The organism is Raoultibacter phocaeensis, assembly GCF_901411515.1.
Taxonomy (GTDB): domain Bacteria; phylum Actinomycetota; class Coriobacteriia; order Coriobacteriales; family Eggerthellaceae; genus Raoultibacter; species Raoultibacter phocaeensis.
The window spans coordinates 1,614,802-1,730,144 of sequence record NZ_CABDUX010000001.1 but is presented as its reverse complement, the minus strand read 5'-3'; the positions used below and the strand labels follow the sequence as shown (position 1 = coordinate 1,730,144).

The window sequence follows — 115,343 nt, the reverse complement described above, 5'->3', positions numbered from 1 at the left end:
CGCTGCTCGTCTCGCATCCCGCGACCGTCCTCGCTGGCGCACTCGCAGCACCCGTCTACCTTGCGGGTTCGGTGCTCACCGGCATCGGCTCCGCCATCGTCGTCGTGCTGTGGGGCGAGCTGTTCGCTTCGCTCGGCTCGCAGCGGACCGTCAACTACAGCGTCATCGCGTTCATGATCGCCGCCGTTGCCACGCTCGTGCTCACTGCCATCCCACCCGACGAGAGCCAGATACTCGTTGCAGCGTTGCCCGTGGTGAGCATGGTGTACCTCGTGCGCTTCAGACGAAGCATCCCGCACCTTTCCGCCAGCAAGCGCAACGTGCACATCGAGAAGAAGCCACCGTACAAACTTATCGCCATCTCGTTGTTCTTCGGCGCTTCGTTCGGCATCATGAAGGGGCTCTTCGCCCCCATCGGCGAGGAGCTTACCGGCGTGCGCGACTTGCTCAACATCGCAGCCATCGTCGGCGGCTCGATCGCCGTCTTCGTCACCACGAGCATCTACAAGATGGACTTCGACCATATGACATACCAGGTGGCGTTGCCGCTCATGGCAGCAGGGTTTCTGTTCCTGCCGCTACACGAGCCCTGGAACGTCATCGGCACGGGCGTGCACCAGTTCGGCTACCAGTACTTCTACATTGTACTGTGGGCGATCTGGCCTGTGCTCGCTTCGCGCTCGAAACTGCCGGCGGGGTGGATCGTCGCATGGGGCCTGTTCTCCATCCAACTCGGACAGCTCGTCGGCTCGATCGCGAGCGGCGGCATGCTCGGCTTGCTCCGCACCGATCTCGACATGGCGATGCTCTCTGCGGTAATCATCTTCCTGCTTCTGCTGTTTGCCTTGTTTGCGCTTGGCAACGGCTCGGCCAACACCGGCTGGGGATTCGTCAGGCCCATCGAAGAAGCCGACTCGTCATCCGATTTCGAGAAGACCTGCACGCGCATCGCCCGTCAGTACCGCCTCTCGCCGCGCGAGATCGAGGTGTTCTTCCTCCTTTCGAGGGGGCGCAACCGAGCGCATATCAAAGAGGAATTGGTGATTTCGGACGAAACGGTGAAAAGCCACGTCAAGAACATCTACCGCAAAACCGACGTACACTCCCAGCAGGAGCTCATCGATATGATCGAGAAAGAAAGCCGCGAAAATCCCTCGTAAATCAACCGTGCATGCGTGCGCATGAGCGGCTCCGGGTGAGATGCGCCAAGCCTCACGGTTGCCTTTTCGAGCCGCTCATCCGGGCGCCGTCCGACGGCCACGTTCGTGCGCGCCGTCCGGTGTCCACGTTCGTGCGCGCCGTCCGGCGCCCGGAGCCTCCCGCCTCGTCCGCCGTGCCTTCAGGAAAACTTAAGGCATCTTAAGGAATTCGTTGCCGATCGTTTCGAGACCCTTAACCACACTGCGCGCTAGCCTTATACGCGGGGCAAGCAAGCGGCGCACATCGAGGAACCGCCCGTTTTCGTATCAAGGCGAAACAGCAGCCCTCGATGCGGCGGCTGAAGCGCCGCGCCCAATTCGAACGACCGCGAAGAGAATCAGGTGTGCGATATGAAACCCACAGTCGGCGTGCTGTTCGGCGGATGCTCTCACGAATATCCCGTCTCCCTCCATTCCGCTTCGGCGGTCCTGCGATCCATCGATGCAGCGCGCTTCGACGTCCTCGCGATCGGCATCGACCGCGAAGGCTGCTGGCATCGCTTCGACGGAGCGGTCGATGCCATCGAAGCCGATACGTGGCTCGAATCGGGCCGATGCTCCCCGCTCGCGCTGCCGTTCGGCATGCAGGCGCATGGACTTCTCGACCTCAAGCGCAACGCCGTCGTGCGCCTCGATGCGGCGCTTCCCATCCTCCATGGAAGAAACGGCGAAGACGGAAGCGTGCAGGGCGCTTTGCAGTTAGCGGGCATTCCCGTTGTCGGCTGCTCGGTAACGGGGTCCGCTGTCTGCATGGATAAGGCGGTTTCACACAGGATTGCGCTCGCGGAGGGCGTCAGTGTAGCCGAAAGCGCCCTTGTCGACACGTCGACCGACCCAGGAACCGCGCTACGCATCGCCGAACGCGTCGGCTACCCCCTCTTCGTCAAGCCGCTGCGCGAAGGCTCGTCGATGGGACTTAGCCGGGTGCGGCTTTCCCGCGAGCTTGCCCCGGCCATCGACCGCGCGCTTTCCTACGACGATTGTGCGATGATCGAACGGGAAATCGACGGAAGCGAGATTGGCTGCGCGATTCTCGAAACCGAGCACGGCCTCATCGCAGGCGTACCCGACGAAATAGAGCTCAACGGAGCCGTGTTCGATTACACGGAGAAGTACTCGTGCGAAACGGCGAGCATCATCGTACCCGCCCGCATATCCGAACGTGATGCGAGACGGGTGAAAGATGCGGCCAAGCGGCTGTTCACTGCATTTGGCTGCAAAGGGTTCGCCCGCATCGACTTCTTCCTCGCATCCGACGGTCGCCTGTATTTCAACGAAGCGAACACGATACCCGGATTTACCGAGCACAGCCGCTTCCCCTCGATGCTCGAAGCGGCGGGAATCCCGCTTGCCGACGTGCTCACAACCGCAATAGCCAAAGCGCTCGCCGCATCGGGCGCGAATTCTCAGACGGCCTTTCTCGCCTATGCCTGAAAACCGTGCGTATCCGGCAATCGATCTGTTCAGGATGGTTGCGGCGCTTTTCGTCGTAGCCATCCATACCGCGCCGTTCGCATCGATAAGCCCCGAACTCGACGATGCGATAACGTACACACTCGAGCGCATTGCCGTGCCGTTCTTTCTTGCGACCACGGGATTCTTCGTGCTTTCCCGCCACCGGAGCGGATCGATCCTCGCAAGCAGGTCGTTTCGCGTGCAGCTGGGAAAGCTCTGCGCGCTGTATGCGGTGGCAACCGTTTTGTACCTGCCCGTTTCGATCTATGCGGGCACCCTTCCCGCTTCGCTTCCCGAGGCGCTGCAGGCTATCGTGTTCGAGGGAACGTTTTATCACCTGTGGTACTTTCCCGCAGCGATACTCGGAAGCGTCGTCACCGCGTTTTTGCTCGATCGGTTCGGGCTGAAGGCGACGGCGGGCATCGCGCTCGCGCTTTTCGCGATCGGCCTTTTCGGAGACAGCTATTGGGGCCTCGCAAGCCGAAGCGACGCGCTGCGGGGTTTCTACGACGTCGTGTTTTCCGTAGCGCCCCACACGAGAAACGGCCTGTTCTACGCTCCAGCGTTCCTCGCGATCGGCGTGCTTGCCGCCAGACGGACCCCACGGATCCGATGCGAAGCAGCGAAGCAGGAGCTACGGGAGCCTGCGGACTATCGGCGGCGGGCGCTGCAGGAGCCCGAAGGCGATCGGCATGGAAGGTGGCTGCAGGAACCCGAGCAAACAACGCATGCGAGAAATCGCCGCGATCAGATCGGTTCTCTGCGATCAAGCGCACTTGGTCTCGTCGTTTCTCTTGCCGTATTGATTGCGGAAGGTGCCGCAATCCACGGGTTCGGCCTCGATCGCCACGACAGCATGTACGTGTTGCTGCTTCCGACAACGTACTTCCTCATGAACGTTCTCGCGGCATCGAAGATCGACGTGAACGCCTCCTGGGCGCGCGACCTCTCGCTGTGGATATACATCCTGCACCCGCTCTGCATCGTGCTCGTGCGTGGAATTGCGAAAGCATTCGAGATGACGGAGCTTGTCGTAGGAGACTCGCTTTTGTTCTTTGCAGCGGTATGCCTGGCTTCAGTGTTGCTATCGCTTGCGGTTATGGGGGCGAAGTCCGCGTGGAAACAACGGCGCACGCCGAGAAGCGCGTAGCTTCCTGAAGAGATATGCCGACGGACGAAGCAGCCTCGCTATCTGTCCGGCATCTGCAACGGCTTGCCGCTTTCAAACCAAGATCGACGCAGCACCCTTTCAGGGCGCGGGAAGCGGGGGGCGCCCTACGGCGCGGCCGCCGGAATGGCGTCGGGAAACGGCCCACCGCGGGAACCGCGGGCCGGACGGGGAGCGCCTCGCCGGGAGGCGCGGCCCCGCCTGCGGGATCGGGTGCCGCATTGACGGGCGGGCGACGCGGCCGGGGGGCGTACGCCGATGGTGATTTGGCGGCGGAAGGCCGCCCGAAGCCCAAAAACCGCCGTCGTGAAGCGTTCTGCGGGCCTTAAGGCTCCGACGGGACGCGCAGGCGAAGGACTGCCGCATGCACCGAGGAACCGACAGGCCGTTGAACAGGGGTTATCGTTGTCGAGGAATCTGCCTGCATCGGTAATGCATTACGAAGCCCTTCACGACGGCGGTTTTTGGGCTTTTGGGGGCTCCGCCGCCATGGGGCCCACCTCTGTGAGGGGATCCGCCGCTTTTAAGCCAGAGCTGGCATACACCCGTTCGAGCGCTGATACCACTGATCGCAATCGAGCGCCATGCGGGGCCGCTTCGGTATCGGCTTGACAACGACGTATTTTGCCGCCGCTAAACCAAGTGCTCGGCGAAGCGTGCGCACTCCAAGTCTTCCGCGACGCATGTGATACAATCAGAAACGGGAGGCCGGTTTTCGGCCTCCCGCCGAGACGAGAACGCTTACGGGAATCGTAAAAGCGCTTACTCGTCTTCTTTGATCTCGTAGTCGAACTTGGTTTTGCACCACGGGCACTTCGTAGTGAAGCTGCCGAATTCGCGGCTCGTAACGATTTTGCGCAGCGGCTTGCCGCAGTTCGGGCACACCTTCGGCGCTTTGTCGGGAATCTCTTCGATGCCCTCAACGTCTTTCTGGTTCGGACTGTATGCCATGTCGGGCCTCTCTTTCGGTCGTCTTGTCCTATATCGCAGGCGGGTTCTTCCCGCCCTTTATCCGCCTACGGCACGAAGCAGGTGACCCCGTCTCCGAGCTCGGCCATGCGGGCGGGCACGTCCTCGAGGGGCACGGCCTCCATGCACTTGGCGAGGCAGTGGTGGGCGCAGGCGGGCTTCAGGCCCCCTTCGAGCCTCGAGGCGCACAGGTCGCAGAGCGCCGAGGGCACCGGCACGTAGTCCCAGTACCACTCGCCGGCCAGGCGCTCGGGGCCGAACTCGGCGAGCCTGATGCCCCACTCGTCCTGGGACCCGATGCCCTTCTCCTGGCGGCAGGCCACCTCGCAGCTGTGGCAGCCGGTGCAGTACTTGTAGTCTATGAGCAGCGCGTGCTTCTTCACGATCGTCTCACCCCGCTTTCTATTCGCCGTCGTGCTTTGCTTCGTAGCTCAAAGGAGCGTGTTGATCGGTCATGCTCTCGGGTCCGCGGCTCGCAGGTGCCACGTACGCCGCCGGATTCGAATCGCCCGCTTCGTAGCCGTCGACCTTGTAGATCTTGGCGAGCACGTTCTTGTAGGGAGCGCCATAGCCGAGCTTGCCGACCTTGTACATCGGAATGAGCTTGTTGACGTTCGATTTCCAGGTGCCGAACAGGTTCGGGAACTCGCCGTCCTCCTCGGGATACCACCAGCCGTGCGTGGCGTGGATGACCCGCTCGGGCACCTCGTTGGAAATGCGGGCACGCTCGACGCACTTGCCCAGGGAGTTCTCGATGCACACGAAGTCGCCCGCCTTGATGCCGTATTCCTCGGCCGTCTTCGGGTTGATGGTGACGAGCGGATCGGGCGTGATGTTTCGCAGCGTGGGAAGCTGGCGATGCTCCGAATGGAACGAAACGAAATCACGGCCGCCGGTGGTGAGCACGAGCGGGTACTCCTCGTACAAATCGGGCGTGCTGTAGGGGCTCATCGCCGGCTCCATGAAGTAGGGAAGCTCGTCTTCGCCGAAGTCGTCGTAGATCGAAGAACATACCTCGATCATGCCCGTCGGCGTGTTGAAACCAGGTTCGCCGTCGGGGCGCAACAGCCCTTTCTCGTACTTGCGGTACTCGAAGTTCTGCTGGTATACGCCCATGTCACGCAGGTCGTTGAAGTCCCAATCGTACTGCGTGCGGATCTGCGCGTTGAAGAACTCCTCGGCAGTCTCCCACGGCCATGCTTCGGGGTTGAGGCGCTTGCCCACGAGCATGTCGATCTCGAGGTCCGATCGGGCCTCGCCGGGATCGAGCGCGGCGTTCATCGCGCCGAGGAAGTGAGTGTTGCGCCCGAAGTGCGGGAGCACCACGCCGTCGTGCTCGGCGAATCCGCTGACCGGAAGCACGAGGTCGCACAGGCCCATGATGGTGGGCGTCATGAAGCAGTCCTGCGCGGCGTTGAAGTCCATCTTCATAAGCGCGTTGTACCAGCGCTCGGGCTCCGCATACACCGTCGGCGAAATCGGGTTGGTCGCGTAGAAGTAGGCCATATGGAACGCATAGGGCTCTTCGGTTTCCATGACGGTGAGGACCTCGTCGGGATGGGCGAACGGCCCGCATGCGTACGCCGGGTGGTCTTCCTTCGCGTCGATGCGCTTCGCCATGGTCTCGGGCTCGACAAACTGCGCGGTCTCGAAACGCCAGCGCCCCATGAAGCTCGAGGGCAAAGACAGCGTGATGCCGCCGGGCACGTCCATGTAGCCGCAGATGGCAGCGAGCGCGAGCAGCGATTGGCCCGCCTGCGCGCCGTTTTGCTGCGTGTCGATGGCGAGGCCCCACATGATCGAGGACGGGGCGTTGGTGGCGAAGGCGCGCGCCGCGCCGCGGATGACGTCGGCGGGAACCCACGTGATGTCTTCGGCCCACTCGGGCGTCGTGTCCTTCACGCGCTCGGCAAGATCCTCCACTCCGAACACCCAGTTCTCGCAGAACTCGTGGTCATAGAGATCCTCGCCCAAAACGACATTGAGCATGGCAAGGCCTATGGCCGCATCGGTGCCCGGGCGCAGCTGCAGGTGGTACTCTGCTCGGGCGCCGAGCCAGGTCAGACGCGGGTCGATCACGATGAGCTTGCTCCCCCGCTTCATGAGGTCCACGATGGCGTGGCCGTAGAAGCCGTCGGGGTTGGACTGCAACGGGCTCTTGCCCCACAGGATGATGTACTTGGGCACTTCATAGCGCGGGTCGTCGTAGCGATCCGGGAAATAGGCGGCGTAGTCGAGCTCGGGATAGCCCGCGCCCAAAAGGAAGTCGGCAACGACCGTACGCGGTCCGTAGCACGACCCACCGCTCATCGAAAACGAGCAGTTCGGCGTCTTGAAGCAGGCTTGGGCCATCGGAGGCGCATACAGCGTCGCCTCGCGTCCGGTTCCCTGAAACAGGTAGATGGTCTCGGGACCGTAGTCTTCCCAAATCTTCTTAACCTCGGCCTCCAGGATGTCGAGCGCTTCGTCCCAGGTGATGCGCTCCCACGTATCCTTCCCGCGGTCTTCCTTCGCGCGCTTCATGGGGTATTTGATGCGGTCGGGGCTTTCGAGGAAGTCCTTCATCGCAAGGCACCGCGGGCACAAACGCCCCTGGCTGATCGGATGGTCGGGATCGCCCTCGACCTTGACGAACTTGCCGTCCTTGTCGGTGTAGATGAACATGCCGCACCCCACCGGATGATCGCCCGGAGGGGACCAGCCGCAGGTACGAACTCTGATCAGCTCCCCCTCGTCGCTTTTCCACGTCTGAGCCATTGTCATAACCCTTCTCCTTCCTTAGATGTATTCCCTCCGTTAAACGTCCCGCTCGGCAGCGTTCCGAGGTCCTCCATGGCGACACCTTTCGTTTCCGTCTTGATGAGCACCTTCGTAAAGAGGGCGGCCAGGCAAAGCGGGACGAGGAACACGACGAGAACTGTCGAGAACGTCGATCCCGATGCGAGGGCGCCGCCGATCACCATCGGAGTTATGAAGCCGCCGATTCGCGCAACCGTGGTCACGCAGGCCTGCCCCGTCGCCCTGATCTCGGTGGGGTACGCCTCGATGGTGATGGGTGCCGGAGACATGTAGGCGTAGTTGATGGCGAACCCCATGAACGTGCACGCCACGATCATCAAGCCGCCGAACCCGAACACCGCCGTGAACACGACCGACAACCCGGCGAGGGCAAACGCAACGTAGGCGCTTCTGATCCTGCCGAGGCGATCGGCTGCAACTCCTGCTACGATGGCACCGGCGCATCCGAGCAGATTCATAAGCGTGGTGTACCCGTAGCTCGCGCTGACCGAATACCCGCTTTGCAGCAAGATCGTGGGCATCCAGTTCGTGAGCCCGTACGAAAGAGCGCACGTGGTGAACGCAACCAGCCAAATGCCCACTGTAACCTTCAAATACTTCTTTGATACGATCTGACGGAGCTGACCTCTTGCCTCAGCCTCGGGTATCCGTATCTCATCGGCCGTGTAGCCGCCTTCTTTCGGCGAATCAAGCGTCTCGTTGATCCTGTTCACGATCTTGAGCGCTTCCCCCGTCCTGCCCTTGCTCAACAGCCACTGAACCGACTCGGGCATGATGAAGTGCATGAGTATCCCGTACAAGAAGGGAAATCCCCCGATGAGATAGCACATACGCCAACCGAAGTTCGGAACCACGTACATGGCCGTTAATCCCGCGAGCACCCACCCGAGCATCATGAACGTCTTCGTGATGGTCACGAACGCGCCGCGATGCTTGGTTGGCGCGTACTCCGAAACGATGGTGACGCTCAAGGGGATGACCGCGCCGACCCCGATGCCCGACAGTATCCGGCATACGGCGAACGCGTCGTAGGTATGGACAAAGAAGATCGGCACCGTAAGCAGCGAGTAGATCAAAATGCTCACGTTCATCACGTGCTTTCGACCGAACCTGTCGGCGAGGTACCCCGACAGAAAGCCGCCGATGAGCATGCCCAGGAGACTGAACGAGGCCAAGCTTCCGGTGGCGATGAAACCCAACTGCATTTCCTCGGTGATCTGAGGCATCGTAAACGAAACGATCATGTAGTCGAATCCGTCGAACACCATCGCCAGCCCGACGAAGAGCAGGATCCGAATGGAAAACTTCATGCCTCCCGGTTTTTCGATGATGTCTGAAACGTAGACTTTATCCACAGCAGAATCCCCCTTATTCCCAGCAACAAAGCGATCGACCCGAGGCTTCGCCCTGTTCGGACGGCGGCCCGCAGCCCAACCTTCAGCGGCCGAGCTGCGGTCTTTCCGCACCGCCCACGAGCAGCTGCCCAACCGCCTACGGCACGAAGCAGGTGACCCCGTCTCCGAGCTCGGCCATGCGGGCGGGCACGTCCTCGAGGGGCACGGCCTCCATGCACTTGGCGAGGCAGTGGTGGGCGCAGGCGGGCTTCAGGCCCCCTTCGAGCCTCGAGGCGCACAGGTCGCAGAGCGCCGAGGGCACCGGCACGTAGTCCCAGTACCACTCGCCGGCCAGGCGCTCGGGGCCGAACTCGGCGAGCCTGATGCCCCACTCGTCCTGGGACCCGATGCCCTTCTCCTGGCGGCAGGCCACCTCGCAGCTGTGGCAGCCGGTGCAGTACTTGTAGTCTATGAGCAGCGCGTGCTTCTTCATTAACATCACCTCTCTAATCCCGATGGATGGCTTCGTAGCTCATGGGCTGCGGAGCGCCGGCAGTCATGCTTTCAGGTCCGCGGCTCTCGCGCGGCACGTACGACTCGGGAAGCCCCTTGGCGGCGTCGAGGTCGTCAACCTTGTAAATCTTGGCGAGCACGTTCTTATACGGCGCGCCGTACCCTGTTTTGCCGACCTTGTACATGGGGATGAGCCGGTTGATGTTCGACTTCCACACCCCGTACAGATCGGGATACTCGGGATCGTCTTCCGGATACCACCAGCCGTGCTCTGCATGGATGACCCGCTCGGGTACTTCGTTGGACACGCGAGCGCGCTCGACGCACTTGCCCAGCATGTTCTCGATGCACACGAAGTCGCCGTCCTTGATGCCGTATTCCTCGGCCGTCTTCGGGTTGATGGTGACGAGCGGATCGGGATGCAGCGAGCGCAGCGAGGGGATCTGACGGTGCTCGGAGTGGAACGACACGAAGCTGCGGCCGCCGGTGGTGAGCACGAGCGGGTACTCCTCGTACAAATCGGGCGTGCTGTAGGGGCTCATCGCCGGCTCCATGAAGTAGGGAAGCTCGTCCTCGCCGAAGTCGTCGTAGATCGAAGAGCTCACTTCGATCAGTCCCGTCGGCGTGTTGAAGCCGGGCTCGCCGTCGGGGCGCAGCATGCCCTTCTCGTACTTGCGGTACTCGAACGGCTGCTGGAACGCGCCGAACTCGCGCAGCTCGTTGAAGCCCCAATCGTACTGCGTGTGTATCTGCGCGTCGAAGAATTCTTCGACCGAATCCCACGGCCATGCTTCGGGATTGAGGCGCTTGCCCACGAGCATGTCGATCTCAAGGTCGGACTTCGCCTCGCCGGGATCGACTGCGGCGTTCATCGCACCGAGGAAATGGGTGTTGCGCCCGAAGTGCGGGAGCACGAACCCGTCATGCTCCGGGAAGAAGCTGACCGGAAGCACGAGGTCGCACAGGCCCATGATGGTGGGCGTCATGAAGCAGTCCTGCGCGGCGTTGAAGTCCATCTTCATGATGCCGTTGTACCAGCGCTCGGGCTCGGCGTAGCAGGTGGGCGATATGGGGTTCGACGCATAGAAGTAGAACATATGGAACGCGTAGGGCTCCTCGGTCTCCAGCGTGGTCAACACCGAGTCGGGATGGGCGTAGGGGCCCGTTGCGTACGCAGGATGGTCGTCCTTCGCATCGATGCGCTTCTTCTCCGTCTCCTTGCCGACGAACTGCATGGTCTCGTAGGTCCAGCGCCCCAAGAAGCTCGAGGGCAGCGCCAGCGTGATGCCGCCGGGCACGTCCATGTAGCCGCAGATGGCGCCGATGGACAAGAGAACCTGTCCGGCCTGTGCGCCGTTTTGCTGGGTGTCGATGGCAAGGCCCCACATGATCGAGGACGGGGCGTTGGTGGCGAAGGCGCGCGCCGCGCCGCGGATGACGTCGGCAGGAACCCACGTGATGCTCTCGGCCCATTCGGGCGTCGTGTCCTTCACACGCTCGGCCAGCTCGTCGAGGCCGAAGACCCATGTCTCGCAGAACGCATGATCGTAGAGATCTTCGCCGATGATCACGTTGAGCATGGCAAGGCCGATAGCCGCATCGGTGCCCGGACGCAGCTGCAAATGGTACTCGGCGCGCGAAGCGAGCCAGGTCAGGCGCGGATCGATCACAATGAGCTTGCTGCCCAGCTTCATAAGGTCGATGATGGCGTGGCCGTAGAAGCCGTCGGGGTTTGACTGCAGCGGGCTCTTGCCCCAGAGTATGATGTACTTCGGCACCTCGTAGCGCGGGTCTTCGTAGCGCTCGGGGAAGAACGCGGCGTAGTCGAGCTCGGGATAGCCTGCGCCCAAAAGGAAGTCGCCGATGACGGTACGCGGCCCGTAGCATGAGGCACCCGACATCATGAACGCGTTGTTGGGCGTCTTGAACACGGCCTGCGCCATGGGAGGCGCGTATTCGGTGGCCTCGCGTCCGGTTCCCTTCGAAAGGAAGATCGCCTCGGGCCCGTACGTATCCCAGATCTTCCTCACTTCGGTCTCGAGGATGTCGAGCGCCTCGTCCCAGGAGATGCGCTCCCACGTATCCTTGCCGCGGTCTTCCTTGGCGCGTTTCATGGGGTACTTGATGCGGTCGGGATGCTGCAAAAACTCGCCCATCGCAAGGCACCGCGGGCACAAACGGCCCTGGCTGATCGGATGGTCGGGATCGCCCTCGACCTTGACGAACTTGCCGTCCTTGTCGGTGTAGATGAACATGCCGCACCCCACCGGATGGCACCCCGGAGGCGACCAGCCGCAGGTGCGCGTGCGGATAAGATCGTCCTCCTCGACCTTCCATTCCTTATCCATTGTCATAGACGCTCCTTCCTTTCGGCGCGCGCTCGGGCTTGTTCTTCCCACTGCGCGACCGCGTTGTCTTTCGTCTCCTCGGATAGCGTTTCCCCGCATTTCTTACATGCCTTGAAAACAAGCATGTTCTTATGTCCGCATGCGGGGCACTGCACGAACTTTGGCTTGCAGGTATCGCACGTGACACGGCAGCCGCCGAAGCACATGGCAGACCTCCGTTCTCTCGGCGCTGAGCCTCATCCGACCTTTCGGACGCAAGCCGCTACGGCTGGACCGGCGGCTTGGGCGCACCGGGAGCCTGGGGAGCGCCGGGAGCCTTGGGGGATCCGGGGGCGGCTGTCGGAGCTCCGGGTGCGGGAGCCGCGCCGCCGGCAGGGGCTGCCAGCGATGCCGGGTCTATACCCTCGAGGCTCGTTTTGCAAAACGGGCATTTCTTCGGAAGCAAGCCTTGCGTGACGTTGATTTTCTTACCGCAATTCGGACACGCTGCACCGGCGTTTGCTTCTGCTGGTCTGAAGCACATAGCACATTCCTTTCACTCGTAGTTGCGCGCTCGCGAAACCCGCTTGATCGCTTCGGGCTACTGCTCTTCGACGGCCTTCTTCTTAGCACCAAGCTTCTTGCCCTGATCGGGAATCAGGAACATCAGGATGCCTCCGACGACGAGATACACCGCCGCGATGGTGAAGAGCATCTCGAAGTTCGATCCGCCGCCAGCCAGAGGAATGGTTATGTTCGTCAGGGCAAGCGAAGCGCCTGCTAAAACGAACGTCTGAACCAAACCGCCTGCCGTTGCCGCCTTCTCGCGTCCGTAGATCATGACGGGCCACGTGAAGATCATCGCGAGCAGCGCGCCGAGGCACCAACCGGTAATGAAGTAGACGACGTACATAACGACTCCGACCGGCATCTGCCAACCGAAGTAGATGCCGAGAGCGGTAACGATGGCGTAGATGACGATGACCGGGCGGTAGGCTTTGATGGCTTTGACGATGAGCGGAGTCACAACCGAGCCGATGCCCATGCCGATGGTGATGGCCGTCGCAAAACCGCCTGCAGCAACCGGGTCGAGTCCGCGGGCGTTCACCAGCGACGCGTTCGTAAACGCCATCAGCGGCACCTGAGCGGCCATGAGGAAGAACGCGCCTCCGCACAGCACCCAGATCCACGGGGTCTTGATGATCTCGACGAGGCTTTTGAGCACCTTTCCGCTGTCTTTGCCTTTTTCCTTGTCTTCAGCTGCCGCGATCTCATCGGAGCGTTCTTTACCGAACAAGAACCAGCCGATGAAGAACACCGCGGATACCACAGCCGTGACGATGAACGCGAACTCGATTGAGGGCATGAGCGACGTGAGACCGACGCCGAGCGTGTTCGCAACCGGCGTGGTCGTGGTGGCTATGCCGACCGCCAAGGCGATCGTCGCAGGCGGGAACCAGCCGCCGAGAATCTTGGCGCGGTTGACAGCCATGAACATGCCCGTGAAGCCGCAGAACATATTGGAGATGTACTGCGCCTCGAACGAGAAAGCGAAAATGCGCGCAACCGTCGCAACGAGCACCATACCCGCAGCGATGAGCACGATGTTTCGGGTTCCGATCTTGTCGGAAAGGATGCCCGACACGAACGCGAAGAAAATGCCGATGAACTGAGAAGCGGAATAGATCGATGCATACTGTTCGGGCGTGAAGCCGTAGTGCTCCATGAACTGCACAGACATGCCTGCCAACTGGTTCTGCGCATAGGACGCGATAAACACGCCGAGCCAGACCAATGCCAGTACGATGGCAGCCTGGACGTTCTTGTTCTTCAGTGTGAACATACACAACCCCCTTTGTTGTGGGATGCATGCAGCCAGAGCGCCCCTGCGCTTTACCTGCATACGTATTCCTTATTCCAGAAGATCCCCTGAATTAGCTGTGTGTAGTACGAATCGCCGGCCAGCTCGGGATGCGCATCCCATCGTCCTAACTGCCTCGTTTGGGGATGCGCGCCCGCTTCCTACACTGCTTGCATTGTATGAAACGGAGCACGGGCCGCGCATTGGCGAAGATTACAAATTAGGGGTCATTATTTGGAATAGGAGCTAGGATCGCAGGTCGGGCTATAGGTGGTCTTCGAGCATCAGCCTGTGGTAATCGAGCATCATACGGCTTCTGAGCACAGGCGAATCAAACGAGATGTCGAAGCGCTTCTCCAGCCTCGACACATGGTACAAAACGGTGTTGCGATGAACATGGACGAGCTTCGCCGTATCCGTCGCGTTGCGGCCGTTGTTCAAATACACCCAGATCATTCTCACTATTTCTGTACCCGACGCCCTGTCTTCCTCGGCGAGCCTTTTTAAGATGCTGTGATCGAAGGAAAACTCCACGAGATCGGGATCGCAGCCCTCGGTCAGAATGTAGTATTTCAGAACATGCTCGAACGCGTAGCACGGGATATCGGAGCTTCCGTACAGCGCATCGTACTCGTTTCGCAAAGGGGCTCGCATGGCGTACGCGATCAGCGCCTGCCGGTAGGCGCATTCGATATCCTTTATCCCGAAAAACACCTGGGATGCCCCGGCGGCTATACCGAACGGATTGTACACGTGCTCGTCAACGTCTTCGTATGTTTTCCTGCCCGACAGCGCCGCTTCGTTGACCGAAGCGGAGTATAGCAGCACGAGCAGGTCGCCTTTATGCATGAACGGGTACACGAACCCGTTGTTCAGGTTTTTCGCAGCCTCGATCACCCGCGAGCGTTCTTGGAACGATTTGCGCGAGCTGAATTGGAACCGCAGAAGCCTGAACTGCTCAGACGCGGGAATTGCCGTTTTAGCCAACTGGGCATCGATGTAGTCCTCGGTCATCGGATCCCCGTCGATGAGTCCCGCAAGCACCCGGTGCCAGGGCGATTCGAGGTTAACGGTCGTTTTCCAGAAATCGTTGCATATTGAAACGACGCGCCTCATGAACTTGAGGAAAAGGTCCTGCAAGCATTCGAGCGAGCCCGATTCGCAGGCGAGAACGACATGGAAGAGGTACGCGTTGTCGATGAACACAGGGTAATGCAGCGCCGGATACCGATGCCGCTCGTTCGGCATGCACAGTGTGAGCTGGCTCTTTTCTTTGGCAACCGCAAGAACGTTCTCTTCGATTTCCCGCACCTCATGCTCGCTGTAGCAATTATTGTCCACGAGGTAGCGATACCCCTCCTCCGGGGGCTCGATGCTGCGCGAATACGCGATCAGGTTGTAGCCTGTATCGGTGATGCACACGAAATTTCCGAGCATTTCCTCGCTGAGCGATATCAGCCTATCAAGGCGGCCGCGGTTGTACACGACCCGATCCATCTCGTTTTCCCAGATGAGATCGTTGACAAAAAGAGATTGGAGCAGCGAGTCGTAAAAATAGAACCGCTTGGTTTGCCTCATAATTACCACGCGGTTGCGCCGGTTTTTGCGAGAAACCCATGCGGGAACGCAATCGTCATCGACGAGCACGACGCAGAAACTGCTCGGATTGTCGTCGAGGAGGCTTTCGGCGACCTCGTCATGGCACAAGAACAAAACCTCGTGACGGTGACTCCGATCGAAAAAACCCCGCTTGCTCGGAATCGGCGCGTACCACGTAAACCGTTTCGAGCAGCTTTCGGGAACGTGAAGCACCTCGAAATCCTTGATGACTTCGATAAGCATATTGTAGGTCACATCGCCCAATCGCAGCGCTGACCCAGCACCGAACCCAAACGAGGTGCCCTCTTCATCGTGAACAGAATAATCGTTGTGCATCGTCTACCCCCAGAGATGCCGATTCGCGATCGCATGGCCGAAATCCGCGTGATGAAACGTCGAATAGCATACCGCAAGAGTCGAGCGAACCGCAAGCGAGCACCAAAGGTTATATCTTACAAAAGACGAGGCTTACCCATACCCGCTCGCCCATCCCCGCAAACGTCGCTGAAACGCAAACGGACCCCGCAAGCATGCGCCTGCGGGGTCCGCCTTCTGTACGGAGGTGCGTCTCTTACTGGCCGGGTGCCTTCGGAGCGCTCGGAGCGCCGGGGGCGCCGGGAGCCTTCGGCACACCGGGAGCGCCAGGCGCTTTCGGGGCGCCGGGAGCACCGGGAACGCCGGGCATACCGGGGGCAGGCGTGGCTTTCGCACCGCAGCTCGGGCACTCGGTTGCGGTGGGGTCCACCTCAGCGCCGCACTTGGGGCACTTGACAGGACCGGCTTCAACGGTTGGTGGTCTGAAGCACATAGGAGTTCCTTTCTCTAACCTACAGGTTCATTATGCTCACAACGTCTGCGGTGCGGCTTCGGTAAAATCGATATCCGCACAAACCGTGCATAGCTGTTGCATATCCGTTGCACGACCGCGCGAAAATCCCTTCCCGCAACCGCGACAACGGAGACTATTCTTCCAGAGCAAGCATAGATGCGCATCCCACAAATTGCTTGATACGCACTACAAGCCCTCAGACTAGATGTCTGATTTACCCTCATACTGAGGTTTATCCGCGTATAAAGCCTACACGGCATGCTCAAGCGACAGCGTCGGCTCCTGCTCGGCCTCCCATGCTTCGAATATAACGCTTCCGCGGTAACGATACACGCCGTAAACGCCCGCGAAATCGTATCCTGCGCACGAAAAGCATCCGCCGATCGAGGTGACGAATTCCGCCGCCTCGACGTTGAAAGCACCCGAATCGAACACGTAGAAATTCGCGATGTTGTCGCGGCTGCCCGTGGGAGCGAGCATGATGCCCGTACCGAATTCGATGGGAAGCCCGTCGCTTTTGAGGCGAAGGCCCTGAAGCGCAATACGAGGCTCGAACCGCCCGATCCAGCTTTTCCGCTTAAGCTTCGCCCATTCGGCCCACACCGATGTGCGTTTCTGCGCGTCGTCGTCGTAGACGGCGTTGAAAAACCCTTTACGCACATCTGCGGCGTACGAGTCAATCTACTCGCGTCTGCGATGCATGGAAGATGGGAGGAGCGAAACGCTTCCATAGGTGGGCATCAGGAGTTTTGCGACTTCAATTTTTCGTTTACAACCCTATTTATGGTATACAAATGTAAGAAGAGTCACTATACTTAGTGCTAATTAGGCATACAGGGTATAGCAGGTAGCATAGATGCAGAAGCAAAGCGCCTCCGGCACCAAGCCGCATAAGCGAACCAGTGGGTCGTTTTCCAAACCCACCTCTGCCCCGCTCACCTCAAACCGCCCCTCAGCCCCGCACCGCTCCCCCGCCCCCAACCGACATTCCGAACCGAACCGCACCGCAGCATCGCACCGGACTTCATCCTCGGGCCGTTCGGCACAATCGAATCGCACTTCGGCTCCGATACGTTCGTCGCAACCGAAACGCGACAGCGTGCCGCTCGCAGAGAACCCCTACATGCGCTCGACGAGCTCGATCTACACAGGCGGCGAGCGGGCGATCTTCAGCAAGCACAGCGCCGCACGTCGCAATACCCTCGTCCTCGCCATCATGGGAGGCATCTGCATCATCATGATAGCCGTGCTCATCGGCTTCGCGCTGGGCAAAGACGTCGGTTTGGCCGAAGCCGATCCGTCGTATGCGCCGACCGCACAAACCGAACCTGCGCAGGTTCACGACGAAGGTGGATCGGACATTGCCTGATACTTCGACTACTTGACCTGCCTCTTTCTTATCTCACCTGTTTTCGGGTATCTTTACCCGAGCTCGAATTCGGCACCATAATACCCGCAATCGCGCGATGTTTTCCCACCGCGATCTTCCTAAAGTGAGACCTGTCCGTTTCGCCCGCATCCGCCAAAGCATTCGGCAAAGCGCGGGAGAACGAGAGCGTACTGTTCACTACTTTGGGAGGAATTTATGGGAGAGAAAACCATCAGCCGTCGCAGCTTCATCGCAGGCCTTACCGCAACGGGCGCGCTTGCGGCAACGAGCGCACTTGCGGGATGCGCGCCGAGCGCTACTGGCGAACCTGCTTCGGGAAATCAAGCACAAAGCACGCAGACCTCATGGCGCGACAAGCCAGAGCCGATCACCGATATCGCAGAAACGCTCGAAGCCGATCTCGTCGTAGTTGGCGCGGGCAACGGCGGTTTGGTTGCCGCCACCACCGCCGCACAAGAAGGCGCTAAGGTCATCGTGCTCGAAAAGGGCGGCAACATCGCTGCCGCACGCGAAGCCATCGGCGCCTTGAACTCGAACCTCGAGCCCGATCACTACGAAGACCCAGCCAAGCTCATGAACCACGCCAACATGACGCAGTCGGGCGATGCGAACATGCTCATGTACAAGACATGGGCCGAAAAATCGGGTGAGATGATCGAGTGGATGAAAGAGACGCTCGAGCCCAAGGGCATGCTCTTCCCCTTCGAATGGCATCGCCCCTCGGCCGATCTCGCCCCCGAGGCGTACTATCCCGCCATGTGCTACAACCCCTGCCTCGACGAGTACAACCCCGACGGCCCGAACTACGGCGCTTACATGCACCTCGAGATGATGCGCGAAGTGTTTTTGGAGCTCGGTGGCGAAATCCTGTTCACCACCCCGGCGCAGCAGCTCGTCCAAGACGATACGGGCAAAGTCACCGGCGTCATCGCCACCTCGAAAGATCGCGGCAACATCCAAGTGAACGCAAGCAAGGGCGTCATCATCTGCACGGGCGGCTACGGCGCAAACGAGGAGATGCTCCAAGATCTTTGCCCCGTCGTATCCGAATACTGCGTGCTCGGGGACAGCGTAACCGAAGAGGGCGACGGCATCCGGATGGCGCTCTGGGCGGGCGCATACCTCGAACAAGGCGGCTCGTGCATGATCTGGAACCGCGGCCTCATGAACGACGACACCGAGTTCGGCCGCCCGTGGCAGGGCCAGATATTCTTGCCGGGCAGCCAGCCGTTCTTGCACGTGAACGCAAACGGCGAGCGCTTCATGAACGAAGATCAGTGCTACCCGATGAGCTATTCGGGCGGCCTCAACCAGCCCGGACACTTCTCGTGGGAAGTATGGGATGAGAGCTACTGGGACGACATCGTGCAGTTCGACACCTGCGGTTGCTCGCGCTTGGCACCCGCCCCCTCGGGCACCGCGTTCAACGCCGACGTGTACGACTGCGAGGCGATGAGCAAAGAGCACCTCGACAACTTCTGGTTCGCCCCCAACCTCGAAAGCGGTGCCATCAAGAAGGCCGACACACTCGAAGAACTCGCTTCGGCAATGGGCTTCGATGCCGACAAAACCGCCGCGTTCGTCGCTTCGGTCGAGCGCTACAACGAGCTTGTAGCAAAGGGCGTCGACGAAGACTTCGGCAAGGAAGCGTTTCGCATGAGCGCCGTCGACGAGCCCCCTTACTATGCTGCCCGCATCTCGGGAGAGCTGCTCGTCACCACGCACGGCGTGGTAACCGACACCAACAGCCAGCCGTTGCGCGAAGACGGAACCGCCATCGACGGCCTGTACGTCTGCGGCAACGACCAGGGCGGCTTCTATCCGCACAACTACCCGAGCAACTTCACCGGCATCAACGCCGGCCGCGTGGCCACGTTCGCCCGCATCGCGGCAAAGCACGCACTCGGCGCCGAATAGGCGCTCCCTGAAAGTCCGTTTCCCTCCTCTGAAAGGCCTCCGCGTGGAGGCCTTTCGCTCGTTCCCGGCAACCGTGCGCACCCGCCTCACAACGGCACATGCCCGCCTCAGTGCACCAGATCGATGAGCTCTTGGCGCGAATGGACCCCGAGCTTCGCGTAGATGTGCTTGGCATGGGTCGCCGCCGTCTCCTTCGATATGACGAGCGCATCGCGCACATAGGGTATGGACCTACCCCGTGCGAGCAGTTCGAACACCTCGGTTTCGCGGGGCGTCAGCTCAAAGCGCACCGCAAGCTCGTAAATCCGGTCGGACAACTCAACGCCCGAACGCTCCCGACCGTCCACCCCCTCGGACTGCATCGGCGAGGCAATTTCAGAACCTTCAACCGCATCCCCTCGGTTGAACGCAAAGCTCTTCGTATCGTTCAGCACGAACATGGTAACCACCACGAGCACCGCAATCGACACCGCAGCCACCTGCACTACCGAAAGGCTGCCATCGCCGAGAGGTTCGGTCAAACCCGTATACAGCATGACGCCGAGAAAATCGCCGAGATGGACGAAGATCCAGCCGAGGCCGTACGATTGCACCGCCGTCGCCTTTCCCGCCACCGCATACCGCGCAAAGTACAGCTGGGTTATCACGCAGAAGGCGAAGCGGGCGGCGATGGACACCAGAAACGCCCAGTAGCCTCCCAAACCTGCGCCGAACAGGATCAACGCCACAAATCCCATCACGAGCGCAGGGCACATCCACCGATAGAGAAACGCAATCGAGATGCGCCGGGGACCAATCGTCGAAGCGAACGAGACCACGGCCATGAACGCGATGCTCGCGAGCAGCACCGCCTGGAACTCGGGGGCATGCGTATCGGGAGCCTGCCAAAACGTTCCGAGCAAGCACACGAACAAGCATGCCACCAGGATGCCGAGCCCTGCTCGACCCATCGAGGCGAGCACGCTCACGAGGCTTTGCTTGGCAAGGTTGCGCGCATCGTCGTACGCTTTCTGCTCCGACGCCCCCGAATGCTCCGCGGTGGCGGCACCGCTCACATCCTTCCAGGAAAGATAGAAGCACAGCCCCGATAAAAGCGGCAGTGATGTCACGAATGCAAGCGCGATCCAGCCGTCCATGGCCGATACGAGCAGCACGAGCAGAGCCGAGAAGATCGCCGACAAGGGAGCGAGAAACTCGCCGTCTTCCTGGGAAATGCGGGCATAGTATTCACCCCACATCACCCACATGAACCCGCTGCCGAACCCGGTGAGCACAGCGCCGAAGACGAACAGGGCAACCGTAAGCGCGACATCGCCCGTAAGGCTGAACAGAAGCGGCGTCGAGAGCGCCGTTGCAACGGGCGCGACCAAGAAAAGCGAGGGATGTTCAGTCGGCGAGCCGAACCGTTTTTCGCCGAGCACGATGGCAACAAGCATGACAACCGACATGAACACGGGAAACCCGGTGAAGAACAAAAGCTCGAGCGGACCGTACGCGCCGTACCACACGCCGAGCTTTCCCGTATACCCCTCCACCACTTCGGTGTAGAACACGCAGAACACCCATGCGAGCAAGAAAGACCATCCGAACCGACGAAGCGGCGTGAAGCGCGCTACCATGCGCGCAATGCCTTGCTCTTGTCGGTTACCGCTGCTCACTGAATCAATCGGCTTTCTCTGTTCGCCCGCTTCACCGGGCATGTGTTCGTTCGATCCATTATAGCCGCAATCGGATAACCTCATCCCGAAACCTATGGTGCTGTAAAGATTGCGAATACCGCTCGGCGCATTCTTTCTAATCAAACGCAATAACGTCCCATGATTCGACGGCGAGTCCCCGAACTCGTTCGAATTCCTTCACGTTGTCGGTAACGAGGGTTGCGAGGTGGGCTCGTGTTGTTGCGGCTATCATGAGGTCATTCGGCCCGATAACCCTGCCGTCTTTTTCCAACTCGGCTCTGATGATCCCGTATTCCTCGGCACACGGGGAATCGAACGGAATGCTTTTGAACGGCGCAAGGAACAACTCGACTTTCAGAAGGTTTTCCTGGGGCTTGGCGCTTTTGAGGGCCCCGCATCGAAGTTCGGCTTCGACCACCGCAGGTAGCGCAATTTCCTGGGGGTCGTGCGCCTTAAGGGCTTTGAAAACATTCGGCATGGTGCCTCGGAGAAATTCGATGCACACGCAGGTGTCGAGAAACAGCATCACCAAGCACCTCGCACGCCGTCGACCGAAAACGAAAGCTCTTCCGGCTCGCAGAATGTTTCATCTTCGATGGAACCGAACAGGTCCCAGTACCCCGTCGGCCATCCGCTTGCCACGTCGTTGCGAATGAGGTCGGCCACGTATTTCGAGAGCGACGCGTTGGCGAGCGTCGCCTTTTTCCGCAGGGCAGCCATGGTTTCATCTTCGAGGTAGAGCGAGATCTGAGCCATCGCAGCTCCTTTCAAGTATATTCACAAGTATACTTGAAAGAAGGAAGCCGAACAAGCGAGCGGACGAATGCCACGAACACGGTGCCAGCATCGCGATCGCCGCTTGCCCAGCAGGTTGAAACCGAGAAAGGGCGAGGCCGCATCGACCTCGCCCCTGCCCTGAAGCCTCCGCTGCGTCGGGTGCACGCACTCAGCGTTGCCCTTCGACCTCCTGACACGCTGCAAGCGTTTCGGCGTAATCGGCCCGATACGCTTCGAGTTCCCCCGCAAGCCTTGAAAGCTCATCGCTTGGAAGCACGGCGTCGTTCGCCTCGTCGATCGAGGCGAACCCGCCCGCCTTCAGTGCTTCCTCAACCGCAGCACGCTCGTTTTGAGAAGGTCCCACTTTGAAGCCGCGCATGGCGGCGAAGTACAGCCGATCACGTTCGTAGAGCTCGATGTCCTCTTTAGGCCTACCTGCATCGCGGGCTTGTTCGGCCAGCGCCAGAGCTTCGGCCGCATGCGCTTCGAACTCGTCAAGCTCTGTGCGCACGATGCGGTAGCGGCGATCGGCTTCAACGGCCTCGCGAGCGCACGTTGCTTTCGCTACCCGTGCGCCGAGCTCTTCCATGCGAGGCAGCGCGTCGCAGAGCGCCTCGAGGTGCTCGAACATCTCGTCGACCGAGCGCTCGCACGCACCAGGCGCATCGGAAGCGCAAACGTTTTCGATATTCACAGCACCCTCGCTTCCGCCAACTCGCCTTAGATTTCCTCGTATACGCCGGCCAGCTGCTCGCCGAGGCACTTGCCCTCGACCAGGCACCTGCCGTGGCTGTTGCCCTGCACGTTGATCGGGTAGTCGTAGGCGTAGATGTCGCCCGCGCAGTTGCCGATAGCGTAAAGTCCAGAAACGGGTTGGTTGTCGGCGGTGAGCACCTCGAAATTATCTGAGATGTGGATGCCGCCGCACACGCCGAGCAGGCCAGGACCCACTTTGCAGGCGTAGAAGGGGCCCTGCTTAATCGGGTACAGGTAGTGGGATTCCTTGTAGAAATCGGTATCCTCGCCCGCTTCGCACAACGCGTTGTAGCGCTCGATGGTCGCAAGGGCCACATCGGCGGGAACGTCGAGCTGCGCAACGAGTTCCTCGATGGTATCGGCTTTTTTGTAGTTGTCGGGATTGTCGGTCACGCCCTTCTCGACGCCCTCGGCATGCGATTTCGAAGCGTCTTCGTAGGTGGAGCCCACGGGACGGAAGCTATCCCAGAACATGCCGCCGCCGTACTGGAGGCTGTCGGTATTGTCGGCTTCGAAGTTGGCATCGAAGATCGACCATGCGTGATCGTAACCCCCATTGACCATAACGCCGACGCACTTGCCCTGCACCCAGGTTGCCTCGTTCATGAAGCGTTTGCCGTCGGGGTTTACGAACAGGAAGGGTCCGTGGTAGGTCGCCGCCGCCTGCGGATGCATCATTGTGGGCCACGGGCCGTCCTGGAAGGCACCGCCCGCCCAGGCTGCCATGTTGTGGCCATCGCCCACGTTGCCGCGATCGGAGCACAGGCGCGTCATGACTTTGAGGCCGATGGGCGCGAACGCCTCGAGGTACTCGTCGTTGTAGCTGATATCGCCCGTGGCAAGTACGACACCCTTAGAGGCATTGTACTGCACGTACTTACCCTCGGAGTTCTCGCAGATAGCTCCCGTGACCGCACCTGATTCGTCCTGCACGAGCTGTACTGCCGGCATCTCGAACACGAACTCGGCGTTGCCGGTCTCTTCGGCCTTCTTCATAAAGAGGTACTCGATGTAGTTCGCGATGTTGATGATGTCCGAGGTGGTCTCGCCACCGTAGATCATATGGTAGCAATCGATCTCGGGGTGGACGACGCTGCGCGAGCCCACGGTGACCATGCAGCTTGCGCCGTCGGATTCGGCCACGTCAAGCAGCCAGTTCATGCAGCGCTCCGACTCGCGGAACCACTTGGCCACGAGCGATTCGCGGCAGCGGTTGCCGCAGGTTGCCACCCAGCGCTCCATCTCGATCGGCTTGTCGACGGTGACGCCGAGCTTATCGAGCTCGCGCGACCCCACCGCACCCGTGCCGCCGACACCGTGTCCGTTGAGCACGGTATCCTTCTCGACAAGGACGACCTTGGTTCCGTTTTCCGCCGCATTGAGCGCGCAGCACGTGCCAGAATAGCCGCCGCCGATGATGAGCACTTCGGTGTCCACGGTTTCGGCGATGTCGGTGATAGGCTCGGGTTTGATCTCCCAGGTATGCTTCGCCTGCGAGGCATCCGACCCCGCATCGCCACTCGCACTCGAAGCCGTTCCCTCGCCCGATGCCGCCGGGCTGCAGCCCACCACGCCGAGCGCCGCAACGCCCGCAGCGGAAAGTGCCGCTCCCTTGAGCAGATCGCGCCGAGAGATACCTGATTTCGTTTCGCTCATAAGATTCCCTCCTAAAGAATCGGTCTCTTCGGTTCCGCATTCGCATACCGGAATCCTTTTCCAGTTTGGTACGAAACCGTGCACCGATAGTAGGAAACAACAGGGCGCCGCACACCCCATAAAACAGGTTGTTTTTACGTTTTGCCTGGTAAAGTAATGGGTATCACCCAAAGAAGCAGACGGGCGGGCGAGACAGACGAAGCGGGCGAGGCAGCTTACTTTCGAGCCATCAGATCGATCAGCTGCTGCTTCGAGTGGACGTCGAGTTTGCGGTAGATGCTCTTAGCGTGGCCCCGAACCGTGTTTTCCGATATAAACAGCTTCTTCGCGATTGCCGCAACGCTGTTGCCCCGCACGAAAAGCGCCGCCACCTCGCGCTCACGCTGGCTCAGGGGGTCGACGACGCCCAGCTCGTCGAGGCGCGAGCAGAACGAGGCGTTCCAAGCTTCCTCGAAATCGACCTCAGGCGAGGGCGCAGCCGGCTCACCGTCCCGCTTCGCGCCTCCCGAATCCGTTTCACCGTCTCGGTCTTCGTCGCGTCCGCGCTTGCGCTGCCTTGTCCACGAGACGAGAAACATCGTGATCGAGAGCACGTAGACGCACATGAACAGCACGCTCACCACAAACGAAAGGTCGTGCGCGAACGCAGAGCCCAGATGCGCCCCAATCGCATCGCCGCCCAACATGGCTGCGTATACCGGGCACAAACCGAGCGCGTATACGTAGATCGACGGCATAGCGCGCTCATTCGCATAGACGGCGCACGTGACGATAAGCAGGAGGTTGACGATTTCAAAGCCGAACATGAGCATGCCCGAAAGCATAGGCGCATACTCCATGCCAAACACGATGGGAAGCAAGAACGCTCCCGTTATCAGGGGAAACAAAACCTGGTACGAGCGGAGCACCTCGAAACCCTTTTCCGAGAACAATTCAATGAGCGCGATGACAAGCGCTGCTGCACCGAAGCCGCCGAGCACCACGATGAGCGTCGGGGAGCCTGGATCGGCGAGCAGATTCGATGCCAGCTTCCACACGAACCCGATCGAGCAGACGCAGAAGACTGGCTTCCAAAGGTCTTTCAGTGCAAGGACCATATCCATGCACGCACGATCGTCGGACGGAGCAGCCTCTATTTCGGCAAGCGCCCTGTACAGCGAGACGGCGGCAAGAAGCGGAAAGGCTATCACCGCACACGCAACCGTACCGGGAAGGGAAAGCGGCTGCATGGCAAAGCACAGAATCGCCGACGCTACGGCCGAAAGCGGTATGTAAAGCGCCGTGCGCGTAGCGCCCTCCGAGGTGAAGAACAACTGCCACAGCCCGTAAAACGTACCGCTTGCAAAACCGACAAGCGCTCCCGAAGCAAGCACGAAAGGAACCCTCGGCCCTTCGCCGTAGAACCCCGCGTAAAACAAGGCAGCACCACAGGCAAGCAAAAGCCCCGCGACAAAGGCTACCCGCGAATCGGGCTGCTCCTTGCCTTTCGCCCGCACGATGAGGACCATGATCAATACCGCGGCGATCGTGCAGGAGAGGTTGACCGTCTTGAACGTGAGCATCTCGCCCGGCGTAGCCGAATCGGGGTACAACAGAGCCGAAAACGTCGTCGCCCACAAAAACGCAAAGCCGATATGATGCCAGCGCAACGTTTTGGCTATCGCTTTCGCTTTCGTGAATGACAACAGAATCCCTCGGATCGCTTTACGGCAATGCATTTCGCCGCGGATTTCCCGAGCGCGCCCTTCCGCGCTCCATGGCAATTGCATGCATTCTACCACCGATTGGCACGGCAGAAGCGAGCAGACTGAAAGCATCGCGCGGCAAAGCGAAAAGGATCGATTAGCACAATAGGCCGTTTGCGCTGGTAAGCGCATCCCCCGCGGCGGGTGAACAGGGATTTGCACAAGTCACTCCCGTTCGGGGGATACCGCCGCCAGAGGCAGCGCCGTATCGTTCGCAGCAGCGCATAAGCGCAATTCCGATACGAAGGAGGGAACCATGAGTATCACGACAGAGCATTCCGAAAAGCCGGGATTTACCAGGCGAACGTTTCTTGCTGGGGCGGGAGTCGGCGCGCTTGGCATCGCTGCAGCGGGCATGTTCGGTTGCGCCCCCGCAAGCGAGGAAAAGCCGAAAGCGGCGGCTGAAGAGGATTCGGCCAATACGACCTCGGCCGCAGCACCAGCCGAAATGACCGAAACCGTCGATACCGATGTCGTCGTCATCGGCACGGGGGTTTCAGGGCTCACCGCAGCTATCTCTGCCGCCGAGGGAGGCGCGCAGGTTATCGTGCTCGAAAAACTCGATGGCTTGAAAAAGGTCTACGCCCACAGCATCACGGCAATCGGAACGTCGTTCCAAAAAGAGCTGGGGGAAGACTGGACGCCCGAAGAGCTCGTCGCATTCTGGAACCAGTACCCCGACAGCGATTCGTTTATGGACACCGAAGCCCAGCTTTTCGCTGCCAAGCATTCAGCTGAGTCGATCGATTGGCTCATCGAGCACGGAGTGGATATCGTGGGCGTTACCGTACCGCCCACCAACCCGTTCCAAGTACCCGCGCGCACCTTTGTCACCAGCGCTGATCGTGATGGGGTGAAGGCCTACCTCGAACCGCTCAAAGCCAAAGCCGAAGAGCTTGGCGTCGAGTTCCGCTTCTCGACTGAGGCGACTAAAATCATTACCGATGACTCGGGCGCTGTAACCGGACTCGAAACGGTTTCAGGAAGTACGGGAACGCTGTTCAACGTCAAATCGCTCATCGTCGCCGCTGGCGGCTTCGGCGGCTCATCCGATCTGCTGCGCCTCTACGCGCCCCACACCCCCAATTGCTCGACCTTCGACGGCGAGTCGAAAGGGTTCGCGCTTTTGCAGGCCAAAACAGTCGGAGCCGATGTGGTGGCACCGGGCGGAACCATGGCGTATTTCGTAAACGTCGACGGTGGATACAGCGACAATCCCGGCCAGGGGCTCTTCGTCAACCGCGAGGGCAAACGATGGGTCAACGAGAACCTGTACTTCCTCGATCGCGCCGGCATTGCCTACAAGCAGGGCATCACCGAGTATTGGGCTTTGTACGATTCGCCCCTCTACGAGCAGGTCGCGGGTCAAACTGGCGAAAAAGGCCTCGAGTCGGGAACGATTGTCAAAGCCGACACCATCGAAGAGCTCGCCCGCAAGATGAACGTCAATGTTGCGGCGCTCACGAAAACCGTCGAGGATTACAACGGCTACTGCGCGGCGGGCGAAGATCCCGAGTTTAACAAGCCCGCCACGCGCATGGGCCGCGTGTTCGATCCCGACGATCCGAAGGAATACGATCTCGACGTCATCGACAAGGAATTCACGCTGCTCAACCCACTAGCTACTGCCCCGTTCTACGCTATCGACATGACCGTACAGACAACCGCCCTTTCCGGCACAACAGGCGGAATGCGTACGAACACAAACGGCGAGGTCATGGCCGTCGACGGCTCGATTATCCCGAACCTCTACGCAGTCGGGGAATCGGCTAACGGCCACTTGATCGGGTATTTTTACCCGCAATCGGGAACATCGCTGTGCATGTGCTTCTGCTTTGGCCGCTATGCCGGAGCTGCAGCAGCAGCCAACGCAACCGCCTAACCGTTCGGTCCCGTGCTCCCCGCAAAAAAAACGGGGAGCACCCCTATGCTATACTCGCCGCAAGGGGGTGGATGACCGGATGCCGAATACCGAAGATAGACGCGACATGCGCGCAATCAAACAATCGCTGCAAGCATTTGCCCAGACCGCCGCATCCCAGCCCGCACTGTGGATTGGTTTCGCTTGTGTATGCGCTTGGCCTTGGAGCTGCACGTCTGCAACGCTCGTATACGCAAATGCAGGAACCGTCGGATCGCCCGTATGGCTCGGATCGAATCTTACCTATCTCATCATCGGCTTATGCGGTATAGCGCTCGGCCTCGGATTCAGAAAATCGGCAGCACAGCTCCCGAGCACCGCCATCGCCGCCATTGCCGGCGTATGCTATGTTGCCGCGTCGGCGCTTTTCGTTTTGCTCAGCAAGCTTCCATCTGACTATCTCGATCCGGGCTATGCAACAATCTCCTCTATCTGGCCGGTTTTCGCAGGCGTCGGACAGACGCTTTTGTTCCTTGAATGGATGAAAGCGTTTGGCCGAACAGGGCCGAAGAAAACCATTGCACTTGTCGTATGCGGCTCCATACTCGGCACCGCGCTCATATTCTCACTCAATTTCATCCCCCAAACGATTCGGGAGCTCATGCCGGCAGCCATCGGCGCCTGCGGTGCCTTCTGCGCTTTTCTCATGTCCAAGCAGCCCGGCAACGACAACAGCGCCCCAAACGCAGCCATCATCTTTCCCGAAAAGACGCGTGCACCCTGGAAGCTGCTCGTAACCGCGGCGGTAGCGGGCTTTTCCTTCGGCACGTTTCAAAGCCTGTCCTTCACAGGATCGTTCGGAACGGCGGCTTGGTACACGTTCGGCATTGTCGGGTTCCTCGTTGCATCGGTTCTGTTTGCCCTGATTACCCTCGGCTTGAAAATGAACTTCAACTACATGATCTATCGAATATCGTTTGTCATCATGGCTACAGGCGCATTCTTGTGCCTGTTCGGTACCGAGGTTTCAGCCTGGGGCTACGGCGTGTACTGTATCGGGTACCGATGCTTCGACATGCTCATCTGGTGTTTGTGCGCCTATCTCATTCGCCACAGAAACGTTTCCCCGGTTTGGCTGGGCGGATTCAGCATCGGCACGCTGCTTCTCGGAAGATTTCTCGGGTTCGAGATGTTCACCATCCTCCATCCCCTGCCTGCTTCAACCGATGTATCGCTGCTCGTCGCCAGCGTTCTTTTCCTGCTTATGCTTACCGCCCTGTCACTCGTCAGCCACAACAACCTGCTCGAGGCATGGGGCATGGCGAAACCCAGCGAGGCTTCGAGCGATGCCGAGATACTGGCTTCTTGCTGCGCCCAGATCGGAGATATCTACCACCTGTCTGATCGGGAAAGAGACGTTCTTGAGCGCATCGCCCAAGGAAAGAGCCGCGCCGATACCGGTGTCGAGCTCGTCCTTTCGGAAGAGACGGTCAAAACCCACATCCGCCACATCTATCAAAAATGCGACATCCATTCCCGCAAAGAACTCGACAATATGGTGGAAGCACGAGTCCGCGAAATCAAGGACGATCGGATCGACCTGATGCAGCGGGATGCCGCAGAGTAGAGTTTTCTCACAAGAAGGCGCTGCATGACCGCAGCCGAAAGCCCTGCGCCCGCATGCGAAGGTGCATGCGGGCGCAGGTTTTGGCGAGAGACGACGATGGTCGGTTTTTGCGTTAGGCGCTTTCGGCGATATGCTTGCCAGTCAGATAACCGTACGTCATCGCAATGCTGTGGCTCGCGCCAGCGATAGTTGCGGGATAATCCGCCAGGAACCTGCCGCCCTGGACGTTACCGATGGCATACAGACCAGGAATGACCTCAAGATCGGCATCGCATACCTCGGCGTCCTTCGTAGTCGAAAGACCGCTCATGGTTACGAGGCAGCGGAGGGCATCCTGCGAAGCGCCGCTCAGTCCCGGCTCGCCCACCGCATAGCGAATGGCATAAAACGGCGGATTTTCCAAGGCAAACATGCGCTCGGGGGCCTTTCCGAAATCCTCATCCTTGCCGGCTGCACACAGTTCATTGTAGCGTGCGATTTGCGCTTGCATGGTCTCGGCAACATCGGCCTCAACCCCGAGGTTAGCCACCAGATCTTCGACGGTATCGCCCTTTGCGCTCGTCCACTCATCGATCGCTTCGATATCTTCTTGCGAGATCTTGCTCTTCGTACCGAGGCCGGCTTGCATCGATGAAAGCTGCTCGGGAAACCTCGAGTCGAAGATCTGGTAGATCACGTTGCCAGGTTGGCGGATCAACGCGGAACCGAAATGGTCATTCGTCAAATCCTCGTTGATGTAGCGCTCGCCGTTGCCGTTCAGCTGCAAAAACGCATCGACGCCAAGCTTGCCCAAATCGCCGTGCGCCATCGCGGCATGCGGCCCCGCCTCAATGTTTCCACCCGCCCAGTAGCCCATGCGGTGGCCGTCGCCCATATCGGCGAAGTTCCCTTCGATATCCTGATGCATATACGTGAAGGTGAACTTTTCCTTTTGATCGTAAATCCACGGCAGGTAATGCGCAACCATCTCGTCGTTGCGCGCATAGTCGCCCGTCGCAAGCACGACGCCCTTCGAAGCCAGCACTTTAGTATAGGTCTGGTCGTTGAGGCTCTGGAAGATCACACCCACAACTTTGTCGCCCTCTTTGACGAGCTGGCGCGCTGGACAGTCGAAGTGGGCGTCGACATTACCCGTGGCCTGGGCTTTATCGAAGTTTGCAAGGAAGACGGGCTTTTGACCGCCTTTGTCGGGTGCCGTAAACGAGAGCGTACCGCTGAAGATGACTTCATGATCGCGCCCGTATTCATAGGGAGGATAGGTGTTTTTATTGCTCACGTACACCGTATCCTCGCTCGGCGTCTCGTCGCCAGGATGCACCCAAACGAGATCGTCATAGGCCGAAGCGTACCAGTCGAACGCCTCACCGCAGTGATCTGCCCAATTCTTGAGGATTCTGAAATCGCTGCGGTGGCTCATCTGGATCATGAGTTCGTTGACAAGTTCGGTCGCTTCGATGTCCTCGATGCCCATCGAACGGGCGCTTTCGGTGTTGAATGCCGAAAATTGAGACGAACGGCAGTTAGGCTCAGAGCACTTTTCGATCGCGACGACTTTAACTCCTGCTTCAGCAGCAGAACGAACGGCAGACACCCCAGCAACGCCGAGACCCACGACGGCAAGCTCGGTTTCGATGGTTTGCGTGATCTGGTCGTCCGTAATCGGGTCGGGCTCCTGCAAAAACGAGGGAGCGCCAGTCGCATCCTGCACATCTCGCCCGCCTGCAGACCCCGTGTCAGCATCGGCCGAAGTAGGCTCGCCCGCCGCGCAACCCGCAAGCCCCATGGCTCCGAGGCCCAGACCGAACGCCGCCGCTCCCCCGATGAAGTTCCTTCTTGAAATCTCTTTCATGTCGATTCCTCCTTGGTTTCACGTACCGCGCATCGTTTAGCTGACAAAAGCCCGATGCGATAGGCGCACTATGCAACGCAAAGACGTGTACGGGAAGGCGAGAGGGAGATGAGTTTGTAGGATGATTTTTCTCATACACTAGTATCTGATCAGGAGTAACGGAGTGCACAGAGGCGCGATGCCGCATCCTCGCGCTCGACGGGTCGCACCGATAGTAGAATAGCGGCAGGGATGGAGGTTTATGGATATCGAGCACGCAAACACGCCCAAGGCCAAACCGAGCCAAGCAATTCCGAGCTTTTGTTTCCTCGGATTCTTCCTTATGGTCTCGTTCAGCACGTCGCTTTCACTCAGCACCTACGCAATCGACGATTCGGCAGTCGCGCAAAGCCAATTCCCGTTCGGTCCGCTTGCGAAAATGCTCCTGTTTGCAGCGGCAGCCTTCCTCTCGACAAGAATCACCCCGCTGCACAAGAAACATCGCCTGCTTATCGCTGCGGCCATCGTTCTTTCGCTCGGTGCCGCTCTTACCATCGCGTCCCGTTCGTCAGGTGCCTCGTCGGCACTGTGGTTGAACTCCTGCGGATCAATCGTCATCAGCATCGGCACGGTACCTCTCTACCTTGCCTGGATGGAGTTGTACGCAAACATGGACATGCGCCACGTCCTCGCTTACTACACGGCAACGCATGTGCTCTCGTCGTTTCTCTCGTTTTCGCTCACGCTTGTTAGTTCCACCGTTTTCGTCTCAGCAGCCATCGTGGCCTTTCCTCTTATATCGGTAGCGCTTCTGCTGGTCAGCTCGCAGAGGATCAAGCGCGTTTCTTTCGCGCAGGGCGAAGCGGTTTCGTCGGGTTGGTCGTTTCCCCTCAAGCCCGTTGTGCTGTTCGCGGGCTTTACCTTCTGTAACAATTTCTTGCGGGGATTTCTGTCAGGGTCCGGACGAGGATACGCCCTTTTCGGCGTCCTGATCGTTTCGGGTATCGTACTCGTCGTCATCCTGCTGCTATTCAAGCGGTTCAGCGTACGTTCGCTATATCTGATCTCGCTGCCGATGGCGGTAGCGGGCGCGCTCTGCTCTCTCATCGACCTACCCAACGCCGCACTTGTCGGTTCGCTTCTGACCAATGGGGCCTACACGCTGTTCAGCATCTTCATTACCGCCGTCTTGTGCAACATAACGTTTCGGTACGGCGTCAACCCGTTGTGGACATTCGGGTTCACCCAAAGCGCCCTCGCCTTTGCCCAGATCATCTCGCAATCGGTTCATGCCTCGTTCGACGCACATCTGCAAAGCGTAACGATCTACAGCCTGTGCGTCTGCCTCATCGCCACGGTGATCGTCATCCTGTTCGTCGTGTTCATGAGCGACAAGGATTTCACCAGCACGTGGGGCATGACGCTTTCCAGTAAGAAAACGGCAGGCGAGAGTACCGACAATCGTCAAAGTACGGTTGAGAAGGCGGCTTACATCGCGCGAATCAAGGGGCTTACCAGGCGCGAGGAGGAGATCCTTGCCATGCTTCTTGAAGACAGAACCATTGCCAGCATCGAAGACGCCCTCTACATTTCCAACTCCACCGCCAAGACCCATATCCAACACATCTACAAGAAGCTCGGCGTACACAGCAAGCAAGAGCTCATCGAAACGTGCAAGGTGCTGTAAGCGCTTCTCGCCAGAAACACGATTCTCTGCGACGGGCGCGAATGCACAGCACGTGGGTCGGATCCCCAAGGAACCCGACCCACGGTGAACGCGATCTGCAATCGGTTGTACTACGCCTTCATAATCTCCTTGGCAACGTACACGCCTGTGCCGAGCGCAAGGCCGACCGACGCGCCTTCGTTGGTGTAATACGGCACGCTGTACACGCTGCCCTGATCGACGCCCGCCACATAGAGGCCCGGGATCGGGTTGTTCTCCTTGTCCATAGCGCGCAGGTGGCTATCCACCTTCACGCCGCCGTTCGTGCCCCACGCGCTCGGCACGTACTCGAACGCGTAGAACGGAGGCGTCTTGACCGCCTTCAAAAACGCGGGATCTTTCCCGAAATCGCCATCGGCACCCGCATCGCAGAACCCGTTGTACTTCTCGACGGTAGCCTCGAGCGAATCGAGCGAGAACTTCTCGGCTATCTCGGAAAGCGAATCGGCCTTGAGCGCCCAACCCTCGTCGATCGCTTGCGCAAGGTGCGCTTCGGCATTCTCGGGAGTGGTCTTGTAGTAGTCGGCCATGGGACCGGATACCCAGCTTTCGGGCTGGCCGAGGTACACGAAGATGCCATCGCCCTTCACAGCCTCGTAGTAGTCCGAATCCATGATCACGTACGCCTTGCCCGCGCGCAGCAACGCTTCGCCGCCGATCGCGAGCGGGAACTGAGCGATCTTGCCCTCGTTGATGAAACGCTCACCCGCCGTGTCGGTGTAGAGACCCCCGAACAACCAGTAGCCATAGTGCTCGTTCACGTTGGTCCAATCGGGGTTGAAGGGGCTGCCCTCGGTCGCGGCCGAAACGGCTCCGCACTCGTTGCCGAGCACGGCGAAGTTGCGGTCCCATGCCCCGCCCGCATCGAGCACCATGGTGATGCCCGCACCGTCGGAGAGCGTGTTGCCGAGCGCATAGACTTTGGTATTGAAGCGGTCCATCTGCATGTCTTCGCTCCCGAGGAACCCGCCCGCGCACACGACGACCGAATCAGCCATCACGTCGACGCCCTTATCGGTCTGCACGCCTTTGGCGACACCATCTTCCATGATGATCTTCTCAGCTGCCGTGCTGAACAAAAACTCGCCGCCCGCAGCTTCTATCGCCCGCACAAGCGGGGCCACGCGCTCTCCCCCGCCGGTGTCGAACATATGGCGGCCGCGGAACCCGACGCCGTACGAATCGGGGATGAGCGTCATCGGTATGCCGAGATCGAGCATCGTGTCGATGGCATCGCCGGTATGGGCGAGGGCATTGCGCAGAAGGGCGCCGTTGACGCTTGTGCGCGAGAACTCGTTCATGTAGGTGAACATGGTGTCGAGGGTAACGGTTGCGCCCTCTTGCTCCTGCAGCTTGGTCTCGCATGCGGTAGGACCTCCGCACATCGAGAAGTTCGACATCGCAGCAGAGGGGGCCTTTTCGATCACGACAACGCTTTTGCCACCTTCGGCAAGCTTGAGCGCAGCCAGAAGTCCCGCAGCGCCAGCACCGACGATCGCCACGTCGCACGCCTTCGTCTCGCTTCCCTCTTTACGCTGAATTCCCGACGAAGCCTGCTCGGGAGCATCGGTCGGTTCGGCGCTTGCCGCCTGGCTTGTGCCGCCTTGCTCAGGCGAGCATCCGGCAAGCCCCAACCCGGCCGTCAGCGCACCTGCGCCGACCAAACCGAGGAACGAACGACGATCAAGTTTTGCATCCATGGTTGATTCCTTCCCTGTGAAGTTTCAATGCCGCAATCGTACGGATTCAGGCGGCTTTCGCCATCACCTCGAAGATGCGTTTGGCATCGCATGCCGATGAACAGGGTTTACAATGTAAAAATCACGTTTCTGAGGTGATGCGCCCACCTGCTCTGTACCTTAGGATGAACAGCGCGAAACGTCAGATCGCGTTCGGATCACCCACCGCCAGAACGGAGCCATCATGAACGAACCGAGGAAAACCGAAGCGCCGCTTGCGCGTATCGCAGCGCTCATCGAGCCGCGCTTCCCTTTGCGCCTGCTCGGGTTCGGACTCGTGTACGTATGGAGCACATGCGTGTGGGAACTGTCGATTTTCTCGCCCATACGCGCAAGCGAACCGACCGGATACCTGTTCGACATCTGGCTCCTTTCCGCCTTCCTCACGCCCATCGCATGCATCGCCTGCGCCCTCGCAGGACGAAACCGGGAGCTGATCGACCGGCCTGCGCTGATCATCGCAGGTCCTTTGCTATCCACAATCGGCACCCTCTGCATTGCCCTGTTCCCCCTATCCAACGAAACTCTCCAGCCGATTTTAGGAATCGCGGCGGGGATGGGTACGGGCATCGGCCCCGCCATCTTAGTCGTACTCTGGGTGGGGCTCTACGCGAAGCTCGACACCGATACCGTCGAGACGGTGGTGCCCGCATCGTTCTTCGTGATCATCGTGTGCATGCTCGTCATCCCCTACCTTCCGACGGCAATCGCAAGCGCCGTTGCCATCCTGCTTCCCCTCGCTTCGTCCGCGCTGCTGATCATGTCGATGCACAGCGTAGAAACGGGGGCGACGGGTTTTCGGGAATCAGCGGAATCGACCGAGGAGGCACAGCCTTACCCCTTATCGAGCATCACAAGAATCTTCCTGCTGATTTTAGCGGCCTATGCGATCAGCTGCACCATACCTTCGCTGCAGCAGCACATCGAACCGGTCGTGCTGCCCGTTGCCACGAACATCATCGGCATACTGTTCGCCATCGCCGTTTCGCTCGCCATCGTGTCGTTCTCGTCGCGGATCGACCTCGACGCCTACTTTCGATGGATGTCGACGCCGCTCATCCTCTCGGTCGTGCTCACAGCCTTTCCCGATCCGATTGCGGCAACTGCAGCCTCGATTCTGGCGAACGCGATGTTCACAAGCCTCGAGATCATCATGATCCTGTATTTCATCCGCCTCGCCCGCAAGGTACATCGACCGGTCTCCCTGTTCATCGGAATCGGTGCTTGCGCAACGTATTCGGGACTGCTTATCGGATATTTGCTCGGCAGCGAATGGGCAGCGCTCGCAGCAGACAGCGCGATGAGCGTCCAACTTTTCTGCCTCGTCCTCATCGGAGTGTTCGCCTTTGCGATGCTGCTGGTACCCCGCAATGATCCTGCGTGGTCGGGCGCTTTGCCCCCAAGCCCCGCCGACAAAAGCGTGCCGAGTAATCCGCAGAAGTCGTTCGATACGATCTGCGACGAGCTCGCCGTGCACTACGCCCTTTCGAAACGGGAAACCGATGTGTTCAAATTGCTTGCGCAGGGCCGCAGCCAGCCCTATATCCGCGAGGCACTCTTCTTGTCGAAAAACACCGTGTCGACCCACATCCGCCACATCTACCGCAAACTTGACATCCACTCGAAAGAAGAGCTGATCGATATGCTCGACAGAGGCTGAACGGTAAGCTTTTACAGCGCCCGCTTGATTTCTGCGATCGAATAGAGACTCCCGCAGGCGCACACAAGACCGTCTTCGCCTGCGATTTCTCGAGCTTTCGCCACCGCATCGGGAATGTCGTGGGCGATGTAAGGGTTCGTACAGGCCGAACATCCCAGCAGATCCTGGCCCGTCCAGCGGATAGCGCGCGCGAGCTTTGCAGCGGGAAGCGCGCGGGGGTTCGGCGGCTCTATGGCGATGAAGGCGCTCCCGAGCGGCAAAAGCTCTTCGAGCATTTCAGGATAGTCCTTATCCTCGAGCACACCGACGATAAACACCGCTTTGCGGCCGGGAAACGCCTGCTTGAGCGAATCCGCGAGCGCCCGAGCTCCTTGGGGATTGTGCCCGCCGTCGACGACGAAGGTCGGATACTTTGCCACAATCTCGAAGCGCCCGGGCCATTCGGCATGCGCTATACCGGCTCGAAGCGCCTCGTCGGACACCTCCCAACCGCGCGTGCGCAGAGCCTCGATCACCTCGATGGCAAGCGCCGCGTTGTATGGCTGGTAGCTGCCGAGAAGACGCGTAGTAAGATTGTCGTACTGTTTGTACGAAAAAACACGAACATTTGTTTCACGTGAAACATCGACCGACCGGGCCTCGTCGCATCGGACGCCTTCCGTCGCATCCGCCTGTGCGCAAACGGCTTCACCTTCCGCGATCACACTTCCGAGCAACAGCGCGCCGAAATCGGGAGCCATAAGCGGCGCGTCGAGCGCTCGGGCGGCAGCTTCCACCACCGCACAAGCCTCGGGCTCCTGCGGCCACGACACCACCGAAGCACCCCGCTTGATGATGCCCGCCTTCTCGCCTGCGATTTCAGCCAACGTGTTTCCGAGCAGGCCCGTATGGTCGAGCGCGATGCGCGCGATCACGCACACTTCGGGCGATTCGATCACGTTCGTCGAGTCGAGTCGGCCGCCCAAACCCACCTCCACAACCGCGATGTCGCAGCCCTGACGGGCGAAGTGCACGAACGCGACGGCGGTCATCAGTTCGAACTCGGTTGGATGGTCCTCCATGGCTTCCGCTTGGTCGCGCACCGGAATCGTAGCCGCACGCAGATTGTCGGGGGAAATCTGCTCGCCGTCGACGGCAATGCTGTTCTCGTACGCCCCGATGGTCGGGCTCGTGAACAGGCCGACGCGCAATCCCGCAGCCCGCAGCATGCTCGCAACGAACGCGGCCGTCGAACCCTTGCCGTTCGTACCCGAAACGTGCACGATAGCGTACGACCGCTCGGGATGGTCAAGCCGTTCGACAAGCTCCGCTATGCGGGCAAGTCCCAATTTGCTCACACACCATGCGGGGTTTTCAAGATATGCAACAGGATCGAACGCCATATCCAACCTCATTTCACTTTCGCACGCTGCTCGGAGAACATGATGAACGCGATTATCGGCAATCCGACAATCGATACCGAAAGCACGTATCCCAACACGACGCTTCCGAATAGGAAACCCGTTTGGATGACGGCGAGGAAGAACAAGATCATAGGCATGAACTGCGCGTTGAGGTTCTTCGTGAAAAGGTAACCCGTATCCCGTTCTACGAGAACCGCCTCGTCGAGATCGCAGACGCCCAGATCCCGCCTCATGAAGGCGGGAATGCCGACGATCGGATCGATATCGGCTTCGCGGGCTATTGTATTCGTTTCCCGAATTCGCTCAAGCGAATCGATGGAAAGAGCCCGCGCCTTCGCCTTGGCTTTTCCGTGCCGCAGTATCACCTTGTCGGATTCGTCTATCCCCAGGTGGACCATCGCCGACCGGGAAAGCCTCACGATATCGCGCCCCTCGTCGTTATCGTACGGACGGCAGCTTTTGAGCAAAATCGAGCTGTTGCCCACCATGAAACCCGAAACCGCCTTCGGCATCTTAGAAACGAGATGCGCTGGCTCGTCAAACGCCGAAGCGGTTATCTGCACCGCATCGTAGCCGCACTCCCGCAAGTCCCGCCTGATCGTTTTCTGCTCTTCGTACGACTCGGGAACGAACTGGGGCGCCCGATCGTAGCACGCGGCAATGCGCCGCTTCGTCTCGGGATCCACGTCCGCTCGTGCAATCAACCTGCGCGTCGCCTCGTCAAGCGTACACGGAGGCACGCTCAGGTTGAGCAGCGTTCGCTGATACCTGCTCAACCGCATGGTTTCGGGGGCTAGATCTTTATCGAGCTCGATCTTGTCGAACGGAATGTAGCAGAGTGCGCCAGTCGCAAGGTGGTTCAAGCGGTAGTAGTGCCGCCGCTTCGAGGAGAACCCGCCTTCGATAGCCTCCAACTCCCGATAGAGGTCCTCGGATAGGGCAACGCAACCCTCCCTCACCTTATCGATCCGCTGGACGGCCACGTGCTTCACCAGAAGGGTACCCTCGTGTTTACGCACCGAAATACACGCACGGTCCCCTGCGCCTATACCGAGCTGCTCCATGACCCGCAACGTCGTTTTCGCCGTGTCGCGGCCCGCATCCGAATCGGAATCCTCATCCTCGTCGAAAGCGGTTATAACCAGACAGCATTCGGCCGACCGGGAATCGTCCGCGCGTTCAACGTGCACAAGCTCGCGGTTGAGAAACCCGTGCTCGCGCGCCCATGCGGCGCTCACATCGATCCTGTTGGAGGGAACGAAGGAATCGGCCTTGCCCGCTACAGTAATCGAAGCCGGGATTTCGTCTCCCCTGGCGGCCTCGCCCGGTGCTCCATGCGAAGCCTGCACCCTGTCAGCGCCCATCTCTTCCCCCCGCCTTCGAAATAATATGGGCGACAATCTCGTCCGCCGCGTTTACCCCGCAGCAAGCCAAGATCCCCTCGAAGTGAGCGTTCGAATTGACCTCACAGAAAACGGGACGCTCCCCCTCGCCGAAAAGGATGTCGACGCCGGCGAAATCAAGCCCTATCGTACGGCATACGGCAAGCGCCATCGCCTCGAACGATTCCGGCGCATCAAACGCCTCGGCCGACGCCCCGCACACGATGTTTGCACGGAAGTCCTTCCCGCCCGACGATCGGAGCATACTCGCGATCACGCGGCCCCCGACCACCTGCACCCGCACGTCGCGCCCAACGCTCGAGGCAACGAACCGTTGCAGAACGGCAGAGCGGGTTCCGAACGAGTCCAGTACGGCGACGAGCTCTTCTCGCGAGTGCACCAGATGCACCTGCTCGCCGAACGAGCCGCTACTCTCCTTCGCCACCAGCGGCAAGCCGAGCCGCTCGATCGCCTGGTCGGGAAAGCTTTCCCCGTCCCACGAAGGCGGCTGGAAGGAAAGGGGCACCACAATGGTATCGGGCATCTCGATGCCGCTTTCCATCAGCGAAAGATAGGTCAATGCCTTGCTGTCGCATACCTCGATGGCGTGCGCGCTGTTGTACACGCACAATCCGCTCGCCTCGAGCCGCTTGGCCAGGTTGACGTCCTTATCCCAAAACAGAACGAAGGCAGGTCGCCCATCGGGCGGTACGGTCGAAACATCAACGGCAGCCAACTCGACGTTCGTTTTTACGGAGAGACCGATGCCCGCATCGCGAGCGGCATCGAGAATATGCGCATAGGTTGCCCTGAAGCGCTCGCTTCGCAAAAACCCGTTGACGACGAGCCAGCCGTTCACTGCAACACCTCGTTCAATCGCATCACCGCTTCCTCGAGGGCAGCGCACACGGTCGAAAAGCTCGAGCATCCGCCCCTTTCGCGAAACAGCTCGACGTTCATCTCGATCTGAAAGCAGAGCGCGGGCGATCTTCGTGCAACGTCGGCGGATACGGTCCGCGAACCTGCAGCGGGAAAGATGGCGTCCACCGTCACCGGAGCGATTGCGCAAGCGCCGAAGGCGTGCGTTATCACGTCTGTCAGCTCGGTGCGCCCCTCGATGTTGCGCCCGTGCCCTGTCCCGATTTCCACCATCGATTGGTGGCGATCGCCCATCTCATGCAGATCGAGCACGACTCGCACGCCTTCATCGCAGGCGAGACGTACGATCTCGTCGCGGTAGCTGCTCACCTCATCGTAGTTCGGGTCTTCGAGCGAATCTCCGCATCGGTAGATTGCCGGACAGCCCACGCGATCGTGCAACAGCAAAGCAAGTCTTCCCGCATCGGGTTCAGCGCACTTCACGACGCCGTTGCGCGCGTGCTCAACCCGATGCGGAGCAGAGACGAGCACGACCCCCCTGCCTGCCAAAACATCGTATCCCGAAGCCGCCTCGGGCATCCGATGCTCTCCGGACATGATATCCATAGCGACACTCCTTGATAACGCGAGGACAGTCGACTTAGTATACTGCGCTCAGATACTCCGCGATGCCCTTGGCCGCACGCTTTCCTGCACCCATGGCGAGGATGACCGTAGCCGCACCGATGACGGCATCTCCGCCGGCGAATACGCCGGGCACCGAGGTCGCACAGGTTTCCTCGTCGGCCACGATGAGGTGGCGCGGCGTGGTTTCCAAACCGGGCGTCGTATCGGCGATGAGCGGATTGGTCTTCGAGCCGATGGCGATGACGAGCATGTCGATGTCGATCACGAACTCGCTGCCCTCGACCTCGACGGGACGTCGGCGGCCGCTCGCGTCGGGCTCGCCAAGCTCCATTTTCACGCATTCAAGACCGGTGACCCAGCCCTCATCGTTTCCGAGTACGCGCACGGGGTTCGTAAGCATCGAAAACTCGATGCCCTCCTGCTCCGCGTGATGGATCTCCTCGTTGCGCGCGGGCATTTCCTCCTTGCCGCGGCGGTATACGATCGTCACTTCGGCCCCGAGACGGCGAGCGGTGCGCGCCGCATCCATGGCCACGTTGCCGCCGCCTACGACCACGCACTTCTTTCCCGCGTACACCGGCGTTGCGTACTCGGGGAACTTATAGGCTTTCATGAGGTTCACGCGGGTCAAAAGCTCGCTTGCCACCATTGAGCCGTTGAGGCCCTCGCCCTCGATGCCGAGGTACGACGGCAGACCCGCGCCTGTTCCCACGAACACCGCATCGAAGCCCATATCTCCCATGAGCTCGTCGATGTCGTAGAGCTTGCCTACAAGCGCGTTCACCTCGAACGATACGCCCAAATCGGCGATGGCCGACACTTCTTTTGCCACAAGGTCCTTCGGCAAGCGGAACTCGGGGATGCCGTAGGTGAGCACGCCGCCCACCTTGTGAAGCGCCTCGAACACACACACGTCGGCCTTGCACTTGGCAAGCTCGCCCGCACAGGTAAGCGATGCGGGACCCGAACCCACGACGGCCACGCGTTTGCCGGTAAGATCGTGGCCCGTCGCGCAGCGTTCGTCGCCCCGCAGCTCATCAAGAGCGCGGGCTGCCTCTTCGGGGTTTTCGAACGCCCAATCGGCAACGAAGCGTTCGAGACGGCCGATACCCACCGGCTCGCCGTTCTTGCCGCGCGTGCATACGCCCTCGCACTGATTTTCCTGCGGGCACACGCGCCCGCAGATGGCGGGAAGCGTGTTGGTGTTCTTCACGATCGCGTAGGCCTGTGCGAAGTTGCCCTCGGCAACCTCGCGGATGAAATCGGGGATCGGCACGCCGACGGGGCATCCGCTCACGCACGGCTTGTTCGGGCAATGGATGCACCGGAGCGCCTCGTTCACGGCCTCTTCGGCAGTATAGCCCTCAGCAACTTCGTCAAACGTTTGCGAGCGGATCGTCGGATCGAGCTCGCGCATGGGAGTCTTTTCCTTTTGCTTGTTCACCTGAAGCTTTGCGTTCTCGGCCATGCTACTCCCCTTTCCCGTCCATGCAGTCGCGCCCCTCGGGTACCTCGCGGGCCGCGCCTTCGAACGAGCGGTACATGACGCCGCGGCGCATCGCATCATCGAAATCGACGAGATGGCCATCGAAATCGGGGCCGTCGACGCAGGCATGGAGGTATTCGTCGCCTACCTTCACGCGGCAGCCGCCGCACATGCCCGTGCCGTCGATCATGAGCGGGTTCATGGAAACGAGCGTTTTGATGCCGTACGGCTTGGTAGTAGCCGCCACAAACTTCATCATGATGACGGGACCCACGGCGAGCACGAGATCGTAGTCGGCGCCCTCGTCGATGCGTTGCTGCAGCGCTTGCGTGACGAGGCCCTTGTTGCCATTGGAGCCGTCATCGGTCATGATGATCTGCCGGGACGAATTCTCGTCGATCTCTTTTTCGAGAAGGATGAGGTCCTTGTTCCTGAACCCGGTGATCACGTCCACCTCAACACCGTGCTCATGAAGCCACTTCGCCTGCGGAAACGCAATCGCCGTGCCGAGACCTCCGCCGATCACGCATGCGCGCTTGGCGCTCTCGAGCTCAGTGGGGTTGCCGAGCGGCCCGGCGAAGTCCAGCAGCGCGTCGCCCGCTTTCATCCGTGCAAGCTTGCAGGTGGTAGCGCCCACAGCCTGGAAAATGATTGTCACGGTTCCGGCTTCCGGATCGCAATCGTTCATGGTGAGCGGGATGCGCTCGCCCTCTTCGTCGATGCGGAGCATGATGAACTGCCCGGGCTTGATCTTCTTGGCAATCGCAGGAGCCTCTATGACCATACGGGTCACCTCGGCGTTGAGCGCCTCTACTGCTTTGATGGGATACACGGCGATCCTATCCTTCTCGTCTCAGATGCAAAAACAGCACCGGTGCATGTACGGGCACGGTGCCGCCTTACTATTCAGTATCGACGCATGATTATAGCAACTTCCCCTCACGGAGAATGTTTCTAAACGGTTAAAGGAGCCGAAACGCTCTGTAACAGGATGCGAGCGGCCCGAGGGCCGCATAGAACCCGGGATCAATACCCGACTGCACGAAAAATGCACAGCGGGCAGGCATCCCAAAACGAAGCCTACCCGCTCGAGCGATCAACGCATTGCACCTTTGCAGCTGCGCAAACGGATGGCGCAGGTTTCCTAGGCACGCTGCTTCTTGATATTGTACGCGAGCACTGCGCACACGATGACAACGAGGAGCCCGATGAACTGGGAAAGAGGAAACGTTCCCTGCACAATGCCCATGACGGCACTCACGACGCCCAAAACCACGCCGATGATCGACAGCACGAAAAACGGCCCGATCTTTCGAGGATCCTTCGCTCCCCGCATACCAAGCAGCCCGATGATCAGATACAGAACGCCTCCGATGATCGACGACACGCCGAACACCATTGAGAGGGACGCCGCGTCGAGCGCCGTGCCGCCCACATCGATAGCCTGCCCGGCAACGCCGGGAATCGAAGCGCCGAAACACAGAAACGCTCCAGCCGCAATCATGATCACCGCGTAGACGATCAACAGGATCGATACGACTTTCAGTGCTTTCTGGGAGCCTGACATATGCTTTCCTTTCCCACAACGCGGTTGCCGCCACCGAATCGAGCGCACACCCGTGAAACGTAACCGCACCGGTGATTGTGCCGATTTTTCAGGTTACCACTCCGGCCGGGAAACGAACTGGTTTCAGCTCCGATACAACTTCTTGTTACAGTTGTTGACAGAGGCCCGTTCCCCTTCATAATTTATTGAATATACGGTTAGCTTTAGGGTGGGTTCGAGCTATGCGATCTACCGGATAACGCGCAAGGAAACTCGTTGAACATCAATCAGGTGAAGTACTATGTCTCGGTCGTCGATCAAGGCAGCTTTTCAGCCGCCGCGGCAGAGCAGTTCATAACGGCGCAAGGCATGTCGAAAGCCATCGCCGATCTTGAGCATGAAATCGGAAAACAGCTGCTCATCCGCAAAAACCGAGGTGTTGAGCCCACCGAGTTCGGAAAAGAGTTCTACGAACGCGCCAAGCTGGTCAACCGCTGTTTCGGCGACCTCGAGGCTTTCGCCAAGACCCGAGCCGATATGCCCGAAGGCGCACCGGTATTGACGCTGCTCGTCAGCGCTCCGAGCTTCCTCAGCATGGAGAAGGTAAGCAGCAGTGTTTCCTCGTTCGTCAAAGCGAACCTCGGCATCAACGTATCGGTCTCGTTCGGATTGGCCGATCAGTGCATCGAAGCGCTTAGAGACGGGAGCGCCGACGCAGTGATCGCGATAGGCGAAGCGCACGTTGCCGGCATAGAATGCTCGCCCATCGGTACGATACCCTGCGGCGTGCAGATATCGAAGATGAACCCTCTTGCACAGAAGAAGTACCTAAGCCTTTCCGATCTCGAGAACACGCCCGTCGCGTTTTGGCCCAACCACGATTTCTTTAACGAGACCCTCAGAAAACGGCTTGACGAAAAGGGCGCGAATCTCACGTACGTCGACATCGAGCAAGACGCCACCGGCCTGCACGCGATTGCAGTAAACCACGGCGCCCTGCTCATCCCGCGCATCAGCGCCATCGACGAAGATGCCCTCCACACGGTTCCGATTCCCTTCGATCCTAAAGAGGGAATCGTCGTGCCCATGTGCCTTCTGAGCCTTCAAGCCAACACGAGTCCCAAGATGATGGCGCTGCGCCGATTCCTGACGGCGACGAACCGCCTTGTATCCGAAGCGAAAACGTCCGACATGATTTCGCGGGCGATCGGCACACGGCAATCTGAAACGCACTAAGACTCAACCTCATAGCATGCACGAAACGCGCAGCTTCGCGCATGCGGCAATCCGAAAACACCAAGCCCCGATCGGGGGCACCTGAAGACGAAGCGGATCTTCGCAACTTTCTTGCGACCTCTCGTCGGTTCTAAAGCTCTCTCGCCCGCCTAAAGCAAAAGCCGCACCGGTACCAGCGGCGAACCCTGGCCCGATGCGGCTCATTTTACCGCGGCCCTTTGCGGACGGTTACACCATCCAGGCCGACAGGGGCAGCGCCGTATTGCCCACGAGCACCATCACCACGAACAGCGCGAGCATAACGAATCCGTAGAACTTGGCAAAATCGTGGTTCTCGCGCTCCTTTCTGATGGCGTTGATGCTGATCACTACCGCCGTACCTGCAATGATGATGCCTACGCCGAAGAAATTCGTGTACTCGAGCAACCCCAGCTGGAGCGCATCGGGCACGAGGTTCGCGCCCACCATGATATTGGATACCGCGCCGAAGAACGCCGCACCGATCATGCCGAGCGGATCGACCCGCCGAAACGTGCAGATGTAGAGGCACAGAAGGATCCACGCCGTCGTTCCGTACAGAGCGATGAAGCATTTGACATACAGCCCGACGCTGTCGCGGTTGATCTCCACCTGCCCCATGATCTCGGTTTTGTATATGGGATCGTCGTTGGCGTAGCTATCGTAGAGCGGGTTAAGCATCTTGTGGTCGCTGCCGAGGATATATTCTTGCACACCGAACCGCTCGAGGCTGTACCCCGAAACATCGAGATTCGGGTTGGTGTAGCTCTCATCCTGCATCGGTATGAGCACCAAGCGACCCACGTTCATGCTCGGTTCCATGAAGAAGCGCAGCTGATGCGACTCCAAGGGAAAGCGCGGGGTCCAGAACTCCTTGTTGATCACGACATCATAGCGCACGAGCTGGTAATGTTGGTCGCCGACGTGCTGTTCGTCCATCACCTGATGGAGCTTTATGGTTCCCTTGTAGAAATGGATAAGTTCCGGGTCGGAGAAGTCAAGCGTTTCGTCGCCGGTCCAGCGGTACGCGACGTTCAGCATAAGCTCGAACTGGGAGCTCTTGATGTTGACCGAGGCGACCTGTTCCAGGTATATCGCGGTTTCCACCCGCGTGGCATCGGCCGAGTACGTATCGATTTTCTCCTGCAGCTCAGGGGCGGGAGCCTCCATGTTGCGATCCCAGTAGTCCTCTTCGGCAATCTTGTCCTGATACAGCTGGCTGCATGCAAATACAAGGAAGCCTCCGAAAATGATGAGCACTGCCGCAATACTGCCAACCAAGCGCCTGAGCTGCCACCGCTCCATATGGCGCCAATCGAAACGCCTTTCTTCATCAGACTCGGGTGCTTCCCCTTGGTGTTCCGCCATGATCCCTCCTCGAACCGTTCGGTACCACGAGCGACCTCATCGTCGCCCCGGTATATATATGTAAACCAATGAATGAATTGGCATCATTGTAATGTCTAGCTGGCTATAGGGAACTCATCTCGGAAAATCAGAGCCCTGGTTCATCTAACGGTTGAAGCCAACGCGCGTCAACAAGTCGATTACCAAACGGTGCACCGTCTTCAATGCCCGTACGGCGCCCGTATAATCGAACGCAAGTACCCTGCCCACCCTCAGCGTTTCAATCAGGTATTTCACAACAGGGCGCATATCCATGGCAGTTCGAAGGAGTAAACATGCCCGCACTGTATCGGTTGACCGATCGCCTCGAAGCAATTGATCCCGAAGAGGAAATCGATTCGGCCGAACCGGTCGTCGAGGTCTTGAAAACCGACGAACTCGATTCAATCGGCATCAGCGACATCGACGCACTCGAATCGCTGAAGAGCCTTGCGGCTTCACAGAGTACGTACGTGGACGTATTTCCCGATTGCATGATCGGCTCGCTTTCAATTCCCGACAAGGCCGATTTGCTCAAAGCACCTGCGTGCTTCGGCTTCTACCTTGACACGACTCGCTTGATATTCGTCGATAATGGGGATGTGTGCGAATCGATTCTCGATGGTATAGCAAGCATGCATCGAACGATCAGCCCCACGCTTGCGCGCGTGCTCTATGAGTTCCTCAAGTTCACCGTTAAGGACGATGCTGTGTATCTCGCCGACGTCGAGGAGAAGCTCGGCGACACCGAAGAAACCATCCTCGATCGCAAGCGGCATGTGACGAACAACCATATGCTGCAGATCAGAAGGAAGATTCTACGGCTCGATAGCTACTACCAGCAGCTCTCCGACATGAGCAGCGTCATGAGCGACGACGAACACCGCATGCTCGCAAAAGAGGAGCGCCGATTATTCCATCTGTTCTCAGAACAGTGCGATCGACTCATGGACCGCGCCCAGTCGCTCAAAGATTACAGCCTGCAGCTCCGTGAGCTCTTCCAGATGCAGATCGATACGCAGCAAAACGAGATCATGCAATGGTTTACGGTAATCACGACTATCTTCGTGCCGCTCACGCTGATCACGAGCTGGTACGGCATGAACTTCGAAGCCATGCCCGAGCTTGCCTGGCCTTTTTCCTACCCGATTGTGATCATAGTCTGCATCGTGCTCGTCATCATCGAGATCAGGTTCTTCAAACGTAAAAAATGGCTGTGAGGCCTCAGGCGCGTTCGTCCCCGAACGCAAGCTGCTCGGCCGAGCCCTGCGCGGCTCCACCATTCGGCTGCGCATCGACCTGGTCTGCAACACCATGGTCCGAGTGCGCTTCCTTCCCATTGGCTTCGGCCGCATTGCCGGCTTTCGGATCGGGCGACTGCGCCAAGAGCGCGCCGAGCGTTCTGAAATCGGCTTCCATCACGTCGCGCTTGTTGCGATCGTAGATGGCTGCCGCCGGATGGAAGATCGGGAACACTTTGAACTTGCCCGCCTGCTGCAGCTTGCCGTGCAAGCGCGTGATGCCCACATCGGTTTTGAGGATGAACTTCGTAGAGAAGTTGCCGAGCGTAACGATGAACTCAGGATCGATCGTGCGCGTTTGCTCACGCAAATACGGCGTGCAAAGCTCGATTTCATCGGGTTGCGGATCGCGGTTTCCGGGAGGCCGGCATTTCAGGACGTTGGCTATGTAGATATCCTCCCGCACAAGTCCGGCAAACGCGAGTAGTTCGTTGAGATACTGGCCTGCTGCTCCCACGAACGGCTCGCCCTGCAAGTCCTCGTTTTTACCCGGTGCCTCACCGACGATCATCACGCGAGCCTGAGGATTCCCCACGCCGAATACGATTTGCGTGCGGCCTTCGCACAGCGCGCATTTCCGGCATGCTTCGACTTCGGCCCGTATCTGCTCCAAAGGAATGTGCGGTTTCTTCATGGTCGTCTGTCCCGTCCTTACTTTGTTCTCCTCGGCTGCATCGCCACGGCCTCCCTCGGCAACCCGCCGGTGCTCCTCGATGCGACGGGCATTCGCGTTTCCGCTCATACGTACACCCGCGGCATACGGTGCGAAAATCCGATGACGATCTCGTGCTGTACCGTGCCGAGCATGTTCGCCATATCGTCTACCGTCACAATCGAATCGCCCTGGCGGCCCACGATAATCACCTCGTCGCCGATCTGCGGATCGAGCCGCGGACGATTGCCGTATGTGCGCATATCCACCTCGAACATACACTGGTCCATGCAGATGTTGCCGACTTGGCGGCACCGCTGCCCGTTCAGAATCACGTCGATCCTTCCTGAAAGCTCGCGCCGCAATCCATCGGCATAACCGATCGGTACCGTGCATATTTTCACGCTGCCGGGGCTTCGGTACTGCATCCCGTAGCTCACGCCCTCGCTCATGGGCACCAGATTCACCTCGGTGATGCGCGCATGCACGCTCATGGCCGGATGCAGGTCGACCATGCGGCGCGTTTCCTGACAGGGGTGAAACCCGTACAGCGAGATGCCCAACCGGGCCATGTCGAAATGCACATCGGGATAGCGGATGATCGCCGCCGAATTCGCGGCGTGCACGATGCCGGGATTGATGCCGGCGGCGCGCAGAGCGTTGATCGATTCGAGGAAGCGCTTCGTCTGTATCTGGAAATCGAGCGTCTCGGGACAGTCGGCCGTTGCGAAGTGCGTGAACGTTCCCACGAGATCGAGCGCGCGATGAAAGCTCACCTGCGTCATGAACTCGACCGCCTCGTCATGGCGGATGCCGATGCGGTTCATGCCGGTGTTGATTTTGAGGTGGTACGGTGCCCGCACACCAAACGCGTCGGCCGCTTCGCCGTACTGGATAGCGAACTCCGGCGTGTACACGGTTGGCATAACCTTATAGGCAAGCAACAGCGGAATCGAGGCGATCGGCGGCTCGGCGAGCACGAGAATAGGCGCGTTGATGAGCGCTTCGCGAAGCTCGATCGCTTCGTCGACCGTCGCAACGCCGAGGTATTCCGCGCCCGAATTGAGCGCCGTCTTGGCAACCTTGACCGCCCCGTGCCCGTAGGCATCGGCTTTGACCACCGCCATGAGCCGCTTGCCGCGCCCAATGCACTGCCGGGCAACGCCCACGTTGTGCCTGATGGCTACAAGGTCTATTTCAGTCCACGACCAACGGCGGTCGCGCACAGGGATAGTGGCGAGCTTTTCGGGGTCGAATGCGAGCGACCCGGAGGCCGACCGCACATCGCGTGCGAAATCGATCGGCTTCTTGGATCTATTCTGGGATTGTGCGCTCGGATACCCGTTACGAAAATCGCTCACGAAAAAGCCTTTCTCTTAACTCGCCTTTAGTATAGCGCACCGAGAAACCACAGCACCCGAAGCGTTGCGATTGCACTAAGACTTCGTGGACGCTGACGACCCGCAGCCGCAACACCGGCATCGGCGCCAGTGAGTGAGCGTCCGCGCAGACGCCGGGGTTCGAGCGTACCGAAGCCGGGGTCGAGCTGTACGTACCGGGATTCGAGCGCGCCCCGCGTTCGAGCGCGTCCGCGCCTTGCGCTCGCGCAGGGCCAATGATGACAGAGCGGGCAAATGAGGGAGCCGTGTAAAGATTTTGCTTGTTTTTGTTCTCGAGGTGCTGGATTCTGGCACAAAATTGGAGGTTTGACAATTGTGTAAATTACTACATAATAAAAACCTTCTCTTCAGTCTACATAATGCCTGGTCGCAAATTTTGGTGATTTTAAATCAAAAATATACTATATTCCCTAATTGTCAAACCGGAGGTGCGGCAGGAAGCTGGACCGCCGGCAGGCGGTCCACGACCGATCGAGCGGCCCCCGCGGGGGCCGCGAGGAGGGAGCCGCATGTACACGGAAAGGGAGAAGGTCCGCTACGTCGAGACGATGTGGGCCGAGGGGCTCACGCCCCGCGCCGCCGAGCGGAAATGGGGGACCCCGTCCAGGGAGTCGCTGAGGCGGTGGCTGGAGCAGGCCGAGGAGGGCTCCCTGCCGGCGGAGATGCCCAGGGTGAAGGGGCGCGCCGAGCACGCGCCCCACTCCCGCTACCCCGAGGCCACCAAGGCGGAGGCCGTCCGCCTCTACGGCCTCGGGGAGAAGCCCGCGCACATCGCCCGCCGCCTCGGCATCGCCGAAGCGAGCATAATATCGGTCTGGAGCAGGAAGGCCCGCAAAAGCGCTATCATGTCCGAGACCGGCGCGGAGGGCGCGCCGCGCGAGGACGAGGGGGCGAAGCCGGGCATGGGGCAGGCGGCGGGATCGGACGACAGGCGGATCGAGGCCCTCCGGGCCGAGCTCGAGGAGGCGCTCTTCGAGGTGAGCGTCTACAAGGAGCTGATGCGCGACCCAAAAGCCGCAAGCCCGGCGAGCCTGTCGAAGAGGCGGCTCGTCGGGTTAGGCGAGAGGCTGAGGCGGGACTGCGGGTGCTCCCTGGCCCGGATCTCGACGTTCTTGGGAATCTCGAAGAGCACCTACCTCTACCACCGGGCGAGGCTCGATAGCCCGTCCGGCATGACGGACGGGGGCTTCGACGGGGCCGTGGCCGCGGCCTTCGCGGAGAACGGCGGGATCTACGGCTACCGCCGCCTCAAGGCGGCGCTGGAGGCCGGCGGCGTCCGCGCGCCCGAGCGCAGGGTGCGCGAGTCGATGGCGCGCCAGGGGCTCGTCGCCCGGTGCTCCAGGTCGGAGAAGAGATGGAGCTCGTACGCGGGCGAGGTGTCGGACGCGCCCGGGAACCTGCTGCTCGGCGAGCACGGGAGGCACGACTTCTCGGCGGACGCGCCCAACGAGCTGTGGCTCACCGACATCACCGAGATGCGGGGGCGCGACGGCAAGTGCTACCTGTCCGCCGTCGTCGACTGCTTCGACGGCAAGGTCGTCGCCTGGCGCGCCTCGGAGAGCCCCAACGCCGAGCTCGCGAACTCCACGCTCGCCGACGCGATAGCGACGCTTCGGGAGGGCCAGCGTCCCGTCATCCACTCCGACCGCGGCGGGCACTACCGCTGGAAGGGGTGGATCGCGCTGTGCGAGGGGGCCGGCCTCGTGCGCTCGATGTCGCGCAAGGGGCACAGCCCCGACAACGCGGCGTGCGAGGGCTTCTTCGGCCGGGCGAAGGTCGAGGCGTTCCATTCGCTCGTGCGCGCGGGGGCGCCCGTCGCCGAGATATTCGAGGCCGTCGCGCGCTACATCACGTGGTACAATGACGGCCGCCTCAAGACGTTCAGGGAGAACGGGAAGAAGGCCACCTGCGAGACCATCGAGGGCCGCCGCAGGAGGCTCGGGCTGGCGGCCTGAGCAGTCCAAGAATCCTGCCGCACCCCCAACCTCCAATTTTGTGCCAAGATTCGGAAACTCCGGAACACGATTCACCCCAGGAACGAATAGTGTCCGCGCAGTTCTCTGCACTCGCACTATCCATAGAGCTAGAGCGCGGCATGCGATCGCGGCTTCTCGCGCAGCGCTCTGCAATCGGGGCACCGGGAGCGCTTTTCCGAGCTCAAGCCAACAAAAGCTCGGGCATCGCTCCCTACCCGCCCAGCGACTCCAGGAGCTCAAGCAGCTCTTGCCTGCTGTGGATATCGAGCTTCGTGTAGATGTGCTTGCTGTGGGTGCGCACGGTGTTTTCCGAGATAACAAGCTTGTCGGCAATGGCAGCAACGCTATGGCCGCGTGCGATCAGCTCCATGACCTCCGTTTCGCGCGACGAGAGCCCGAACGCGTCTTTCAGATCGAAGCACCGCTTCGAAAGGCGATCGCGGATCGTTCCGAAGTCGTCGGAGGGCGAAGGCCGGTTGCGGCGTTTCGTGCCGTCGGCTCGTCGCTTCGCACTATCCGCTCGGCGCTTCGCGCCATCAGAACGCCGCTTCGCGCCGTCTGCGAGCCGTTTTTCCGACAACGCATCGTCTTGGGACGGATCGAATCCCTTCTCCCCTGTGCAAGGAGACGAGCTTCCCGACGAAGCGCTCTGCCCATCCTGGGCCTGCCCACCCCGTACCGACTCGCCTCGCACCGGTTCGCGTCGAAGCGACAAAAACTCGATAGGGTCGGCCTGCGTCGCAGCCTTCCCGGTAAGGTTTTTGAACAGGGTGCCGCTCGCCGCCAAAAGCGTGAGCCCGAGCACGTAACTCGACAGCATCGCAACAATGAACAACCATTCCGAGCCCATCGACGACACCGAATCGGAAAGCCATCCGAGTAAAAACCCGAGACTCTGCATAAGGTACACCACGCTGCCGAAAAACGCGTAGATGAACACGGGATTGATGCCGCGGTCGCGCGATATCTGCGCGCACTGCATCATCATGAGCATGAGTACGAGCGAGAACACCATGTACGTAAGCGCAGCGAACAGGTTGAGATAGAACGCGCCAAGAAACGGCAAGAGCAGAAAACCCGTGATGATGAGCGGATACACCACGCGAAACACCGCAGTGAGCCCGAACCGAAAACTTGAGCGGTACCACAGCACCAAAAGCACTGCCGCCGAGATGAGGGAACCGAGCATCGAAGCCACGTTGACAACCGTGCTCACCTCCTGGTGCAAAAGCGCGATGCCCCGGATGACGCCGCTCGCGAACGCGAGCGCGCCCACGCACAGCGCGCTTCGCCAGAAGTCACTCATAACCTGCCGATACACTTTCGGATGCTGCCGGGGAACGTCTTCGAACATCGGCTGATCGATCTTCATTTCGCGCACGCTGAGCGCTACGCATAACCCGCACAAGGGCACGAACACAAGCGGGATGAGAAACGCCGTAAGCGCAATGGGCACGAGGTAGAGCGCGAAGTACACGAAGGGCGCAAGCGCGGTGCCCACGATAAGCCGAAGGTTTCCTTTCTCTGACGGCAGCGAGGCGAAGTAGCGCTGCCAGAGCATGAACAAACCGGCACACCCGACGCCGAGCAGGATTCCTCCCCCGGCCACGAGCACAAGCGTGAGCTCGGCCAGATACATCGCACCGATGAGGCACGCCGAGCCGGCAAACACCATTAGGGCCGAAAGCGAGACGAGCATCCGCCGCGCCCCATGCGGGAAGAAATACGATCCGAACACGCTTGCGAGGAACGCTCCCCAGAACGCAAGCGATTGCGCAAGAAAGAAGGTCAGGGTAACCTGGACCGTCTGGAACTCAAGGGGGAGAAACGGGAAGATGCCCGCCCATGTGGAAGTTGCGTTCACCGTAAGGAAAAAGGCGTAGCCCCAACTCGATACATGCGGCTTAAAAACCACCCGACAACCTCCTCCCAAGCTTTGCAGGCGCTTTACCTTGCGCTCTGCTCACTATACCGAATGATCGGGCAAAACCGCAGGTGGTTTCATCGCAGCGTGCTTAAATCACATGCACCATGTGATTAATGCGGTTACGTATTCCGCTAGGGTTGAACGCGACGAGTAATCCAGACTGAAGGAGGGACCATGGATTTCAAAGACGAGACGACTCTGACGCGTCGAACCTTCGTCAAAGGTTCGCTAGCCGGTCTCGCGTTGGCCGGTGCAGCCGGGTCGGCAGCGCTGTACGGCTGCGCGCCAGCCGAAGAAAAGAAGCCCGACGGGAGCGGAGAAACACCCGCCGAAGAAGCGGACCAGATCGTATGGGGGCAGTGTTTCGTGAACTGCGGGAGCAACTGCGCCCTGCGCTACCACGTGCGCGACGGCAAGATCCTCTACCTTGAAACCGACAATACGGGGGATCCCGAGAACACGCAGATGCGTGCCTGTCTGCGCGGGCGCTCGCGGCGGCGCTGGCTCAACTCACCCGATCGCCTCATGTATCCCATGAAACGCACAGGCAAGCGTGGCGAGGGTAAATTCGAGCGGATCACGTGGGACGAGGCAATCGAGACCATTTCAAGTGAGCTCAAGCGCGTCATCGACACCTACGGAAACGAAGCGCTCTTCATCGCGCCGGGATCGGGCGTTTCGGGCTCGATCGTCCAATCGGCCCACCAGCGGCTGTTCAACATGCTCGGCGGATGCGTCACACGCTACGGCGATTACTCCACCGGATGCATACAGGGAGTCATGCCGTACATGTTCGGGAAGAAATTCAGCCCCTACGACAATATCCACGCATCATCGATGACCGAGGCCCTGAATTCGGATCTCGTCATCATGTTCGGCAACAGTCCGGCAGAAACCCGGATGGGTGGCGGCAACATTGTCTTTGACTATACGAAGGTGAAGGAAAACGGTGCCCGTATCATCCACATCGACCCGCGCATGAACGAAACATGCTCGGGCTCCCTTGACGAATGGATTCCCATTCGTACGGGAACCGATGCGGCCCTTGTCAACGCCATCGCTCATGAGCTTATCGCCAACGATCAAGTTGACCTCGACTTCCTGCATACCTACTGCGTCGGCTATGACGAGGAAACCATGCCCGAATCGGCTCAGGGCCAAAACAAATCGTACTACGATTACATCATGGGCACCGGCTACGACATGGTGGAAAAAACCCCCGAATGGGCTGCTCCCATCACGCAGATTCCAGCAGACCGCATTCGCACGCTCGCAGCCGACATTGCTGGCGCGAACGCTTTGTTCGTGACGCAAGGATGGGGCCCGCAACGTCACTCGAACGGCGAGAGCGCAACGCGCGCAATCTGCATGATCCCCTTACTGACCGGCCAGATAGGGCTTCCAGGCACCAACACGGGACAGCGTGAAGCAGAGGTCGGCTCAATTGCAGGATCGCCGACGATAGGAGGCATTCCGTCAGGCGATAATCCTGTCACCGTCAAGATCCCCAATTACGAGTGGGTTGAAGTGATCGATCGCGGCGAGGAAATGACGGCAACCAACGCCGGCATACGCGGTGCCGACAAACTTTCGACCGGGTTCAAATTCGTGTGGGGTTTCGCGGGCAATTCTTTCACGAACCAGCACGGCGACATCAATCACGGACACGATATCCTTGCCGATGAGAGCAAATGCGAGTTTATCGTCATGACCGAAACGGTGCTTACCGATTCGGCGAAGTACGCAGACATCCTCCTCCCCGACGTCATGGCGGCAGAGCAGTTCACCATCGGAACGAACGGATATACCGAGTGGTACCGCGGCGTACGCGTGGGCGGCCCCGCCCAAGAAGCGCCGGGCGAGTGCCGAAAGGCATACGACGTCCAGGCGGATATCGCCGATAAGTTCGGGATCAAAGATCAGTTCACCGAAGGACGTTCCTCCGAAGACTGGGTTGAGTTCCTTTACAAGGCGACCGCCGAGAAAAACAGCGACATGCCGTCATGGGAGGAAATACAGGAGCAAGGCGTGTGGAAACAAGAGGTCGAGCCGGTTATCGGACTCAAAGATTTCCGCGACGATCCTGATAAAAACGCACTAGAAACTCCTTCGGGGAAGATCGAAATCTACTCCGAAGAGCTCGCCGAAATTGCCGATACCTGGGAGCTCGAAGAAGGCGACGTCATCAGCCCGATTCCGATCTTCGACCCTGGCCGCGAGGGGTACGGAACCGTCACCGAGGAGTATCCTCTGTATTGCTCGGGATTCCATCATAAAGCGCGCGCCCATTCCTCGTTCGGCTTCATTGACGTGCTTAAACAAGCTGCACGCAACCAGATGTGGATGAACCCCGCCGATGCGGAGCCTCGCGGAATCGAAAACGGCGATTTGTGTTCGGTCAAAAGCCCCCGTGGCGAAATTCGCATCGAAGCGAAAGTCACTTCGCGCATCGTTCCCGGGACAGTATCGATTCCTCAAGGAGCCTGGCATGATGCAGATATGTACGGCGATCGAATCGATCACGGCGGCTGCTCGAATACGCTTACCATGTCGCATCCGACTCCGTTGGCAAAAGCAACACCTGCTCATTCGTGCATCGTCCAAGTGGCGAAGGCGTAAGGGGGTATCACGATGACTCAGTACGGATTCTACTTCGACAGCTCGCGCTGCACCGGATGCAAAACCTGCGAGATGGCATGCAAAGATTACAAGGACCTCTCGCAAACAGTCGCGTTTCGCAACGTGTACGACTACGAAGGCGGAACGTGGACGGCCGCAGACGACGGTTCGTACACGACTGACGCCTACGCGTACCACGTTTCGCTCGCCTGCAATCACTGCGACATGCCTGCGTGCATGGGCGCGTGCCCCTCGGGCGCGATCGACAAGGATCAGAAAACCGGAATCGTGCGCATTCACGAAGACAAATGCACTGCAGCAGGCGCATGCGTGGAAGCCTGCCCCTACAACGTACCCATTCTCGATGCCGAGAAGGGCTACGCCGTCAAATGCGACCTCTGCTATGACCGCGTGACGAACGGGCAGAACCCCATCTGCGTCGAAGCATGCCCGTTGCGCGCGCTCGAATTCGGCGAGATCGAGGATCTGCGTGCGAAGTACGGCGACACCGCCGCGATCGCACCCATGCCCACACCCGATGAAACGCAGCCCAATATCGTGATCAAGGCCTGCGATGCCGCCAAAGAACCGGGCGACAGCACGGGCGCTATCACGAACGAGAAGGAAGTTACCGGCATTCCCGCCGCGTAACAGCACCGACTCAGAACAGCGCCGCATCGATTTCGGTCGGCGCTGTTCTTTACGAAGACCCGCCGAAGCCCGTCTGCCCGAATATGCATGCCCCTCGGATGGGTCGACAGGGAAAGCACGTATAATCGACGGAAGGAACCCTTCGAATCGGAGTGCGCACCTAAGATGCAATACGGCTTCTTCTTCGACAACACGCGATGCACTGGCTGCAAAACATGCGAGCTGGCCTGCAAAGATTACAAAGGTCTCGATGCGAGCCGCACCTACCGGCGCGTCATCGACTACGAGGGCGGAACCTGGGAAACCGCATCCGACGGCTCGGTTACCCAAAACTGCTTCGCTTACCATATCTCGCTCGCGTGCAACCATTGCTCCGATCCCGCCTGCACGCACGTATGCCCTACCGGGGCCATGCACAAAGACGAACTCGGCCTCGTATGGCCCGACGAGACCAAATGCATCGGCTGCGGATACTGCACGATGGCGTGTCCGTACCACGCACCGGTCATCGATCAGGTATCGAAGAAGAGTAGCAAATGCGACGGCTGCCGGGATCGCCTCACCGAGGGGAAAAAGCCCATCTGTGTCGAAGCCTGCCCGCTCCGTGCGCTCGACTTTGCGGAAACAAGCGAGCTTCGAGGCGCGCATCCCAACTGCTCTTCGAGCATTCTTCCTTTGGCTGCACCCGAATACACACGCCCGAACCTTTTCATCGATGTTTCCGATGCGGCGGCATACGCAGCAGAACACGGAGGCGGGCACATAGCCAACTATTCCGAGATCGAATAGGATACGGAAAACGTATGACGAGCGGATTTGACGAATTATCACTTGCGATGTTCACGACCCTTGCACCGGGCGGTGTGATCGCGTTTATGTGCATGGCGCTCACGTTGTTCAAACCGGGAATCGAAGCGTCCGACGAAACCAAGGTGAACCGGTATTTGGCCGTACCCATCGCGGTTGTACTCATCGGTTTCATCGCTTCGGCAACTCATTTGGGCACACCCGCAAATGCGCTCCATGTGTTTTCGGGCATCGGCAGATCGCCCCTGTCGAACGAAGTTCTTTCCGCCGTGGCGTTTCTACTTATCGCGGGGTCGTATTGGATGATGGCGTTCAAAGAGCATTTCCCGAAGGCTCTTGCACGCATCTGGATTGCCGCCGCATGTGCATCAGGCATTCTCTTCATTGTGCTGACTTCGCTCGCTTATTCGGTCAACACGGTTCCCACCTGGAATACCGTATACACACCCATAAACCTCGTGTTCTCAGCACTGTTTGCGGGCCCCGTGCTCGCACTGTTTTCCCTCGCGTGCGCGAACTTCGACTCCCGCGCATTCAATACAACGCTGGTTATCGTAGCTATCATAGCGCTTGCAGTGGGATCGATCGCGTTGTTCATGCACGAGACGACGCTTGCCGGCATTGCGAACAACGAGATTTCGGCCTCCGAGCTCGCGCCTGACTACCTTGCGATGATCTGGGCCCATATCATCCTTGGGCTCGTGGGTATCTTCTGTGCCGCAGCATCGCTCAAAGTAGACACCCGACACCGCAACGTCTGCATCCTTCGCCTTTTCGCCTGCCTGCTCGTATTCGCCGCCGTATTCGTAACACGCGTAGACTTCTACTTCCTCCACATGACGGTCGGGTTTTAAGATCGAGCGCGCGTTTCGGACGCGCATCGTTTGCGATCCGCGCGAGCAGGTGAGCGAGCTACCGCCTTTCGGATCGCCATCCTATGGCGTGCGGCCATTATCAAGCGAACACGAACCTTCAATCCGTGCCTTGAAACAGTGTGCGGCAAGCGAGTGATCGCCGTACCGCAGGAAAACCTCAGTGGCCCTCGCCCGCCATCATGGATACGGCATGACCGAGTGCCGGGTACACGCCTTCCCAGTTTTCAATCGCCGCCTTCTTGCTGCCGGGCAGGTTGATCACGAGCACGCGGCCCCGCTGCATGCACAGCGCACGCGAAAGCATGGCGTGGGGGGTGATGGCAAGGCTGTGAGCGCGCATGGCTTCGGCGATGCCGGGTACGTCGCGATCACACACGTCGCGGGTTGCCTCAGGCGTCACATCGCGCAGCGAAAGACCGCTGCCGCCGCAGGTGAGCACCACGTCTACCCCAAGCTCGTCAGCCGCTTCGACGATGGCGGCGGAGATGTCGGCCCGCTCGTCTTTGACGACCACGTGGCTTGCGCACTCCCACCCCGCTTCGGCTATACGGCACGCAAGGGCGGCGCCTGCCGTATCCTCGGCGATGCTGCGAGTATCGGAACAGGTGACGATGGCGAACCGAACCGGCTTGTCAGACATGGTGAAAACCTCTCAATCGTTTCGATGGCACATACGCTGCGGCGGCCGACGGGGTAGCAGCCAGCCGTCGGCTGCCGCAACTAGGAGGGCATCTACAGGCTCAGTTCCTCGGCTACGTCGAGCAGCACGCATTCGACCACCGAACCCGCTGTGCGGGATTCGAGGCCTTCCGGCATGATGGCCATGCAGTTGCTGCGCTGGATGACGCCGAAGAGCCCTGAGCTTTGGTTCTTCGCAGGAGCAACGATATACTCGCCGTCCTCGTTTTTGTAGAGCGTCGAGCGCAAGAAGATGCGCCGAGGATCGTTCTTCTTCACGTCGCGCGACAGATGCGCTTTGATGCGGGGGCGCTCGAAATAGCGGTAGCCCTGCATTTTGCGCAAGGCGGGGCGGATGATCATTTCGAAGCCCACATAGGCTGCCGCTGGGTTGCCCGGCAGGCCGAACACCGGCTTGCCGTCGACGATGCCGAACGTCTGAGCCTTGCCTGGTCGCATGTTCACCGTCGTCATGAGCAACTCTCCTAAACGCTCCACAACCGGTTTGATGAAGTCGAAGTCGCCGTTTGACGCTCCGCCGCTCGTAATGACGAAATCATGGGTGGCTATCGCCTCTTTCACGGCATCGGCCAGGGCATCCTCGCTGTCTTCGACGATGGGCAGAATGTTCGGCACGCCACCAGCCGCTTGAACGCTTGCGGCGAGCGCGAAGCTGTTCGAATTGCGGATCTTGCCGCCGGTGGGCACGTCGGTAGGATCGACGAGCTCGGAGCCGATGGAGATGATGGCCACATGCGGTCGCTGGTAGGTTTCGACCTCGACGATACCGCATCCCGCAAGAAACCCGATGCCAGCGCAGCTGATGACCTCGCCTGCCTCGACGATGACCTCCCCGGCCTTCGCCTCTTCGCCGGCCTCGCGAATGTTCGAACCCACCTTGGCGGGAGCCGAAAACGCCACGACGCTGCCCGGTTTGCCATCGCCTTTGACAGGTTCGACGATCTCGTACTTCATCACGGCATCAAGCGCTTCAGGAATCGGCGCGCCCGTCATGATGCGCACGCATTCGCCGTGCTCAACCGGACCGTCGTACCAATCGCCCGCAGCAACTTCAGCGATAACTTTGAGGTTTACCGGGTTTTCCTCGTTCGCCTGCTCGATATCGGCGGCGAAGAGCGCATACCCGTCCATGGCGGAATGCGCAAACGGCGATATGTCGATATCGCTCGCAAGATCGTAGGCGCTGACGCGTCCGACGACATCGAGCAGAGGAACGGTTTCGGTAGGAAGCGGTTGGACGTGCGAAAGCACGAGCGAACGGGCTTCTTCGAGCGAGATCATCTCCGACATGTATAAGTTCTCCCCTCTTTCCAAACGCGACTGAGGCCCCGTCTGTGTTCGGCAGCCTGACAACGTCCACGTCAATCGATGCACGTCACTCATTATAGCGCTAGAAGAATAAGATTAGGCCCGTGTTTGCAGGAAGTCAGAAGGCCGAGCCGATAGGGATTCGCAGGAATCTTATCGGCGTCGACAACCAAGCCGCCGTGCGTCTCGGCCATGCCCATGGCCAAACCGAAACCAAGCGCTTGGCAAAGGGCACCGCGACGCTCAGTCGGCGCGGGCAAGCGTCTTGTCGGGGCCTTCCGGCAGCTCGTTGATCAGCGAAAGGAAGCGATTCGGCTCGAAATCCGGCCCCTTGGCAAACACCTCGAACCGGTCGTCCCCGCAGCAATTGATCCAACCAGTAGGGATGAACCCGTTGCGCAGATAGAACTCGCGGCGCTTCTTCCTTTGGACAACGTTCGGCGCCGCCTCTTCGACAGGCTCGATGTCGAGCGTGATGGTCTTGCCCGGAAAATGCAGCTCGATATCGGCAAGCATGCGAGCACCGTACCCTTTAGAGCGCAGAGTCTCATCGACAGCGAGGTAGAGCACATACACCAGGTCGGTGCCTTCTATCATGAAAGCAAACCCGCAGAAGCGCCCTTCGTCGCGGTAGGCGAGCAACGTCACCTCATCGCGTTTCGCCTGGGTGGTGAGAAATTCGAGCGTCGCCTGTTCGTTCGGCGGAAACGCGGTCTCCATCAACCGCATCATCTCGAGTTCGTCGTCGGTCCCCTCTATAATGCTCCGTGCTGTTAGCATGATCGTCCCCCTTATAGTTTCCGTTGGCATCCATAGTAGCGCATTTGCAGCCGGAGAGCCGCGCACAAGGCAACGGAGCCGCTGGGAAACTCCAAGAAGACGTGGCGCCTGCGACCTTCAGCAGCAAGATTCGCACCTCACAGCGCTGCCTACAGCCTCATCTCGTCCAAACTCACCAACGTCGCACCGATCGCGTCTGCTCGGGCGCGGCACGCTTCGGTGAAACCTGATTTCGAGAACACGAACAGCAGGCGCTTGTCCGCAGGGATCAGCTGGCTGCGATGCTCCAACGTTTCGAGCACATCCGCATCCGTCGGCTTTTCGCGCCATTTGCACTCGGCGAACAGAACCTCCCCCTCGTCGCCGAGAGCGACGATATCGATTTCGGCCTGCTCGCGACGAACAGAGTCGGTGCCCCACCAGCGGCCGATGTCCAAGATGAGCGGCACGCGGGAGCCCCCCATCTCTCGAAGGAGCCACTGCCGGCACACATCCTCGAACGTCGGGCCCAGATACGTGGACAGGTGACGCTCCCCTATGAGGCGCGCGATCTCCACGTGCCGCCCCGCTTGCAAAGGCGTTGCATACTGCGGCACGAAGCGGTACCAGAAGCGGAAGAGGTTGTCGGCTATGCGGTAGCGCACCTTTTTGCGATTCGCATCTACGACGGGCTGATCTTTGCGAACTATGCCCAACTCCATCAGACCTTTCAAGTAGCCCGCAACCGCCGCCGCCTCAATGCCCGCTGCATCGGCGATTTCGGAAGGTCTGCCTATGCCGGTTGCCACTGCACGGGTTATGGCATTGTACATCGCCGGATCGCGTAGCTCCTGTTGCAAGTACGAATCAGGTTCCCCATACAGAAACGAATCGACCCGCAGCAGGTTTTCAGCCATGTTTTCCCGAAGCGTCGCCGACACATCGCACTGCTCCAAGTACAGCGGAACGCCGCCCACCATGCCGTACCACGCCACCGCATACTCCGCGGAAAAGCCCTTGAGCAGCTTCACTGAATCGAAAAAGTCGAACGGCTCGACCTTGATCTGGGCCGTCCTCCTGCCGTAGAGGGGGCTCTGATAGCCCAGCACCTGATGCTCCATGAAGCTCATGGACGATCCGCAGAGAACGAGGCAGAGTCCGCTTTCGCCCTTTTCGCCATCGATTTTCGCTTGGAGCAACGACGAAACCGGACGATAACTCTGCCCAAGTAGGGGTACTCATCGATTACGAAGACGACGCGGCGCGTGCGCGCGACGCGGAATACCTGCTCGAATGCGGCATCGAACGACTCGAACACCGGAGCCGGAGCATCGAGTGCCGCCAAGCTATCGTCCTGCGACAGCCCGGTGATGGCTTGGCTCAACGCAACAAGGTTTTCTCTAGCACTCGATTCCCGCGCAGTGAACACGACGGCGGGCTTGTCTTCGATAAACTTGTTGATGAGACTCGTCTTCCCTACTCGCCTGCGCCCGTAGATGACGGGCATCTGGAACGTGCCAGCCTCATACAGCTGCTCAAGCGTCCGAAGCTCGCGTTCTCTTCCGACAAAAGGCATACGTCCTACTTTCTTAAAGCTGTTTGACAAAAGTATAGTTTATTAAGTTACGATTTAGCAAATTACAATTTGGCATCCATTGGAGCGCATTTGCAGCCGGAGAGCCGCGCACAAAAAACGGCCCCGCTGAAAGCAGGGCCGCAGTTCGCATACGAAATAAAGACGACTACCGCTCGATATTGTAGAACGCTCCCATACCGGCATACGTGCCAGCGGCATCGAGCTCCTCTTCGATGCGGATGAGCTGGTTGTACTTCGCCACACGGTCCGAACGGCACGGGGCACCGGTTTTGATCTGGCCCGTGTTGCAGGCGACCGACAGATCGGCGATCGTCGTATCCTCGGTCTCGCCCGAGCGGTGGCTCATCACGCACGCGTAGCCCGCCTGCTTGGCCATCTGGATGGCCTCGAGCGTCTCGGTGAGGCTGCCGATCTGGTTCACCTTGATGAGAATGGCATTCGCGCAGCCCATCTCGATGCCCTTCGCCAGACGCTTGGAGTTTGTGACGAACAGATCGTCGCCCACGAGCTGCACCTTGTCGCCGATGCGGTCGGTGAGTTCCTTCCAGCCGTCCCAATCCTCTTCGGCCATGCCGTCTTCGAGCGAAATGATCGGATACTTGCTCACAAGCGCTTCCCAGTAGTCCACCATCTCGGCGCTCGTCAGCTCGCGGCCCTCGCCTTTGAGCTCGTACTTGCCGGTTTCGGCGTTGTAGAACTCGGTCGAAGCCGGATCCATCGCGAACATGATATCGGTACCGGGCTTATATCCTGCGGCCTCGCATGCGCGCACGATGTACTCGAGCGGCTCTTCGTTCGTCGTGAAGTTGGGAGCGAAACCGCCTTCATCGCCCACGCCGCCGCCGAGGCCCGCGTCGTGCAGCACCTTCTTGAGCGTATGGTAGATCTCAGCGCACCAGCGCAGCGCTTCGGCGAACGAATCGGCACCCACCGGCATGATCATGAACTCCTGGAAATCCACGTTGTTGTCGGCATGCACGCCGCCGTTCAAGATGTTCATCATCGGCGTGGGAAGCAGGCTCGCATTCACGCCGCCGACGTATTTGTACAGAGGCAGTTCCGCCGCTTCGGCAGCAGCTTTCGCAACGGCGAGCGAAGCGCCGAGGATGGCGTTGGCGCCGAGGTTGCCTTTGTTGTCGGTGCCGTCGATCTCAAGCATCGTCGCATCGACGAGGCGCTGGTCATCGGCCTCCATGCCGATGAGCGCATCGGCAATTTCTTCGTTGACGTGGGCAACGGCATTGAGCGTACCCTTGCCGAGATAGCGCTCGGAATCGCCGTCGCGCAGCTCGACAGCTTCGAATGCGCCCGTGGATGCTCCAGAGGGAACCGCCGCACGCCCGAACGAACCGTCCTCGAGGACGACTTCGACCTCGACCGTCGGATTGCCGCGCGAATCGAGCACTTCGCGGCCGAATACATCGATGATGATGCTCATATGCACTGCCTTTCATGATGGATGGTTACGCGGTAGCGCACGACTGCATGCACGACCGCGGCGATCAAACGATGCCATGATACTAAATTCGTGCGGAAACGAGCTCATGAGCGGCGATTTCGCTCACAAGTTCCACGGTAGCGGCAGGTGGGCGACGTCTCATGCACCCGAATGGCTTTTCTATACGAAGGAGTCATCTTCGGGTTGGTCGGGGATTAGCTTCTCCCGCTCTCGGCCTACAAGGTCGATAAGCTCTTGTTGCGAATGGACCGAGAGCTTCCGGTAGATCGATCGCACATGGGTTTTCACCGTATCCCGAGAAACCGTCAGATCGTCGCAGATGAAACGACGGGTTTTGCCGAGGGCGAGCAGCTGACACACTTCGGTCTCTCGGTTGGTAAGCTCATGCTCGGCCGCAAGAAACCGGACGGTCGATTCGAACCCGTGCTCGGATAATCCCCCATCGCCGGGCCGAATCGTTCCCCATCCGTATTTCATGTTCGAGCTGCTCGACAAAAAGAGAGCGGTAGCCAAAAGTGCGCAGGCCACGAAATAGCCCGACGCATCGAATGCAATCGGAAGGTCGACACGCAGCGACCCCAGCGCATGCATGCACACGCTTCCCAACAAAACCCCGAAGAAAAGAGCCGCGCCAGGGCAGCTGGCGATCCATGGTGCCGGCAGGCCCATGTTCTTCATAAGACAAGCTCCCAGACTCCACAATACTAAATCGAGCAAACAGAACCCTACGATCAAAACGATGCCCCCGAACATCGGCATCAAGGGAAACGATGCAATGGCAAAGAACCCATACGCAACCAGGGGGAAAGCGCCTTTGTATATCAGCCTGTTAAAGTCAAGCCGCACAAAAACAATACTGACAAACAGAACGAGTACCGCGATCACCCTCCCAATAAACGATCCAAGCGCGCTAATAGCATCGGATCCTGCCGCAAACGAGGCAAAATACATGGCTCCGAGGGCGGCTCCTTGCACAAACGATGTCGCTACGAATTTCAGCGGGAAATGCAGCTTTACATCGCAGCCAGCATGGTACAGCCGCCGCTTCGGAAGCCCCCCGATCACTCGCCAGAGGAACAATACTGCACAGGGTGCCGCAACAAGCTGCATAGCGTACACGAACCATTCCGAAGCAAACGACAGGAGCAACAGAAGCGTTGCACCGAGTAAGGTACCGATGATTCCCTGATAAAGCGTCTGCTGCGTTCCGACCCAGCCGAAAACACGGTCTATCTCGACTCGGAACAGCGCCGTGCTCACCCCCACCAAAAAACTCGAAAGGAGGTACAACGTACAGCTTACAAAATTCGTTCCGTCTGCCTCGATGACCCATGCGATATGAAGCAACGCAGCCATCACCATAACAGCCGTCAAAACAACCAGCCATACGGGATTATCGATAACCATCCGCGTCATCTTGAAATGCACGGCTATCACTGCACTCGCCAGAGCCATGCATATAAGCGGAAGAAACCATGCAGGGACAATCGGGAGGCCCACAATGCCCAATACGCCCACATCAACGTCAGGCCCCGTACAACACAAAATAGTCCAAATCCAGTAAAAGCAAAATGAAAACCCGATCATAAAACGACCGCGAACCGCGCGCATGAAGCTTTCGCGCAAACGCTGCCGATCGGCCGAACGGTTGAAAAGCTCTCCCATATTCCCTCCCGCCTATGGGTGCCTTCGCAGGCATGACCGTCCCGCTACAATAGCAAGCCGTCCGTACCGCCGCAAGATTCTTGCCCGCCGTTTTCCTCACCCCACGGGGTGAAAAGAGCGAAACGAGGTATTTCGCTGCAATGGGCGAAGACTGCGGATGAGCGAGCTCCTAGACTCGGGCAAGAGCCGCCCTCAAGGCGACCCGAAACCACCGCAAAAGAAAGAAGCCACAAGGAGGGGTCATGAACGATTCGATCAACGATCACACAACGATGGACCGCAGGAGCTTTTTAAAAGGAGCACTCGCTACAGGTGCCGCGGCTTCCGCAGCCGTCGTCGGCGCAGGAGTCCTCACGGGCTGCGCCGCCGAGCCGAACCAGACTACTGGAGATTCCCGCACCGCAGATTCGGGTAAAGCCTTCAGCAGATACAGCTTCGAAACAGCACCCGAGCCCATCGCTGAAGCCGATATTAATGAAACCGTCGATGCCGACGTCGTCGTAGTCGGTGCCGGCTTCTCCGGACTCTGCTGCGCGCTGTCGGCAGCAGAAAACGGGCTGAACGTCGTTTTAGTCGAACGGGGATCGCGCGTTATCGGCCGAGGCGGATCGATTTACGCGATGAACTCGAAGCTGACAAAAGAAAAGGGATACGAGTGCTCGGTCGAAGAGATCGCACAGCGATATAAACGCATGATGGGCTACCATTCCTACCGCGTCGACGGGACTAAGTGGATGCTACACTACAAACGATCCGGAGAAGCCATGGACTGGCTTATTGATCGTATGACAACTGCAAGCGAAGTCGGGGGGAGCGACCTCACCCCCGTCATGGAACACTGGTATGAAGATCCCGAAAACATCAACGGCGAATTCTCGGGCACTCACGAGTTCCTCGATGGACCGAACGGTAAAGGACCCGACGACAATCCCCAGCAAGATGTCTGCGACAACATGGCGTTGTACTGCGAGAAAGCAGGAGTTGACATTCGCTACGAAACCGATGCGCAGCAGCTCGTCAAGGAAGGCGATGCCGTAGTCGCCGTGGTCGGAAAAACAGGCAATGGATACGTACGCTTCAACGGGTCTAAAGGAGTCGTTATCGCAACAGGCGATTTCGGCCAAGATAAGGAGATGCTTGAGAAGTTCATTCCCTGGGCCGCCCATCAAACGGAATTCGGCGGCATCTGGAACGGTACCGGTCACAAGATGGCATACTGGGCAGGTGCTGCGATAGACAAGAACGAGACCCCTACTCCGATGATTTTCTGCTTCCAATGGCGCTCGATCACCCGTCAGGTACGTGCGTTCCAAGGACTCATGGTCAACGCCGAAGGCAAACGCTACGATAATGAAGACAATGTTATTTCGCACGGCGGTCTCGCGCTCATGCACGAGAAAGGCCATCATTCGTTTGCCATATGGGATGACGACTACGCCAACGAGCCGCAGTGGCAAAATCACCGCTACGTCGACGGACCCAAAGTATTCGACACGCCTGACGACGTTCGCGCCTACTGGGAAACCGTTATCAACGGTCCTGGAACGATCAACATGAACGGCTCGGGCGACATCGAGGTTAAAATGATCAAAGCCGATACGATCGAAGAACTCGTCGATCAACTCGAGTTGCCAAAAGAGCAGACGCTCAAAACAATCGAATCATACAACGGCTACTGCGAGACAGGAGTCGATGAAGAATTCGGAAAGAGGGCGGAGCTGCTGCTTCCCATCAAAAATGGACCTTTCTACGGAATCAAGTGCACACCATGGTTCCTCACCACTACCGGCGGAATCCGCTGCAACGATCAAATGCAGGTTTTAAACGAAGAAAACGAGGCGATCGAGGGACTCTATTGCCTCGGCTCTACGGTTGGTGATATGTACTGCAACTGCTATTCGACCCACTTCCCCGGCCATAACCTCGGTGCGACGTGCCTCACCTTCGGATACCTCACGGGTCGTTACTTGGCAGGAAAAGAAACAGCATGAGTGCACAGTCCATCAGCTAGACGACCGAAGCCATAAGCCAACGCAAAAGCTCATGATACGAAAAAAGCTGAACCCGCAATCAAATGCGGGTTCAGCTAGCGACCATTGCAGTCCACTCGACCGCGGCGAACATGGTCTTCCGATCTAAAGCCCATCATCTCTTCCAGCACAGCGTATCCGCATAGCGATAATCGATACATTGACCTGATTCGGTCTCACGCCATCCCTTTTCAGCATGGGATAGCTCCGACAACTCTCGTGACGATGCAAACCCATTTGCAAAATCGCTCACCGCATCGAGGCGCATTACCTCATTCGGAGAAAATCCAGAAAGATCAGCACCTCTGAGAGCAACAAGCACCTGCCCTTCCCCCTGCTCGCGCAAAGCTATCGATTCGCCATCTGTAAGAGCACCGAGAATGAGCTCGTATTGATGGGGAACCGGCCCGAAATCAGCCTTTGCGTACTGCAAGCCCGTAAACCCTTTCCCCTCGTCTCTAAAGGATGCAAAATCGAGGTAAAACAAGACTTTGTTCAGCTTCGTCCTATACAGGTCTCGGACATGGGTTGCAAGGTATAGGACTATTTCGCGCAAGCGATTTGCATCGAACATGCGAAATCCCGATTCTGGGCCGCCCGCACTCGGAACCGTATCGAGCACGCGCAGCCGAACCACAGCATAGTCGATGCATGCATGATTGTTCGCCTCAAGCGACCTGATGGCTTTTTCTCTCTCGCGTTCGTTTATCCCTTTAGGAACCTGTTTCAATCGATTGATAAGGAATCTTGTATCGCGAGCGCTTCGCAGCAGCTGAGCATGGGCATATGTCGGCAAAGCTCCCTGCTCGTATCGCTGCACGCTTGCAACACCTATTCCAAGCGCCGCCGCAAATACTTTCTGGGTAAGTCCCTTCTCTTTTCGTAGTGCAACAAGCTCTTCAGGTTGGGGTATATCCTTCAGCTCTCTATACGAGCGATACGCTTTCACAAGGTTGCGATCCACCGTTGCAGCATGACCTATACGGTTGCCGCATCTCGGGCAAATGGGATACTCGTAATCGCCCATAATCGCAGCATCTCGTATAGGCAGTTCTTCATGAAACGTTTCCACACAAGCATCGACCTCGCAGAAGCATTCGTCGCATACCGTATGGACAATCTCCGTCATAACTTTCCCCCTCTTCCGTAAGGATAGGCCAGAGGGTGCTCAGCTTCGTGAAACGAAACACATACGGCAGCTATCGTATCGAAAGAAATAAACACAGCGAACTTGATGTAAGCCTCATAAAGTTCTATGTATTTTCCGAACACCCATAGATCATGAGAGCGCCCCCTTTCGTCACGCAAAGGTCCCATCGAGTAGTTTTCGATGCCAAGCGACACGACCTCCCTATACACATCGTAAACGCGATACCCCAGTTTATCGATGAAACGGTACGTTTTGCCTTCCGGTTTATTCAATCCAGCAACAACGAATCGCTCAAAAGGCAAAGCACTCAAAAGTGAAAGCACCGCCTGAATCTTCCAACGGTCAGCCACCATGTTCAACCCTGCTTCCGTACATCAATTGATAAGTTGCAGTGAAATATACTAGCATTTTTTTCCATATTGAACATCAATTGATGCAAATTCTCGGCGATTTCGCTCACAAGTTCCACGGTAGCGGCAGGTGGGCGACGTCTCAGAACAGCCACGCAAGCAGCGCGCACCCGGCTAGCCCGACGGCGAGCGCAGCGACAGACGCGCCCGCAAGCCTTCGCGGGTTCAGCTCGGTGCGTACCTCTCCCATGCCGTAGCAGCGTGCTTCCATGGCGGTAGCAAGGTTGTCGGCGCGACGGAACAGCCCCACGAACAACGGGATGAGCACCGTCTGCCACGCACGAAGCCGCTCGATGAACGGACCCGTCGAAAACGCGGCACCGCGAGCCCATTGGGCGGCGCGCACCTGCGCGAATTCTTCAGCCGTCACGGGGATGAACCGAAGCGCGATCGAAACCATCATCGCGATATCCTGCGTCGGGACGCGGAATGCACGTAGCGGTTTCAGAAAATCGTTGAGCGCGTCGGTCAGATCGTTCGAGGTAGTGGTGAAGCACACGATAAAGCTCGCAAGCACGAGAAACACGATGCGCAGCGCATAAAAGCTGCCGCGCGCAAAACCCTCGGGCACGAACCCAAACGACCCCGCCAGGGGAACCGGTGCGGCGCCTGCGAGGACGCCGGCCGAAACATCCCCCATCCCGTAGCCTGCAGCAACATGATGTACGTCGAGCGCGAAACTGTTGAACAAAAGCGTGAACGCGAGGATCACGTACACGGGAATAAGCAAGGTTGCTATACGGCGCAACGGTATGCGCGAAACCAGCATGAGCGCACCGCACACGGCTATGCAAACGCCAAGCCCTATCCAGGTACGGATGAAAAACAACGTGATGGAATACGCAAGCAGCAACACGAGCTTCACCCGCGCATCGAGGCGATGGACGGGCGTTGTGCCGGGATAGTAGATGCTCACGCTGAGTTGCATGCAAGCAGTATGACACAAGGGCGTTCGGTCCGCTCGCCAATCGAGTGGGATGGGTGACGCGACTTACCCAAAGGCGGCATCATAAACAAAGCCGAAACCCCCATGGATTCCGGCTCTGCATTGCTTTCATAAACCAAGCGTATCTTCTAAGCAAGCACCTCGCTCGTGCGCATATCGTACCCCTCGCACCTTGTGCGTAGCGGTCCGCGCCGCACTGCGAACAAACGGCACTCCCGCTAGAACTTCGCCTTGATCTTCTCGAACGCGTCCTGGACTGCTTCGCCTGCATCGTGCGCTGCGCCTTTGACGGTATCGGCTGCCGATTCGGCGGCATGCTTCACGTTTTCGACCGCATCGTTCTTGTCGTCTTCGGTCCGAGCGGACGTTGCGGGTGCCTCTGTCTTGGCAGCCGTCACGGGTGCCGGCTCTGCCTGGTCGGCTTTCACCGGTTCGTCGGTGCGAACGTCGGTTGCGAAATCCCGGGCGTCGTTGCGCACATCGTGAGCCTTGTCGACGGCTCCGTTGCGCATATCGTGCATGCCGTCCTGGGCACCGTTTCGCATATCGTGAGCAGCATCTTGTGCTTTGTTGCGCGCATCGTGAGCGGCGTCTTTCATGGCGTTCTTCGCGTCATGAGCGGCATCTTTCGCCGCGTTTTTCATATCGTGAGCCTTGTCCTCGACATCGTTCGTCACCGTATTCATATCATTCATGGTAATCGCTCCTCGTAACAAGATATCGGTTTACAGAACATCTTCTTCGGTGAATTCCTGCTCGTTCGCTTCGCGAATCTCTTCAGCTTTCATCGCGGTTTCGGCAGCCTCCACAGAAGCAGCCTCATCGCCTTGCTCGTCGGCCTCCTCGACCGACGCCTCGGCCTCGAACTTTATGTTCTCAGCCATGCGCTCAAGCTCTTCAGCAGCGCGCTGGCGCTCCACGTCGTCGTCCATCGAAAGCATTTTGACGGCCTCGACCGCTCCTTGGTTAGCCATGATCCGACTCCTTTCATCATTCAAAATCACTTGCGCCGCACGCGACGCTTCGTTTGTTTCATCCATTGTATGCCGCACTGCTATGCTGTAGGAGTACGGGGGGCAACGGAGCCGAAACGATTGCATGGCAAAGAAAACGGAAGGGAAACGCGGTGCACGAAGCACGTGTCGAAGGGATCGCCCCGCAATGAACGACCGCAGATGCGGGCTGCACCAACCCGTTCGTTTCGAGTTGAAAACACCAGTTCAACAGCTTTACGACCGCACGTGATCCGCTGGTACCATCGCGAAATCGATAACCATGGCAGCAAAGGAGCGCCCATGCGCCCGTACTACGAAGGTTGGTACCTGAAACAGCAGCAGGGAGACGAGTTTCTCGCCGTCATTCCCGGCAGAGCCGAAGACGGTGCCTTCGTGCAGATCGTCACCCAAGACGAAGCGCACTATGTAGAGTATCCCCTCGAATCGTATAGCAAAACAGCGTCGACCACGTGCGCCGCCGACCGCATTCCGGGCGGAGACTTCGCGAATGGGTCAATGCGCGTCGGCGCGAGCACCTTCGCTCCCGACGGCATGACCCTTTCCATCGACACGCCGAAGCTCGAGGTCTCGGGTACGCTTCTCTACCGCGATCGCACGCCCCTTCGCTCCGACATCATGGGGCCGTTCGCAATCCTGCCGATGGAAACGAAGCACGTCGTTCACAGCATGCGCCATCGCGTCGAGGGAACGGTGCTGCTCAACGGGCGACCGCTCGTGTTCGACGGCGGAGCCGGATACATGGAAGGCGACCGCGGGCATAGCTTCCCCCGTACGTACACGTGGGCCCAAAGCGTCGATTTCGACAGCAATGCATCGGTAGTTCTCGCCGTCGCCGAAATACCGCTCGGAATCAGGTTTACCGGATGCTTCGCCGTTATCTCGCTTGACAACGTCGAACACCGACTTGCAACGTATCTCGGAGCTCGCGTTTCGCACCGAGACGAGCGCACGGTCGAGCTCACCCAGCGCGATCTCAGACTGCGCATCGAGCACCTAGGGCCGAGCGGGCACGCCCTGCGCGCGCCTTCGTCAGGAGAGATGCGCCGCACGATCCACGAAAGCCCTGCGAGCGCGGCGCGGTTTTTGCTCACCAAAGGCGAGGATGTGCTGCTCGACGCCGTCTGCGACCACGCGAGCTACGAATACGTCGGCTGACTCAGGCACACGCGGCAAAGAAGCGCACAGGCTAAGGGCACTCTTGAGCGCGCACACTCGCGCTTGCACGGCACCGAATCCAGTGCATCCACCCACGCGCCGCTCCGATCCGCGAAGCGGTATACTTACACCTCGGTACGAGGGTACGGAGGGAAGTCATGGGGAAACGGACGCCTGCGGTGATCAACCAGGCGGATGAACGGCAGCGCTTGCTTGAGAGCGTTAAACGCAGCGTTGCCAAAAACCCTTACCTGAGCATCGCGTTCGGCCTGTACTGGATGCAAACGACGCTGCTGTTCCAAAGCCCATACTTGTTTCTCGAGCCGTCTCCGCTCGCAGGGTTCCCCCTCCCGAAAGGCACGGTCCTGCTCGTAGCGAGCGTCGCCACCTACCTCACCTGGAGCATGCTGTATCGTCGCATCAATTCCGTAAGCATGAAACGTTGGTTTCCTTACGCGCTCTGCATCGTCCTTTCGCTCGGCGCGTTGCTGTTCACCTGCTATCCCGCAATCTCTGAAACCCATCGCGATGTCGCGATCATTGTCTATCTGATCGGTTCGGTCCTGATCGGGTGCGGCACGGCGAACATCAACCTCGAAGCAAGCCGCATCCTCGGACACATCGGACCGAAGCAGGCGTTGTTTCACTTGATATTCGCCCTACTCATCGGTACGGCTGGTGCGTATTTCTTCTCGCTTCTGCCGTTGGCAGCAGGCAAAATCGCCATCGTGGCCGTGCCCATCCCCATGGTGGCGTGTCTCATGAAGAGCTTCGATGCCGTACCGCGCAAGATCGTGTACAGCCACGGCCTCAAAACCAAGGTGAAACCACCGACGAAGTTCCTCGTAACCTCGGCGTTTCAAGGACTTGCACTCGGCGTCATGCACAGCCTGCTCGTGAACTCCTTCGAGAATTCGGCGCTTCTGGTATCGCTCGGCTTCCTCGCAGCCATCGGACTCGTGTTCTTCTGCTCCATCATGCTGAAAAGCGATTTCGACCTCTTGTTCTACCGCATCGGATTTCCGCTTATGGCAACGGGCTTCTTTCTGCTTGGCATCGCTCCGAATATGGTGGAGGCGGGGGCGGCAGTGCTTGATGTGGGCTATTGCTTTCAATACCTCGTCAGCTGCTCGCTGTGCGCGTACCTCGCCAAAGGGCTTGATCAGCCGCCCATCTGGATAGTCGGCACGAGTACCGCGTGCTTGCTCGCAGGGCAGCTCTTGGGCACCGTGCTTGAAGCTTTCTCGCCCGACCAGACTGCGCTCGCCGTCGCCGTTGCATTCGTGCTCGTGCTTGCGGCGCTCTACATGACAAGCAGCCAGAACCTACGACGCGGCTGGGGCGCTGTAAGCCCCGGCTCCGATCACAAAGGCGATTCGCCGGATGCCGAGGCGCTTGCCGTTCAGGTGCTCGCGAGCGAGCACGGTCTTTCGGCCCGCGAGACCGAGGTGTACGCGCTTATCGTGAAAGGCTACACGCGCAAGGCAATCGGAAGCGAGCTCTGCCTTGCCGAAGAAACCATCAAAACCCACGCAGGGAGGATTTACCAGAAGTTCCTCGTGCATTCCAAACAGGAGCTCATCGTGATGACGCATGAGCGGGCAGCAACGCTGGAGAAATAGCCTCCGTCGGTCGACGCGCGCATGCGCAACAACCCCGACGCTCGCAGGTTGCAAACGTCGGGGTTCGAAGCGAACATAGCGCGGCTACGCAACCGCGGTGCATGCTTGAATGCGCCGTAAGCTACTCGTTCTCGGCGATGTACTTACCGGTGAGGTAGCCGAACGTCACGCAGGTCATGCCGTAGTTCGCACCCTCGATCATGAACGTGTAGGTGCCGGAGAACATATCGCCCACCATCGTGCCCACGTTGTAGAGGCCCGGGATCGGCTGATCGTCAGCGTCGCACACCTGCATGTGCACGTTGGTGTTCAAGCCGCCGAGCACGGTCAAAAAGCCGAACGTCTCGCACATCTCGCCGAAGAACGGTCCCTCTTCGATGGCATGGAGGTGCTGAGGATCTTTATGGAAGTCTTCGTCCTCGCCGTTCTTCGCAAGCTCGTTGTAGCGGTTTACCGTGTCGATGGTCTCTTTCGGAAGGCCGAGCTTCTCGATGACTTCTTCCACCGTGTCACCCATCACGTAGGTTTGGCCGTTGCCCTCGGCGGTCTTGGTCCAGCCGGCAACCGCGGCGGCCACAGCTTCGTCGCCGGTCATCATCGAGTCAACCGTCCAGTCACCCGAAACCGCCTCGTGCTTCGCATAGCCCGCATCCCAGATGGCGTACGCCTTCTTCTCGGGAAGCAGCGTGATGTTCTCGGCGGCCAAAGGCCCGATGCAGTCTTCGTTCATGTAGCGCTGGCCGTCGCGATCGAGCAAAAGGCCGAGGTGATTCGTGTAGAGGTTGCGGGGCCCGGGTGCCCAGTACGATCCCATCGTGCAGTTCGGGAAGCCCTTCTGCCACGCGGCTCCCACCCAAAGCCCCATTTTCTGGCCCTGGCCCTTGTAGATGCCGCCGTACTTGAAGCCCTGATCGTAGTCCGGTTCGCTGTCGTAGACCTTCGGATCCACAAAGTCGGCCGTCTCGGGGCAGAAGCAGCGCATCATGTCGCGGTCGCCCGAGAAGTCGCCCGTAGCAAGCACGATGGCGTTCTTTCCGACGTACTTGGCGTACGTGCCGTCTTCGCGCTTGCAGATGACGGCGGTGACCCGACCCGTGTTGTCATCCTCGCGAATGAGCTGTTCGGCGATGTTCTTGTAAAAGATCTGGCCCTTGAGATCCTCGGTGAGGTGCCGCGCAAGCTCGTATACCAAAAGCGGCTGCATCTTGCCAGTCACAACCTCCATGCCTTCCTCGGGAGGCTCCTGGCCGTTGAGGTTCCAACCAACGGCGGCGGTGCGCTGCAGGTAGAGACTGTCTTCCTCGTCGGGCGTGCCGATCTCGATATCGATCGAGTAGCCCGCCTTTTCCATGAGATCGATCGTCCAATTCATGGCCGTTTCGGAGTTGTTGTAGTGCTGGTACCACTTGCGCTGATCGACCTTATGCACCTGGCAGAAGATCTCTTTTTGATACTGCGACACGGGAACTTTAGGATACCCCTGCTCCTCAAACGCCTTGCAGTACACGGCATTGTTCGAGCCGCCGCGCGAGGTCGGCTTCGTGGACGCCGACACCACGATAACGTTCTTGCCCTCTTCAGCAGCGCTGTTCGCAGTCATGAGGCCAGCGGTTCCAGCCCCCACCACAATCACGTCGGCCTCGATGGTTTCGGCGATGTCGGCCTCCGCGATAGGCTCGGGCGGAATCTCGAACGACCACTTGCGTTTCATCGTTTCGGCGGTCAGGTACTCTTCCCCATCGGCACCCGCAGCGTTTGCCGCGTTAGCGGACGCGTCCTGCTTGCCGCCATCCGCGCTCGGCGCACACGCCCCGAGCGTTGCCGCAGCCATGGCTCCGACTGCGGTTATGCCCGCACCTTTGAGAAAATTACGGCGATCCAGTTCCATGATGCTCCCTTCCTCGATGGTGCGCTCGCTGCCCGCCGTGCGGCGTGGGTCGATCGGCCGAGTACGGCTTACCGTACCCGTTGGGCTGATCGTCCGAACATGATCCGTCGCCAGAGCCGGGTTGGCCGGCAGAGCGCGAACCTGTCCCATAGTGTCCTGACGAGCCGAGCGCCGAAGGCTGTGCTCCCTTAAGCACGCTTCGAAACCTTCGAGGCGCACTGTACGCGCTGACGAGGCGAGCGAGCATCCCCCGCAACGGGGCTACCTCGCAAAATTCGAGTTTGGCCCGTTTTGGGGGACACGCGATCAGGGGTTATGGAATTATGTGACCTTGTCGCGGCGCGCCGAACACGTCTCTTATCGAACGCGGAGGCAGCCTGCCTGCGGCAAGGCCAAGCTTTGATGCGACGCATCTGCACGCCGTGCGGGCATGCAGCGGATTTCTAAAACCGAAACTCCGCTTCCCAATCGAACTCGCCCGACGTTTCGACGTCGGTAGGCCAATGGGCGCACCATGCGGGCACGTCGGGTGCTGCTACGCGGTCGATGCTCGGGGTGTACGGCTTGATGTCGAGCACGGGCGTTCCCGGTTCGGCATCGATATACCAGGTGTCAATCGTGCCCGCGTCTTCGTCGAGGGCAGCCACCCCAACGACCGTGATGCACAAGGGATTCGGCCGCACAGGCGAGCGTGTGGCGAATATCCCGAGCGGCGATTCCACCTTGCTATACGGCATACCTGCATCAAGAAGATTTCGGTACTCCGGATCATCGGCCTTATCGGCCCACCAGATGATTACGAGGTGGCTGAACCCCTCGAGGCCTTTGAGGCCCGGTGCATACGATGCAGCAAGCTCGATGCGGCTCATACCCTCAGGGCCTGCGGAGATGGCACCGATGGGATTGATTGCGATGTCGTTCATTCGTGTTGCTCCTTTCACGTTGGCGTCCAGAGCATACAGGCTGACATCGTGTCAGGGTCAACGGCAGAATTCTCGAAAGCCCGACGAATCAACACCGAGATTTCGGTGAGTCCCGGCATCGGCCGCCGCCGAGCATTTACAAGCCCCGCATCGGCCGTCATTCGCGCTCGCGCGCATGGATGGCTTCGCACACGCCTTCGCGTTGCGGCAATCCCTCGCCCCCGCGCTTCGCACACGCCTTCGCCGCCGCGGCAATCCTCGTCCGCGCTCCCGTCTGCCGTACCACCGTTTTGGCCGAGGCTTTCCGACTACCCGACGTGGCTCTTCTCCCGCACCGGTATCTGGAACTCGGTGAGATACTTTGCCGGATCTTCCGCATTCCAGCATCCGCGGTGCGCGATTTCGCGGGTGTTGCCGGCCATTTCGAACAGCGGATGGGCCGCAAGCCACTGCGCGAGCGAGGTGTATACGGCCGCGATGTTCTCGTAGGGGCCCCTCACCATGACCGAAGCCACTTCAGGAAGCTCTGCGGTGCGGAAATACCGGATCGCACCTTCGTCTTCACGTATCTCGTCGACGGCTACAGCCACCTCGATATCGACCCCGACGCCTTCGACATAGTCGCTGTGGAATTCGCAGAATTCGCGATACGGATCGGCTACCGCTACCTGCTCGCGCTTCACGTACGATCCGAGCGCCTCCCACGCCAACCGCTCTTCGTCGTAGGATGGAACGACCATGCGAAGCGACACGACATTCATCGCGGGAACCGACTTCAATCCCACCTCGAAACGCAGCTCTTCCTCGCCCGCCGCAATTGCGCCTCGTAGCGCTTCGATACCCGCAAGTGTTCTTCGGCACGCGGCGAGCTCCTTGTGCACAGCTTGCTCGCGAGCCGCCAGTTCGTCGAGCAGCGTCGCATCGTCCATAGCCATCATGCGCTTGATGTCGTCGACGAGAAACCCGAGATCGCGAAGCGCTGCGATCTTGCTCGCCTTCGCAAGCTGGTCGGCCGAATAGAACCGATATCCCGTCGCAGAATCGGTCTCAACGGGACAAAGAAGGCCCTCTTTATCGTAATGCCTGAGCATCCGCACTGATATGCGGCTCAGACGAGCGAACTCGCTAATCTTGAACACGGATGGCTCCCATCGTATGACGTAAACGTACCGATCTCAGGGTAGCAGAACGAACGAAAGTGTATTTTTCAATTATCTGAATGTTTTCAGTACAAAATGACGTTTACGAACGGTTTTCGACTACGCCTCCGCTTGTTCGACATAGGTATGTTGCAGAACATGCCACGTCATAGAACCGGCATAGTCTATTATTCCCCAAAAAGATCGTTCGCAAACGTCATTTTGTACTAGTTCTGGGCTTCATTTGCCATTTTGATCCAACCTGCATGGCCGAGATCGCTACGGCGCTCTGGTGGCAAAGAAAAAGGCTCCTCGGCACAAGCCCTACGCCTGACGTTCGACGAGCGCTATGAGTTCCTGTTTCTTGTGGATTCCGAGCTTCTTGTACAAGCCCTTGGAATGCGACCGCACAGTATCGGTCGATATGAAGAGCTTCTCGCCAATCATCGGCAAGGTGTAGCCCTTGACCACCAGCAAAGCGATCTCCGATTCGCGCGGCGAAAGCGCATACTGCTCGGCAATTGCGGCAATAGCGCGCTTAGTCGTGTCGGTCGGACCCGTCTGGTCAGGCAGGGGCGCCTGCGAACCCCGCGCCCGCATCACCACTACGATGATCGCGACGACGAGGACAAGCGCCATGACCGCCGAGATCGCCACGTTGATCAGCGAAGTTTCGTAGCTGTCGAGCGTTGGGTGGAATATGCCGATTAAGTAGCCGATCATGGCGGGAAGCTGCGAGAATACCAGGTTCCCAGCTCCGAAGAACAACAGAACAGGAAGTTTTTGGCGGTATATCGAAGCCGCCATGAACACCCAGCAGAACAGCATGAGCGTTCGCCTGGTCGCGCTCATGAAGCTCGTCGCAAGCTCTGAATTGATCGCCGAAAAAGAAGAGTAGAAGAACAGGCCGCTAAAGATGACGAGGACGAGAAACGGCCACAGAGCGTCGGGGTCGTTGCGCTTGAACCGAAAGACCCATATGCAGTAAACGATGAAGACCGCGCAGTAGATGACCATCCAAAACACGTTGAAGGCCCTCTGATCGATAAGGCTCGGCGGCGTAAGCGCACCGCTGACAACACCTGCAAGCGCACAGAGAAACAGAAGAACAACCGTGTCGAGAGGTATCTTTCGCAGCATGGGTCCGTCAACGGGCCGCGCTTCATCGACTGGAATGATTACTTTTTCGCTGCTCCACACCAAACAGAATCCAGAAGCGAGCGGAAACACGAGAGCCGCAAACGCAATAACGTCGCGCGGAGCAAAGGAGAGAGCCAGGGAGGCGACGCCGAAAACCGTATACCCACCCGCAATGATGAGCGCCGAGCGCTTTGGCTCGATCGAGCATAAAAGGCGTCCCAGGCTCAAAAGCAACACGGCGCTTCCCGCCCCACGGAATACAGCACCGAAAACGGCGCCAGCTTGAGAATCGAAATGCCCTATGTAGTACGGCGCGAAGAGCAGGGCGCTTCCTGCAAGCTGCATAACGGCGGCGCCGATGACGAAGGCGTTTACCGTGCGATCGGAATACGCGAAACGATAGTCGAGCACGATCAACACAAGCATAGCTACCGCTTGCGCAGCCATTTCGGTAAAATTCAAAAAATCGTTCGTCGGTGCAAAGACTCCCGAATTGGTGCTCCAGTACACAAGCCGATAAAACGCGATGGCGAAACAGGCAAGCAGCGAAAAACCCGAGAGAAATCTCCCGCCTTGCTTTGTGCTTTTTGCTCCCGCCACCCTGTTGCTCCTCTTCGTTACAGCATATCGACCATTCGCCCAACCGATGATCACACCTATTATATGTCGTGAACCACCGATCACCCCAATCATTTGATTTCAGGCATCACATCAATGATGTGATCCGACGAACCAACCGCTTTTCCCCTGATTCATGCGGTGGTGCGTTCGCGCTCTACCAATACCATGGTTTAAGCAGCGCTGCTCGACAATGATACAGGGTACAAGGAGGTACACAGATGGAAAAGCCCTTGAAAGGGAAAACCGGGGTCGCAGGCATTTCGAGGCGAAGCTTCGTAGGAGGTGCCGCCCTGGCGGCCATCGGGGCAACGGCGGCATCGGCTTTGGCGCTTCCGGGGTGCAGCCCCGCACCATCGAACTCGGCAGAAAACAAAACTGCGTCGAACACCGAAGCGGCATCCTCGCCGGCCGCCATAGCCGAACTCAATCCGCAAGACGATTCGTACGATAGCTATTCAGGCGACGTATCGGCACTATTCAGTCCCATCACGATCGGCAGCATGAACCTCAAGAACCGCATCGTCAAATCCGCCGCAGGCTCCGATACGATGCCGAAGGGCGCCACGGAGATGAGCCAGAACGCTATCGACTATTACGGCCTCATCGCTGACGGCGGTGCAGCACTCATCATTCTCGAAACCGGCACATTGAGCCCCTTCGGCTTGACAAACGGATCGACACCCAGCGAACAAGGCATTATCGAAGCACAGAAAATCGCCGACCGCATCCATCAAGCCGATGCGTACGTGGGCGTGCAGTTCGGCCTCGGCACCCCGTTGTCCCCCATAACGCAAGTCAACGACTACACCACCGACGAGATCAAGGCGCTCGTTAAGGATTGCGGAGAAGCCGCCCTCAGACTGAAGAACGCGGGATTCGACTGCGTCGAAATGAAAGGCGCGACCACCGATGTGCTGAACCAGTTTCTTTCGAGAAGTCGTAATTTCAGGGATGACGAATACGGGGCGCAGAACAACGAGAACCGCGTCCGCCTGTTCAAGGAAATCGTCGAAGAGATCAGAGCGCAGTGCGGGAAAGATTTTCCCATTCTGACGCTGATCAACGCGGTGGAAGAGATGGATTCGAACCTAGGCGACAACGACGGATTCATCGTTTTGGAAGAGGCGCAGTACTTAGCGCAAGAACTGGAAAAATCCGGTGCCGACTTCATCCAAATCCGCGTGGGCGTGCCCGGCCAAGAGGTAACCTGCTACGGACCAGACTGCAACCATACGGGCTACAAGATGGATGGAGCCACGGGATTCGGAACGCAATTCGATTACTCGAAACATTTTGGGGGCCTGATGGACGGCAGCCACTCGGGAGTCGGCGGATTCATTCCCCTCGCCAAAAAGATCAAGGAAGTCGTCGATATTCCTGTCGGATGCGCAGGCAACATGGACGTAAGGCTCGCTCCCGATTTGATCAACTCCGCAGTGGCAAACGGCGACATCGACCTCGTCTTCATCAATCGCATGCTCGTCGTGGATCCCGAGCTTCCCAAAAAGCTCGAAGAGGGCAGACGGGATGAAATCGCACCCTGCACGAAATGCTTCCACTGCCACGCACGACCGTTGGGCGAAGCGGAGATGTGCCGCGTAAACGCAACGACGCAATTCGCCTACACCGAAGAAATGCCGGAAGGCTACGAGCTTCCCCCTGCCCAAGAAAGCAAGAACGTCATGGTTGTCGGCGGCGGCCCCGCGGGCATGGAGGCGGCGCGCATCGCGGCGCTTCGCGGCCACACCGTCACCCTGTACGAGCAGAAGGAGTCCCTAGGCGGCCTGCTGGGAACCGCGCAGGCATTCAAGGGAACTCACGAGCGGCTGAATGATCTCAAAGACTACTTAACACGACAGCTCGAAGTGGCGAACGTTCAAACCGTCACCGGCCAAGCAGTCGATACGGATTTCGTGAAAAGCGAGAACCCCGATGTGGTCTTGGTTGCTGCAGGCGGGTTGCGGGAAAGCAAGCTCTCTTCGAGCTCATCGGTCAACGTTATGGATGCAGGAGCAATTGAACTCAACGAGATCAAGGACGACGTCGTAATCGTGGGCGGCAACCTGCAAGCGGTGGATATCGCATCGTTCCTCGTGGCTCAAGGCAAGCAGGTAGATATCGTTAATCCGAACGCCAAAGACGTCCTCGACATCGAGCAGTCTCCTTGGGTGAGAAGGTTTACACTGCCCCACTTGTACGCGAAAGGCGTCAAAGTGTACAACGAAGCAGAAGCGATCGAGGTTACCGACAACGGGCTTATCATCACCATGCAGGATTGCGGCCTCGATAAAGAGATACCCTGTCAAACAGTCATCGAGTGCTGGGATATGGTAGGCAACACCGCGCTTATCGACGACATCGCCGCAGCAGGAATCGAAGTGCATGCCGTCGGATGCGATGCACCCAAAAACATCCAGAGCGCCATACACGCAGGAAACATCGTGGCGCGCAGCATCTAGCGGTTAACCACGATGCACCGAAGCCCCGTGCGAGCCCCCTCGGGTAAAGCTTGCGCGGGGTTTTCAGCGCCCTCGGCAACGCGGGCCTGGCCGCATGAAGAACGTCGTCTGAGCATCGCTGAAGCAGATTGCTGCCTTTGAGAGCATGCAAAACGGGGGCCGAGGCCCCCGTTTGGTTCAAGCGTGTATTCTTGGTAAGCTCAGATGCCTATTTGGCCTCTTCCGCCTTTTCCTCGACGGCTTCTTCGGCTTTCTGAGTTTCCTCTTCGGCTTCAGCGGCTTCTGCGGCAGTCTCGGCAGCCTCGACGGCAGCTTCGACATCCCCGGCCTCGTCGGCAGCTTCGACGGAAGCCTCGGCTTCCTCCTTCACCGCTTCTTCGACCTGCTCGAGATCTTCAGCTGCTTCCTTCGCCTCGTCAGCCTTCTTCGGCTGAGCTTTCTTGGCGGAAGCCTTCTTCGCAGCCGGCTTGGCGTCGTCCTTCTTCGCCTTGGCAACAGGCTCGGTCACGAGCTCTATGATAACCATGGGGGCGTTGTCGCCCTTGCGGTTGCCGAGCTTCATGATACGGGTGTAGCCGCCCTGGCGATCGGCGAACATGCCCTGCTCGACCTTCTCGAAGATCTCGCGGACGAGCTCCTTGTCGCCGAGAGCCGCAATGGCGAGACGGCGAGAATGCAGATCGCCTTTCTTCGCCCACGTGATGATCTTATCGACATCGCTGCGGATCTCTTTGGCACGCGCGTCGACCGTCTTGATGCGGTCGTTCAGGAACAGAGCGCCCACCAAGCTCTTCTTCATGGCCTTGGTGTGGCTCGCGTCAGTCCCGAGCTTGCGGCCTTTCTTGTAGTGTCTCATCGTATTCTACTCCTATAGCTTCAAGTTGAGATCCATCGAGATGAGCTTGTCTTTGACCTCTTCGATGGATTTCGCACCAAAGTTCCTGATATTCAAAAGGTCGTTCTCGGAGAACTCAACGAGCTGGCGCACCGAATGGATGCCCGCACGCTTCAGGCAGTTGTAGGAGCGAACCGAAAGGTCCAGATCCTCGATCTGCTTATCAAGTTCCGCGTTGCTCTCCTGGCCTTCGGGAGCGAAGATCGAGGCGACTTCGCCTTCCTCTTCCTCGAGGGCATCGGAGAGGCTCAAGAACGCGCCCATATACTGGTTGACGATATTGGCCGCACGGCACAGCGCCTCGGTCGGCGCGATAGAGCCGTCGGTCTCAACTTCCAGCACCAACTTATCGTAGTCGGTGCGCTGGCCCACGCGGGTGTCGGTGACGTTCAAGGTGCAACGACGAACCGGCGAAAACAGCGAGTCGACATGGATGACGCCGATGGGGTCTTCGGTGCGCTTGTTGCGCTCAGCCGAAACGTAGCCGCGGCCGACGCCGATGCGGATGGTCATATCGAGCTGACCACCGTCGGCTACCGTGGCGATAACGTGCTCAGGGTTGACCAGCGTGAACTCGGTGGGGACGTCGAGGTCCGCACCAGTGACCGTGCACGGTCCTTCAGCCAGTACGTGAGCAGTCGCCTCTTCGATGTCATCGGAAAGTGCGGAAAACACCAGGCCTTTCACATTCAGCACGATGTCGGTAATATCTTCGATCACGCCTTCAGCGGTGGTAAACTCGTGCTGTACTCCCTCGATCTGGATCGCAGTTGCTTTCGCACCGTCCAGGGAGGAAAGGAGCACTCGACGCATGCAGTTACCCAACGTGTAACCGTACCCACGCTCAAGCGGCTCGACAACGAAACGAGCAACGGTATCGTTTATCTCTTCCGTTGTTACCGTCGGCCTCATGAACTCTGTCATATTGTGTAAGCCTCCTTCAATTATGCCGCAATGTTATTTCGAGTAAAGTTCGACAATAAGCTGTTCGCGAATGTCGAGATCGATCTGGTCGCGCTGCGGGAGGGAGAGCACGCTGCCCTGCAGCTTCTCGATGTCGACTTCCAACCATGCGGGGACTTGCACACGCTCATTGGAGATGAGCGCACTCTTAATGACCAGCATATCCTTCGCCTTCGGCGCAACGGCAACGAGATCGCCCGGACGCACGCGGAACGACGGGATGTCGACGCGACGGCCGTTGACGATGATGTGTCCGTGGCGGACCTGCTGACGGGCCTCGGCGCGGGACTTGGCGAACCCGAGACGGTACACCACGTTGTCCAAACGGCTTTCGAGGATGCGCAGCAGATTCTCGCCCGTAACGCCCTGCTGGCTGTTTGCCATATCGTAGTAATGGTGGAACTGCTTCTCCAAAACGCCGTAGATGCGCTTGGTCTTCTGCTTCTCACGCAGCTGCGTGCGGTATTCGCTTTCCTTCACGCGCTTCTTACCGGCTTCGCCCGGTGCGTAGTTACGACGCTCTATAGCGCATTTCTCCGTATAGCAGCGATCGCCCTTAAGGAACAGCTTTGCCCCTTCGCGGCGGCACAGTCTGCAGTCCGCCCCTGTGTATCGAGCCATGTGTAGATCCTTTCAGTTAAACGCGACGACGCTTGCGCGGACGGCAACCGTTGTGCGGAATAGGCGTGCAATCTTGAATGCTGGCAATCTCGAGTCCAGCAGCCTGGAGCGAGCGGATCGCGGTTTCGCGACCGGAACCCGGTCCTTTGACGAACACGGAAACCTTACGGAGTCCATGCTCCATGGCGGTCTTGGCGGCCGCCTCCGCAGCCATCTGCGCGGCGAACGGGGTGGACTTGCGAGAGCCCTTGAACCCGACAGTGCCGGCGGATTGCCACGAGATCACATTGCCCTGAGGATCGGTGATGCTCACGATGGTGTTGTTGAACGTTGATTTGATATGCGCAGAGCCGACGGCGATGTTCTTGCGTTCGGAACGCTTGAGGCGCGTGCGCACGTTTTTCTTTGCTGCCACTTAGTTACCTCACTTCTTCTTTCCGCCGATTTGCTTCCTGGGACCTTTGCGCGTGCGCGCATTGGTGTGCGTGCGCTGACCGCGCACAGGCAGGCCGCGGCGATGACGCAGGCCGCGGTAGCAACCGATCTCCATGAGGCGTTTGATGTTTTGGGAAACCTCGCGGTGCAGGTCGCCTTCGACCTTGAGGTTGTCCTGGATGTAGTCGCGCAGCTTGGTCAGATCATCTTCGCTGAGATCCTTCACGCGAACATCCGGATCGACGCCGGTCTCTGCGATGATCTTCTTTGCGGTGGTGAGGCCAATGCCGTAAATGTAGGTCAAGCCGACTTCAATGCGCTTATCGCGAGGAAGGTCGACACCAACAAGACGTGCCATAGGTTATTTCTCCTCTTTCTTCCTAGCCCTGACGCTGCTTGTGGCGCGGATTCTCGCAGATGACGAGAACTTTGCCGTGGCGTCGGATAATCTTGCACTTGTCGCACATTTTCTTGACCGAAGGACGTACCTTCATAATAAATTCCTTTCGGTTTGTGCAGGTCTAAAGCGACCCTCATGTTCTTTACTGTATAGCCACACCCAGCCGCAGGTGATTGTTGTCCCGTTCGCCGGATCGATCCGATCCGCGTGCGCGTTCAGCACACGTATGCCGCTAAGCACACAAAATCCGCACATTCGAGGTTCCGATGTGCAGTAAGCGTACCTTTATTTGAACCGGTAGGTTATGCGTCCGCGATTGAGATCGTAGACGGAAAGCTCGACGGTTACTTTGTCTCCCGGCAAAATCTTGATATAGTGCATACGCATCTTGCCTGAGATGTGAGCCAATATCTTGTGTCCGTTCTCGAGTTCTACCCTAAACATTGCGTTCGGTAACGCCTCGAGGACAGTCCCCTCAAGCTCGATTACATCTTCTTTGGTCAAAAGTGCTCCTTCAAGCAATAGGTCGGTAAGCGGCAAACGTAGATGATATCAAAAACGCAGGCCACTGTGCAAGCGGGAAATGCAGCGTTCACACAGGCTGCACACGGGGTCTGGAGCTAAAAAACAAATCGCCCCTGAGGGCGATCGAGTGTGCGCACACGGTCTGCGCACGGTATGGACGAACTCAGGCGAACTATCGCCTGTACCTTGCATGGCTGGCCCACCAGGATTCGAACCTAGATAGCTGGTACCAAAAACCAGAGTCCTGCCGTTGGACGATGGGCCAGTGTTCGATCGATTCCGCCTTGTGCGGAACCGTCGCCCTTCGCGGCGGGCACGTTCAGTGAAGATGGTGGGCCGTGAGGGAGTCGAACCCGCGACCTTGGGATTAAAAGTCCCCTGCTCTACCAACTGAGCTAACGGCCCACCATCTTCACTCGCGCAGCGTGCGGAACCATAGGGCACCTTCGCGAAATGCGAGTACCTATTCTAGCCGCGAGTCCTGACAAGGTCAATGAGAATTCTCGTGCTTCCCGTTTTTACTACATCCGCCCGGTTTATATGGCGCTGCATACTCGGCGACGGGCGGACGAGCCGCGCACGTTTCCATGCGAAATGCCGCCGGAGTATATCCCCCGGCACCGCGTTCGAGTCTTGCTACTTCCCGGATCTCATCCGCCTGAAAGGCAACACCGAACATCGAGATTTCTGCGCTCCCATCTGGACCGGTTCCCAAACGCTTGCAAGCTGCGCACGCTTTTACATCCCCCTTGTGCAAGGCACGGTTCCCCCTGGATTCTTTTCCACAGTTGTAACGCGTATGGCTTGGCGCACCACACGGCATCATGCGCGCACATTTGACGCGAGGATTCTCAGATCGTTGTGAAAGACGCGCACGGTAGGCTAACCGTATCGCGTGCATTCCATGCGGCACGCGAAGAACCTGAGGAGGAAGCCGATGCCCACCAATCTCATCCGTACGCTGTTGCTGTTCGTATCGCTACTCGTCTGCGCAGCGGGATTCACTGTTAGTCCACCTCTTGCGCACGCCTCGTCGCAGGCGAATCTGCTGAGCGCGCAAGGAGTGGTTTCCGTCGATCGGACCACGTTCTTCGACGAGGGCCGCTATATCAACCTCCTCGATCATGAAAACGATATCCGCATATCCGACTTTTCCGTTTCGGGGGGATCTATGATCGCGCTCGAGAACGGCGGATCCAGGCTCGATCCCCATAGAAACATCAACCCGTACCAAGCGGTGCAGATTCCCATCGAGGGAATCTACGGTCGCACCGAAAGTATTCCTGGCTTCGGATTCGTTTGCGATAAGACGGCTTCGGCCGCAAACGGAGCAAGCGTGAGCGTTCGCTACGATTACGTCGGCGACATGAAAGATATCGCCGACCCGACGTTCAGTATACCCGTGTCGATCAAGGCGACCTACACGATCCGCGAAGGGCAGACCATCGACGAAGAGGGCGACTACCGGGAAAACTACACCGGGCATCCGGTCGTGCACCTGCCGAAGTGCTTTAGTCACGGCGTGTTCTTCTGCGGAACCAACGTACTCGACGCCCGCTACGAGTTCTTCGATGCGAATACGGGCAACCCGATCGAACTTCGTACCATGTACGTCACCGCCACCTCGCTCAATCGCGGCGAAGGCTTCGCCGTGCCAAGCGACAGGGTATCTGCCTGCTACGTGAGCAACGAAGCACCGCCTTCTTCGGCGTTCTACAACCAAAACGGGGTGAAGACGCCATACGGCGTCGTTGCAGGCAGCTACCTGTACGACAAAACCTCCGAGTACGATAACGGTTACACGACGTTCATCGGGTGCCCCGATGTGCGCGACAGCTCCGGTGCCAAGATGGATTTCTCCGATTCGATCGGCGAAGAGACCTTCTACTGGCGATCGGTTTGCTTCGCGATTGACAACGGAGCTTCCAATACCATCGATGCTAAGGTGTACGCTATCAAAACTGGCTCCTGGTCGGGCACCGAGGGTATCCCAGGCGATGGCTGGAACGCGAACGGAAGCATGTGGTTTGCCACGAACTTCATGACGCTTACGTCCACCAAGCCCCCTCAACCGACGAAAACCGTAGACAAACTCGAAGGAGTGCGTCTCGGCGATACGCTTACCTATCGCGTTGCGCAGCAGGTGAACGATCTGGGAGCCACGAGCTTCATCCGCTACGAGTCGCTGTCGATCGTCGATCCTCTGCCGAACACGCTTGCCTTCAAGAGTGCACGCCTGCTCGACGAAGGAGGAAGCGAGCTCGGCGGGGCGGGAACCGCGCGGTTTGACGAGACGACGAGAACGGTGACGTTCGACTTCTCCGAAAGCTTTTTAGCAAGCGGCATGAGCATGACCGGCGAAACCTACTTCCTCGAGATCGTCACCGAAGTCATCGATTACCCCGATGACGGCACACTGGCTTTCTCAAATCAGGCGAGAAGCATAATCAACGGCTCAGAGCAACCCACCGAGGAAGTCGTGACCGCGCTCGCGGCCCCCGAGCTCGCTATCGACAAGCATGTGGTGCCCCGTGGTTCGACAACCGATACATACGAAATCGGCGTCGGCGACGAGCTGATGTATCGAACCACCGTGCGGCAAACGAAAGACAAGACGCGGGCGAAAGGCCTTACCGTCGCAGATGCGCTTCCTTCCGGACTCGCCCTCGTTTCTGGATCGATTCGCGTATCGGGAGCAGAGCAGGTAGACGTTTCGGAGCACGATGGTTCGTGGTCGCTTGCGCTGAGCAACCTCGACCATGGCGATACGGTTGACATAACCTACCGCGCAACGGCAACGGCAACGGGTAACGGCTCGGAAGTCGTCAACACCGCATGCGCATGGGCGAAAAACATCGAAGCAGGCCTCGCGGGAAGCGAAGCGAACCCCGTATCGGACGATGCCGAGACGTTCGTCAACTCCCCGAACCTTGCCGTATCCGAAGAGGTCTCCGTTTCCGAACTCACCGGAAACGCGTACGAACGGCGTGTCGGCGAGCCCGTTGTGTTTACCGTCACCGTAGAAAACACTGCCCCGGGCACCATCGCGAACGAACTGTCGCTTGCGACGCTTTCGCTGCCCGAAGGGCTTTCCATCGTCGACGGCCCTGAAGCCGTGAGTATCGACGGGATCGCCCTTGACGGCGAGGAGTCGTATGTACGCTATCCCGTTCAAGGCAACGATGTCGACCACGGTGAAGCCGAGCAGCGATACATCGCGGGCGCCCTTGCGATAGCAGACGACCGGTGCACGGCATCGCTCGATCTGAACCATCTGCCTTCGGAAACGCCGCTTCGCCTTTCCTTTACCTGCATGCCAAAGGAAGCCGTCAACGGCCACGAGGTGACGAACCGAGCAGTGGCGTATGCAGCGAACGCGCCCGACCCTGTTGAAAACGAACCTGCAGCGCGCGTCTGGATTAACTCGCCGCGCCTCGCAATCGAAAAACAGGCGCCTCCGCTCGCATATCAGGCGGGAGATACCGTAACCTACCGAATCGATGCATCGAACAAGGCGGCAGGAACCGTCGCGAACAACGTGGTATTCGAAGACATGCTCGAAACGCCCGGCATGCAGCTTCTGCGAAACTCGATCGTCGTGAGCGACCAAGACGGTGACATCATTACCGACGACATAACGATCAAGCAGAATACGGGCACGCAGGATTGGCGTATAGAAACGGGGAAATCCCTCGTCAACGACAACGCATATCGCATATGGGATTGCGACGAGGGAGGTTCTCTCATCGAAACCGGGGAACGGAACCCCGCCAAGATCGATCGGGAGTACGCCTATCGCATCGAATACCAGTCTCTGATAACCGATGCGGCCCTCGCCTCGCAGACGGCACGAAACATCGCAACCGTAACAAGCGACGAGAACCTTCCGATAACCGACGATGCGATCATCTCCGTCAGAGGACCCGCCTTAGGCATCACGAAGTCCGCAGACATCGGTTCCTATCAGGTAGGCGACACGGCAACGTACACTATTGAAACGACGGGTTTGCGCACCGGCGAAACGGCTCACAACGTCCGCATCGGCGACGAGCTCGCGGCCGACGCCCCGCGGGCAGCGACCATTCTCGAAGGGTCGGTGTCCGTTCGAAACGAACGCGGAGCGGCTCTTGACGGGTGGGATATCGCGTTCACCGACAACGAAGCCGGCGATCATACGGGTTTCGCGATCGATACGCACGCCGACCTGCCCGATGCGGCGAAGATCATCGTTTCGTACCAGGTGCGGTTCACGGCGAAGACTGCCTCGAAGACTGTGGACAATACCGCATGGGCCGAGGCGGACGATGCGCCGAAGGCAACCGCTTCGGCATTCGTCACCTGCGCGGATCCCGTAGATACGACGCTTTCGATCGAGAAAACCTCTGACGGGGCGGTCTACGCTCCCGGGCAAACCGCCCGCTATTCGCTTCTCGTTCGAAACGCCGACGAAGAAAATCCCGCACGCAACGTCGCGCTCGCCGATGCGCTTGGCTCAACCGACAGCGCTTCGGTCGCCAAAGGCTCGGTTGTGGTCCGAAACGGCGCAGGAGAAGCACTCGACGATGCCGTCGTTGTATATCGCCAAGACGAGGCGGGCTCTCTGAGCGGCTTCTCGATCGAAACCAATTCCGATCTGGCCTTTGGCGACGAACTCGCCGTGCGCTACGAAACGGTTCTTTCCCCGGACGCACCGGCTGGAGCCGTCATACCCAATACCGCAACCGCCTCGGCCGCCAACACAGGCAATGCCTCGACCGAACACGAGGTCACCGTAGGCTCGCTCGATCCCGAAACGATCAGAGGGTATCAAACAACCGCATACAAGACAGCTAATCCCGCATCGGGCTCAGCCGTCGAACCCGGTGACGAAATCGCGTACCTGATCACCGTACGCAACACCGGAGAAAGCGTCGCGCCGTTCGTGCGCGTTCGCGATTATCTGCCCGAAGGCACTACGTATCTGCTCGAGTCAGCCAGCGAAGGAGGCGCGTTCGTCCGTTCGACCGACAACCGAAACGCGTATGTCGAATGGGTGGTGCGCGACCTTGCACCCGAAGATGAGCGCACCGTCGGCTTTTCGGTTCGCGTCGATGCCGAGCCACCCGACCACATCGTGAATACTGCGCTGTACGCGGCATCGGATGCAGAAACGATCGCCGGAGATCCAACGCTCTCCGACCCCGATCGCTTTACCGCGAAAACCGCCCACCCCGTCGAGGGTAAGGCCCCCGTCGGGCCTATCGTGAACGTTGTCAAGTCATCGCTTCCTCAGGCGGGAGAAACCGTTCAAGCGCATGACGAGATCGCCTATACGCTTATCGTCTCGAACCACGGCGACACCACCGCGGAAAACGTGCTCGTGCGCGACCCTGTGCCCGAAGGTGCAACCTTCGTGCAAAACAGCGCTTCCCACGGCGGCACATTCCATGAAGATACCGGCTGCATCCAGTGGCTTATCGACAGCATCGAGTCGGGAGCGCACGTCGAGCTGACGTTTACCGTCGTCGTAGACGCCAGCGTCTCGACCTCCCTCATCACGAATCAGGCCTCTTTCGCACAAGACGCAGCCGATCGGATAGGATCGCCCGACATGCTCGAAAACACGAGCAACATCGTCGAGCATCGCCTGCCCGGGACCGAGAACGCGCCGTCGCGCTCGCCCTTCCCGAAAACCGGCGACGAGCTGCCGCTATACGCCATAGGAATAGCTGCGGCAATCGGCGCGCTTGCATGTGTCGCGCTTGTCTTAGCCTGCTCGAGACGAAAGCGCGAAAGCCGTCGGGCACAGGGCATCGCGCCCGCCGTCGAAGTGGCACCGCCTCACGCGAAACCGCGTCCCGCAAAAAGGAGGCGAAAGGACTATATCCGCTGGAGATAGCATTGCAACGCCCAGGCAAGCCGACATGCGGATGCAAGCCCGAGCGCAATCCACCTTGCCGACATGCGGATGCAAGCTCGGGTGCAATCCGCATGCGGCAAGGCGCAATCCGATGCGCGCACCGGCAGACCGGTCCGCGGCTATTCTTCGGAATGCGCCTTCTCGCGAGCCAGAGCGCGATCGCACCCGGCCAGCTCGTCGGCGGTTTCGTGCCAACATTGGGTTTGCGGCAAACCGGGAATGCTCGACGCGACGAAGACGGGGTCTTTCTTCTGCTTGCGCTGTTCGGTGTAGTCGTCGAGCGCACGCAGAGCCCACTTACCGAGCAGGACGATCGATATGATGTTCACGAACGCCATCGCTCCCATGACGATGTCGGCGACGTTCCACGCAAGATCGAAGCTCGATTGCGCGCCCATGAAAATCGCGATCAGGCACGTGATGCGAAACACGAACAGGACGATCTTATTGTCTTTGATGAACTTGATGTTGCTTTCGGCGTAAAAGTAATTGCCGATCAGGCTCGAAAACGCGAACGCGAAGATCGAAAACGTAATGAAGTGGATACCCAGCTCGCCTACCGAGAAATTGATAGCCTGCTGTACAAGCGGCATGCCGTTGAGTTCGCCTGGGTCTCCACCAACGAAGAACACGAGCACCATCATGGCCGTACACGAGCAAATGAGCAGCGTGTCGATGAACACGGAGAGCGTCTGGACCAAACCCTGCTTGCAAGGGTGCGAAACGGATGCCGCGGCTGCGGCGTTCGGGGCCGACCCCATGCCGGCTTCGTTCGAGAACAGCCCGCGCTTGATACCGATGACCACGACCGATCCCGCAAAGCCCCCGAATATCGATTGGAAGTTGAACGCGGATTCGAAGATGAGCGAGAACACCGCCGGTATCGCATCGAGATGCGTGATCGTGATCCATACCGAAAGCGCGATGTAGCCGATCGCCATGACGGGAACGATGATCGACGTCATGAAGCTGATACGGTGCGCGCCGCCGAAGATGACGAACGCCGTGAACACGACAAGCACGATCGCAAGCGCGAGCGGAGCCAGGGAGTCGGCGTAGCCTGGGATGTAGTATTCGAGCGACGAGCTCATGTTGAACGATTGCAGCGCATTGAATCCGTAGGCGAAGCAGATGATGAGCAGGATGCTGAACAGCACGCCGAGCCAGCGCTTGCCGAACGCTTGCTCGATATAGTACGCAGGTCCGCCACGAAACTCCCCGTTCGGCCCTTTGATCTTGAACATCTGGGCAAGCGTCGACTCGATGAACGCCGACGCCGATCCGATAAGCGCCATGAGCCACATCCAGAACACCGCGCCCGGGCCGCCTGTGGCTATCGCCGTGGCAATGCCCGCAATGTTGCCCGTTCCAACGCGGCTCGCCGTCGAGACCATAAGCGCTTGAAACGACGAGACGCTCCTGCTGCCGCCAACGTGCTTCTCCTCGGTAAGAACCGAGAACATATCCTTGATATAGCGGAATTGGACGCCCTTCGTCCTAATGGTGAAGTACACGCCCGTTCCAACGAGCATGAACACCAAAACGTACGTGTACATGGCATCGCTGATCGATCCCGTAATGCCGATGAGGGTATCGGTTATCCCGTCCATGAAAGCACCTCCTTGTGAATGCAAGGGGCATTGTATCAAACAGAGCGCCCGACATCATAGAAAGCCAATGTTTCACGTGAAACATCTGTTCGCTTTTTAGCGGCGATCCGCATATCAGCCGTAGAAAAAAGCCTCTGGAGCAGAGGCTTTCACACGATGCATAAGCGTTTTCGAGTGCGCTTACTCGGCCAGAACGAACGTATCCTTATCAGGTGCGAACGACTGCATGGCCTCGATCGTGCGGGCGAACAGCTCGTCGAGTTCCCAACCGAGCATCTCGGCCCCGCTGCGGATGACATCGCGGCTCACGCCTGCTGCGAAGCGCTTATCCTTGAACTTCTTCTTGAGAGATTTCACCTCGAAATCCATGACGCTCTTCGAAGGGCGCATAACGATGGCTGCGCCGATGAGCCCGGTAAGCTCTTCGGTAGCAAACAGGATCTTTTCCATCTGCAGTTCGGGCTTGGGCAAATCGGTGTTGAAATCCGAGGTGTGCGACTGAATGGCACGGATGAGCTCGGGCGAGCCGCCGGCCGCTTCGATATCCTTTGCCGCATAGATGGTGTGCAGCTCGGGTTCGTCGTCGTGCTCTTCCCAATCGAGATCGTGCAGCAGCCCGACAATGCCCCAGAACCCCTCGTTTTCAGGATCGTATTCGCGGGCAAAGTACTTCATGGTCTGCTCGACCGTTTCAGCGTGCTCGATATGAAACGGATCCTTGTTGTGCTCCTGCAAAAGCGCAAACGCCTCGTCACGCGACATTCCGGCCTCAAGCTTCGTCATTGGTTCCTCCTGGTTCGTTTATTCGGCTTACCTTTACTATAGCAATGAGCTCCCTTGAAACAAGGGCGGCTCGGTTAGAACACGATTCCTGCAGCAGTAATGACAAATCCCCAGAATACGCCGATGACGTACAAAGCACCGAGAATCGCAAGATTCTGCCGGAGCGAACGGTTCGTGCGGAACAATACAAGCAACCCCACGCCCGCAGACACAAGCAAGCCCGACATCATCGCACCCGCGGCCAACGTGCCCTCGAGATACAGTTCGGTGATGACCACGCTCGCCGCGCAATTGGGAATGAGACCCACGAGCGCCGACGCGAATACGGAAAGGCCCGGGTTCGCACCGAGGAACTCCGCGAGCACATCTTCGCCGACGCCCTCTATCACAAATTCGAGCACAAGCGTGATGATGAAAATGAACAGCGTCACCTGCAGCGTATGCTTGATCGCACTCTTAAGGATCCCGCCGTCACCCCCATGGCAGTGGCAATGGTCGCGCTCACACAGCTCGTGAATGTTTATGTCGTCGGCGCCTCGCCTTCGCGCAAGCCGCATCGCCCCGTCGATCAGAAAACCCATCACGAGTCCGATAAGAAGCTTCACCCCTAGTATCTTCAGGATAACCATGGGATCAACCTGCTCGGCTATGAAGATGGGCAGCATCTCATCCGACGTCGAGAGGAACACGGCAATGAGCGTACCAAGCGTGATAACGCGCCCCGCATAGAGCGTCGCTGCCGCCGCCGAGAACCCGCATTGGGGAAACACGCCGAGCACCGCGCCGATGGCGGGACCCGCGGCTCCCGCCCTGCGAATCGCAGCTTCGGCCTTATCGCCCGCCTTGTGCTCGAGCGCCTCCATAGCAAGATAGGTAACGAAGAGAAACGGTACGAGCCTGATCGTGTCGAGCACCGCATGCTCGAGGATATGTAAGATCATTTCCATGGCAGAGTATTCTAGCAGAATCGATCCATCGCCAACCAGTGCTCATGCAGCCGTCATAGAATTGCAGGATTTCGCCCAGAGACATGCCCAGCCCCGATCTGCGGGAGCCCGATTGCAAGCCGACAAACGCGTGCACCATCCCTTGAGCTGCTACGGTCTCTGACCGCGCAGAACGCTATGCACTTCCGTACCCGCATGAACTCTTGTGCTTCGGTCAGGGCAGGCTAGCACTTCCGTGCCCGCATGAACCTTGTGCTTCGGTCACGGCAGGCTAGCGCGTCCGCAGCTCCCAAAACGCCACCGCCGAAGCCGCTGCCACGTTGAGGGAATCTACGCCGTGCGCCATGGGGATGCGGACGGTCCAGTCGCACTGGGCGATCGTCGAGGGTGCGAGCCCGTCGCCCTCGGTGCCGAATACCATGGCAAGCCGCTCGCATGCGTGGAGCCGCTCATCGTCAATCGATAGCGATTCATCGGTCAAAGCAAACGCCGCCGTCGAAAACCCGAGGCTGCGCAACAACGCAAGGCCCTTTTCTGGCCAATCGCCCGCCACCTCGCCGATACGCGTCCACGGCACCTGAAACACCGTCCCCATCGATACGCGCGCCGATCTACGATACAAAGGGTCACAGCAGGTCGGCGTAATCAACACCGCATCAATGCCGAGCGCAGCAGCCGAGCGAAAGATCGCGCCCACATTCGTGTGGTCGACGATGCCCTCAAGCACCGCAACGCGCCGCGCATCGGCAAGCAGGCTTTCAACGCTCGGCAGCTTAGGTCTGCCCATCGCTGCGAGGATTCCCCTCGTAAGCTCGAATCCGGTCAATCGTTTGAGCTCGTCGGCAGGCAATACGAATATCGGCACCTCAGGGTCGATGCGACCAAGAACGCCTGCCGAAGCGTCGAGCCATTTCTCTTCCATGAGAAGCGAACGCGGCTTATACCCCGCGTTGAGCGCGCGCTCGATCACCTTGATGGACTCGGCGATGAAGATGCCTTTCTCGGGTTCGAGCCGGTTGCGCAGCTGCGCCTCGGTCAAACGCGCGTAGGCATCAAGACGCGGATCTTCCAACGAAGACAATCGCATAATCGGCATAGACGGCTCCCATCGACGCTACATTGTTCCTTCAGGCCACTTGTATCTACCATATTCTACTTCGAAGCGGTGGAATTGCCGCAAGTAACGCCGTATGATCAGACGAATCGAAACAAGGAGGACAGTGCATGGACGCACGGACAACGGGGAGATTCATCGCCCTCAAGCGCAAAACGCTCGGGCTTACCCAGGAACAACTCGCCAGCGAGCTCGGTATCACCGGCAAAGCCGTGTCGAAATGGGAAACTGGGCGCTGCCTGCCGGACGGCTCCATCATGGAGCCTCTTTGCGAGCGCCTCCACGTTACGCTTAACGAGCTATTGAGCGGACGAGACATCGAAAGCGGACGTGAAAACGCCATGTCGGAAGAAACCGTGCGCCAAGCCCTCAACGCCGTCGAACAGCTGCAGCGCGAAAAGCGCATGCTCGTAGGCCTGCTCATCATCATGCTCGGCTTCGTCACGCTTACCATCGGCCAAACCCTGCCCGACTCATCGACGAGCGAGGTCATGGATTTCCTCAGCGGATTTCTCGTGGGCATGTCGATCGTAGAGATGCTCGTCGGTATCTTCGTCACGATTCGCAACCTCGTAAACCCGAAGTAGGCGCGCAGGGCCGAGCTGGGCAAGAACGCACCGAGGGCGGCTGGTCGTGTACGGACCGGCCGCCCTCGGCTTTCGACGAACAGCCCACAGCCAAGCAACGCCTTGCGACCCACGTACTGCATTACCGGGACGAGTGTCGGCCTTCCACCAATTCATACCTTTCGGATGACACGGAGCGGACATATAGCCGCTTTCGTGAGACAGACCCTTTTTCGTAATCGGCGTATGGTCCAGGAGCGCACTTCGACGCTCAAGCAGTTCTTTCACTTTGCTTCGGCTGCGACAAGGCGCAAAGGAGGCTGGGCTGGCGCGGGACGCCGGCAACCGAAAAGGGAGGTACTCATGAGTAAAAACAATATTGCACGCCGTGATTTCCTGAAAGCAGCTGCTTTATCAGGAGCAGCTCTCGGTGCTGCGGGGATGCTTGCCGGATGCTCGAGCAATCAGGAATCCCAGCAGGCGCCCGCTGGATCCGATATCGCATGGGACAAGCAGGTCGACGTCCTCGTTGTGGGCTCGGGTACTGGCGCATTTTCGGCACTTGCGGCCGCAAAACTGGGTGCTGCATCCGTCTGCCTGCTCGAGAAGGGCAAGCTCTGGGGAGGAACCGCTGCGACATCGGGCGGCGGCATGGCAATCCCCCTTTCCGATGCCGCGAAAGAAGCGGGCGTAAACGATTCGAAAGAAGAGGTCATCAAGTACTATCTCAGCGCCAGCGAAGGGCGCGCAGACGAAACCGTCATTGGAAGCTTCCTCGATAACGGAAACGATTTCCTCGCATGGACGAACGAGGTGCTCGGCTGGACATGGACCCCGTCGACGTTGTTCGGCGACTACTACGAGCCGCTTCCCGGCTGGATACCCTTCGGCCGTGCCAGCCTCGGCGCTTCCGACTCTTCCGGACCGCTCGTGGCAGCCCAAATGTGGGAACAGCTAAAGGCAGCGCTCGACGATGCGGGCGTCGAAGTGCTCATGGAAACAGCTGCAACCGCCCTGGTGACTGATTCGAACGGCACGGTAATCGGTGCTCGAGCAACGTCAGGCCGCGATGAAATAGCGATCGGGGCGAACGCCGTCATCCTTGCAACGGGCGGCTTCGATCACAACGCGGATATGCGCGCAAAGCATTTGCCGTTCAAACTGCTTGCCACAAACGCATGCACTACGAACACAGGCGACGGTCACAAAATGGGCCAGGCGGTCGGCGCGGACCTTTCGTATATGGATTCGTGCTGGGGAGCACCCGCCATCCTGACCACCGGCCAGGATCCGAAAGAGCTGATCGCAAACAACGAGATAGCACAGGAGATCGCGGGAACCGACTGGGCGATGTACCGAGGATTGCCAGGTGCTGTAGTCGTCAACAGGAAGGGTCGTCGCATCGGCAATGAGGCAACGGCGTACGACACCTACAACAAAGCATTTTCATACTACGACAACGGCGAAATGGAACATCTCAACATACCGTCGTACTTCATCTGCGATTCCGCCTGCTGGAACACCTATTCGCTGCCGGGACATACCGTCGGCTCGATGGACGGAGGCTACTTCGACGCCACGTATGGCGGCGAGGGTGAGAGCGGAGAGATGCCCGCGCACTTCGTTCAAGCAGACACGCTCGATGAGCTCGCCGAAAAGCTCGGGATCGACCCTGCTGGTTTAGCTGCAGAGTTAGCCGCATTCAACGAAAACGCCGAGCAAGGCGTCGATCCGGTATATCACCGCGGAGAAAAACAGCTCGATCTCAATACGACCGCCGTCATGGCTGGAATGCGGACAGATATCGCCAATCCGTGCCTCGCACCCGTCGCAACTCCCCCGTTCTACGGTGCAGTGTACGTACCCGGTACATGCGGAACCGCAGGCGGCTTGACCATCAATGAAAACGCCCAGGTGGTCAGCTCGATGGGCGAACCGATAAGCGGACTGTATGCAGTCGGCAACTGCTCGTCAGGAGTATCGGGCGGCCGATACGTCGGCGGTGGCATCAGCCTTGGATCGGGTAGCGTCATGGGATGGATAGCCGTGCACCATGCGCTCGGCCTCTAGCGACGCCAATCTAAACGATACCGGCCGACTCCATAACGGGGTCGGCCTTTTTATTCTTTTCCTGTCGCAGGCCCCGCACTCATCGCATCGACGTTGTTTTTGAAGTAATCGATCAATTCCTGCTTCGAGTGTACATCGAGCTTCGCGTAGATCCGCTTCACATGAGTGCGCGCAGTCCCCTCGGATATGTACAACTCGCTTTGGATATAGCGCAAGCTCCTTCCCTCCAGCAGAAGCAGCACCACTTCAGTCTCGCGATTCGAAAGACCGCGAGCGCGTGCCAGATCCTCTGAGGCAATCGTCTTCGACTCCACCACGTATTTCGGGCCGTTAAGCCACGTGTTTTGAAACACAAAGAAACTTGCGACGATGGCAACGGAAACGACCACCGACAGAGAATCGGGCACGGCGGGAGTCAACTGGAACACGAACCCACCGAGTATCGAGCCGAGAGCCCAGGCAACGTTCATGACGACGAAATACATGGCCTTTCTAAACCGCAGGCCAAACGACACGATCACCCCGAGCTCCATATACAGAAGCAACATAAGCAGAAAAGAAGGCGATGGAGCGGTGAGCACGTCGCCCGGCACCATTGCAGAAGAGATGCTCCCGCTCGAGAATACGAACCCGCCCGCAACGCCAAACACTACAACAAGGAGGTTTGGGGTAAGCAAGAACGTCTTTTTCGATATCTTGCCGATGCGTTCAGTCGCTGCGAGAGGCTTGTTTGCACCGACAAACAACACGAAGGGCGCGAGCATCACGTAGAGGTCGTATACGCCACGAGGCAGGACGAGCACCGTAAAACTGATTACGTAATAGAGGAGCAGCGAACACACCAAAGCAGCCGTCAGCGTTTTGACGTCATCGCATTTTGCCAAGTTCTCGATCCTGAGAATCTGGCATCCGAAGCAGGCGATCGCGAAAAACAGCAACCCGACATCCTCGAACACCGTTTCGGTAAGCGAGAATCGACTTGTCAGAAGGAGCATGGCAGCCGACGCTGAAGCGAGCACCGGTACGGTGATCCTGAACGCAAGAGGTATGCGATCCCACCGTGCCAGCATGATCCCCGTACCCGTTGCCAAGGTGCCGATCAGGCTGAATATTCCGAATGAGGGTATGATTTCAGCGCTTTGGGTAAACAGGCTTTCGTACGAAACCTGATGGAACCAAAACCAGATGACCGCATCGAGCAGCGCGGTTTTGGCAACCTGTCGCTTACCGAGCGTGCCCGCCTTCAAATCTACTTGCATGCTTCCCTCCCGTGCATTGCCAAATCATACCTTCCGGATGACAGAAAAAGGCCGGTTAGCCACTTTCGTGAGACAGACTGCCGCACTACCCCCCGGTATGGTTGTCCCTGTCGAATGGGCCCTGTGCAAGCTTGCAGGTTTTGGGAGAAACCTCTGTTTAGCCTAGGTGCAGCAGACCATGTTTGTCAAGCAAGAATGGTTTGGTCGAACGTCATCGACTTCGACAGCCCGTTCGACGGAAAAACTGCGCGGCAGGAGGCGTCGGCAAGCAGTGGAAGCAAAATCGGCGCACATATGAGAAAGGGGATGGTTATGCAAGGTATGAGTTCGGGCATTTCCCGACGAGCTTTCGTGGCGGTTGGAGCCACAGCGAGCGTTGCATCGCTCGGTATCCTGGCAGGCTGCACTCAGCAAGAGACAGCGAAACCCGAGCCGGTATCCGAAAAAGAAACCGAAAGCGGAGCTCCCGAAGAACAAGAGATTCCACCCGCAACCGAATCGGCAAACAAGGTGTACGTGGTCGACACGTTCAAGCCCAAACCAGGCGACGGAAAGGCGTTTCTCGACGAATACCTGAAAACCTACCGACCGATGGCAGAGGGAGGCGGGATGGCCTTCGTGAACGCCACGATAGCGCCGCCTCTGTGGCTTGAAAACGATTCGAACATCGTACAGATCGTTTGGACGCTCGACGATATCGCTGTCGCCGCTTGGGCTATGTCATCGGCAACACGGTACAACCCAGCTTACGTCGAATGGTGGGCTGCCGTAAGGAAGCGGGTACTCGAGAGAGATCGATCGTATTTCGCAAGCGAAGAGTATATGGAGGTGCTCAACAATGTTTAGCGCAGTCTTTATGGCAACGTTTGCCGAGGGGATCGATAGCGGGGCAAGAGAATCATTCGATGCCGAAGTCAAAAGCGCTGCGGGTGCAATTACCGACGTCAACCTTGCCGCCCCTGTGCTCGAACCGCCCATGCCTGGCGGCGATTACTTCTGCGAGCTCGGCTTCAGAGACCAAGCTGCGTTCGAGCAGGCGAAAGCCGCGGAGTCATGGGCAACGCTATACGGACTGTTCGAAAACGAATCGATCGTCGCCGGTTTCGAATACGTCGCTTACGGCGACGGAACGCTCACACTGCAAGAAACGAGCGTCTCGAAATGCCATCGCGTCCTCATCTTCAGCTTGCTCGACGATGCCGATCCCGACATGGTTGCAAAGATGGAAGCGAATATGAACGGCATGACCGATCACGTACCGGGTCTAAAAAACTGCACGTTCGCGAAAATCGCCGAATCGGCGGGTTCCGATTCATGGGCCTACGCATACGAATGCGATTTCGACGAACCCGGATCGTTTCTCGGAAAGTATATGACGACCCCGTACCACTTCTGCTATATCGACAAGTTCTTCGAACCTGCATGCGACGAATGGATCGTCAACCCTAACCTCTGCACACCCTATGTAGCTCAAGAGACGCCGTTTCTGGCCAACTTTGCCGAGTAGGTACAACCAGAGCTCAGCTTTCGATGCACCTATCCGAGTGGCATCCGCAGAAAACCCCTTGCAGCAAAAATCGGGGCGACCGACAGGCCACCCCGATTCCGAGTTTAAGCGGGCAGGTGGATGTGCGAATCACCTGCCCGTGTTGAATTCTTGCGAAGCGCGAGCCTACATCATCCCGCCCATGCCGCCGGCAGCACCGGCAAGCGCGGACAAGTCGGGACCGTCTTTCGGGATCTCGTTGATGGTTGCTTCGGTGATGAGGATAAGCGCACCCACAGAAGCAGCGGACTGCAGAGCCGTACGGGTAACTTTCACCGGATCGTTCACGCCCATCTCGATCATATTGCCGTACTCGCCCGTGGCGCAGTTCAGGCCTTCGCCCGCCTTCATGCCTTTCACGTGCTCGACGACGACGCTGCCCTCGAAGCCGGCGTTCTGAGCGATGGCGCGCATGGGGGCTTCGAGTGCTTTGCGCACGATGTTGATGCCGACTTCTTCGTCCTTATCGGCCGTTTCCACCTTGTCGAGCGCAGGGATGGCGTTCACAAGCGCTACGCCGCCGCCAGCGACGATGCCCTCCTCAACGGCTGCGCGGGTTGCCTGCAGCGCATCTTCGATACGGCTCTTCTTCTCCTTGAGCTCGCTTTCGGTAGCAGCGCCCACCTTGAGCACCGCAACGCCGCCGGAAAGCTTGGCCAGGCGCTCCTGGAGCTTCTCGCGGTCGAAATCGGAATCGACGCGCTCGAGCTCGGCTTTGATCTGATGGATGCGGTTGTCGATAGCCTTCTTGTCGCCTGCGCCGTCGACGATGAGCGCCGTGTCCTTGGTGACCTTGACGGTTTTCGCATGGCCCATCATGTCGATCGTGGCATCGGCCATGGTCATGCCGAAGTCCTTGTCGATGACCTGCGCACCGGTAACGGCGGCAATGTCCTCAAGGATGCGCTTGCGGCGATCACCGAAGCCAGGGGCCTTGATGGCGACGCAGTTGAAGGTGCCGCGCAGCTTGTTCAGGAGGATGGTGGCAAGCGCTTCACCCTCAACGTCTTCGGCAACGAGGAACAGCGGGCGACCGGTCTTCATAACCTCTTCGAGCAGCGGAACCATATCCTGGATGTTGTTGACCTTCTGATCGGTCAAAAGGATGTAGGGATCCTTGAGAACAGCTTCCATCTTCTCCATGTCGGTTGCCATGTAAGGGGAGATGTAGCCACGGTCGTACTGCATACCCTCGACGATGTCCATCTCGAGGCCAAAGGTCTGGCTCTCCTCGACCGAAATAGCGCCGTCCTTGCCGACCGCGTCCATAGCCTCGGCAATCTTCTCGCCGATCTCGGCGTCGCCTGCGGAAATGGTGCCGACGTTCGCGATCTGATCTTTGCCCGCCACATCGTGGGAGTTGTTTTTGATCTCCTCGACGACCGCATCGGTCGCCTTCTGAATGCCGCGGCGGATGCCGAGCGCATCGGCGCCGGCGGTTACGTTGCGCAGGCCCTCCGACACGATGACGTCGGCAAGCAGCGTCGCCGTGGTGGTGCCGTCGCCGGCAACGTCGTTGGTCTTAACGGCGACTTCGCGCACGAGCTGAGCGCCCATGTTCTCTACCGGATCTTCGAGCTCGACTTCCTTGGCGACGGTTACGCCGTCGTTGGTGATGGTGGGAGCGCCGTAGGATTTCTCCAAAGCGACGTAGCGGCCCTTGGGGCCGAGGGTTACCTTGACTGCGTCAGCCAGCTTGGAAACGCCGGCCGCAAGCGCGCTGCGTGCATCGGCATCGAACTTGATATCTTTAGCCATGATGGTAGTTCCTTTCATCTAACGCCATCCGCAAGCCTCATACGGCGATTCGAATGGCAAAGTGCCTGACAGGGATACAGAAAACGAAGGCTTATGCGAAGACCGCGTACAGGTCGTCGGCGCGGAGGATCAAAACGTCTTCGCCGTCCACGGTAACCTCGGTTCCGCCGAACTTCCCATAGATAACCTTGTCGCCCTCTTTGACGGGCATCGGCAGATGCTTGCCGTCTTTGTCGAGCTTGCCATCGCCCACTGCGAGCACAACGCCAGTCGTGGGTTTCTCCTTAGCCTCGGATGCGATGTACAGACCAGACGCCGTCGTGGTCTCAGCCTCGTCAGCTTTGATGATCACACGGTCACCCAATGGTTTAAGATTCATGGTGTATGCCTTCCTTTCGATCGGCTCTTTCTGAATCACGTCACGTTGCACTATTTAACCACTCGTTTGAGCGGAGTGCTAGCACTCTTGAGTAACGAGTGCTAAACAAAGCGGTATATTACCACCCCCGCAGACGAATGCAAGAGAAATTGAGAAAACCTAAGTGTGTTTGACTTAGGTTTCACAAGGATTCTACAGTTCTCCGATCGGCGGACGAAGAGCACTCCGCAAACATGCGGTCACTCGTTCACGGAAACGGGTTGCGAGCCCTCACGCCCCCGGCACCACGAGTCCGTTTTCGTAGGCGAGCACTACAAGCTGAGCGCGATCGTGCGCACCGAGCTTCGACATAATGCGGGCTACGTGGGTCTTCACCGTAGCAGGCGATATCACGAGGTCGCCTGCAATGTCGTCGTTGGTAAGCCCGCGGGCCACAAGCCCGAGGATCTCGCGTTCGCGCTCGGTCAGCACCGAAAGCGACGTTTCCGAATGGGCCCTGCGTGCACGCGATTCAACAAACGTCTCGACGAGCCTACGGGTGATGGACGGCTGGATGAGCGCATCGCCCTCGGCGACTACCTCGATGGCTGCGGCGATGTCGTCGGGTTCGGAATCCTTGAGCATGAATCCGCTCGCGCCTGCCGAAAGCGCGTCGTAGACGTACTCGTCGATGTCGAACGTGGTGAGAATGAGCACATGCGTATCGGCAAGCTCGGGGTCAGCCGTGATTTCGGCAGTGGCCTCGATGCCGTTTTCGACGGGCATGCGAATGTCCATGAGCACAACGTCGGGCTTCGTCTCGCGCACGCGCTCGACCGCTTCGCGACCGTTGCTCGCCTCCCCCACCACTTTGAGGTTTTCGAACGATGAAAGAATGAGCTTGAAGCCGTTGCGCACCAAATCCTGGTCGTCGGCGATCACCACGGTAAGTTCAGGGGCTCGCTTCAGCGCCGCATCGGCAAGCCGCACCGCCTTTTCGCTTCGCTCGCGCAGTCGCTCCTGCATTTCCCTGTACTTGTCATCATAGAGGTTCGTGCCTCCGATCAGCTCTTCAGCCATGGTTCCTCCCAGCTTCGCCCAAAGGTATGCTCACCCGAACGGCGAACCCTTTGCCGGCGCGGTTGTGTGCAGATATGGTTCCGTCGAGCAGGTTCACCCGCTCGTTCATGCCTTCAATGCCGTGCCCATCGGTCTTCTCACCCTCGGTGCGGCCCCGCCCGTCGTCTTCCACCGCAAGGCGGGCCATCTCGCCATCGGTGGCGAGGCGGATCGATACGCGATGGGCGTCCGCGTGCCGAACGATGTTCGTGGCCGCTTCGCGCGCGATGCCGAACAGGGCCACGTCGATGTAGGCGGGTACCCGCTCGCGATCGAATCCCGTAGCATCGTAGTCGACGTCGATGCCGGCATCCTCAAGGTACGATACGATGTCGGCCATGCGCTCGGTTCCCACCGTCGGCACCGTTTCAGCCTGCGCATCGCCGCTGCGCAAAACGCCGATCATGCTGCGGATTTCCTCAAGCGCATCCTTGGAGGTGGCACGCACGGTAGCGATCGTTTGCTTTGCGGCCTCGGGATCGCGGTCGATCATGCGCTCGGCGGCGGCAGCTTGGATGCTCACTGCCGAAAGCGAATGGGCCGTTATGTCGTGGATCTCACGGGCAATGCGCACACGCTCCTCCTCGACACGTCGCGCCGCCTCTTCCTCGCGGCTCTTCTCGGCAGCGAATGCGCGCTGCTCGGTTTCGGCCACATACTCTTGATGCGTGCGCACCGCGAACCCGCCGAGCGCCGCCGCCACCATGTACGTGACGTTTTGCAGGCGCATGAGGTCGGACAGGCTCTCGCTTTGCGTGGGAAGTGTTACGAACAGAAGCGACGCCACCGCAAGCACGGTGGCCACTACCGCTTCCGCGCGGTCGCGTTCGTGCGCAATCGTGTACAGCGCGATGATCGGACCCAGGATGGCGAGCGTGTAGCCAGTCAGCGTATTCTGCGTTCCCAAAAACGCTATCATGACGAAGACGAACACGAGCCATGGCGATTTGCGGCGGGCGACGAGCGGCAGCGTCGTCAGGGCAATGGCAACGTAGGCGCCCACCTGCGGCATGACGTTCGGTATGCCGAGCAGCTGGCGGAAAAGCTCGTCGGGCATCACGACCGAAGACATCGTCAACAGAAGCTGCGCGCAGCCGAACGCGAACGCGCCGAGCGCGATCGCAACGTCGAGCAGCCAATCGGCAGCGCCCATCTTCTTGGTATTGATGAGAAAATCTTCCATGAGGCTATAGTAGGTGACGTGAGCGAGAGGCGCTATACCCCCCGCGATGTATCTTGCGAGCGGTTGCGCCCTTGTTATCCAACCGTTACGTGCGCAGGCCGTGCCGATCGGCCTTGCGTGAACATGGGGATATTGCGCACCGAGCGTATTGGGTGATGACAATTGCGACTCTGCGGCCCTATACTCGGTGTCCACTCGTGCCGCGCCGTACGCGCACGCATCCGCACCGCTACCGAAAGGACCTCAGACACCATGGAACGCCGCGAATTCTTCAAGCTCGCCGGTACCTCAGCCGCCGTGCTTGCCCTAGGCGGCGCCCTGTTCGGATGCGAAACAGACGGCACCGCTTCGAGCGCCGCCGAAACAACCGGCGAGAATGCGCTTGCACAGACGCCTCCGATCTCGTTTTCGAAAGAGGTCGACGTGCTCATCGTCGGCAGCGGCATCGCGGGGCTTTCCGCCGCGATGGATCCCGCTGAGCAGAATCGCTCGGTGCTCATAGCCGACAAGCGCGATTTGATCGGCGGCGAAAGCTTCGAAGCGAACGGGCTCTTCTTCGTTTCGGGAACGAGCATCCAAAAAGCGGCAGGCATCGAGAAGTCTGCGGAAGACGCGTGGAAAGAGCGCAAAGCAGAACTCGAGGAGGAAGGCGACGCAAACAACCTTCGCTTCAAGCAGAACCTCATCATGGCGCAAACCGAATGGGTTGACCGCGTAGCACGCGACTACGGCGCCCAATTCGCCGACCCCCGGGAATACTCAATCGAAGGCGCAGCCGATTCGGTGGTCATTCCCAAAAAGGGCATCGGCGACATGGAAAGCGTGATGGCTCCCCTCAAGGACGGGCTTTCGAGTAAGGGAGTCACCTTCGAGCTGGGCATGCGTGCATCGGCGTTTATTCTCGACGGACAGAACAAACCCGCGGGCATGCGCTTTTGCGCCGAACAAACTGGAAAAACTTTGGACGTTAAGGCGAAGCGCATCGTGATTGCCACCGGCGGCTACAGCGCGAACCAGGAGCTTGTCGGCGCAAACATCCCCGATCAGGCGACAATCGGCTGCTTGACCGTATACGCAACCGGAGACGGCATCAGTCTCTGCACGGCAATCGGCGGAAAGACGGCAGACCTCGATCAGGCTGCTTCGCTTATCGGCGATATCCCCGAGGCTTCGTCATGGGGCATGTTCGGCCCGACTGTTGCGCTTTCGCCCTACGGCACGCGGTTCGCACGCGAAGACCAAGTGGGCGCTTCGGCGAATGCATGCGCCCTGCAAGAACTCGGCTTCTGGTGGATCGTATTCGACAAGCAGCTTTCCGAGGGGCTGCTGTCCCGCAGCATCGCCTCCGTTACGAGCAAGCAGAAAAAGCGTCTTATCGGACCCTTCGATTCACTCGACGATCTCGCCGAAGCCCTCAAGGTGCCCGCCGATACGCTCTCGGAAACCCTCGAAGCATACCATCGATCCGTTGACGAGAAAAAGGATGGCGAGTTCGGACGCACCGCGCATATAAAGCAGCTCGAAGCGCCCTACTACGCCCTCAAGCAGTTTCCCGTGAGGCACAAAACGCTCGGCGGCATGCAGACCGACGATACGGGTAAGCTTACCGGCGCGCAGACATCGTCAGAAAACGTGTACTGCTGCGGTTCGGCAGCCGCCGAAAGCGTGAACGGACTTGCTTCGAACGCCGCATTCGGCATGCTCGTAGGCAAAGCGATCGCAGACGCGCTCGCCGAAAGCGATCAAACGGAAAGCGAAAGCGCTTCGTAGGGACGTCGTGTTGCAAGTCGTTGCAATACGCAGCAAGGCGAGCGCTTTGCTCAACCGAATTGCCCGGCCGCCCGAAGAGCTCCGCAGCCTCAAACCCGGACCCGCAGCAAGCCCTTATCGGTAAAACGTATCCGAGGGAAACGGGGGCTCCATCGCGCGTTTGAACGCGTAGCGCTCAACGGTTGCAAGCACCTCGAGTACGGTCTCTTGCGCCGCAATGCCCTCACGCACGATCTCTTCGACGCTCTTTCCCTGCTCCACTTGAGCGACGAGTATCCTGTCGAGTTGGGAGTAGGCGATGCCCAGGCTTTTCTCGTCCTGTTGGTCGGGCGCGAGCTCGGCACTCGGCGGCTTTATGAAAATGTTCTCGGGTATGGGAGGCACCTCGCCCGCACGGAGCGCCTGCTCGTTGCGCCACCGACCGACCGCGTACACGTCGGTCTTGTACAAGCCTCCCATCGGTGCAAACGCCCCAGCGGTGTCGCCGTAGAGCGTAGAATAGCCCATCATGGCCTCGCTCTTGTTACCGGTGTTGACGAGCATCCACCCGTACGCGTTCGAAAGCGCCATCAAACACACCATGCGGCATCGGGCCTGCGTATTTTCGGCGGCAAGACCCTTAAGCTCGCCGCCGCACGCCTTGGCGAGCACCCGCTCGAAAGCTTCGAACGGCTCGAGGATCGAGATGGTTTGAGCATCGATACCCAGATTGTCGGCCAACTGCTGCGCGTCATCGACTGAATGGTCGCTCGAGTAAGGACCCGGCAAAAGTACGCCGTGAACGCGTTCGGCACCGAACGCATCGGCCGCCATGACTGCGGCAACTGCCGAATCGATGCCGCCCGACAAGCCGATCACCGCTTCGGTGAAACCCGCGTTTGCCGCATAAGATTTGAGCCCTTGTACGCATGCCGCGTACTTCTCATGAGGTCCCATGATGTATAACCTTCCTGCCGCTAGCCCATCGCGCACGTCGCACCGCGCATCGCTTTGATTCTAGTATCGCATCAGAAGGTTTCGAAAGCATTGCCGATCCGTCAACCGTTTACTGAATCGCGCGAATCTGTTCGGCAAGCCATTCGGCCCATTCCGCCACGCCCTCGCCTTTCGTCGCGGCGATCGGGAAGATGGGAGCCTGCGGATTAAGCTGGTTCACCGAAGCGTAGAATGCATCGCGGTCGAAGTTGAACACGGGCATCGTATCAACCTTGTTCAAGATGACGGCTTGGGATGCCTGAAACACGCCCGGATACTTGAGCGGCTTGTCATCGCCTTCGGGAACCGAAAGGATCATCACCTTCATGTTCTCGCCGAGATCGAAATCGGTCGGACAGACGAGGTTGCCCACATTCTCAACGATGATGAGGTCGAGCCGTTCGAGATCGAGCACGTCGACCGCCCGCTTGATCATGTCGCTTTCGAGGTGACACGCGCCGCCTGTATTGATCTGCACGGCTGCGATGCCCTGTGCCTTGATCTTCTCGGCATCGACGCTCGATGCGATATCGCCTTCTATGACGGCGATGTTGAATTCGTCGCGCAGCGCGTCGATCGTGGCGAGGATCGTGGACGTTTTGCCCGATCCGGGACTTGCGAGCAGGTCGAGCACGAACACGCGGTGCTCGGCGAACAGGTCGCGGTTGCGTTTCGCAAGCTCGTCGTTTTTACCAAGGATGGGTTGCTTGATGTCTATCTGCATGGTCTATCGCGCTCCTTCGTTTTCGCCCGAGGCGCCGTGCCCTTCGGTACCGCAATCGCCGTCCGCTTCCTCGTCATCGGGGATGTCCACTTCGATCGAATCGATCTGCAGTTCCTTTCCCGCAAGCAGCTGCGTGGCGAAACTGCCACATGCAGGGCAGAGCATATGCAGACGATCGTGCTCGTATTCGGCACCGCATTCCAGACAACGGCTTTTCGGTTGGACCATCGTGATGTCGAGTTCCGCTCCCTCGCACAGCGTCCCCTCAGAAAGCGCTTCGAATGCAAAACGCAGTGCGTCTTCGATAGCCTCGGTCATAACGCCAACCGAAAGGCTGACTTTCAGGACCTTGTCGGCTCCCGCATCCTTAGCTGCGACGTCTACCGATTCCATGACGCCGGTCATTATGCCTAATTCGTGCACCGGGCGTTCCTTTCGTCTCGAATGACTCCCTTGAAAGGGTAATCGGTGCTGCGCTCCAGAGTAAGCACAACACCGATCAACGTAGTCAAACCTATCGCGAACGCCGCAAGGCTAGTCTTTCTTCTCCTTGCGGGCCTTCTTCATGGCAGCGTATTCCTCCTGCCACTCCTGCTCTTCCGCTTGAGCGGCTTCGTAGGCTGCCGTCTGCTCTTTGATGCGTTTGCCGAGCACGAGACGCGAGATGAGCAGGCTACCCTCGTAGAGCGCCACCAGCGCGGCGAACATGAGGAGCATCGTTACCGGCGAAGCGTCGGGCGTTACCATGGCCGAGATGACCATGAGTGCGATGTAGACGGTTCGCCAACTGCTGCGGAGTTTCTTGTAGGGCACCACATCGAAGATGACGAGGTAGAACACGATGAGCGGAAGCTCGAACGCGAAGCCGAAGCCGAGCTCGAACTTGATGATGATGTCGAGATACGAACTGGCGCGTGCCATGATGTCCCAGCCAACCGCCTGGTCGGTCAGCCACTCGAACGCCGGATTCAAGATGATGAGGTAGCAGAACACGGTGCCGAAAATGAACAGCGCAACCGCTGCGGCGAACGTCGGGATGAACCATTTGCGCTCGTTCGGCTTGAGTGCAGGCAGGAAAAAGGCGAGTATCTGCCATATGATCACCGGCATGCACGCGACGAGCGATGTCCAGAACGCCAGCTTGAAGCGTTGCGCGAACGGCTCGAACGGATCGATGACGACCAAGTTGGCCGGGATGTAGTCGCGGATGGGAGCGATCAAAAACTCCGAAATCGTGGGCGTTGCGAGGTAGAACACGCATACGGCGACGGCGAGGCAGACAAGAATGCGCACTAGGCGCATGCGCAGCTCGCTCAAATGGTCGAAAAGGGGCATACGCGCCGGACCGATAGGCATAGCTTATTCCCCCTTTTCCTCAGTCGAAGGTTTGTTTTCGGCGGCGGGCTTCGCCGCAGGCTTGGCCGCAGACGATCGCGCAGTTGATGCAGCGCCTTTTGCCCCGGCCGTTTTTGCAGACGAGGCCGTGCTCTTCGAGGCGGCAGGCTTTGCAGCAGCCGCAGCGCTCTTCGAAGCAGCGGGCTTTGCAGCCGTCGACTTGGCCGTCGACTTGGCCGATGCCGCAGTCGATTTCGCGGCGGTGGTACGGGTGCTCGTAGTTTTGGCAGCGGGCTTCGTTGCAGCGGACTTCGTTGCCGTCGAGCGAGACGAGGTTGATTTTGTTGCCGCAGACGATTTTGCAGCGGTGGTTTTCGCGGTGCTTGCAGCCTTGGTGCCGCTCGCAGGTTGCGCAGTCGCACTCTTCGTTGCCGCAGTCGATTTTGTCGCAGCAGGCTTCGTCTCGGCCGCCTTCTTATCGACCGACGTGGTGCCATCAGCCTTTGCGCCCGCCGCAGGCTTTGCTGCTGCGGTCGTTTTCGCAGCGGAGGCGGGTTTCACGTCCTTCTTGGCAGCGGCCGGCTTGTTGCCGTACAGCTCGTCTGCTGAGGGCTTGGGCTTGTCGGCCTTCGCATCGTCGGCCTTTTCGCCGTCGGCCGCTTTCTTCGCCGCAACGGCAGCTCCAGCACCTGCGCCCGCCGTAGCGCCTGCCGCAGCTTTCTTCTCCTCGGCGGCCTTCTTCGCCGCGCGCTCCTTGTCGTATTTCGCTTTGCGCTCAGAGAAGCTTTCGGTCTTATCGTCGTCCGACTTGCCGACCTCGCCGATCTTGGACAGAGCCTCAAGCGGGTTTTTAAACGGCTCGTCAGAGTTCGGATCGTATACCTCGGTCTTGATGACCTTGTTCATCTCCTCTTGGGCGCTTCTGAATTTTCCGACGGCTTTTCCTATTGTTTTCGCGATAGCGGGCAGCTTATCGGGTCCGAAGATGAGGAACCCGAACAGCAGAATGAGGAAAAACTCGATTCCACTAACACCAAGCAAGGTAACCCCTATACATTCTCAGGGTGCAAGCACGCGTTTGCATGCAAGCACCTCATTGATCTTTAACCGAATCATAGTAGCACAAACCCTCGGTCCGAGGCCGCACGGTTGCGTGCATACGCATTATTCCACAGACGGTGCGCCGCCCTACACCGATGCGCCTACGATCCGCCGCCCATCACCATGAGCGCCATAGTGGGAAGCGATAGCGCGAGCACGAGAATGATCGCGACAACGAGGATGAACGCCTTCTTCATCTTCTCCGACTTCTCCCGCTTCTCCTTCGCGCGCGCTTCGCGCTCCTGCGCCGCCTTGATGCGGTCGCTCTTCTGCTGTGCGGTAAGCTTTTGCTGTTTGTTCGCCATCTACATCCTCAGTTTTCCACGGATCTCGATCACGCGGGCGATGTTCTTCGCCACCTCGACATCAACATGCCACCTGCTCTTTTCGTACAGCATCGAACCCGCCACCATCGTCATGAGCACATCAGTGCCGCTGCAGGTGTTGACCACGGCCGACACCGGGTCGGTCGTCGGCGTCTGGTGCGATCCGGACAAATCGACCGCGATGACATCGGCTTCCTTGCCCACTTCGAGCGAACCGACTTTGTCGTCGATCATAAGCGCGCGGGCACCGCCGATCGTAGCCATTTCAAGCATCGTTTGCGAATCGAGGAACGAGCCGACGTTAACCGCGCGCTGCACGAGCATGCCGATGCGCATCTCAGCGAGCATGTCGGTGGAGTCGGTTGCTGCAGGCGAATCGGTGCCGAGACCCACACGCAGCCCTGCACGCAGAAACTCGCTGATGGGAGCAACGCCCATGCCAAGCTGCGCATTGCAGCGCGGACAGGCGGCCACGGCGACGTTGTACTCCTTGAGCTTCTCGACATCTTCCTCGTCGATATGGACGCAGTGGATAGCGAGGAAATTATCAACGTCGAAAGCGCCCCAGTTGAGCGCGTAGCGAATGGGGGTCGTGCCCGTGGGAAGCCACGGAGGAATTTCCACGTAGCCGCGCTTCTGATCCATCTCGTGAACCGAGAAGGGCGACGAGCCGTACTTGATGAAGTTGTATTCTTCACGGCTGCCCGCAAGGTGCATCGCCACTGGCATGTCGTGCTTGGTCGCGAAGGTGGCGACCTTCGCGAACATCGAGGGATGGCAGACGTAGAGGGCCGCAGGGGCGATGCCGATGGTGATACGGCTCGAATCGACCTCTTCCTTCCAATGGGCGATATCGTGTTCGGCGATGCGCATCGCGTAATCGACGCGGTGCTTGTCGAGCGCGCCGACCTCGCGGTAGATCACGCCGCGCAATCCGAGCTTCTGGGTTGCCGTGCAGGCAGCGCCTGTGGGCGTAATGTCGGCAACGCAGGTGATTCCCGAGGAAAGCGCCTCAAGGCCTCCGAGGATGGCAGAATCGTACCAATCGCCCACTTCCATGCGAGCGCTCTTCTCCCCCATGGATTGGATCCACGTGGCATAAGGCACGTCGTGCACGATACCGCGCATGACGGAGTTCTCCAGATGGGTGTGCAAATCGATGAGGCCCGGCAGAAGCGCGGCCAATCCGAAATCTTTGACTTCCTCGTCGGGATAGCGGAGCTTCAGCATGTCCGCTTTGCCGAGGTCGCGAATCTTGCCATCGCGGACAAGCACAGCCCCGTCGGTGATCGGCTCTGACGTTATGGGCAGAATATAGTGTGCGCACAGTAACATAGGCGTCTCCTGAAAATCGTGTGGCACGTATTCTAGCATTGATGCGCTTCGGAAACGGGGATGCACACGCTATATTCGGGTTTCGGCAAATCGGGTTCGGCGGGATAGCCCGGGGCGCATCCGAGGCCCACCACCGCTGCAGCCGCTTTTTTCGCGCCCTCAACGCTTCTCGACACGCTTTGCGAGCCGCTCGGCCGAATCGTATCGCTATGCCAAGCGTGCAGCAACTAAGCGGTTGAGCGAAACGCGCTCCTCGGCCGCCTCGATCGCAAGTTTTCGGTGCAGCTCAGGAGGAATACGAACCTGAAACTTACCCGAGAACCGCTTACTCGACAGCGGTTCGGGAGGCTCTTCGCCTGAAGCTGCCATGTCCGAAACCGCTTCCTCGGTGAGTTGGCTGATTCCCGTGAGCGCTTCGACCGGACTGCTTGAGAGCCACGATAACGAGGGCATCTCGGCCACCGTTCCGACGTATTCGCCATCCTCTTCGGACCATCGGACTCGATAGGAATATTTGTTAGCAACACTCATTCCAATTCCCTTCCGAAAGCTGCTCTATCGCTTTGAGCACCTGACGCACCTGGTACGGTTTTGCCATACCGCGATCGTTTTGAATGTTTACACGCGGATCGCCCTTCCATGGCATTCGATACACCCGATGAGACGAGCCTTTGGATCGTGGCTTTCCGAACAACGCATCGCATACGTACACCGCATCGGCATACCGCACGTCGCAGGGGTTATTGCGCATCGATTCTATGATGCGTTCTAATCTGCTCATGATATGATACCATTATTGATACTAATATGAAAGACCGATAACACGGGATTCATCTTCTGCAGCCACCTTTCGGGAAACGATCGTACAAGGCGGCTGTCCCGAAAGGCATCGGTTAGGAACCCCAACCGCTTAAGCAAGTATAGCAAACATTTGTTCTCTATTCAACGAACAAACTCGTCAGGATTTTCAGAGTAAGGCTTATTTACAGTGCGTCATATCCGCATTTCGTGCGGCGCTTCCCCGTCAAAGCCATAGCTTTTCTGCTCGGCCTCCACTGCCGCGAACACCTCTTCCTGCGAATGGATGCCCATCTTGCGATAGATATTGCGGATATGGGTTTTCACCGTCTCTTTGGAGAGCGTGAGAGCCGTGCA

98 protein-coding genes and 2 tRNA genes (2 of these 100 only partly in view) are annotated in these 115,343 nt (G+C 58.9%); 26 read left to right on the top strand and 74 right to left on the bottom strand.

All coding sequences use genetic code 11. The annotated features are described in order from the left end of the window. From FJE54_RS06890 to FJE54_RS06880, 3 genes are all read left to right on the top strand, one after another. Positions 1-1,160 carry the 3' portion of a helix-turn-helix domain-containing protein gene (locus FJE54_RS06890; protein WP_139651954.1) on the top strand. It extends 304 nt beyond the left edge of the window, so the window shows 1,160 of its 1,464 coding nt (coding positions 305-1,464); its start codon lies beyond the left edge, outside the window; it ends in the stop codon at positions 1,158-1,160. A gap of 390 nt (positions 1,161-1,550) precedes the next feature. Further along, complete coding sequence (locus tag FJE54_RS06885) at positions 1,551-2,633, top strand: D-alanine--D-alanine ligase family protein (RefSeq protein ID WP_139651953.1); 1,083 nt, start codon at positions 1,551-1,553, stop codon at positions 2,631-2,633. Continuing rightward, positions 2,626-3,804, top strand: coding sequence for an acyltransferase family protein (locus FJE54_RS06880; RefSeq protein ID WP_139651952.1), 1,179 nt, complete (start codon positions 2,626-2,628; stop codon positions 3,802-3,804). Before FJE54_RS06885 ends, FJE54_RS06880 begins: the two co-directional genes overlap by 8 nt. A gap of 780 nt (positions 3,805-4,584) precedes the next feature. On the opposite strand, the gene FJE54_RS06875 is transcribed toward FJE54_RS06880, so the two are convergent. From FJE54_RS06875 to FJE54_RS06825, 11 genes are all read right to left on the bottom strand, one after another. After that, positions 4,585-4,773: a hypothetical protein gene (locus tag FJE54_RS06875; RefSeq protein ID WP_139651951.1), complete on the bottom strand. Its 189-nt coding sequence runs from the start codon at positions 4,771-4,773 to the stop codon at positions 4,585-4,587. A gap of 65 nt (positions 4,774-4,838) precedes the next feature. Further along, complete coding sequence (locus FJE54_RS06870) at positions 4,839-5,174, bottom strand: oxidoreductase (RefSeq protein WP_139651949.1); 336 nt, start codon at positions 5,172-5,174, stop codon at positions 4,839-4,841. 19 nt (positions 5,175-5,193) lie between these two features. After that, positions 5,194-7,554, bottom strand: coding sequence for a molybdopterin-dependent oxidoreductase (locus FJE54_RS06865; protein WP_255467261.1), 2,361 nt, complete (start codon positions 7,552-7,554; stop codon positions 5,194-5,196). After that, entirely contained in the window at positions 7,551-8,945 is a 1,395-nt protein-coding gene (locus FJE54_RS06860) for an MFS transporter (RefSeq protein WP_139651950.1), read from the bottom strand. Before FJE54_RS06860 ends, FJE54_RS06865 begins: the two co-directional genes overlap by 4 nt. Before the next feature lie 136 nt (positions 8,946-9,081). Continuing rightward, positions 9,082-9,417, bottom strand: a complete 336-nt coding sequence (locus FJE54_RS06855; RefSeq protein WP_139651949.1) for an oxidoreductase — start codon at positions 9,415-9,417, stop codon at positions 9,082-9,084. A gap of 13 nt (positions 9,418-9,430) precedes the next feature. Beyond that, complete coding sequence (locus FJE54_RS06850) at positions 9,431-11,791, bottom strand: molybdopterin-dependent oxidoreductase (protein ID WP_255467260.1); 2,361 nt, start codon at positions 11,789-11,791, stop codon at positions 9,431-9,433. 256 nt (positions 11,792-12,047) lie between these two features. Then, entirely contained in the window at positions 12,048-12,308 is a 261-nt protein-coding gene (locus FJE54_RS15990; RefSeq protein WP_180326612.1) for a hypothetical protein, read from the bottom strand. A 57-nt stretch (positions 12,309-12,365) separates the two neighbouring features. Next, complete coding sequence (locus FJE54_RS06840; RefSeq protein WP_180326611.1) at positions 12,366-13,607, bottom strand: MFS transporter; 1,242 nt, start codon at positions 13,605-13,607, stop codon at positions 12,366-12,368. Positions 13,608-13,889: 282 nt separating this feature from the next. Then, positions 13,890-15,560 (bottom strand): PucR family transcriptional regulator, encoded by a 1,671-nt coding sequence (locus tag FJE54_RS06835; RefSeq protein ID WP_139651947.1) that lies wholly within the window; start codon positions 15,558-15,560, stop codon positions 13,890-13,892. 235 nt (positions 15,561-15,795) lie between these two features. Continuing rightward, positions 15,796-16,032: a zinc-ribbon domain-containing protein gene (locus FJE54_RS06830; RefSeq protein ID WP_139651946.1), complete on the bottom strand. Its 237-nt coding sequence runs from the start codon at positions 16,030-16,032 to the stop codon at positions 15,796-15,798. Between the two features lie 270 nt (positions 16,033-16,302). Next, positions 16,303-16,713 (bottom strand): hypothetical protein, encoded by a 411-nt coding sequence (locus tag FJE54_RS06825; RefSeq protein WP_139651945.1) that lies wholly within the window; start codon positions 16,711-16,713, stop codon positions 16,303-16,305. 439 nt (positions 16,714-17,152) lie between these two features. On the opposite strand from FJE54_RS06825, the gene FJE54_RS06820 reads away from it, so the two are divergent. Next, on the top strand, positions 17,153-17,422 hold the full coding sequence (locus FJE54_RS06820; protein ID WP_139651944.1) for a hypothetical protein: 270 nt from the start codon (positions 17,153-17,155) through the stop codon (positions 17,420-17,422). A gap of 216 nt (positions 17,423-17,638) precedes the next feature. Next, the gene (locus FJE54_RS06815) at positions 17,639-19,360 is read left to right on the top strand and encodes an FAD-dependent oxidoreductase (RefSeq protein ID WP_139651943.1); all 1,722 of its coding nucleotides are present in this window, start codon (positions 17,639-17,641) and stop codon (positions 19,358-19,360) included. Positions 19,361-19,467: 107 nt separating this feature from the next. On the opposite strand, the gene FJE54_RS06810 is transcribed toward FJE54_RS06815, so the two are convergent. The 6 genes from FJE54_RS06810 to FJE54_RS06785 all read right to left on the bottom strand — a co-directional run bounded on the left by FJE54_RS06810 (position 19,468) and on the right by FJE54_RS06785 (position 25,913). After that, entirely contained in the window at positions 19,468-20,979 is a 1,512-nt protein-coding gene (locus FJE54_RS06810) for a response regulator transcription factor (protein ID WP_255467259.1), read from the bottom strand. 175 nt (positions 20,980-21,154) lie between these two features. After that, the gene (locus FJE54_RS06805; protein ID WP_139651941.1) at positions 21,155-21,565 is read right to left on the bottom strand and encodes a type II toxin-antitoxin system VapC family toxin; all 411 of its coding nucleotides are present in this window, start codon (positions 21,563-21,565) and stop codon (positions 21,155-21,157) included. Continuing rightward, positions 21,565-21,795 (bottom strand): antitoxin, encoded by a 231-nt coding sequence (locus FJE54_RS06800; protein ID WP_139651940.1) that lies wholly within the window; start codon positions 21,793-21,795, stop codon positions 21,565-21,567. The genes FJE54_RS06805 and FJE54_RS06800 overlap by 1 nt, the downstream gene beginning before the upstream one ends. A gap of 190 nt (positions 21,796-21,985) precedes the next feature. Then, a complete protein-coding gene (locus tag FJE54_RS06795; RefSeq protein ID WP_139651939.1) occupies positions 21,986-22,510 on the bottom strand; it encodes a hypothetical protein in 525 nt (174 codons plus the stop codon). 26 nt (positions 22,511-22,536) lie between these two features. Further along, positions 22,537-24,228, bottom strand: coding sequence for an FAD-dependent oxidoreductase (locus tag FJE54_RS06790; RefSeq protein WP_139651938.1), 1,692 nt, complete (start codon positions 24,226-24,228; stop codon positions 22,537-22,539). A gap of 215 nt (positions 24,229-24,443) precedes the next feature. Then, positions 24,444-25,913 carry a helix-turn-helix transcriptional regulator gene (locus FJE54_RS06785; protein WP_180326610.1) on the bottom strand — a complete coding sequence of 490 codons (1,470 nt, stop codon included), beginning with the start codon at positions 25,911-25,913 and terminating at the stop codon, positions 24,444-24,446. Positions 25,914-26,229: 316 nt separating this feature from the next. Here FJE54_RS06785 and FJE54_RS06780 point away from each other — a divergent pair, with 316 nt between their 5' ends. Together FJE54_RS06780 and FJE54_RS06775 are read left to right on the top strand one after the other, a co-directional pair. Further along, positions 26,230-27,855 (top strand): FAD-dependent oxidoreductase, encoded by a 1,626-nt coding sequence (locus FJE54_RS06780; protein ID WP_139651936.1) that lies wholly within the window; start codon positions 26,230-26,232, stop codon positions 27,853-27,855. Positions 27,856-27,934: 79 nt separating this feature from the next. Beyond that, positions 27,935-29,461 (top strand): helix-turn-helix domain-containing protein, encoded by a 1,527-nt coding sequence (locus tag FJE54_RS06775; protein ID WP_180326609.1) that lies wholly within the window; start codon positions 27,935-27,937, stop codon positions 29,459-29,461. A gap of 112 nt (positions 29,462-29,573) precedes the next feature. On the opposite strand, the gene FJE54_RS06770 is transcribed toward FJE54_RS06775, so the two are convergent. Beyond that, positions 29,574-31,310, bottom strand: a complete 1,737-nt coding sequence (locus FJE54_RS06770; protein WP_139651934.1) for an FAD-dependent oxidoreductase — start codon at positions 31,308-31,310, stop codon at positions 29,574-29,576. A 241-nt stretch (positions 31,311-31,551) separates the two neighbouring features. On the opposite strand from FJE54_RS06770, the gene FJE54_RS06765 reads away from it, so the two are divergent. Then, complete coding sequence (locus tag FJE54_RS06765) at positions 31,552-32,976, top strand: response regulator transcription factor (protein ID WP_139651933.1); 1,425 nt, start codon at positions 31,552-31,554, stop codon at positions 32,974-32,976. Between the two features lie 110 nt (positions 32,977-33,086). Here the strand turns inward: FJE54_RS06765 and FJE54_RS06760 are convergent, their stop codons facing one another. Next, entirely contained in the window at positions 33,087-34,715 is a 1,629-nt protein-coding gene (locus tag FJE54_RS06760; protein ID WP_139651932.1) for an FAD-dependent oxidoreductase, read from the bottom strand. A gap of 223 nt (positions 34,716-34,938) precedes the next feature. On the opposite strand from FJE54_RS06760, the gene FJE54_RS06755 reads away from it, so the two are divergent. Continuing rightward, positions 34,939-36,414, top strand: a complete 1,476-nt coding sequence (locus FJE54_RS06755) for a helix-turn-helix transcriptional regulator (protein ID WP_139651931.1) — start codon at positions 34,939-34,941, stop codon at positions 36,412-36,414. A gap of 11 nt (positions 36,415-36,425) precedes the next feature. On the opposite strand, the gene FJE54_RS06750 is transcribed toward FJE54_RS06755, so the two are convergent. The 7 genes from FJE54_RS06750 to FJE54_RS06720 form a co-directional block, all read right to left on the bottom strand. Beyond that, positions 36,426-37,796, bottom strand: coding sequence for a bifunctional folylpolyglutamate synthase/dihydrofolate synthase (locus tag FJE54_RS06750; protein WP_139651930.1), 1,371 nt, complete (start codon positions 37,794-37,796; stop codon positions 36,426-36,428). A gap of 8 nt (positions 37,797-37,804) precedes the next feature. After that, positions 37,805-39,181, bottom strand: a complete 1,377-nt coding sequence (locus FJE54_RS06745; protein ID WP_139651929.1) for a hypothetical protein — start codon at positions 39,179-39,181, stop codon at positions 37,805-37,807. Then, positions 39,171-40,058 (bottom strand): ATP-grasp domain-containing protein, encoded by an 888-nt coding sequence (locus tag FJE54_RS06740; RefSeq protein ID WP_180326608.1) that lies wholly within the window; start codon positions 40,056-40,058, stop codon positions 39,171-39,173. Before FJE54_RS06740 ends, FJE54_RS06745 begins: the two co-directional genes overlap by 11 nt. After that, positions 40,055-40,684 (bottom strand): hypothetical protein, encoded by a 630-nt coding sequence (locus tag FJE54_RS06735; protein WP_139651927.1) that lies wholly within the window; start codon positions 40,682-40,684, stop codon positions 40,055-40,057. Before FJE54_RS06735 ends, FJE54_RS06740 begins: the two co-directional genes overlap by 4 nt. 34 nt (positions 40,685-40,718) lie before the next feature. Then, positions 40,719-42,173, bottom strand: coding sequence for an NADPH-dependent glutamate synthase (gltA, locus tag FJE54_RS06730; RefSeq protein WP_139651926.1), 1,455 nt, complete (start codon positions 42,171-42,173; stop codon positions 40,719-40,721). A gap of 1 nt (position 42,174) precedes the next feature. Further along, a complete protein-coding gene (locus FJE54_RS06725; RefSeq protein ID WP_139651925.1) occupies positions 42,175-43,023 on the bottom strand; it encodes a sulfide/dihydroorotate dehydrogenase-like FAD/NAD-binding protein in 849 nt (282 codons plus the stop codon). Between the two features lie 312 nt (positions 43,024-43,335). After that, the gene (locus tag FJE54_RS06720) at positions 43,336-43,758 is read right to left on the bottom strand and encodes a hypothetical protein (protein ID WP_139651924.1); all 423 of its coding nucleotides are present in this window, start codon (positions 43,756-43,758) and stop codon (positions 43,336-43,338) included. A gap of 255 nt (positions 43,759-44,013) precedes the next feature. Between FJE54_RS06720 and FJE54_RS06715 the strand changes: the two genes are divergently transcribed. Then, the gene (locus tag FJE54_RS06715) at positions 44,014-44,973 is read left to right on the top strand and encodes a LysR family transcriptional regulator (RefSeq protein WP_139651923.1); all 960 of its coding nucleotides are present in this window, start codon (positions 44,014-44,016) and stop codon (positions 44,971-44,973) included. A 228-nt stretch (positions 44,974-45,201) separates the two neighbouring features. Here FJE54_RS06715 and FJE54_RS06710 read toward each other — a convergent pair whose 3' ends face one another. Further along, positions 45,202-46,359 carry a ligand-gated ion channel gene (locus tag FJE54_RS06710; protein WP_139651922.1) on the bottom strand — a complete coding sequence of 386 codons (1,158 nt, stop codon included), beginning with the start codon at positions 46,357-46,359 and terminating at the stop codon, positions 45,202-45,204. A 314-nt stretch (positions 46,360-46,673) separates the two neighbouring features. Here FJE54_RS06710 and FJE54_RS06705 point away from each other — a divergent pair, with 314 nt between their 5' ends. Next, complete coding sequence (locus tag FJE54_RS06705; protein WP_180326607.1) at positions 46,674-47,597, top strand: magnesium transporter CorA family protein; 924 nt, start codon at positions 46,674-46,676, stop codon at positions 47,595-47,597. 4 nt (positions 47,598-47,601) lie between these two features. On the opposite strand, the gene FJE54_RS06700 is transcribed toward FJE54_RS06705, so the two are convergent. Both FJE54_RS06700 and alr read right to left on the bottom strand, forming a co-directional pair. Then, positions 47,602-48,312: a uracil-DNA glycosylase gene (locus tag FJE54_RS06700; protein WP_139652250.1), complete on the bottom strand. Its 711-nt coding sequence runs from the start codon at positions 48,310-48,312 to the stop codon at positions 47,602-47,604. Between the two features lie 104 nt (positions 48,313-48,416). Then, positions 48,417-49,631: an alanine racemase gene (gene alr / locus FJE54_RS06695; RefSeq protein WP_255467290.1), complete on the bottom strand. Its 1,215-nt coding sequence runs from the start codon at positions 49,629-49,631 to the stop codon at positions 48,417-48,419. A gap of 608 nt (positions 49,632-50,239) precedes the next feature. On the opposite strand from alr, the gene FJE54_RS06690 reads away from it, so the two are divergent. Beyond that, positions 50,240-51,685: an IS3 family transposase gene (locus FJE54_RS06690; RefSeq protein ID WP_139651430.1), complete on the top strand. Its 1,446-nt coding sequence runs from the start codon at positions 50,240-50,242 to the stop codon at positions 51,683-51,685. 232 nt (positions 51,686-51,917) lie between these two features. On the opposite strand, the gene FJE54_RS06685 is transcribed toward FJE54_RS06690, so the two are convergent. Further along, a complete protein-coding gene (locus FJE54_RS06685; protein ID WP_255467258.1) occupies positions 51,918-53,621 on the bottom strand; it encodes a LuxR family transcriptional regulator in 1,704 nt (567 codons plus the stop codon). Between the two features lie 186 nt (positions 53,622-53,807). On the opposite strand from FJE54_RS06685, the gene FJE54_RS06680 reads away from it, so the two are divergent. The 4 genes from FJE54_RS06680 (at position 53,808) to FJE54_RS06665 (ending at position 58,564) form a co-directional block, all read left to right on the top strand. Beyond that, positions 53,808-56,252: a DMSO/selenate family reductase complex A subunit gene (locus tag FJE54_RS06680; protein ID WP_139651918.1), complete on the top strand. Its 2,445-nt coding sequence runs from the start codon at positions 53,808-53,810 to the stop codon at positions 56,250-56,252. A gap of 12 nt (positions 56,253-56,264) precedes the next feature. Then, positions 56,265-56,903, top strand: coding sequence for a 4Fe-4S dicluster domain-containing protein (locus FJE54_RS06675; RefSeq protein ID WP_139651917.1), 639 nt, complete (start codon positions 56,265-56,267; stop codon positions 56,901-56,903). Positions 56,904-57,068: 165 nt separating this feature from the next. After that, entirely contained in the window at positions 57,069-57,692 is a 624-nt protein-coding gene (locus tag FJE54_RS06670) for a DMSO/selenate family reductase complex B subunit (RefSeq protein WP_139651916.1), read from the top strand. Between the two features lie 14 nt (positions 57,693-57,706). Continuing rightward, a complete protein-coding gene (locus tag FJE54_RS06665) occupies positions 57,707-58,564 on the top strand; it encodes a dimethyl sulfoxide reductase anchor subunit family protein (protein ID WP_139651915.1) in 858 nt (285 codons plus the stop codon). A gap of 178 nt (positions 58,565-58,742) precedes the next feature. Here the strand turns inward: FJE54_RS06665 and FJE54_RS06660 are convergent, their stop codons facing one another. From FJE54_RS06660 to FJE54_RS06630, 7 genes are all read right to left on the bottom strand, one after another. Continuing rightward, a complete protein-coding gene (locus FJE54_RS06660) occupies positions 58,743-59,225 on the bottom strand; it encodes a MogA/MoaB family molybdenum cofactor biosynthesis protein (protein WP_139651914.1) in 483 nt (160 codons plus the stop codon). Positions 59,226-59,317: 92 nt separating this feature from the next. Continuing rightward, a complete protein-coding gene (locus tag FJE54_RS06655; RefSeq protein WP_139651913.1) occupies positions 59,318-60,574 on the bottom strand; it encodes a molybdopterin molybdotransferase MoeA in 1,257 nt (418 codons plus the stop codon). A gap of 261 nt (positions 60,575-60,835) precedes the next feature. Continuing rightward, a complete protein-coding gene (locus FJE54_RS06650; RefSeq protein WP_180326606.1) occupies positions 60,836-61,372 on the bottom strand; it encodes a GNAT family N-acetyltransferase in 537 nt (178 codons plus the stop codon). 149 nt (positions 61,373-61,521) lie between these two features. After that, positions 61,522-62,481 carry an ATP-binding protein gene (locus tag FJE54_RS06645; RefSeq protein ID WP_139651911.1) on the bottom strand — a complete coding sequence of 320 codons (960 nt, stop codon included), beginning with the start codon at positions 62,479-62,481 and terminating at the stop codon, positions 61,522-61,524. After that, positions 62,478-62,927 (bottom strand): AAA family ATPase, encoded by a 450-nt coding sequence (locus FJE54_RS06640; protein WP_139651910.1) that lies wholly within the window; start codon positions 62,925-62,927, stop codon positions 62,478-62,480. Before FJE54_RS06640 ends, FJE54_RS06645 begins: the two co-directional genes overlap by 4 nt. 166 nt (positions 62,928-63,093) lie before the next feature. Further along, on the bottom strand, positions 63,094-64,386 hold the full coding sequence (gene eno / locus FJE54_RS06635) for a phosphopyruvate hydratase (protein ID WP_139651909.1): 1,293 nt from the start codon (positions 64,384-64,386) through the stop codon (positions 63,094-63,096). Between the two features lie 180 nt (positions 64,387-64,566). Then, positions 64,567-65,814 carry a response regulator transcription factor gene (locus tag FJE54_RS06630; RefSeq protein WP_180326605.1) on the bottom strand — a complete coding sequence of 416 codons (1,248 nt, stop codon included), beginning with the start codon at positions 65,812-65,814 and terminating at the stop codon, positions 64,567-64,569. 500 nt (positions 65,815-66,314) lie between these two features. On the opposite strand from FJE54_RS06630, the gene FJE54_RS06625 reads away from it, so the two are divergent. Then, positions 66,315-68,063: an FAD-dependent oxidoreductase gene (locus FJE54_RS06625; RefSeq protein WP_139651907.1), complete on the top strand. Its 1,749-nt coding sequence runs from the start codon at positions 66,315-66,317 to the stop codon at positions 68,061-68,063. Between the two features lie 154 nt (positions 68,064-68,217). Here FJE54_RS06625 and FJE54_RS06620 read toward each other — a convergent pair whose 3' ends face one another. From FJE54_RS06620 to FJE54_RS06600, 5 genes are all read right to left on the bottom strand, one after another. Further along, complete coding sequence (locus tag FJE54_RS06620; RefSeq protein WP_139651906.1) at positions 68,218-69,231, bottom strand: type II TA system antitoxin MqsA family protein; 1,014 nt, start codon at positions 69,229-69,231, stop codon at positions 68,218-68,220. After that, positions 69,228-69,605, bottom strand: a complete 378-nt coding sequence (locus tag FJE54_RS06615) for a toxin (RefSeq protein WP_255467257.1) — start codon at positions 69,603-69,605, stop codon at positions 69,228-69,230. Before FJE54_RS06615 ends, FJE54_RS06620 begins: the two co-directional genes overlap by 4 nt. Positions 69,606-69,744: 139 nt before the next feature. After that, entirely contained in the window at positions 69,745-70,578 is an 834-nt protein-coding gene (locus FJE54_RS06610) for an energy-coupling factor transporter transmembrane component T family protein (RefSeq protein ID WP_255467256.1), read from the bottom strand. A 248-nt stretch (positions 70,579-70,826) separates the two neighbouring features. Beyond that, on the bottom strand, positions 70,827-71,303 hold the full coding sequence (locus FJE54_RS06605) for a hypothetical protein (RefSeq protein ID WP_139651904.1): 477 nt from the start codon (positions 71,301-71,303) through the stop codon (positions 70,827-70,829). A gap of 30 nt (positions 71,304-71,333) precedes the next feature. Beyond that, positions 71,334-71,582 carry a hypothetical protein gene (locus FJE54_RS06600; RefSeq protein WP_139651903.1) on the bottom strand — a complete coding sequence of 83 codons (249 nt, stop codon included), beginning with the start codon at positions 71,580-71,582 and terminating at the stop codon, positions 71,334-71,336. 321 nt (positions 71,583-71,903) lie between these two features. On the opposite strand from FJE54_RS06600, the gene FJE54_RS06595 reads away from it, so the two are divergent. Further along, positions 71,904-72,779: a stress response protein nst1 gene (locus FJE54_RS06595; protein ID WP_139651902.1), complete on the top strand. Its 876-nt coding sequence runs from the start codon at positions 71,904-71,906 to the stop codon at positions 72,777-72,779. Positions 72,780-72,937: 158 nt separating this feature from the next. Continuing rightward, a complete protein-coding gene (locus FJE54_RS06590; RefSeq protein WP_139651901.1) occupies positions 72,938-74,401 on the top strand; it encodes a helix-turn-helix transcriptional regulator in 1,464 nt (487 codons plus the stop codon). Positions 74,402-74,522: 121 nt separating this feature from the next. Here the strand turns inward: FJE54_RS06590 and FJE54_RS06585 are convergent, their stop codons facing one another. The 4 genes from FJE54_RS06585 to FJE54_RS06570 all read right to left on the bottom strand — a co-directional run bounded on the left by FJE54_RS06585 (position 74,523) and on the right by FJE54_RS06570 (position 79,917). Next, positions 74,523-76,289 carry an FAD-dependent oxidoreductase gene (locus FJE54_RS06585; protein ID WP_139651900.1) on the bottom strand — a complete coding sequence of 589 codons (1,767 nt, stop codon included), beginning with the start codon at positions 76,287-76,289 and terminating at the stop codon, positions 74,523-74,525. A gap of 443 nt (positions 76,290-76,732) precedes the next feature. Further along, positions 76,733-77,212 carry a TrmO family methyltransferase domain-containing protein gene (locus tag FJE54_RS06580; protein WP_139651899.1) on the bottom strand — a complete coding sequence of 160 codons (480 nt, stop codon included), beginning with the start codon at positions 77,210-77,212 and terminating at the stop codon, positions 76,733-76,735. 308 nt (positions 77,213-77,520) lie between these two features. Continuing rightward, positions 77,521-78,351 (bottom strand): MerR family transcriptional regulator, encoded by an 831-nt coding sequence (locus tag FJE54_RS06575; RefSeq protein ID WP_139651898.1) that lies wholly within the window; start codon positions 78,349-78,351, stop codon positions 77,521-77,523. A 324-nt stretch (positions 78,352-78,675) separates the two neighbouring features. Then, on the bottom strand, positions 78,676-79,917 hold the full coding sequence (locus tag FJE54_RS06570) for a helix-turn-helix domain-containing protein (protein WP_180326604.1): 1,242 nt from the start codon (positions 79,915-79,917) through the stop codon (positions 78,676-78,678). Between the two features lie 413 nt (positions 79,918-80,330). Here FJE54_RS06570 and FJE54_RS06565 point away from each other — a divergent pair, with 413 nt between their 5' ends. Next, the gene (locus tag FJE54_RS06565) at positions 80,331-82,571 is read left to right on the top strand and encodes an oxidoreductase (protein ID WP_139651896.1); all 2,241 of its coding nucleotides are present in this window, start codon (positions 80,331-80,333) and stop codon (positions 82,569-82,571) included. 208 nt (positions 82,572-82,779) lie between these two features. Here FJE54_RS06565 and rplQ read toward each other — a convergent pair whose 3' ends face one another. The 9 genes from rplQ to FJE54_RS06520 form a co-directional block, all read right to left on the bottom strand. Continuing rightward, positions 82,780-83,427, bottom strand: coding sequence for a 50S ribosomal protein L17 (gene rplQ / locus FJE54_RS16390; protein ID WP_139651895.1), 648 nt, complete (start codon positions 83,425-83,427; stop codon positions 82,780-82,782). 12 nt (positions 83,428-83,439) lie between these two features. Beyond that, a complete protein-coding gene (locus FJE54_RS06555; RefSeq protein ID WP_139651894.1) occupies positions 83,440-84,390 on the bottom strand; it encodes a DNA-directed RNA polymerase subunit alpha in 951 nt (316 codons plus the stop codon). A 33-nt stretch (positions 84,391-84,423) separates the two neighbouring features. Continuing rightward, a complete protein-coding gene (gene rpsD, locus FJE54_RS06550; RefSeq protein ID WP_139651893.1) occupies positions 84,424-85,050 on the bottom strand; it encodes a 30S ribosomal protein S4 in 627 nt (208 codons plus the stop codon). A gap of 16 nt (positions 85,051-85,066) precedes the next feature. Then, a complete protein-coding gene (rpsK, locus tag FJE54_RS06545; RefSeq protein ID WP_102379059.1) occupies positions 85,067-85,465 on the bottom strand; it encodes a 30S ribosomal protein S11 in 399 nt (132 codons plus the stop codon). A 9-nt stretch (positions 85,466-85,474) separates the two neighbouring features. Then, the gene (rpsM, locus tag FJE54_RS06540) at positions 85,475-85,843 is read right to left on the bottom strand and encodes a 30S ribosomal protein S13 (RefSeq protein ID WP_139651892.1); all 369 of its coding nucleotides are present in this window, start codon (positions 85,841-85,843) and stop codon (positions 85,475-85,477) included. Positions 85,844-85,865: 22 nt separating this feature from the next. Then, positions 85,866-85,979 carry a 50S ribosomal protein L36 gene (gene rpmJ, locus FJE54_RS06535; RefSeq protein WP_006363204.1) on the bottom strand — a complete coding sequence of 38 codons (114 nt, stop codon included), beginning with the start codon at positions 85,977-85,979 and terminating at the stop codon, positions 85,866-85,868. A gap of 191 nt (positions 85,980-86,170) precedes the next feature. Beyond that, on the bottom strand, positions 86,171-86,389 hold the full coding sequence (gene infA / locus FJE54_RS06530; protein WP_009306918.1) for a translation initiation factor IF-1: 219 nt from the start codon (positions 86,387-86,389) through the stop codon (positions 86,171-86,173). A 212-nt stretch (positions 86,390-86,601) separates the two neighbouring features. After that, positions 86,602-86,675: transfer RNA gene (locus FJE54_RS06525), tRNA-Gln, on the bottom strand. 64 nt (positions 86,676-86,739) lie between these two features. After that, positions 86,740-86,815 (bottom strand) — tRNA-Lys (locus FJE54_RS06520). A 532-nt stretch (positions 86,816-87,347) separates the two neighbouring features. On the opposite strand from FJE54_RS06520, the gene FJE54_RS06515 reads away from it, so the two are divergent. Further along, positions 87,348-92,288, top strand: a complete 4,941-nt coding sequence (locus FJE54_RS06515; RefSeq protein WP_180326603.1) for a DUF7927 domain-containing protein — start codon at positions 87,348-87,350, stop codon at positions 92,286-92,288. Between the two features lie 140 nt (positions 92,289-92,428). Here the strand turns inward: FJE54_RS06515 and FJE54_RS06510 are convergent, their stop codons facing one another. From FJE54_RS06510 to FJE54_RS06495, 4 genes are all read right to left on the bottom strand, one after another. After that, the gene (locus tag FJE54_RS06510) at positions 92,429-93,919 is read right to left on the bottom strand and encodes an alanine/glycine:cation symporter family protein (protein WP_139651890.1); all 1,491 of its coding nucleotides are present in this window, start codon (positions 93,917-93,919) and stop codon (positions 92,429-92,431) included. A 180-nt stretch (positions 93,920-94,099) separates the two neighbouring features. Beyond that, a complete protein-coding gene (locus FJE54_RS06505) occupies positions 94,100-94,702 on the bottom strand; it encodes an HD domain-containing protein (RefSeq protein ID WP_139651889.1) in 603 nt (200 codons plus the stop codon). Positions 94,703-94,776: 74 nt separating this feature from the next. After that, entirely contained in the window at positions 94,777-95,649 is an 873-nt protein-coding gene (locus FJE54_RS06500) for a putative manganese transporter (protein WP_139651888.1), read from the bottom strand. 271 nt (positions 95,650-95,920) lie between these two features. Next, the gene (locus FJE54_RS06495; RefSeq protein ID WP_139651887.1) at positions 95,921-96,745 is read right to left on the bottom strand and encodes a TrmH family RNA methyltransferase; all 825 of its coding nucleotides are present in this window, start codon (positions 96,743-96,745) and stop codon (positions 95,921-95,923) included. Positions 96,746-96,873: 128 nt separating this feature from the next. Here FJE54_RS06495 and FJE54_RS06490 point away from each other — a divergent pair, with 128 nt between their 5' ends. Further along, complete coding sequence (locus FJE54_RS06490) at positions 96,874-97,350, top strand: helix-turn-helix domain-containing protein (RefSeq protein ID WP_139651886.1); 477 nt, start codon at positions 96,874-96,876, stop codon at positions 97,348-97,350. A 342-nt stretch (positions 97,351-97,692) separates the two neighbouring features. Next, positions 97,693-99,399 (top strand): FAD-dependent oxidoreductase, encoded by a 1,707-nt coding sequence (locus FJE54_RS06485; protein WP_180326602.1) that lies wholly within the window; start codon positions 97,693-97,695, stop codon positions 99,397-99,399. A gap of 50 nt (positions 99,400-99,449) precedes the next feature. Here FJE54_RS06485 and FJE54_RS06480 read toward each other — a convergent pair whose 3' ends face one another. Beyond that, a complete protein-coding gene (locus FJE54_RS06480) occupies positions 99,450-100,658 on the bottom strand; it encodes a response regulator transcription factor (RefSeq protein WP_139651884.1) in 1,209 nt (402 codons plus the stop codon). Positions 100,659-101,009: 351 nt separating this feature from the next. Between FJE54_RS06480 and FJE54_RS06475 the strand changes: the two genes are divergently transcribed. Together FJE54_RS06475 and FJE54_RS06470 are read left to right on the top strand one after the other, a co-directional pair. Further along, a complete protein-coding gene (locus tag FJE54_RS06475) occupies positions 101,010-101,504 on the top strand; it encodes a hypothetical protein (RefSeq protein WP_139651883.1) in 495 nt (164 codons plus the stop codon). After that, on the top strand, positions 101,497-102,165 hold the full coding sequence (locus tag FJE54_RS06470; RefSeq protein ID WP_139651882.1) for a Dabb family protein: 669 nt from the start codon (positions 101,497-101,499) through the stop codon (positions 102,163-102,165). Before FJE54_RS06475 ends, FJE54_RS06470 begins: the two co-directional genes overlap by 8 nt. Positions 102,166-102,330: 165 nt before the next feature. Here the strand turns inward: FJE54_RS06470 and groL are convergent, their stop codons facing one another. The 4 genes from groL to FJE54_RS06450 all read right to left on the bottom strand — a co-directional run bounded on the left by groL (position 102,331) and on the right by FJE54_RS06450 (position 106,622). After that, on the bottom strand, positions 102,331-103,962 hold the full coding sequence (gene groL, locus FJE54_RS06465; RefSeq protein ID WP_139651881.1) for a chaperonin GroEL: 1,632 nt from the start codon (positions 103,960-103,962) through the stop codon (positions 102,331-102,333). Between the two features lie 91 nt (positions 103,963-104,053). Next, a complete protein-coding gene (locus FJE54_RS06460; RefSeq protein WP_139651880.1) occupies positions 104,054-104,341 on the bottom strand; it encodes a co-chaperone GroES in 288 nt (95 codons plus the stop codon). A 270-nt stretch (positions 104,342-104,611) separates the two neighbouring features. Then, positions 104,612-105,400 carry a response regulator gene (locus FJE54_RS06455; RefSeq protein WP_255467255.1) on the bottom strand — a complete coding sequence of 263 codons (789 nt, stop codon included), beginning with the start codon at positions 105,398-105,400 and terminating at the stop codon, positions 104,612-104,614. Further along, entirely contained in the window at positions 105,393-106,622 is a 1,230-nt protein-coding gene (locus FJE54_RS06450) for a sensor histidine kinase (RefSeq protein WP_139651879.1), read from the bottom strand. Before FJE54_RS06450 ends, FJE54_RS06455 begins: the two co-directional genes overlap by 8 nt. A gap of 252 nt (positions 106,623-106,874) precedes the next feature. Between FJE54_RS06450 and FJE54_RS06445 the strand changes: the two genes are divergently transcribed. Further along, positions 106,875-108,392: an FAD-dependent oxidoreductase gene (locus tag FJE54_RS06445; protein WP_139651878.1), complete on the top strand. Its 1,518-nt coding sequence runs from the start codon at positions 106,875-106,877 to the stop codon at positions 108,390-108,392. A 114-nt stretch (positions 108,393-108,506) separates the two neighbouring features. On the opposite strand, the gene nadE is transcribed toward FJE54_RS06445, so the two are convergent. The 10 genes from nadE to FJE54_RS06395 form a co-directional block, all read right to left on the bottom strand. Further along, positions 108,507-109,328 carry an NAD(+) synthase gene (gene nadE, locus FJE54_RS06440; protein WP_139651877.1) on the bottom strand — a complete coding sequence of 274 codons (822 nt, stop codon included), beginning with the start codon at positions 109,326-109,328 and terminating at the stop codon, positions 108,507-108,509. A 109-nt stretch (positions 109,329-109,437) separates the two neighbouring features. Continuing rightward, entirely contained in the window at positions 109,438-110,091 is a 654-nt protein-coding gene (gene hypB, locus FJE54_RS06435; RefSeq protein ID WP_139651876.1) for a hydrogenase nickel incorporation protein HypB, read from the bottom strand. 3 nt (positions 110,092-110,094) lie between these two features. Next, positions 110,095-110,514, bottom strand: a complete 420-nt coding sequence (hypA, locus tag FJE54_RS06430; RefSeq protein ID WP_139651875.1) for a hydrogenase maturation nickel metallochaperone HypA — start codon at positions 110,512-110,514, stop codon at positions 110,095-110,097. A 111-nt stretch (positions 110,515-110,625) separates the two neighbouring features. Then, positions 110,626-111,447, bottom strand: coding sequence for a twin-arginine translocase subunit TatC (gene tatC / locus FJE54_RS06425; RefSeq protein ID WP_139651874.1), 822 nt, complete (start codon positions 111,445-111,447; stop codon positions 110,626-110,628). Between the two features lie 3 nt (positions 111,448-111,450). After that, complete coding sequence (locus FJE54_RS06420) at positions 111,451-112,467, bottom strand: Sec-independent protein translocase subunit TatA/TatB (RefSeq protein ID WP_139651873.1); 1,017 nt, start codon at positions 112,465-112,467, stop codon at positions 111,451-111,453. Between the two features lie 161 nt (positions 112,468-112,628). Next, the gene (locus FJE54_RS06415; RefSeq protein WP_139651872.1) at positions 112,629-112,832 is read right to left on the bottom strand and encodes a CASC3 protein CASC3; all 204 of its coding nucleotides are present in this window, start codon (positions 112,830-112,832) and stop codon (positions 112,629-112,631) included. After that, positions 112,833-114,188: an amidohydrolase family protein gene (locus FJE54_RS06410; RefSeq protein ID WP_139651871.1), complete on the bottom strand. Its 1,356-nt coding sequence runs from the start codon at positions 114,186-114,188 to the stop codon at positions 112,833-112,835. Positions 114,189-114,220: 32 nt separating this feature from the next. After that, a complete protein-coding gene (locus tag FJE54_RS15985) occupies positions 114,221-114,364 on the bottom strand; it encodes a hypothetical protein (RefSeq protein WP_180326601.1) in 144 nt (47 codons plus the stop codon). Between the two features lie 31 nt (positions 114,365-114,395). Then, the gene (locus FJE54_RS06405) at positions 114,396-114,719 is read right to left on the bottom strand and encodes a type II toxin-antitoxin system HicB family antitoxin (protein ID WP_139651870.1); all 324 of its coding nucleotides are present in this window, start codon (positions 114,717-114,719) and stop codon (positions 114,396-114,398) included. 462 nt (positions 114,720-115,181) lie between these two features. After that, positions 115,182-115,343, bottom strand: partial view of a helix-turn-helix domain-containing protein gene (locus FJE54_RS06395; protein ID WP_255467254.1) — the final stretch only. 1,386 nt of this gene lie beyond the right edge of the window; the window shows 162 of its 1,548 coding nt (coding positions 1,387-1,548); its start codon lies off the right edge, out of view; it ends in the stop codon at positions 115,182-115,184.

What these genes read in the sequence shown, in the direction of transcription:
- hypB (WP_139651876.1), bottom strand. Translation starts at nt 110,091, where the DNA reads ATGCAGATAGACATCAAGCAACCCATCCTTGGTAAAAACGACGAGCTT.
- rpsD (WP_139651893.1), bottom strand. Translation starts at nt 85,050, where the DNA reads ATGGCTCGATACACAGGGGCGGACTGCAGACTGTGCCGCCGCGAAGGG.
- FJE54_RS06515 (WP_180326603.1), top strand. Translation starts at nt 87,348, where the DNA reads ATGCCCACCAATCTCATCCGTACGCTGTTGCTGTTCGTATCGCTACTC.
- FJE54_RS06600 (WP_139651903.1), bottom strand. Translation starts at nt 71,582, where the DNA reads ATGGCTAACCAAGGAGCGGTCGAGGCCGTCAAAATGCTTTCGATGGAC.
- FJE54_RS06405 (WP_139651870.1), bottom strand. Translation starts at nt 114,719, where the DNA reads ATGAGTGTTGCTAACAAATATTCCTATCGAGTCCGATGGTCCGAAGAG.
- groL (WP_139651881.1), bottom strand. Translation starts at nt 103,962, where the DNA reads ATGGCTAAAGATATCAAGTTCGATGCCGATGCACGCAGCGCGCTTGCG.
- FJE54_RS06750 (WP_139651930.1), bottom strand. Translation starts at nt 37,796, where the DNA reads ATGGCGTTCGATCCTGTTGCATATCTTGAAAACCCCGCATGGTGTGTG.
- nadE (WP_139651877.1), bottom strand. Translation starts at nt 109,328, where the DNA reads ATGGGACCTCATGAGAAGTACGCGGCATGCGTACAAGGGCTCAAATCT.
- FJE54_RS06505 (WP_139651889.1), bottom strand. Translation starts at nt 94,702, where the DNA reads ATGACGAAGCTTGAGGCCGGAATGTCGCGTGACGAGGCGTTTGCGCTT.
- FJE54_RS06745 (WP_139651929.1), bottom strand. Translation starts at nt 39,181, where the DNA reads ATGGGCGCTGACAGGGTGCAGGCTTCGCATGGAGCACCGGGCGAGGCC.
- tatC (WP_139651874.1), bottom strand. Translation starts at nt 111,447, where the DNA reads ATGCCTATCGGTCCGGCGCGTATGCCCCTTTTCGACCATTTGAGCGAG.
- FJE54_RS06655 (WP_139651913.1), bottom strand. Translation starts at nt 60,574, where the DNA reads ATGTCGGAGATGATCTCGCTCGAAGAAGCCCGTTCGCTCGTGCTTTCG.
- FJE54_RS15990 (WP_180326612.1), bottom strand. Translation starts at nt 12,308, where the DNA reads ATGTGCTTCAGACCAGCAGAAGCAAACGCCGGTGCAGCGTGTCCGAAT.
- FJE54_RS06840 (WP_180326611.1), bottom strand. Translation starts at nt 13,607, where the DNA reads ATGTTCACACTGAAGAACAAGAACGTCCAGGCTGCCATCGTACTGGCA.
- FJE54_RS06710 (WP_139651922.1), bottom strand. Translation starts at nt 46,359, where the DNA reads ATGGCGGAACACCAAGGGGAAGCACCCGAGTCTGATGAAGAAAGGCGT.
- FJE54_RS06555 (WP_139651894.1), bottom strand. Translation starts at nt 84,390, where the DNA reads ATGACAGAGTTCATGAGGCCGACGGTAACAACGGAAGAGATAAACGAT.
- FJE54_RS06805 (WP_139651941.1), bottom strand. Translation starts at nt 21,565, where the DNA reads ATGCTGTTTCTCGACACCTGCGTGTGCATCGAATTTCTCCGAGGCACC.
- FJE54_RS06590 (WP_139651901.1), top strand. Translation starts at nt 72,938, where the DNA reads ATGGGGAAACGGACGCCTGCGGTGATCAACCAGGCGGATGAACGGCAG.
- FJE54_RS06720 (WP_139651924.1), bottom strand. Translation starts at nt 43,758, where the DNA reads ATGTCAGGCTCCCAGAAAGCACTGAAAGTCGTATCGATCCTGTTGATC.
- FJE54_RS06595 (WP_139651902.1), top strand. Translation starts at nt 71,904, where the DNA reads ATGCGCCCGTACTACGAAGGTTGGTACCTGAAACAGCAGCAGGGAGAC.
- FJE54_RS06410 (WP_139651871.1), bottom strand. Translation starts at nt 114,188, where the DNA reads ATGTTACTGTGCGCACACTATATTCTGCCCATAACGTCAGAGCCGATC.
- FJE54_RS06570 (WP_180326604.1), bottom strand. Translation starts at nt 79,917, where the DNA reads ATGCTTGTGTTGATCGTGCTCGACTATCGTTTCGCGTATTCCGATCGC.
- FJE54_RS06580 (WP_139651899.1), bottom strand. Translation starts at nt 77,212, where the DNA reads ATGAACGACATCGCAATCAATCCCATCGGTGCCATCTCCGCAGGCCCT.
- FJE54_RS06770 (WP_139651934.1), bottom strand. Translation starts at nt 31,310, where the DNA reads ATGAAAGAGATTTCAAGAAGGAACTTCATCGGGGGAGCGGCGGCGTTC.
- eno (WP_139651909.1), bottom strand. Translation starts at nt 64,386, where the DNA reads ATGAGCATCATCATCGATGTATTCGGCCGCGAAGTGCTCGATTCGCGC.
- FJE54_RS06460 (WP_139651880.1), bottom strand. Translation starts at nt 104,341, where the DNA reads ATGAATCTTAAACCATTGGGTGACCGTGTGATCATCAAAGCTGACGAG.
- FJE54_RS06830 (WP_139651946.1), bottom strand. Translation starts at nt 16,032, where the DNA reads ATGTGCTTCAGACCACCAACCGTTGAAGCCGGTCCTGTCAAGTGCCCC.
- FJE54_RS06755 (WP_139651931.1), top strand. Translation starts at nt 34,939, where the DNA reads ATGAACGAACCGAGGAAAACCGAAGCGCCGCTTGCGCGTATCGCAGCG.
- FJE54_RS06855 (WP_139651949.1), bottom strand. Translation starts at nt 9,417, where the DNA reads ATGAAGAAGCACGCGCTGCTCATAGACTACAAGTACTGCACCGGCTGC.
- FJE54_RS06875 (WP_139651951.1), bottom strand. Translation starts at nt 4,773, where the DNA reads ATGGCATACAGTCCGAACCAGAAAGACGTTGAGGGCATCGAAGAGATT.
- FJE54_RS06450 (WP_139651879.1), bottom strand. Translation starts at nt 106,622, where the DNA reads ATGGAAGATTTTCTCATCAATACCAAGAAGATGGGCGCTGCCGATTGG.
- FJE54_RS06630 (WP_180326605.1), bottom strand. Translation starts at nt 65,814, where the DNA reads ATGGTTATCGATAATCCCGTATGGCTGGTTGTTTTGACGGCTGTTATG.
- FJE54_RS06490 (WP_139651886.1), top strand. Translation starts at nt 96,874, where the DNA reads ATGGACGCACGGACAACGGGGAGATTCATCGCCCTCAAGCGCAAAACG.
- FJE54_RS06495 (WP_139651887.1), bottom strand. Translation starts at nt 96,745, where the DNA reads ATGCCGATTATGCGATTGTCTTCGTTGGAAGATCCGCGTCTTGATGCC.
- FJE54_RS06780 (WP_139651936.1), top strand. Translation starts at nt 26,230, where the DNA reads ATGAGTATCACGACAGAGCATTCCGAAAAGCCGGGATTTACCAGGCGA.
- FJE54_RS06480 (WP_139651884.1), bottom strand. Translation starts at nt 100,658, where the DNA reads ATGCAAGTAGATTTGAAGGCGGGCACGCTCGGTAAGCGACAGGTTGCC.
- FJE54_RS06500 (WP_139651888.1), bottom strand. Translation starts at nt 95,649, where the DNA reads ATGGAAATGATCTTACATATCCTCGAGCATGCGGTGCTCGACACGATC.
- FJE54_RS06700 (WP_139652250.1), bottom strand. Translation starts at nt 48,312, where the DNA reads ATGAAGAAACCGCACATTCCTTTGGAGCAGATACGGGCCGAAGTCGAA.
- FJE54_RS06675 (WP_139651917.1), top strand. Translation starts at nt 56,265, where the DNA reads ATGACTCAGTACGGATTCTACTTCGACAGCTCGCGCTGCACCGGATGC.
- FJE54_RS06650 (WP_180326606.1), bottom strand. Translation starts at nt 61,372, where the DNA reads ATGCTAACAGCACGGAGCATTATAGAGGGGACCGACGACGAACTCGAG.
- FJE54_RS06835 (WP_139651947.1), bottom strand. Translation starts at nt 15,560, where the DNA reads ATGCACAACGATTATTCTGTTCACGATGAAGAGGGCACCTCGTTTGGG.
- FJE54_RS06615 (WP_255467257.1), bottom strand. Translation starts at nt 69,605, where the DNA reads ATGGTGGCTGACCGTTGGAAGATTCAGGCGGTGCTTTCACTTTTGAGT.
- rplQ (WP_139651895.1), bottom strand. Translation starts at nt 83,427, where the DNA reads ATGAGACACTACAAGAAAGGCCGCAAGCTCGGGACTGACGCGAGCCAC.
- FJE54_RS06880 (WP_139651952.1), top strand. Translation starts at nt 2,626, where the DNA reads ATGCCTGAAAACCGTGCGTATCCGGCAATCGATCTGTTCAGGATGGTT.
- FJE54_RS06690 (WP_139651430.1), top strand. Translation starts at nt 50,240, where the DNA reads ATGTACACGGAAAGGGAGAAGGTCCGCTACGTCGAGACGATGTGGGCC.
- FJE54_RS06485 (WP_180326602.1), top strand. Translation starts at nt 97,693, where the DNA reads ATGAGTAAAAACAATATTGCACGCCGTGATTTCCTGAAAGCAGCTGCT.
- FJE54_RS06665 (WP_139651915.1), top strand. Translation starts at nt 57,707, where the DNA reads ATGACGAGCGGATTTGACGAATTATCACTTGCGATGTTCACGACCCTT.
- FJE54_RS06775 (WP_180326609.1), top strand. Translation starts at nt 27,935, where the DNA reads ATGCCGAATACCGAAGATAGACGCGACATGCGCGCAATCAAACAATCG.
- FJE54_RS06850 (WP_255467260.1), bottom strand. Translation starts at nt 11,791, where the DNA reads ATGACAATGGATAAGGAATGGAAGGTCGAGGAGGACGATCTTATCCGC.
- FJE54_RS06605 (WP_139651904.1), bottom strand. Translation starts at nt 71,303, where the DNA reads ATGAATGATATGAATACGGTGACGAACGATGTCGAGGACAAGGCTCAC.
- FJE54_RS06680 (WP_139651918.1), top strand. Translation starts at nt 53,808, where the DNA reads ATGGATTTCAAAGACGAGACGACTCTGACGCGTCGAACCTTCGTCAAA.
- FJE54_RS06445 (WP_139651878.1), top strand. Translation starts at nt 106,875, where the DNA reads ATGGAACGCCGCGAATTCTTCAAGCTCGCCGGTACCTCAGCCGCCGTG.
- FJE54_RS06620 (WP_139651906.1), bottom strand. Translation starts at nt 69,231, where the DNA reads ATGACGGAGATTGTCCATACGGTATGCGACGAATGCTTCTGCGAGGTC.
- rpmJ (WP_006363204.1), bottom strand. Translation starts at nt 85,979, where the DNA reads ATGAAGGTACGTCCTTCGGTCAAGAAAATGTGCGACAAGTGCAAGATT.
- FJE54_RS06625 (WP_139651907.1), top strand. Translation starts at nt 66,315, where the DNA reads ATGAACGATTCGATCAACGATCACACAACGATGGACCGCAGGAGCTTT.
- FJE54_RS06865 (WP_255467261.1), bottom strand. Translation starts at nt 7,554, where the DNA reads ATGACAATGGCTCAGACGTGGAAAAGCGACGAGGGGGAGCTGATCAGA.
- FJE54_RS06705 (WP_180326607.1), top strand. Translation starts at nt 46,674, where the DNA reads ATGCCCGCACTGTATCGGTTGACCGATCGCCTCGAAGCAATTGATCCC.
- FJE54_RS06790 (WP_139651938.1), bottom strand. Translation starts at nt 24,228, where the DNA reads ATGAGCGAAACGAAATCAGGTATCTCTCGGCGCGATCTGCTCAAGGGA.
- FJE54_RS06415 (WP_139651872.1), bottom strand. Translation starts at nt 112,832, where the DNA reads ATGGCGAACAAACAGCAAAAGCTTACCGCACAGCAGAAGAGCGACCGC.
- rpsM (WP_139651892.1), bottom strand. Translation starts at nt 85,843, where the DNA reads ATGGCACGTCTTGTTGGTGTCGACCTTCCTCGCGATAAGCGCATTGAA.
- FJE54_RS06510 (WP_139651890.1), bottom strand. Translation starts at nt 93,919, where the DNA reads ATGGACGGGATAACCGATACCCTCATCGGCATTACGGGATCGATCAGC.
- FJE54_RS06565 (WP_139651896.1), top strand. Translation starts at nt 80,331, where the DNA reads ATGGAAAAGCCCTTGAAAGGGAAAACCGGGGTCGCAGGCATTTCGAGG.
- FJE54_RS06810 (WP_255467259.1), bottom strand. Translation starts at nt 20,979, where the DNA reads ATGGTAGCGCGCTTCACGCCGCTTCGTCGGTTCGGATGGTCTTTCTTG.
- gltA (WP_139651926.1), bottom strand. Translation starts at nt 42,173, where the DNA reads ATGGCCGAGAACGCAAAGCTTCAGGTGAACAAGCAAAAGGAAAAGACT.
- FJE54_RS06585 (WP_139651900.1), bottom strand. Translation starts at nt 76,289, where the DNA reads ATGGAACTGGATCGCCGTAATTTTCTCAAAGGTGCGGGCATAACCGCA.
- FJE54_RS06815 (WP_139651943.1), top strand. Translation starts at nt 17,639, where the DNA reads ATGGGAGAGAAAACCATCAGCCGTCGCAGCTTCATCGCAGGCCTTACC.
- FJE54_RS06800 (WP_139651940.1), bottom strand. Translation starts at nt 21,795, where the DNA reads ATGGCTCAGATCTCGCTCTACCTCGAAGATGAAACCATGGCTGCCCTG.
- FJE54_RS06885 (WP_139651953.1), top strand. Translation starts at nt 1,551, where the DNA reads ATGAAACCCACAGTCGGCGTGCTGTTCGGCGGATGCTCTCACGAATAT.
- FJE54_RS06660 (WP_139651914.1), bottom strand. Translation starts at nt 59,225, where the DNA reads ATGTCTGACAAGCCGGTTCGGTTCGCCATCGTCACCTGTTCCGATACT.
- FJE54_RS06645 (WP_139651911.1), bottom strand. Translation starts at nt 62,481, where the DNA reads ATGAGCTTCATGGAGCATCAGGTGCTGGGCTATCAGAGCCCCCTCTAC.
- FJE54_RS06470 (WP_139651882.1), top strand. Translation starts at nt 101,497, where the DNA reads ATGTTTAGCGCAGTCTTTATGGCAACGTTTGCCGAGGGGATCGATAGC.
- FJE54_RS06765 (WP_139651933.1), top strand. Translation starts at nt 31,552, where the DNA reads ATGGATATCGAGCACGCAAACACGCCCAAGGCCAAACCGAGCCAAGCA.
- FJE54_RS06455 (WP_255467255.1), bottom strand. Translation starts at nt 105,400, where the DNA reads ATGGCTGAAGAGCTGATCGGAGGCACGAACCTCTATGATGACAAGTAC.
- FJE54_RS06670 (WP_139651916.1), top strand. Translation starts at nt 57,069, where the DNA reads ATGCAATACGGCTTCTTCTTCGACAACACGCGATGCACTGGCTGCAAA.
- FJE54_RS06640 (WP_139651910.1), bottom strand. Translation starts at nt 62,927, where the DNA reads ATGCCTTTTGTCGGAAGAGAACGCGAGCTTCGGACGCTTGAGCAGCTG.
- FJE54_RS06760 (WP_139651932.1), bottom strand. Translation starts at nt 34,715, where the DNA reads ATGGATGCAAAACTTGATCGTCGTTCGTTCCTCGGTTTGGTCGGCGCA.
- FJE54_RS06735 (WP_139651927.1), bottom strand. Translation starts at nt 40,684, where the DNA reads ATGGATATCATGTCCGGAGAGCATCGGATGCCCGAGGCGGCTTCGGGA.